Genomic DNA, 110,341 nt, shown 5'->3' with positions numbered 1-110,341 from the left:
CGGCCAGCGACTCGATCCTGTTGCCTTGATCCGAGAAGCCAACCGTTTGGCTGGATCCCATGGCATCGGTCGACTCGACATGATCGAGAACCGGGTGGTGGGCATCAAGAGCCGGGAGATCTACGAAACGCCGGGTTTGCTTCTCTTGATCCAGGCCCACCAGGAACTGGAGAGTCTCACCCTTGCCGCCGATGTGCTCCGCACCAAGCGGCAGCTGGAGATGCAGTGGGCTGATTTGGTGTATCAAGGACTTTGGTTTGGTCCGCTCAAGGAGGCCCTCGATGGCTTCATGGACCGCACCCAGAGCGAAGTGAACGGCGTGGTGCGGCTGCGCCTGCACAAGGGCAATGCCATCGTTACTGGACGGGGGTCCAGCGACAGCAGCCTTTACGTGCCTGAAATGGCCTCCTACGGCAGCGAAGATCAGTTTGATCACCGGGCCGCTGAAGGCTTCATTTATGTCTGGGGTCTGCCCATTCGTCTCTGGTCAGCCGCCCGTCGCCGTTGAAGCCTGGTTCAGGCCGCAGCATCCAAATCCGCTGGCCGTTCGCCGCGACGCGGTTCTGAGCGCCAGCGGAACAAGCGAGAGCGTTGTTCGTTGGTGTTTGGCTCCGCAATCAATCCTGGAGCAGGGCTTTCGAGCAGTTGCTGGGCTCTCGCAAGCAGTCGATAACGTTCCAGCAGTGGTTCAAGCCGCTGCTGGAATTTGCGCTCGAACAGGTCCGGCAGCTCTTCGAGCAGCACTTCGTAGTCATGCACGGTCTGCTCGAGATCAGCGATGCGTTGCTTCAAAGCACGGATCGCTGCATCGTCGGCGGTGTTGGCTTCGCCAGCCTCAGGCTGGGGATGCCAAAGGGGTACCGGAGCCTGGTGGGAGGGGTCCTGGGGGTGCATGACCGGACGCTATCGCCCGGTCACGACTTCCACAATCCCTGGTTCAGGCAGAGGTTTCAGCGGTTTCCGGTTGGGGAGCGGCGGGTTCGGAGCCGGGAACCACGCGCGGTGCGGGCAGAGGTCCTTCCTGCTTCACCGTCAGATAACGAATCACATCCTCGCTGAGACGCATCACCTTCTCGAGGACGGCCACCTGCTGGCCATCACCGTTGTGGCTGAGCTGCACGTAGATGCCTTCCTTGTGCTTGGCGATCGGATAGGCCAGGCGACGCTTGCCACGCATCTGGTTGTCGAGCACATCAGCGCCCGCTTCCACCAGGATGTCGCGGTACTTGGTCAGATGGGATTCAACCTCCTCTTCCGGAATGTCCGGCCGGAGGATGTACATGGTCTCGTAATAAGGCTGCTGGGTCATGGAGACAGCTCCGACAGGGACTGATGGCTCACCCGGGTGAGCGACGGATCCAACAGCCTATCCCCTTGGGGTTGACAGCTTCAGTAGAGCTGCATGCGGACGGCCTGGCTCAGGCCTGGCAGATCGGGCTCTCGGCCGCGGATGCACTCCACGAGCGCAAAGATCACAACGGCCAGAACAGCAATCACCACCGTGCTGGAGAGGGTTCTCAACATCAAACCGCTGCCCAAAGGCTGCAGGAGAATCATGAAGGCATACCCAAGCAGCACAACGATGATGTCCACCAGCAACGCCTGCAGGGTGTTGAAGCGGATGAAATAGGGCACAGCCGGGTTGCGCACCACGGCCAGGAACAGCAGGAAGAAGATCAGCAGGTTGCCGAAGGGGATTCCCTGCTCCAGAAGGGCGATCGGCAACGCGGGCAGGGTCAGCCACTGCAGCCAAGGAAACTGCCCCATCAGGTGACCTCCGAAGGGAATCGCGTCACTCCAGGGAAGGAGATAGGCCAGAAGACCCAAGAACCGTTGCCAGGAAGGGATGGACATGACCGCGGCTCGAACGCGTTGAGCGTAGGCCCGGCGTCTGGGGATGCAGAGGCTCAGCGCCGCGTTGAGGCGAGGCAGTTGAGAGCCGCCTGGCGCATCACGTCCACCGGCACCGTGGAGCAGCCGCTCCAGCGGCGCAGGGATGCTGCGCCCTGTTGGACCAACATTTCCAGGCCATCGATGGTGCGGCAACCCCGTTCTGCCCCCAGCGTCAGCCAGGGCGTCGGTCTTGGCGTGTAGATGAGGTCATAGAGCGTTGTCTTCGCCTCGAGATCGTTCCAGATGTCCTGACTCAGGGGCATGGTGCTTCCGTCCTGGTGCCCCTCCATCCCCACGGGAGTGGTGTTCACCACAAGGCAGGCCTGGGTGAGAAGCTCCCGGATCCGGCTTTCCTCAAGGGGGATACCAACCAGGGGGACTGTCTCCTCCTCGGCGGGTTGGCGCAGATCACTCAAGAAGGCTGCCAGTGCAGTGTCCCGTCGTCCGGCGATATGGATGGCGTTCAGGGGCAGTTGCTGAAGCCCTGCCACAACAGCACGGGCACTGCCACCGCATCCCAGCACAACCGCCGTGCCGCCGCGCCACGCCTCTGACGTGTCCTGCAGAGGAGCCAGAAATCCCTCAGCGTCGGTGTTGTGGCCGTACCAGCCGCCGTTCTCGGCAGGGATGAGGGTGTTCACGGCTTGGAGACGCGAGGCCAGAGCACTCAGCTCCGTGCAGTGGGGGGCCACGGCCTGCTTGTGCGGGATGGTGACGTTCAGGCCGCGGCAGTTCACGGCTCTGAGGCCGCTGAGCACAGACCCCAGATCCGACTGCGCACAGGGCAGTGCCAGGTAGCGCCAATCAAGCCCCATGGCGTCGAGGGCGGCATTGTGCATCGCCGGTGAGAGCGAGTGACGCACCGGTTGCCCCAACAGGCCGATCAGACCGGTGGTTCCGCTGATCATCGTGCCGTTCTGTGTCTGCTCACCAGCCTGCCTGTTCGGGAACCACCCCTCGCCTGCAGGCGTTTCCTCTGACGAAGATGCGAAAGATCTAATCAGTCATTTCGCGGAGTCTGGAGGCACCGAATGGGAAAAGTTGTCGGCATCGATCTCGGAACCACCAATAGCTGTGTGTCGGTGATGGAGGGCGGCAAGCCCACCGTGATCGCCAACGCCGAGGGCTTCCGCACCACGCCCTCGGTGGTGGCTTACACCAAGAACCAGGATCAGCTGGTGGGTCAGATCGCCAAGCGTCAGGCGGTGATGAACCCCGACAACACCTTCTATTCCGTGAAGCGTTTCATCGGCCGGCGGGTCGATGAGGTGAATGAGGAGTCCAAGGAAGTGAGCTACGGCGTTGAGAAGGCCGGCTCGAACGTGAAGGTGAAGTGCCCCGTTCTCGACAAGCAATTCGCCCCTGAAGAGGTGAGCGCCCAGGTGCTGCGCAAGCTGGCGGAGGATGCCGGCAAATATCTGGGAGAAACCGTCACCCAGGCGGTGATCACCGTTCCTGCTTACTTCAACGACTCCCAGCGTCAGGCCACCAAGGATGCCGGCAAGATCGCCGGTCTCGAGGTGCTGCGCATCATCAACGAGCCCACCGCGGCTGCGCTGGCCTACGGCCTCGACAAGAAGAGCAACGAGCGCATCCTGGTGTTTGACCTGGGCGGCGGCACCTTCGACGTGTCCGTGCTCGAGGTGGGTGACGGGGTCTTCGAGGTGCTGTCCACCTCCGGCGACACCCACCTCGGTGGTGATGACTTCGACAAGGTGATCGTTGATCACCTGGCCGACAGCTTCAAGGCCAACGAGGGCATTGATCTGCGTCAGGACAAGCAGGCTCTTCAGCGCCTCACCGAAGCGGCTGAAAAGGCCAAGATCGAGCTCTCCAGTGCCACGCAGAGCGAGATCAACCTGCCGTTCATCACGGCAACGCCTGAAGGCCCGAAGCATCTCGACCTCACCCTCACCCGCGGCAAGTTCGAAGAGCTCGCCTCCAACCTGATCGACCGCTGCCGCATTCCTGTGGAGCAGGCTCTCAAGGACGCCAAGCTGTCCTCCGGCGAACTCGATGAGATCGTGATGGTGGGTGGTTCCACCCGCATCCCTGCCGTGCTGGAGCTGGTCAAGCGCGTTACCAGCAAGGATCCCAATCAGACGGTGAACCCCGATGAGGTGGTGGCCGTGGGAGCTGCCATTCAGGGCGGCGTGCTCGCAGGTGAGGTGAAGGACATCCTGCTGCTGGATGTCACGCCTTTGTCCCTGGGTGTGGAAACCCTCGGTGGGGTGATGACCAAGATGATCACCCGTAACACCACGGTCCCCACCAAGAAATCGGAGACCTACTCCACGGCCGTGGACGGTCAGACCAATGTGGAGATTCACGTGCTCCAGGGTGAGCGCGAGATGGCGTCCGACAACAAGAGTCTGGGAACCTTCCGTCTCGACGGCATTCCGGCGGCTCCCCGCGGCGTGCCCCAGATCGAAGTGACCTTCGACATCGATGCCAACGGCATCCTCAGCGTCACGGCCAAGGACAAGGGCAGCGGCAAGGAGCAGTCCATCTCCATCACCGGTGCGTCCACCCTCAGCGATTCCGAGGTGGACAAGATGGTGAAGGATGCTGAAGCCAACGCCAGCGCTGACAAGGAGAAGCGCGAGCGGATCGACCTCAAGAACCAGGCTGAAACCCTGGTGTATCAGGCAGAGAAGCAGATGGGCGAGCTCGGCGACAAAGTCGACGATGCGGCCAAGGCCAAGGTGGAGGAGAAGCGCACCAAGCTCAAGGAGGCCACCGAGAAGGAGGACTACGACGCCATGAAGACCCTGCTGGAGGAACTGCAGCAGGAGCTCTACACCGTGGGTGCCTCCGTTTACCAGCAAGAAGGTGCCGCAGCCGGTGCTGCGCCCGGTGCAGACGCTGGAGCCGGCGCTGGTGCAGCGGGCGGATCATCCGATGCCGGTGACGACGTCATCGATGCCGAATTCACTGAAACCAAGTGAGTCCTTCGCATTGATCACAAAGAAAGGGGGCCGCAAGGCCCCCTTTTTTGTTGGTTTGTGCGCTTCGGCGCTGGGCGATCACTCGCTGATCTGGGCCACGGCAGCCTTGGACTTCTCCACAACCTCGGCCGGCAGGGAGACGTAGCCCAGGTCGGGTGCCTGGCTCTGGGACTTTTCCGACAGCATGAACTCGAAGGTCTTCTTCAGCAGCTCGGTCTTGTCGGCGTTGCCTTCCTTGTAGGCCAGGATCCAGGTGAAGGTCACGATCGGATAGCCCTTGGGAGGATTGGGATTGCCTCCGATCAGATCGGGACCCAGATCGATGGAGGCCAGAGCGGTGCTCTCGCTTTCGTTGGTGGGCTTTACCTGTTCACCGGATGCATTGGCCAAGGCAGCGGCCTGCAGCTTCCCTTTCACGTAAGCCACCTCCACGTAACCCAAACCACCGTCGATCTGATTCAGCTGAGCGGCGACACCCTCGTTGCCTTTGGCACCAACGCCTGTGGGCCAGGCCACGGACTTGCCGGTTCCTGGACCGTCTTTCCAGGCATCACTGATGGCTGAGAGGTGCTTGGTGAAGTTGTACGTGGTTCCGGAGCCATCGGACCGACGGACCACGGTGATCGCTTTGTCGTCACAGCCCACGTCGCTGTAGTTCTTGATCTTGCCGAGGAAGATGTCAGCCAGTTGCTGCTGGGTGAGCTTCAGATCGCAACCCGGGAGGTTGTAAGCCACGGCGATGGCACCGGCGGTCATCGGGATCTGCAGCACGCCGCGGGTCACCTTGGCGATGTCGTCTGCCTTCATCGGTGCGTCTGAGGCTCCGAAGTCGACGGTTCCGGCTTGGAACTGGCGCACGCCGGCTCCGGAGCCAACCGATTGATAGTTCACTTGGATGCCCTGGGGAGCCAGTTCCTGGAACCAACGGGTGTAGATGGCTGCAGGGAACGAGGCGCCAGCCCCAGACAGGCTGCCCTTGAGTTGGTCTCCGCCGCCACCGCCGGAGGAGCAGGCGGCGAGGCTGACGCCAGCGGTGAGTCCTGCAATGGCAGTGAGCGCTCGGGCTTGAAACGAACGACGCATGATTTCGATGACGAAAACGACTGGTCTGGAGGTCGAGCTCCGGCTGGACCCTATGCACACCGTTTCAGCTTCGAATTAAGGGGCGGTAAGGATTGATCCATCAATCTGCTGGCTCACCCATTCGGCGCTGGCTGGAGCCAGCAGCACCCCATTGCGGTAGTGACCTGAAGCCAGAATCAAGCCGGGCTCCAGTTGTTCCAACAGCGGAGCCGGCCGGCCCTGCGGGCGTGCGCGCAAACCATGCCACTGGCCAACGCGCTCCGTGTCGTGCAACCACTGGGGAGCCAGGTTGTTCAGCGTCTGCATGGCAGGCAGCAGGGAGGGATTGGCTTCGCTACCGGGTTCCACGGTGGCTCCCAGCCACAGCTGCCGCTCGCCGTGGGGGATCAGATTGATGCCGCCACAGGTGAGGACGGCGGGCCAGTGCTCCCAGCTGGCTTGAGAGTCCTGGCGTTTCAGCTCCAGCACTTGCCCCAGCACGGCCTCCATGGGCCTTGGGTGTCCCAGGGGCTCCAGCAATGGCGCACTGCCCAGGGCTGAGCAGATCACCACGGCATCCACGCGCAGCGAATCCCCAGCGGCGGTGACCACTCGCCAGCGACCGTTGCCGCCAGCACTGGAACGCTCCAAATGCTGTGCCGAGGTTGAACGCAACGTTCCGCCCTGTGCCTTGAAAGCCCGGCGCAGGGCGCGTAGCAGCCCCAGAGGGTCCACCCGTCCATCCTGTTCAGAGAGCAACGCCCCATGGCCCGTTCGCGGCCATGGCGTCTGCGCTGATGGCAACGCTGGCTCCTCGAGAAACTGCAGTCCTCGCTCACGTCTGACCTGGGCGAGCTGTCGCATGCGCTCGGCTTCTTCCGCGCTGGCGGCCAGCTGAACCAGGGGGGTCTGCAGGCTGAGCGGTGAGCTCGGATGGTCAAGCTGAGAGACCCAGTTTGGCCAGAGGGCCATGCTGCGCTGGCGCAGGCGCCAGCCCCGGCCGCTGGAGCGACGAAAGCAATGGCCCATCAGAACGCCCAGAGATGCTGTGCTTCCGTTCAAGCCACGCTGGCTCGATGCCTCCGGCACCTCTGAAGCCAGGCAGGGATCCAGGAGCACTACAGCATGTCCTTGGCGGCTGAGATGCCAGGACGTGGCGGTGCCGACGATGCCGGCACCGACGACAGCGATGGAGGCAGTCAGCTCAGCGCCTGAGCAGGGATCACTTCGGAATAGTTGGAGAAGCCAGTGGCCACAGCCACATAGGCCTTCTGGAGACGGGCACCGTCTTGGAGGCGGGCCGCTTCATCGAGATCGGCCATGGCTTCTTTCAGGTCAGCGGCCAGGGCATTGGCCTGGTCGCGATCCTGGGGAAGCAGGCGCTGGTTGATGTACAGCATTTCGCGACCCACTTCCTGCATGGGGCCGTGGATCAAGTTGCGGGTGAACGTCCAGTCCCGCTGATTCACGAGTTGGGCCAATTCTGGGAGGCGCTTTTTGGCTGCAGTGAATCCTTCAACTTGGCGACGGATCACAGCCATGTCGTCGGGGCTAATGGTGGCAGGCTTGGCGTTGGCGCCGCCATCGCAAGCGGCCAGGCCGAAGCAGAGAGCAAGACAGAGGCAGAACGCAGCAAGGCGACGCAGGGCGCTCAGCATGGCGAGAACAATTAAGTGCTGCGACTTTAACTGCGCTTTACAGTGAAATAGTTCGTAGTCGTTATGAGTTCGCTTATGAGGGTTGCATCGGTCCCTCTCGCCTCCGTGCGACGCCCGCTTCAGCGTTTCTTGGATGAAGCCAAGGTGGAAGCGCTGATGACCTCGATTGCCCACGAGGGTTTGCGCGAACCGATCGATCTCCTCGAGGTGAAGGGTCAGCTCTGGGGGTTCAACGGCTGTCACCGGGTCGCTGCCCATGAACGCCTCGGTCTCCCCACGATCCGGGCCAGGATCCGCCAGGCCACACCCCGGGATCTCAACCTGCACCTGCGCTGAGTTGCAGAGCGCTTTCGGGCGCAGAATCAGGGTGTGTTTTGGTCGTTTGTGTGTCATCCGCCTCGGTCATCCTGCAGCTGATCTGTCCTGATCGCCCGGCACTCGTGAGCGATATCGCTGGCTGGGTGGCCGCGAACGGCGGCAACATTCGCCACGCCGACCACCACACCGATGCGGGAGCTGGATTGTTTCTCAGCCGGATCGAGTGGGATCTGCAGGGTTTCGGTTTACCCAGGGAGGCCATCCCAGTGGCGGTGAAGGCTCTGGCGGAGCGTCTTGGTGGTGATGCCCAGGTGCATTTTTCCGATGACCATCCCCGGGTTGCCATCCTGGTGAGCAAGCAGAGCCATTGCTTGCTCGATCTGCTTTGGCGGGCCCGCAGCGGAGAGCTGCCCATGCAGGTTCCTTTGGTGATCAGCAACCATCCCGATTTGGAACCCTATTGCGCTGATTTCGGAGTGCCGTTCGTTTGCGTTCCCGTGACCACAGGAAAGAAGGCTGAAGCGGAGGCCACCATCCTCGAGTTGTTGGACGAACACCAGGTTGATCTGGCTGTGCTCGCCAAGTACATGCAGGTGTTGAGTGGGGGTTTTCTGGAGCGTTTTTCCGAGGTGATCAACATTCACCATTCGTTCTTGCCGGCTTTCAAGGGTGCGCAGCCTTATCACCGGGCCTGGGAGCGCGGAGTGAAGCTGATCGGTGCTACAGCGCACTACGTCACCGAGGAACTGGATGACGGCCCGATCATTGAGCAAACAATCGCCACCGTGAGTCACCGCGATGAGGTGGAGGATCTGATTCGAAAAGGGCGTGACACGGAAAGGCTGGCCCTGGCCCGTGCCTTGCGTCTCCACCTCCGTCGTCAGGTGATGGTGTATCGCGGACGCACGGCTGTGTTCGCATGACCCGTTTCCTGCCCATGGTCGCGGCCTGGCTGGATGGAGAGGCTGGTCCGTGCGCATCCACCTGGGGATGGCGCTGCTTCCAGCTCGGATTGTTCTTTCTGCCCTCCAGTGCCCTGCTGGCTGGTCTTCTTTTGTTTCCCGCTCTGATCCTGGGAAGTGTGGGTCGGGAGCGTCCGTTTTGGCGTGACCCCTGGAATGCCCCTCTGCTGCTGGCTGCAGTGTTCATGGTGGTTGGTTGTGTGCAGTCGTATTCCGGGCCGTTGGCCTGGGCTGGCTTGGCCAACTGGATTCCCTTTTTCTGGGGCTTCTGGGGATTTCAGCCCTATGTGGCTCTGGCCTCGTCGCGTCGGCGCAGCAGCCTCTGGCTTGTGGCCGGCACTGTTCCGGTGGTCGTGACCGGTTTGGGCCAGCTCTGGCTGGGTTGGCAGGGTCCCTGGCAGATGTTCGGGGGCCTGATCATCTGGTTCATGTCCGCCGGCGGCCGTCCTGAAGGACGTTTGTCGGGACTGTTTGACTACGCCAACATCGCTTCGGCCTGGTTGGCCATGGTCTGGCCGCTGATGCTGGCGGCGTTGGTGCAGCCTGGTCTCAACCGCATGCGCCGGGGGGTGGTGCTGACCATGGCTGCGGCTGTGGTGCTGTCGCTGGTGCTGACCGAGTCGCGCAATGGCTGGGGAGCGCTGGTGCTTGCTGTTCCCCTGGTGCTCGGTCCCCCGAGCTGGCCCTGGCTCCTGCCCCTGCTGGGGTTGGCTCTGTTGCCCGTGCTGGTGGCCGTTGTTCCCGGTGTGCCTCCCCTGCTCCAGGATCCGGCGCGCACGCTCGTTCCCGAGGGGATCTGGGCCCGTCTCAGCGATACGCAGTACGCCAGCCAGCGGGCCCTGGCGTCCACACGGCTCAGCCAGTGGGGACTCGCCCTGCAGTTGATTGCGGAACGCCCCTGGTTTGGCTGGGGTGCCGCGGCCTTCTCAGTGATCTATCCCCTGAGAGCGGGCAAGTGGCACGGCCATGCCCACAATCTCCCTTTGGAACTGGCCATCAGCCATGGCCTGCCTGCGGCCGTGTTGGTGGTGGCTTTGGTGCTGCTGTTGCTGGTGGTGAGCCTGCGCCGTGGTCCTCTGGCTTTGTTTGATCGATCTTGGTGGACCGCTGCCCTGGTGCTCACGGTTCTGCATGCCACAGATCTGCCGTTCTTCGACAGCCGTCTGAACATCGCCGGCTGGATTCTGCTTGCGGGTTTGCGGGCATCGTTCAGTCCACGGGTTCAGCCGGCTCAGCACGCAGCGCCTGTTGCTGGTGCTTGAGCAGGGTGTCCTGGGGTAGGGGTCCCTGCAGATGCTCCCAGGGCAGCACCGTGTCGTCCGGCCAGGTTTCGTGAACCACCTGCTCCCAGGCTGGCGGCAGAGGTAAGGCCACACCGGCGCTGCTGGCCGCGGGCAGCTCCCCAGCCCGAGCCGCTCGGTAGGCCTTCTTCCAACCGCCAAGACTCTCCTGCGTTCCGCGGACGGCCACGATCACAGACGCCAGTCGACGATCACTTCGTGACAGCAGCGCCTGGATCACGCTCCAGCCATAACTCTCGGGCCGCAAGTCGATGCCTTTCGGTTTCAGCCGTTTGCCGAGGCGTTTCAAGCGTTTGTCGGCTTCCGGCCGCACCCCTTGCCATTGGAACGGGGTGTGAGCCTTGGGAACGAACGTGCTCACCCCGAGGGTGAAACGCAGCCCTGGTGTGGCTTTCTTGAGTTGCAGCAGCAGATCGGCGGTAGCTTCCACGTCCTCCTCCTCTTCGCTGGGGAGTCCCACCATTCCGTAGAGCTTCAGGGCACTGAGACCACCCTGCTTGGCATGGCGTGCAGCGGCGTTGATCTCTTCGCTGCTCAACTTTTTGTTCACGACGCGGCGCATCCGTTCACTGCCGCTTTCGATTGCGATGGTCAGCGATTTGCTGCCCCGACTGGCGAGGCTGGCGGCCAGGGCGGGGGTCACGGTGGCCGCTCGCACGGAGCTCACGCTCACGCGAACGTCATCGAAGCGATCGCTGCCGAGCCAGGTGAGCAGATCAGTGAACTGTGGATGCTGGGTGACGGATGCACCCAGCAGTCCCAAACGACGGGTCGCCTTGAGGCCCCGTTCCACCGCAGGAATCAGCCCGTCATCCAGGGATGGAGTCCGGAAGGGAAGGGTGAGATAGCTGGCCAGGCAGAAGCGACAGAGTTCAGGGCAGCTGCGCACCACTTCCACCATGTGGATGTCAGGCCATGCGGCATCGGGAGTGATCACCGTGGAGTGGCTGAGGGTGTTGCCGCGCCAGGTCTGCTTGGTCACGGTGGCGGGAAGATCGGCTTCGATCGGCTTGGTCGACTGCAGCGTTCCCTCGGCATCGAAGTCAGGGGCGTAGAGCGCCGGCACATAGATGCCGGGAACCTTGGCCAGGTGCCGCAGACGCACAGCCCTTGGCGCGTTGCGCACCGCCTGCAGGGCGTCGATGAAGGCTGGAAGAAGATCCTCCCCATCCCCCAGCAGGATCACATCGAAAAACGGCGCCAGGGGTTCAGGGTTCGCGGTCAACACAGGCCCCCCTCCGAACACGATCGGGTCAGCGTCCGTTCGCTGTTCGCTCCAGATCGGGATGCGCTGGTCTTCGAGCAGATCCAGCAACACAGGACCATCCAGTTCCCAGCTCAGGGACAGACCGAACAGATCGCAGTGGCGGTGCGGGGGATCACCCTGATCGGTGAACAGCCTGCGCACATCCAGATCAGACCGTGAAGCCAACGTGGCCCAGACGATCTGGTAGCCAAGGCTGGTGATTCCCACCGTGTACGTGCTGGGGAATGCCAGGACCGTGCGCAGGGCACCGGGTTCCGGAACGGCCGGATCGAACAGCAGCGTTTCCTGATTCAGGGGTCTTGACCGAGGTTGGGATTGTTCTTCTCTGGTGGCGGTGGCGGTGTGAAGGCCCGCCGGCGGATCGAGCCGCCCCAGGCGTGATGGATGCCGCCGTGACGCTGACGGCGCGCTTCCCGGTGATCTTCGTCTTTCAGTTCCATGCCCAACTGGCGCTCGTAAATCGAGCGTTCATCAAACAACCTGGCCACCAGAAAACTGGCCAGACAAGCCACCAAGATTGGTTTGAGGATGAGCAGGTCCTTTGTGAGTGCGAAGGCCAGAAACATGGCCGTGATCGGAGTGCGCGAACAGCTGGCCACGAAGGCCCCCATGCCCGCGAACACGTAGGTGCTGGGAACATGCCCCGTGAGCGCTTCAACCCAATAGCCGCAGGCCAGTCCGATCGCTCCGCCAAGGGTGAGCATCGGGAAAAACAGGCCTCCAGGAGCACCCGACGCTGCGGCCAGACCGGTGCTGAAAAAGAGCACGGTGAAGGTTCCGAGCGCCATCGGGATGTCGGCCTTGCCGTCGGCGATTAGATGTTGCAGTCCCTCCAGGTTGTGGAACTCTTCAGGAAGGAAGGCATAAACGCTGCCGAGCACCGCACCGCTGAGCACCATGCGCAACACCAGCCGATCGCTAAACCAGGCATCCCCCTTGCGCTGCATGGCCAGCACATAGCGGCAATAGAGCTCCGCCAGCAGGCCCACCACCACCCCGAGCCCGATCAGATAGCCCAGATCGATCGGCAGGAAACTCACGATCGGTGTGTATTCCCGCTCCAGCTGGAACCCCTGGGTTGCATCGAGACCGCCTGCACTGGGACTGAGCCCGGCCAGCCCGAGCACATCGGCAAAGGCATCGGCCCAGAAGGTGGTCACGATCACCAGGAGCAACACAACGGGCCTGGCGGAGTGCAGCAGCTCCTCAACGGCGTACACAAACCCACCGATCGGTGCACTGAACACGGCGGCGATTCCGGCACCGCCGCCGGCGGCCACGATCACCCGCCGGAAGGCCACAGGAGCCCTCAGCCAGCGCGCCATCTGCCAGGCAACAGACCCCCCCATCTGCACGGAGGGCCCCTCGGGGCCCAGGGGGAAGCCGCTGCCGATGGCCACGATTCCTGCCACCAGTTTCACCAGGCCCACCTGCAGCCCCATGGGAACGGGCCGGTGCTTGAGGAAGCCCATGATGTGGGTGATTCCTGATCCGCCAGCGGCAGGCGCCAGGCAGGTGACGAGGAGGCCTGAAACCAATCCACCCAGGGCCCCGAGCCCTGGCAGCACCGCCCAGGCGGGCAGATCGGCCAGGAGTTCGAGGCGCCATGTCCCCAGAGTCTTGATGCCTGCCTTGAACAGCACCCCTGTCAGGGCGGCCCCGAGCCCGGTGAACATCAGGGCGAGGACCACCACCCACCAGCGCCGTTCCAGCAGGCGGCGGATGCTGCGGCTGGAGCCGAGTTGGTGGCGTCGTTGTTTCAGTTCACTTAGAACGGACATGGCAGTGCTGATCCGGGTCAGGACCCAGCCAGCACTTCAGCTTCATCGTCCGCGCTGATGGTTCGGCCCTGATCCTCGAATCCGGCGATCTGGTCGAAGTTGAGGTAACGGTAGAGCTCATCGGAGAGCGGATCGATCTTTTCAGCCGCGATGCTGCGGTACTCCTGGGGGGTGGGGATCCGGCCCAGCTGGGCACACACCGCCGCCAGTTCGGCGCTGCCCAGATACACCTGAGCACCTTTGCCGAGACGGTTGTTGAAGTTGCGGGTGCTGGTGGAGAACACGGTGGTGTTGTCCTCCACCCGTGCCTGGTTGCCCATGCAGAGGGAGCAACCTGGCATCTCCATCCGCGAGCCAGCAGCCTCGAAGGTGGCGTAGTAACCCTCGGCTTTGAGGGTGTCCTCGTCCATGCGGGTGGGGGGACACACCCAGAGGCGGGCCTGATTTTGGCCGGCGCCTTCCAGCACCTTGGCTGCGGCGCGGTAGTGGCCGATGTTGGTCATGCAGGAGCCGATGAACACCTCCTGCACTGGATCGCCGGCCACCTCGCTCAAGAGCTTCACGTTGTCGGGATCGTTGGGGCAGGCCACCACTGGTTCGGTGAGCTCGTCGAGGTTGATCTCCAGCACCTCGGCGTACTCCGCATCGCCATCCGCGCTGAGGAGCTGTGGATTGGCAAGCCAGGCCTCCATCTCCTTGATGCGCCGGGCCAGGGTGCTGGCATCGCTGTAGCCGCGGGCGATCATGTTCTTGAGCAACGCCACGTTGCTGCGCAAATACTCACTCACGGTTGCTTCCGAGAGCTTGATCGTGCAGCCGGCGCAGGAGCGCTCGGCGCTGGCGTCGGTGAGTTCGAAGGCCTGCTCGAGCTTGAGGTCGGGAAGACCTTCGATCTCCATGATCCGGCCGTTGAACAGATTCTTCTTGTTGGCCTTCTCCACGGTGAGCAGCCCGCGTTGAATCGCCACCCAGGGAATCGCATTCACCACATCGCGCAGGGTCACACCCGGTTGCAGGGAGCCGCTGAAGCGCACCAGCACCGATTCCGGCATGTCCAGGGGCATGGCGCCGATGGCCGCGGCGAACGCCACCAGGCCTGAGCCGGCGGGGAAGGAAATGCCCAGAGGGAAGCGGGTATGACTGTCACCGCCGGTGCCCACGGTGTCGGGCAACAGCATGCGATTGAGCCAGCTGTGGATGATGCCGTCACCGGGGCGGAGGGCTACACCGCCGCGTTGGGCGAAGAAATCAGGCAGCTCTTTCTGGGTCTCCAGGTCCACCGGTTTGGGGTAAGCGGCGGTGTGGCAGAAGCTCTGCATCACCAGGTCGGAGGAGAAGCCGAGGCAGGCCAGCTCCTTCATCTCATCCCGGGTCATGGGTCCGGTGGTGTCCTGGGAGCCAACGGTGGTCATCAGCGGCTCGCAGCTGGTGCCCGGGCGCACACCGGGCAGGCCGCAGGCCTTGCCCACCATCTTCTGGGCGAGGGTGAAGCCCTTGCCGGTGTCGGCCGGTGCCGAGGGGCGGATGAACAGTTCAGAGGGTGCGAGGCCGAGTTTGGCGCGCACTTTGTCGGTGAGGGCCCGGCCGATCATCAGGGGGATGCGGCCACCGGCCCGTACCTCGTCACTGATGGTGCTGGGCTTGAGCGCGAACCGGCTCACCACCTCACCGTCCCGTTCGATCGTGCCGGCATGGGGCCGGATGGTGATCACATCACCGGTGTTGAGCACGGTGACATCGCATTCGATCGGCAGGGCGCCGGAGTCTTCCGCGGTGTTGAAAAAGATCGGTGCGATCTTGCCGCCCAGGATCACGCCACCGCCCCGCTTGTTGGGGACATGGGGAATGTCATCGCCGGTGTGCCACAGCACGGAGTTGATGGCGCTTTTCCTGGAGCTGCCGGTGCCCACCACATCGCCCACGTAGGCCACGGGGTGGCCTTTCTCTTTGAGGGCTGCGATCGTTTTCAGGCCATCCGGATCGCGGGTCTCCAGCATCGCCAACGCGTGCAGAGGGATGTCTGGCCGGGTGGTGGCGTGGGTAGCGGGTGAGAGGTCGTCGGTGTTGGTTTCCCCTTCCACCTTGAACACGGTCACCGTGATCGTGTCGGCCAGCGCCGGCTTCGAGGTGAACCATTCGGCAGCCGCCCAGCTGTCCACCACTTGCTTGGCAAAGCGGTTGCTGGTGGCCAGCTCCATCACTTCGTTGAAAGCGTCGTACACCAGCAGGGTCCGGCTTAGTCCTTCAGCGGCGCAGCCAGCCAGCTCCACGTCGTTGTGCTGGAGCAGCTCGATCAGAGCTGCCACGTTGTAACCGCCCACCATCGTTGCCAGCAGGCGGGTGGCCTCCAGCGGTGACACCAGAGGACTGCTGGTTTGCCCCTGGGCGATGGCGCTGAGCCATGTGGCCTTCACGTAAGCCGCTTCGTCGACGCCCGGGGGAATGCGTTCACTCAGCAGGTGCATGAGCTCCTGCTCTTCACCCGAAGGCGGAGTCTCCAACAGTTCCGTGAGTGCCTTGGTCTGGGTGGCGCTCAGCGCAAGCGGCGGAATTCCCAGGGCCAAACGTTCGGCAGCGTTCTCTCGGTAGGCGCTCAGCATCGAATCAGCACGGGAACGGACTTGCAGGCCATTCTCCTGCGTCACGGTTCCGTTCCGGAAGCCGGCGGGATTCCTGGGTTTGCGTAACCTGCCACCAGGTAGTTCTTTGGCGATGACCACCACACACGATCTGCATGTGGTGGAGACCAGGCCCCTGGTTCCTCCTGCATTGCTGCATGGAGACCTGCCCATTGATGCCCGGGCAACGGAGACTGTGGCGACGTCGCGCAGTCGGATTCAGGCCATCATGAGAGGCCTGGACCGGCGGCTGCTGGTGATCGTTGGTCCCTGCTCCGTCCATGATGTGGATGCAGCGAGGGAGTACGCCCGCCGACTGGCTCCCTTGCGTGAACGGCATGCCTCGGAGCTCGAGGTTGTGATGCGCGTTTACTTCGAGAAGCCGCGCACCACGGTGGGTTGGAAGGGTCTGATCAATGATCCGAATCTTGACGGCTCCTACGACATCAACACGGGGTTGCGCATGGCGCGCTCGTTATTGCTTGATTTGGCGAGGGAAGGAATGCCTTGTGCCACAGAGCTGCTTGATCCTGTGGTTCCTCAGTACATCGCCGATCTGATCAGCTGGACCGCGATCGGCGCCCGCACCACCGAAAGCCAGACGCACCGCGAAATGGCGTCAGGCTTGTCGATGCCGATTGGCTACAAAAACAGCACCGATGGCAGTGCCACGATTGCCATCAATGCCATGCAGGCTGCGTCCAAACCCCATCACTTTCTGGGGATCAATCGCGAGGGGCATGCCTCGATCGTGAGCACCACTGGCAATCCGGATGGTCATCTCGTGCTGCGTGGGGGAAATCGAGGAACGAATTACCACCTCGAGGCGATTCAGGAGGCCGCTCAAGAATTGAAAGCAGCGGGACTGCCCGATCGCTTGATGGTGGATTGCAGCCATGGCAACTCCAACAAAGACTTCCGCCGTCAAGGGGAGGTGTTGAAGGCTGTCGCCGCCCAAGTGGAGCAGGGTTCAGCGCATGTGATGGGTGTGATGCTGGAAAGCCATCTTGTTGAGGGCAACCAAAAGATCAGTACGGATCAATCAGCGCTGACCTACGGCCAAAGCGTCACCGACGCTTGCATCAGTCTTGAGACGACAGCTGAGCTGCTGGAAGGTTTGGCTGATTCGCTGACAAAGGTTGGCACTCGCCCTGGGTGAGTGCCAATTCTTTGACAACTTTGAGCTTGAAATTGAGCTTGTTGATGTTTAGTTCATCGTGAACTTTTCATAGGCTCAATTGAATTAATTGTGGGCAACTTCACCCTGAAGCTGTTCGGCATGTTTGGGATTCGCATCCTTGGTTTTGGAGATTTGATGCGCCTGTACGAACTGGAGCGGGACACCGGGCTCTGGATTCAGGGGTTTCGTCCGCTTCAGCTCGATGCTCTGCTCGATTGGTCTGGCGGCGTTGCCGATCAGCAGCGATGGGATCTCGATGCCTTGCATCAGCAGGTGATGCACTTCTGGGTTGATCAAGCCGGTGAGATTCAGACCTGGCAGATCAGGCTGCGTTCTTTGCCGTGTGATCAGTGCCTTGTTGCCGCCCTCGGCAGCAGCCGTGACTGGTGCCTGCATTGGGAACGGTTGTTGCGTGTTTAAGAGATCATCCACGACCAACTCAAGCCCACAGCGATCGGCACGCTGAGGTTGTCGATGCCCCATCGACTCAGTTGTTCGAGGCCAACGGCGAGAGCACACACGAGCAGGATGCGGATCGGCTGCAGTGAGCTGTGACTGACCAGCACAAGCGTGGTCAGTACAGCAGCTGTAACCAGAGCCATGGTGAGTGTTCCAGCGACCGATTTGCGTTGTTGCCAAAAGCTCCAGGTGGGTGAGGGGATTCCTCGTCCAATCAAGCCTGCTAATCCGTCTCCCAGAGCCATCACCAGCACCCCGGCAGAGGCGGCGATGGCTTGCTCAGGCCAGAACAGAGTGAGAAGAAGCGTGATGGCAAGCCCATACGCCACCGTTCCGTAGCTGTGCCGGTCGATATCCTCAACAGCTGGGAGTAATCGCCAGCGATGATTGATGGCGGTGATGAGGGTGACAGACAGTGCGGCTGGTACAGCCACCCATCCCGGAAGTTGCAACCACCAGGCCAGTGGCACCACGGGTCCGGTACCGATATGAACAATTTTGCGGCTGAGTTCCTTCTGCTCCGGCAGGACTCGTCGGCACAGCACCGCTGCTGAGAGAACCAGAGCCATCCAAGCTCCAACCACCAGCAGCGACAGCACCAAGGGATCAGGCAGCCTGTTGCTGATCGGTCATGGAGCGCAACTTCAGAATCGCTTTCGCTTCCAGTTGCCTGACGCGTTCGCGGGAAACATTGATCTGACGACCAATTTCAGCCAGGGTGAGCGGCTCGGCACCATCCAGTCCGAAGCGCAGGCGAAGAATCTTCTGTTCCCGATCGTTGAGCTGGGACAGCCAACCTCCGAGATGTTCTTTCTGAATGCTGCGATCCATGCCTTCCATCGGCTCATCACCGTTGGGGTCTGGAATCAATTCACCGAGTGTGCTGCGATCTTCTTCGCCTCGGGCGTGGGCATCGAGGGATGCGCAGGGAGCGCTCTGTGAGATCAGTTCTTCAAGATCGCGCGGCTCGATCCCCATCGCGTTGGCGAGCTCGAGGCGATTGGGTTGACGACCGAAGCGATGGGACAGCTCCCTGGTGATGCGACGCATCTTCGAGAGCTTTTCGCTGATGTGAATCGGCAGGCGAATGGTGCGGGCACTGTTGTCGATGGCCCGGGTCATTCCCTGACGAATCCACCAATAGGCATACGTCGAAAATTTGTAGCCCATGGCAGGGTCAAATTTGTCGACCGCTCTCTCCAGGCCGATGGCTCCTTCCTGGACGAGATCCAGCAATTCCAGTCCCTGGTTCTGATATTTTTTGGCAACGCTCACCACCAGGCGGAGGTTGGCCGCCATCATCCGATCGCGGGCCCGTTTGCCCATGCGGATGCGATGACGCTGCCGTGGGGTGCGTTCGCCTTCTGGAACGTCCAACAGCTCTTTCATGGCCTGCACATGGTGGGCAAGCTCAATTTCTTCTGCGGCTGTCAGCAGGGGCACGCGGCCAATGCTGCTGAGGTAATAGCCGATGGAGTCGGTGGAAAGTCGACCGGTTTGGCGACTCGCACGACTCGATGCAGATCGCGTACGCGATCCAGAACTGCGCGGACTTGTTGCCGGCAATACAGGTTCCACAGCTGAAGCTTTGGAGGCCTCAGCCTTGGACTCCAGAGGGATCCCCATCACCCTGGCCTCCGAGATTAGATTTGCGCGCAATTTAGCACTCGTTCAAGGGAGTGACCTCGACAAATCGAAAGTCTTTCCGTAGCTGTTAATGAATCCTGATGGATTGGATGAGGAATCACTAAAAGTGAAGTTTTAACCGGCTTTTTGTTACCGATTGCACTGAATTTTGCTCACTCATTGTGAGCGGGAACACCTTTTTTCCAGGTGTCAATGAGTTGCAGCTGAGAGTTTCGTTCCGTGCCATCGGGATGACGCTGTGTGAAATCGCCAGTGCTCTGCATGTCAAAGGCGCCGCGGTTGTCATCCAGGTAAACCTGCAGCAGTCGTTCGAGCTGTTCGCGCAGCGTTGTCTCTTCCACCGGAGTCACTGCTTCCACGCGTCGGTCAAGGTTGCGGGGCATCCAGTCCGCACTGCCGATGTACACCTCAGGGTTGCCGCCATTGCCGAACCAGAAGATGCGCGAGTGCTCGAGGAACCGCCCGATGATGCTCACCACTCGAATCGACTCACTGAGCCCTTTGCGGCCTGGGTAAAGGCAGCACATTCCTCGGATGATCAGTTCGATCGTGACTCCAGCCTGCGAGGCTTCATAGAGCAGGGCAATGATTCCAGGGTCGACGAGGGAGTTCATCTTGGCTCGGATGTGGCCTCCCCGGCCCTGCTGGGCATGCTCGATTTCCCGTCGGATCAGATTTTCCATTCCCTTGCGCAGGGACACGGGCGCCACCAGAAGCTTGCGGAACCCCTGTTGTTTGGAGAAACCCGTGAGGTAATTGAACAGCTCCACGAGGTCTTGGCCGAGTTCAGGCCGCGCTGAAAGTAGGCCAAGGTCGGTATAAAGCCGTGAGGTTTTGGAGTTGTAGTTACCGGTGCCGATGTGCACGTAGCTACGCAGTCGCTCTTTCTCCTTGCGCACCACCAGAACAATTTTGGTGTGGGTCTTCAGACCGAGAACGCCATAGACAACATGCACGCCGGAACGCTCCAGGTGCTTGGCCCATTGAATGTTGTTGTCTTCATCGAAGCGGGCCTTGAGTTCCACCAGGGCCATCACCTGTTTGCCATTCTCAGCGGCACGGATTAAGGCGGCGATGATCGGTGAATCTTTCGAGGTGCGATAGAGGGTCATCTTGATGCCCATCACCAGGGGATCATCGGCGGCCTGGTTGATGAATTCCTCCACGGATGTGGAGAAGAGATCGTAGGGATGGTGCAGCAGAACGTCGCGGCGCCGCACCACCGAGAAGATGCTTTCGAACTCCTCTTCTTTGAGGGAACCGTCCTCCAACATGCTGCGCTGCGCACGCCCGAGGATGGCGGGTGTCAGTCCTGAATGGCTGTCATCCTTGAGTTGCGGCAGGGGAATTCCCATCAGGCCGAAGAGGTCGTCCAGTCCGAGGGGACCATCGACTCTGTAGAGATCCTCCTCTTCGACCGACATGCCCTCCATCAGCATCTCCACCACGTCCTGGGGCATTTCATCGGCAACCTCCAGGCGCACGACTTCACCGCCCATCCGGCGTTTGCGCAAGCCCTGCTCGATGGCGATCATGAGGTCATCGGCCTCGAGATCCCTCAATTCCAGGTCCGCATCGCGGGTGACTCGGAAGAAATAGTGCCCTTCGATGGACATGCCAGGGAAGAGCAGGTCCAGGTTGAACGCCACCACCTGCTCCAGAGGAACAGCGGTGTGAATTGGTTCACAGTCTCCGCCGGCAAGATCGGTGGGAATGGTGACGAAGCGGGGCAGGATCTTCTGGGGAACCTTCACGCGGGCGAGTTGGCGTTGGCCGCTTTGGGGGTCGTGGATCAGAGCTGCCACATTCAGGCTCAGATTGCTCACGAACGGGAAGGGGTGAGCTGGATCAACAGCAAGGGGTGTGAGAACAGGAAAGATCGCTGTCTGGAAGTAGTTATCAACCCAAAGTCGCTGGCGCTCGTTGAGCTGTTCGTAATCCAGCAGATGGGCGCCGTGGCCTTGAAGTTGGCTCTTCAGGCGGGAGCGGTAATGCTCCTGTTGCTTGTGCAGCAGTGGGGTGAGGTGCTCGCGAATCGCATGCAGCTGCTCGATCGGTGTGCGTCCGTCCTCGCTGAGCTTTTCGATGCCGGCTTCAACCTGGGCCTTCAGGGAGGCCACCCTCACCATGAAGAATTCATCGAGGTTGTTGCTGAAAATGGCGCTGAACTTTGCCTGCTCCAGCAGCGGAGTGCGCTCGTCTAGGGCTTGAACAAGAACCCTTTCGTTGAAAGCGATCCAGCTGAGCTCCCGGTTGATGTAGAGATCGGGAGCAAGAACTTTGTCACTCATGGCGTGACCAGGTGAGGAGCCGGCCCGCGCAACGTAGCAATCGTGAATTGACAGGACTGTGTTCTGGAAAGCGCGCTGAGGGTTGTGGCTTGTGTTCAGTCACTGCGCTGCAGCCGTGGCGTTCCTCCCACCAGCAGGGTCACGGCGATCAGCAAGCCGGCACTCACCAGGAACGGACTGGTCTGTCCCAGCAGGTCATAGCTGAGTCCCGCGAGCGGAGGTCCGAGAAAACTGCCGAAACTCTGCAGGGCCTGCAGGCTGCCGAGGGCTGCCCCCTGACCTTCTGAGTTCAGACGCCTGGACACCAGGCTGCGCAGGCTTGGTGTCACCAACCCGGTGCCCGTCGCCAAAATCGCCACGGCACTGAAAACTCCTTGTTGGGCCTGTTGCGCCGATGTTGATGGAATCAGCAGGCAACCCGTGATCACCAGGCTGAGCCCGATCAGTGTCAGTCGCCACTCGCCCAGACGTTTCACCAGCGGGCCGATCAATCCACCCTGCACCACGGTGGCCACAATGCCCACGATCAGAAAGGCCGTACTGGCCAGTTCAGGGCCCCAGTTGAACTGTTGTTTGAAATAGAGCACCAAGATGGCGGTGAAGCCGTTGAACGCCAGGAAGAACAGGAAAAAACTCAAACAGAGCCGTCCGACGGCGGGATTGGCCGTCACTTTGATGACTTGAGCCAATGGATTGAGATCCCGTTTGCGCGGCATGGCCCTGCGTTCATCGGCTGGATGTGTTTCCGGGAGGAGTCCCAGAACCACCAGCAGATTCACCACTGCAAATCCAGTGGCAGCCCATACCGGCACGGTCACGTTGATGCGTGCAAGCTGCCCGCCAAGGAAGGGCCCCACGATGAAGCCGAGTCCAAAGGCCACGCCGATGAGCCCGAAGGCTTTGGCTCGCTTCTCTGGAGGTGTGATGTCGGCCAAGACTGCACTGGCGGTGGCGGCGGTTCCACCGCTCACCCCATCGATCAAGCGCGCCAGAAACAGCAGCATGAGGGGCAAGGAGGCACCGGCTGGCCAGTCGAGGCTCACGGTGAGAGCGAACAGACCCAGGCCCAGCACGGATCCACCGACACAAGTGGCGATCACGGGCCGACGGCCGTAGCGGTCACTGAGGGCTCCGATCAATGGCGTCGCGGCGAACTGGGCGAGGGCATAGCTTCCTGCCAGCAGTCCAAGGGTGCGTCCGTCGGCGTTGAAGCTTGCCAGCAGGAAGGGCAGCAGCGGAAACACGATGCTTTCGCTCAACCTGTCGTTCAGGAGTGTGAGGAACGCACTCAGCAGGGTGGGGATCCGAGGACGCTGCAATCTGGCTGCTCGAAGGTGGAGACTCACATTCCCACAGGCCACGCTGATGGCGTTGCGACGGATTCAATCAACGGATGCCGACTTGCTCCGCGCGATCTACGCCGATGCCATCGAAAGTCAGGCGCGAGGTTTGTACTCCGAGGCACAGATTCATGCCTGGGTGTCCCTGGCCTGGCTTCCTGGAGTGCTGGATCCTTTGTTTCGAGACGGTGACGGTTGGATCAGCGGCGATGGTGCTGCGTTTGCGTTGCGTCAGCCGCAGGATCGGTTGGCGTTGTTGTATTGCCGTGGACTGGAATCACGCCAGGGCCATGGCACGGCACTAGTGAAACGCATTGAATGCGATGCCCGTGCTGAAGGGCTCGTGCACATTCACGCTGAGGCGAGTCTGTTGAGTCGCCCCTTGTTGGAGCGCTGCAGCTGGCGGTTTCGAGGCCGCGAGGCTTTCACGGTTGCAGGTGTGCCTTTTGAGCATCACCGAATGGACAGGCAGCTGCACAACTGATCAAGCTGCTGAAGGGCTAGGCCCTGGTCCATCACAGAGGTGGCTTGCTCCAAAGCCGTTTCCAGGCTCTCGCTGAGACCCGCAAACCAGAGATAAACACCGGCGTTCCAGCGCAGGGAGTCCTGCAGCGGTCCGCGGTTCTGCAAGGCGTCCATGGCTTGGGCCTGCCAGGTGGTGAGGTCAGTCCACTCCACATCGGCGGCATGGCACCCGTGGTCCCTGGGGTGGAGGATCAGCCGTTCTGTTTGCTCGCCCTGAACACGGGCGGTGATGCAGGCTCGACCAATGGGCAGATCGGTGCCACCTTCCAACCCTTTCACGGTGTAGAGATCGGTTTCACCGGCGAGTTTCAGTGCTTCCCAGGCACGGCTTTCGGTGGGGGGGTGGACGAATCCGCTAATCAAACGATGGTCCCCTCGATGGGCGGTCCAGAGCAGTTCGAGACTGGCCACAGGCGGACGTTTGCCCAGTTCATCCCTGTAAGTGATCAGGCTCTCGGCAAGGGCGAAATGATCGGGCTGATGAATCAGGGCAAACCCCTGGTTGTGAAAGCCGTCCTGAACGGTTTCAAGGGGCAGTCCTCGCAGATCGAGCCCGAGGCTGCGGAACAATTCAATTGCCGTGATGCCGTATTTGATTGGCATGCGCTCGCCACCCTGAAGCACCACCGGCTGGTTACAGGCCAGCAGCACCAGGGTGGTGAGGGGGTAGATCGGTGCTGTTCGCGTGCGTCCGTCGTAGGGCATGCCGAAGCACAGCGGCGGACGTTGTCCGGGCGCACTGTGCAGAACCGGACCCAGTTTCCGGTAGGTATCCAGCATCCCCGTGAGTTCCTGAGGCTCAGGACGTCGGATCCGGTGCGCAATCAAAAAGGCACCAATCTGAGCTGGTGTTGCGTCCTGATGAAGCATGAGCTCAAGGGCATCCGCTGCTTCCTCGCGGCTCATGCCCTTGCTGGTGTGTTCGCCGCTGCCCACCTTGCGAAGGTGCTGTTTGAACCGTTCACGACCGTTGAGGACAGGACTTGTCACGTGCGTTCAGGCCAATGGATGCAGTGTTCTGCAGCGCAGGGGGGCTAGAGGTAGTCGTTGATACCAACAGCCCGAGGCGCAGAGTCACGGGGAGTCGAGATAGGTCAAGCCTGTGAAGCTGCCGTGGAGGGGGTGATCAGGATTTTGGCGGCCGTCGGCGTAATACAGGCGTTCAAGCACCAGATTGGACGCTCCGCTGGATTCAAGTTGCTGGCTGAACAGCAGGGAGCTGAAGGAACGGAAAAGAGCACTCATGACTTCGAATCAACTGGTTCCAATAGAGCAGCTGTGCATGGGCCGTGTTGTGTTCATTGCATCCAAATCGAATTGTCATTTTGGTCGTCATTGATGCATTGACTGGGTCGTGACTGCGTGAACATTCATCATGCAAATTGCCTTCCTGGCATGACCTCCTCCACACTCACGACCGCATCGCTCTCGGCTCCTTCACAGAGCACTGTGACAGCCAGTTTGATGGCAGCTAAGAAAGCCAAAGGCATGAGTTTCGCCGATCTGGGATCAGCGCTTGGGCTTGATGAAGTCTGGGTTGCCTCCTTGTTTTATGGGCAGGCCACAGCATCAGCGGAGGAAGCTGAAAAGCTGTCGTCATTGCTCTCCTTGGACCCCGCGATCACAGCAGCAATCCAGGAGTTCCCCACGAAAGGCAGTCTCGAGCCGGTGATTCCTACCGATCCTTTGATTTATCGTTTCTACGAGATCATGCAGGTGTATGGAATGCCGCTGAAGGATGTCATTCAGGAAAAATTCGGCGATGGCATCATGAGTGCGATTGATTTCACCCTTGAGGTGGATAAGGTTGAGGATCCCAAAGGCGATCGCGTGAAGATCACCATGTGCGGTAAGTTCCTTCCTTACAAAAAATGGTGAATGGGTCTTGAATCGTGTGAGCTTTTAAAGGACAGCGAGAGGATGAAGCCCGGCATTGCCGGGCTTTTTATTGTTTAGTTGCGGAATTGTTGGCTCAATTGCCGTTGTGCGAGCTCGCGCCGGCCTGGATCATCCAGTGATTCACTCAGTTCAACGAGCAAGCGTTGACTGGTGGGGGTGGCGATACATCCCAGGGCTCGGAAGGCCGCGCCGGCAATCACCTCGGAGTTGTTCTGGCACAGTGCAGCCAGGCGATCACTGATCGCTTCGCCATCCCTGCGTTGAAGCACCCGAATGGTGGAGATCACAAGCGGATCGCGACAATCATCGAGCAGATCGCTGCAGAGAGCGAGAAGCTGTTGATCCGTGAGTGAATGAGCCCGGAAGCTGATCAGTTGCAAGCCAGTCAGGCGGTGTTGAAGCCCAGGGTGTCGCAGACATGTGAGCAACACTGATTCAGGAACGTCAGCGCCCCAGCAGGACAAAGCCTGGAGGACGCAAAGATGGTCATCGTCAAGTTGACTGGGTTCATCCAGCCGCTGCAGGAGCCAGTCGCGCGCTTCACGTTGATGGCATAACCCTGCTGCCAGCACGAGCTCGTTCTGCTCACCGTGTTGCTGGATTAGGCGCTGAATGATCGGCCAGCCATGGGCGGCCAGAGATCCAAGTTTTTCGCAGAGGGCTTGACGCAGATCAGCAGAAAGGCTGGAGGAGTAAGACTCCTCCAGCCAGGAAGGCTCCAATGGAGCTCTGCGTGATCGCGCCAGCCGTTCCCAGAGGATGGCTTCGTCAACACTCATTGGTTGTCAGCGTGCTCCCAGTTCAGCTGCAAGTTCACGCTCCAGTTTCTCATCGTGCTCCTTGGGCAGCACGTTGTCCATGGTGGTGCGGTGGGTGCTGTAGAAGAGCATGCCGATGAATACCATGCCACCGATAATGTTGCCGATGGTGACCGGAAGGAAATTCCAGAAAATACATTTCCAGAACGGCACACCTGATCCCAGAATTGGCCCTGCGGTGTGGAGAAATTGATTCACCACAATGTGTTCCATTCCCATCGTTTGGAATGCCGTGATGGGCAACCAGCAGGCCAGAAGTTTTCCAGGAACGCTCTTGCTCACCAGAGCCATGGTGACGCCCAAGCAGACGAGCCAGTTGGCAACCAGGCCTCGCAAAATGGCCAGCCCGAATCCAAGTGAACCCAGAGCTTCGTACTTCTTTTCAACGTTGGCGATGTTCAACGTCATGATTTTCTGGGCAACCTTCTGCCAGACGCCACCATCGGCTGCTGGATCCACGGTGCCTCCACTGGTGAGGCTGATGGCCATGATCACCGCCACCACCAGCGTGCCGATGAAGTTGCCAATCCACACCCAGCTCCAGTTGCGGAACGTGGCTCCCCAGGAGCTGCGACCAGCCCAGGTTGCCATGGGCAGGAGGGCAAAATTACCCGTCACAAGCTCCATGCCAAACAGCACAATGCTGGCAAAACCGAAAGGGAACAGAACCGAACCTAAAAAGGGCAGTTTGCTTTGAATGCCAACGGTGAGGGCCAGAATCACGGCCAGACCGAGAATGGCACCTGAATAGAAGCCGCGCAGAAGTAAATCCTTAACGCTGACGTTTGCTTTTTTGCCGCCGGCGGCAATCATGCCGTCGACCAGTTCATTGGGGAGAACGTAATCCATCAGTGCATTTCAGGGGTTGGGTGAGTGAAGTCAGCTGGAGATCCGGTTCATCAGCTTTGAGAAGAAGTCTTTGCCGCCATCGTTGTTTGTGATGGTTTTTGGTGCGGTTCCTTGGGCGCTCAGCCAGTTGACGAACTTGGAGAAAAAGTCTGTGGGTTGTGCCATGGTGCGAAAAGGCGATCCGTGATTTGGCGTGACGGCCGTGACTTCAAAAAGAAGCGTCACGGCCCTGCCGTTTCGATCGCCATGCGCGTCAGGTTTTGGCAGTGGCGCCGAATTGCTCCACCAGCAGATCCTTCAATACGGTTTTGATTTGATCCGCTGGGATCGCCTTCTGTTTCACCTCACCCACCGTGGGATTTTCCCCTTGGGAGCCTCCCGTGGTGAGCATGTAGCCCTCACCCATCACCCCTTCGCTGTTTTTGGCCTTGGTGCCAGTAAGCCCGATGGCGCCCATAAATGCCTGGCCGCAGGTGTTGGGACATCCAGTCCAATGGATCTTCACCTCCTCTGGGAGGTTGAGCTCTTGGTCGAGCTCCTGAGCGATTGTTAAGGCCTGGTCTTTGGTGTTGGTAAGGCCGAAGCTGCAGTAGGTATTACCCGTGCAGGACACCGTTCCTGCTGCAAGGGTGCCTGGCTCTAAGGGGAATCGCTGAACGAGAGGATCGGCCTTGAAAGCCTCGATGGCTTCTGCCGGCAGGCCTACAACGATCACATTCTGATCTTCAGTGAGTCGTACTTCTCCACTGCCGTATTGCAAACTTGCAGTCGCCAGGTCCTGAAGGTCTTGTGCCGTAAGGCGCCCCACTGGAACATGCAGGCCCGCAAACGACAACCCCTCCTGTTTCTGGGGATGAAGTCCGTAATGAGATCGGGGTTCGGTCGCGAATACGGAGCCGGGATCTGGAGTTAAGGGGCCGAAGATCTGTTCAACGTCTGAACGGAATGCATCGATGCCAACGGAGTCGAGATACAAACGGAAGCGACCTTTAGGGCGCTTGTCCCGTTCCCCGTTGTCTCTCCAGAGTGAGATCACAGCATCGGTCATGCGGCAGATCTCGTTTGGCTTCACCCAAGCATTCAGAGGAATGGCATAAGCATTCATCTGCGAGGAGAGGATCCCGCCAATCCATACGCCAAAGCCCATCTCGCCGTTGTGCTCAACAGGATGGAAGACGATGTCGTTGTGAAGCAGGAAATTATCCTTAGCGCCTGCGACGGCTGTATTCCATTTGCGTGGCAGGTTGGAATAGTCTGGATTGCCTTGACAATTGTTGGTTAGAAAGTTCTGCAGTTCCGTGGTGTACGGGCGGGTATCAACAATTTCGTGGGGATCAATTCCGGCCAGAGGGTTACCGGTGACATTCCGAGGATTGTCGAAGCCGGATTGGATTGAGCTGAGCCCTGCTTCCTTAAGGCGCTTCAGGATTTCAGGCAGGTCGTTGAGCAGAACGCCGCGCAACTGCAGATTCTGACGTGTGGTGATATCGCAACTGCCGCTTTCACCGTAGCGTTCAACAATTGATGCGACGACGCGCAGTTGTTGTGCCGAAAGAACACCGTTCGGAACTCTCAGGCGCAACATAAACTGTCCTGGGGTTTTGGGTCGCCAGAACATTCCGTACCACTTCAAACGCAGTTGCAGGTCTGTTTCATCGACCTGTTCCCAACCGATTTCAGCAAATTTCTCAATCTCAGGTCCAACCAGAAGACCATCTTTAGCGGCCTTGTTCTGCTCGATCTTGTTGAGCTTCTTGCCGTCCAGATAGGGCCTGGAGGGAGAGCTGATCGTCATGGTCTTGAAGAAGAAAGGACAGACTGATCACTTCAAGCAGTGCGTGAATCAATCGTTGACGGACCCTTGGTCCGCTGGCGTGTCGGAACGAAAGCAACGCCAACAACAGTTTTCCGTTTCGTTGTATTGCTGTCGGTAGCAGTTCGAACATTTTTCAGGCCCTGCTGGCTTCGGGCTTGGTGAGACCAAAATGTGACTTCAGATACAGCTTCGAAGCAGATGCAGCCGTAGAAGGCACCATTCCGCATTTTCAGTATTGGCGCCCAACTTCGCCAAGCATGCGCACAGCTCCGTGCCTCAACATCTGCCAGACCCGTTTCATGGCGGCGAAGTCCCGATCCAGTTCGCTTTGAAACCGGTCCCCGTTCAGGCGTTGGCGGCTCTCCGGGCGATAACGTTCAGCAGTGCGCCTCCGTTCGGAACGCGCCTCCATTGCGGCTCGGTCCAATGCGGTTCGGTCCATAGCGGAACGGTTGGAGGCACGTCGGCGGGTCATGGAGCTGAACTTGGTCAACATGCACCGATGAGAACAGCCGCTCCTGCCTCCAGGGCGTGGCCATTGCTACCAAACAGTGCTTTGCTGCCTCAGCGTGCAATCCGTCTGGTGGTGCACGGTCGTGCTGGAGGCGAAGTTCCAGAGGCCCTGCGAGGGCTTTGCCAGTCTGTGCAGTCAGCTCGCCGGGCACCTGTGGAGCTTGAAGTCCTTACCGGGACTTCATTCCCGTCTCGATCTGATGGGCCTCTATGGCTGGTGCCGATGCTGCTCTGGCCCGGCGCCCATGCCCGGGTTGATGTTCCGATGATCCGTCGTCGTCTCGTAAGGGAAGGCCAGTCCTTGACGCTGCTGCCATTTTTAGGAGCGTGGACCAGCTGGTGGAGCCTGGTGGCTCAGGCGCTGCAGGTGCATGCATCAACAACGGGCGTGTTGATTCATCACCCTCTGCGTCCAGGCTTGGCTGATCGCTTCTTGGCCCAGCTCTCCGTGCGTATGGGGCGCCCGCTTGTGCCCTTTGATCAATGGCCTGAGTACCAACGCCTCCACCCAGAAGCCCAGCCACTCACCTTGGCGTTAGCTCCAAACCGGATGACTGAGTCCCTCGGGGAGGCTGGAGAATGGCCCCCTCTGCTGGACCATCCCCTGATCCGTCAGGGCCTGATTGATTTGCTTGTTTCCCTGCCGTGACCGCTTCAAACCGTTCTGGAACTGTCTATCTCGTCGGTGCTGGTCCAGGAGACCCTGAACTGCTCACCGTGAAGGCGCACCGTCTGCTCCAAACGTGTGATGCGCTGGTGTACGACTCGCTCGTGCCTCGGGAGGTTCTGGATCTTGTGCCAGAGCACTGTGAACGTCACTTCGTTGGCAAGCGCAGGGGGCACCATTCCGTCCCGCAGCCGAGCACGAATGCTGTGCTTGTGGAGCTGTCGGCACGTCACGCCTGTGTTGTTCGCCTCAAAGGTGGTGATCCGTTCCTTTTTGGTCGGGGGGGTGAGGAAGCAGCGCATCTCGTGAAACATGGTGTGCAGGTGGAAGTGGTGCCGGGGGTGACTGCTGGGATTGCAGCACCGGCCTATGCGGGAATCCCCGTCACCCATCGGCGCGCCGGGTCTTCGGTCACGTTCGTGACAGGCCACGAGGAGATCGATAAGCGCCGACCATCGGTGAACTGGCGTTCCCTGGCGTCTGCGAGCGATGGCCTGGTGATCTACATGGGGCTTCACAACCTGCCGCGCATCGCTGATGAGCTGATGGCTGGAGGCCTCAGCCCCGAGACCCCCGTGGCCGTGATCCAGCAGGGAACCGTGGCCGGGCAGCGTTGTCTGCAGGCCGTGCTCTCGACCATTGCTGAACGGGCGCGTCAGGAACAGTTCGCATCCCCGTCCATCGTGGTGGTTGGCGATGTGGTGAAGGAGCAGATCAGCGCCTGTGCACCTGAGCCGGCGGCCGTCACCATGCCCATTCCCTTCTAGGGGGATCAGGCTGGATGGTCGGCAGATTCTTTGAGGCGTTCCCGAATTTGCGCCAGGTTGCAGGGTCGGGTCTGTTCATCGAGCTGCGCTGCGATCAATCGGTCCCAGGCTGTGGTGACAGCATCAAGGGATCCGGGCAACACGAACACAAAGGTTCCGTTAGCGACGCCAGCCAGGCAGCGGCTCTGGAGTGTGCTGGTTCCAATGGTTTCAAACGAGAGCACACGGAAGAGTTCGCCAAAGCCTTCCATGTGTTTGTCGAGAAGTGGGCTGATCGCTTCCGGGCTCCCATCCCGTCCCGTGAGTCCTGTGCCACCGGAGGTGATCACCACATCCACGGTTGGATCGGCGATCCACTGGCTCACCGTTGCTCTGACTTGATAACGGTCGTCGGCACAAAGGTCCCGGCAACCCAGTTGATGGCCTGCATTGACCAGCCGTTCTTGCAGTCGATCTCCGCTTGGATCCGATGTGAGCGTCCGGCTGTCTGAGATCGTCAACAGGGCGATGGACAGCACGCGGATTCTGCGGGGTATGGAACGCAGTAAACGCTAGAACCTTGACGGTGAACAGTTGGGGTCATGGGTGAGACGCGATTGAGCGCAGCGTGCACGGTGCAGGTGCTTCTCTTCGCGTCTCTGCGTGATCGCGCCGGTTGGTCGAGCCGACCTTTCACCCTTTCAGCGCACACGCTGTGCACGCCGCAGGCCATCTGGCAGTTGCTTGATCTCGGTGCCTGGCCCGGTGGGGTCCGTGTCGCCGTCAATCAGAGTTTTGTCGCTGCGGATCATCCATTGAATGATGGAGACGAGCTGGCGTTTCTTCCTCCTTTCACGGGAGGCTGAAGGGATGACAAGCGCACACGATGCCGTGCAGGTTGCGATTCATTCCCAACCCTTTTCAGCAACGGATCAGCTGGATCGTTGGCTTCAACGCGCAGGCTCAGCTGCTGCGGCCACGGCTGTGTTCATGGGGCATGTGCGGCCTGAAACCATGGATGGTGCTCCACTCGAAGCCCTGGAACTCAGCCACTACCCAGGCTTGTGTGAGCGCCTGTTGCTGAGTTTCACCCAACAACAACTGAGCGACCACGGCGTCCAGTCCGCCTTGGTGTTGCATCGTGTCGGCCGACTGTCCCCAGGCGATCTGATCGTGTTGGTGGCTGTCAGTGGCGATCGCCGCGGACCGGTGCAACGCTGCTGCTCTGACTTGCTCGAGTTGTTGAAACACGAGGCACCGTTTTGGAAACGGGAGTGGAGTGGTGGGGTTGGCACGTGGCTTGGCGCCAATACTCCGCTCTGAATCCCTAGACGCGTTAAAGAATGCGTCGTCGGAGCAGTTGGGCCCAGACCTGTTGACCGATGTCTAAGGGGCCCGAGTCCGCGGGAATTTCCACAAGCAAATCCGCGTTCTGAAGCGATCCGATGCGCGAAGAGGCTTGGGACCCATCGATGCGCGCGAGCAGTTGTCCGTCTGGGCTGCAGTCCAGCGATGCCCGTGCCAGTTCCGGTCGTCCGGGTTTGCGCCGGTAGGGCGTTGCCAAGCGCACGGGCATTCTGGGCAACAGTTCAGGACTCGATTGACCTTCAAGGATTTGCAGGGCTGGCCAGAGCAGCTGAAGTGCGGTGACGGTTGCTGCGACAGGGTTACCCGGCAACCCGAAAAAAGGCACCGCATCGCCGAACCAGCCGAAGGCGAACGGGCGCCCTGGCTTCAGAAAGAGTTTCCAGAACTCCACCTGGCCCAGGTCCTGCATCAGCGGTCGGATCCAGTCGCTATCGCCTGCCGACACGCCACCGGTGCTCACGATCACGTCGCAGCTCGCGGCCAGATCCAGGATGGCTTGTTTGAGCAGTTGGCATTCATCGGCGACCAGCCGGCAGTCCACGGCTGGGTAGCCAAGACGTTCAAGCATGCCTCGGATCAGCGTGCTGTTGCTCTCCCAGATGGCGCCGTTGCTGCGTTCTTCCCCGGGTGAAACCAGCTCATCGCCTGTGACCAGAAGGCCGATTCGAGGCCTTCGCTGCACCTTCACATGGGAGATGCCACAACTCGAGGCACGTCCAATGTCGGCCACACCGAGGCGATCGCCAGAGGCGAGGAGCAGGGAACCCTGGCTGCATTCCTCGTCGGTGGGTCTGATCCACGGGTTGGAGGATGCGTCTTTGACCAGGCGGATGGTGCCGTTCTGATTGGCAATCAATTCCTGGGGCAGAACCCAGGCAGCTCCTTGCGGAAGCGGCGCCCCCGTGAGGATCCGGATCGCTTCACCGCGATGCAGCGTTTGTTGGTAGGGATCAGCAGGCGCCGAGCGCCCAACAAGCGTCCAACTGTCTCCGGCATTGGGTTGACAGTCTTGGCCCAAGGCGTACCCGTCCATGATCGACGCGCGAAACCCAGGCACATCGGCTGGAGCCTTGACGGCGTCGGCAAGCACGCGGCCCAGAGCGTCTCGAAGCGGCATCAGCTCTGGCGTGACCGTGGTCAACCGGGTTGGTCTGGCCTTCAGCGCATCGAGGATTCGTTGACGTGCTTCGTCGAGCGCAAGGCCCTCGCGGCCATAGGGCTCAGCGTTTCCAGTGGCCATGGCGACCCCCGTCTTTTTCGAGCAGCTGAATCTGCCGGATCGACATGCCTGGATCCACCGACTTCAACATGTCGTAGAGGGTGATCAGCGCCGTTGACACGGCTGTGATGGCCTCCATTTCCACACCGGTCTGCCCGGTGGTGCTGCAGGTGGCCTCGACACGCAGACCCGGTAATGCCTGCTCAGGTTTGATCTCCACCGTCAGTCCACTGAGCGGAAGCGGATGACAGAGAGGAATCAACTCAGCTGTTTTCTTGGCTCCCTGAATCCCAGCGATGCGGGCAACGGCAAAAACATCCCCTTTGGGGCTGCTTCCGCTCAACACCAAGTCCAACGTTGCGGCCTGCATCAACAACTCACCTGAGGCTGTTGCCGTGCGCTTGGTGACGGCTTTCGCGCCGACATCCACCATGTGCACTTCACCGTTGCTGGTGAGGTGCGTGAGTTGTTCAGACATGCAGACTGAATCGGCTGGGATCAGTTGGCCTCGCTCGTGCCCAGAACGGACCACATGGCGGCCTGAGATGCGATGACAGGCTCAACAGCGCTCGCTTGGCCGGCGTTCACGGAAGGGCTGGCTGCTGAGGTTTGGCTGCGAACCAGCTGAACAGCAAGGGTCGCAACGATGAAGGCTCCGATAAATCCAGCGGCGACGGTGATCGGGCTGCGCGTGACTTGGCTGGAAGAGGTGCTGAATGTCATCCTTCGAGTTGATGGGAGTTAGTCCATCATGGATAACTGCTGTCTAAACCGTTACCGAATGCGCTGAAAGTTTTCAGAGTTGTTCCAGTTTCCTGATTGATCACAAACAGACCTGAGGCCAGCCCTTCAGATGCGAGCCAACCATGGGCAGAGCCGAACAACAGTCCAAGGGAGAGGGCGAAACGCATCTGAGTGATCGAGCTGTGCACGACTTTCGATGGTTCCGAGCCAACGGTTCGTCGTGGATGTCACTGTTTTGAGCTAAAGAAGAAAAAACGGTCGTTCCCGATACCAATGCGCCGGCAACTTGATCAGTCGCGGCATTGTTATGCCTTTGAACAGGATTTCATCGGCTCCTGGCGCTGCATTCCCCTGTGTGTTCGCCGCAAACTTGATCTGGCAGGCGTCAAGCTCAAGCTCAGCCATTGGCTTGCGATGTCTCAGGAGCAACGCCAGATGTTGGTGGATTGGGGCGATGGGGCTGAAGAACTGACGCGCATGCGCGATCACCTGCGCATCTGCACGGCTGCCATGGCTGATGGCGTGGTGAAGGATCTCCCGCCCTGCACGCAGGAACCCTGGCAGCACTCCGACGCTCTGCCTGAGTCTCTCCTGGAGGCTGCGAAGACGCGCCAGGTTGACCTTTCACTGCATCGCTGGAGAAATCTCTGCGAATTGGACCGTTTTGCGCTCTGCAAGTTGGCGCGCCCAGGCCATGATCACCACAACTTGGACGCCGCATTCAGCGAAGTGCTGGGGTGAGCAGCCGCCGCAGGTTGTCCAGAATGCCGGTGTCTTGTTCCGACGGTTTCACAACCGACACTGCCGGAGCCACCACCACTGCTGAGGCTTTCAGTTCGGGTTGTTTGGAGATCGGACAGGCCTGATCGTGCATGAGGGCATTGGCTTCGCAGGCTTCGGCCTGGGTGAAGCCCCAATGCATCGGTAGGAACACCGATCCGATGCGGATGCGCTCGGATATGCACACCCGCGCGGTCAATGTGCCCCGACGGGATGTAATGGCTGCCAAGCCCTTGTCGTCCAGACCAAAGCGTTTGGCATCGTTGGGATGCATTTCAAGGCTGGGCTCGGGATGCATGGCGTTCAGGCGTGGGACTTTGCCTGTGCGCGTCATCGTGTGCCACTGACCGAGATAGCGACCCACTGTGAGCACCAGCGGGTACATCTCGCAGGGGGGTTCCGCCAGACCCAGGGGTTTGTCCTGTTGAAATTTGGCCCGACCACTGGGTGTTGGGAATCGTTTGTCTTCGTGGAGACGTTTGGAGGTTGTGGTTGGGCCTTCGCCTTTGGGATAGGGCCATTGCTGCGGGCCATGTTCCTGGAGCAGAGCGTGACTGAGGCCTGACATGTCGCAGACGCGGGCTGCCGTGATCGCGGTGAACTCCTCATACACCTCCGCAGATGAGTTGTAGGAAAACTGATCAACAAACCCGAGGCGTCGTCCTAGTTCTGCAAACACGTCCCAGTCCGGCCGGCTATCGCCATGGCGGGGCCTGAATGCCGGGCAGAAGGTGACCCGCCGTTCTGAGTTGGTCATCGCCCCGTTTTTTTCACTCCACTGCGCTGCAGGCAGAAGCAGATGGGCGTAATGCGACGTTTCGGTATCCGCATAGGCTTCGCTCACCACCACGAGCTTGCAACGTTGCATCGCGGCTTTGACGCGTTCGAGATCCGGCATGCTCACCAGGGGGTTCGTTGCAGCCACCCACCAGAGATCGAGTTCACCCCGTTCCATCGCTTCCACTTGCTTCCATGCATCCAGTCCTGGGTGGGCAGCGATTGATCCAGGGGCAAACCCCCAGGCTTTCTCAACCGCATGGCGGTGGTCCGCATTGGTGACCAACCGGTAGCCGGGAAGCAGATGGGCGAGTCCTCCGGCTTCGCGCCCACCCATGGCATTCGGTTGACCTGTGAGTGAGAAGGGACCTGCGCCGGCCTTGCCGATTTCTCCGGTGAGCAAGTGAAGGTTGATCAGCCCCCCCACCACGGCAGTTCCTTCGCGCCGTTGGTTCACGCCCATCGACCAAAGGCTCAAAATCCTTTCTTTGCGGCTCCAAAGCCTGGCCACGGCGCGCAGGTCTTTCTCGGCGATGCCGCAGAACTTGCTGGTTTTTCCCGGTGTCCAGGTCTTGATCGTTTGGGTGAACCCTGCGAAGCCCTCGGTGGCGGTATCGATGAAGTCACTGTCGAAGCCGTTGTCCTGAATGATCAGGCGCGCCAGGCCATGCAGCAGTGCGAGGTCGGTGCCAGGGGCAAGCGCGAGGTGGTAATCGGCGATCTTGGCTGTGTCCGTGCTGCGGGGATCGACTACCACGATGGTGAGTCCGTTGGGATCACGCTTTTTGCGTTTCAACAGTCGTTGAAAGAGCACCGGATGGCATTCGGCGGTGTTGGTGCCGATCAAGATGACCACCGAGCAGTGATCGAGATCCTCGTAACAGCAGGGTGGGCCGTCGGAGCCGAGGCTGCGGGTGTAGCCGGCGACGGCTGAGCTCATGCACAGCCGCGAATTGGCATCGAAATTATTGGTGCCAAGAGCTCCCTTCAGCAGCTTCTGAGCGATGTAGTAATCCTCGGTGTGAAACTGGCCAGAGCCATACATGGCAATGGCATCAGCTCCTTTGCTGGCCAGAGTGGATTGAATGCGCTCGGTGAGCAGGTCAAACGCGCTGTTCCAGCTAATGGCTTCAAACGGATCAGTCAGCGTTGCTCGATACAGGGGCTGGCTGAGGCGTCCTTGTCCCAGAGTCTCCCCAACAGTGGCACCTTTGATGCACACCTGTCCGTGGCTGGATGGGTGCTCGCGATGACCGCGGGCACTCCACATCGGATTGCCTTCGGCGTCGCGCTTCACCGCTTTTCCAGCTTCGCCTGGAGGCAACAGGTCCAGGCCGCAGCCAACGCCGCAGTAAGGACATTGACTTTGCACAGACGCAGTGGTGGGCGGCATGGCAGCACTCCAATGAATTGAGAAACCCCCAATGCCAAAGGCATCGGGGGTGGTCACCATCCGGAGATGGATTTGCGGTGTTAGCGAGCCATTGAGGGAGTGCCCTCAGCGGCGGTTTCACCCTCGTGCAACTCAGCGAAGGAGCCCTTGGGTTCCTTCAGGAAGAAGAAGCAGAAGAAGGCAACGATCAATCCGGCAATGCCCAGGATCTGGAAGAAGGCACTGTTCGACGCTGCAATCGTTTCCGCGGTCGGTTCACCAGCACCTCCCATCCAAAGCGGCAGCAGGCTGAAAATGGTGAGGTAGGTCACTGCGCCCACGTTTCCATAGGCACCCACCAGGCCTGCCACCTGTCCGGTCACGCGACGCTTGACCAGAGGCACCAGCGCGAAGGTGGCGCCTTCACCCGATTGGACGAAGAAGGAGGCGAGCATGGTGATCAAGACGGCGATCACAATGCCAGTGGTACCGGTAAAGGTTCCGGGCTTGATCAAGCTCATGATCAGATAGCCGACACCCAGACCTGCGGTGAGGAAACCCATGGTGTTTTTACGGCTGCCAAGTTTGTCGGAAATCAAACCTCCGGCCGGACGGGCCACCAGGTTTACAAATGCAAAGCAGGACGCAAGGATTCCGGCCGTTGCTTTCGGCAAATCAAATGTGGTTTCGAAGAACGTTGGCAGCATGGAAACCACGGCCAGCTCTGAACCAAAGTTAACGATGTAGGTCAGCTCAAGGATGGCGACCTGTTTGAACTCATAACGATCCTCTTTGGGGTACACCTTGGTCCCCATAATCAGATCTCTGTTGGTGCGAATGATTCCCCAGGTTTGAAAGACAAACCAAACCAAAACAGCGAGGAGGGCGAGGGGATAGGTGGATGCATTGAGGAAACCCACCTTCTGAAGTCTCCAGCACAACACGCAGAGAATGGCCGCGAAAGGCACGTTCATGCCCAGAAGTCCCCAGAAATCACGCATGCTTGTGACTTCAAGGCCAGCCGTTCTCTCAGGGCGTTGATATACTTTCCCTGGAGGGGTATCGCTTACATTGAAGTAATAGATCACACCATAAACGGCTGAAATAATCCCTGTCAGGGCGATGGCGCCGCGCCAATTCAGCACATCGCCAGTTGGCAATGTGAAGCCGCCGGAGAAGGAGAGCCAACCGGCAAGACCAACCAGGGTAAGAGCAGAGAATGCGGATCCGAAGTTTCCCCAACCTCCGTAAATGCCTTCAGCCAGGCCAATTTCTTTTGGGGGAAACCATTCAGCAACCATACGGATGCCGATCACAAATCCTGCGCCAACGATCGACAGCAGCAGGCGAGCAACCACCAGCTGATTGAAGTCCTGAGCAGATGCAAACATCAGGCAAGGGATCACCGAAAACACCAGAAGGGTGGAATAAGTGAGCCTGGGACCAAATTTGTCGAGCAGCATGCCGATCAGCACACGTGCAGGAATGGTGAGTGCCACATTGCAGATGGCTACGGTTCTAATCTGACCAACCGTGAGTCCGAGGTCGGCTTTCACGGTGGTGGCTAGTGGAGCCAGATTGAACCAGACAACAAAAGTAAGAAAGAAGGCAAACCAGGTGAGATGCAGTGTTCTGTATCTCCCCTGAAATGACCAAAGTTCGCCAAGCATGGGGTTTGGTTGGGATGAAGAGTCAAACCCCGGCTTCGAAAAGAATGCGCTCAGGATTCAAAAAGCGGCGCTCATGCAGACCGCTGACTTATTGCACCATTCGCAAGGCCGGCTCTGGGTTGCAATCGCTACCAAATCCAGGGTCACGCAGTCGCTCGCCAGAATCACAGGCGGGTCCTCTTGGTCAAGGAGTAGCCGTTGTTACAGAAGTAGTTAGGCCGAGGATTGATAGGTAATGAATCAATGGTTTGTCGATGTCTCGTTTACTTCGCGCTGTGCTCTTCGCAGGAGGTGCCAGTCAGAGAATGGGATCCGATAAAGCCCTGCTTCGCCACGCCAATGGCGATCCCTGGTTGGTCGCATCAGTCAAGCTTCTGCGTTCCGTGGGCCTTGAGGTGTGGGTGCTCAGTGGCCATGCCAGCCATCGGGACTGTCTTGCCGGCCAATCTGGTGTGACCGTTCAGGCAGAGCCTTGGGCACCGGCAGGACCTTTGCAGGCGTTCAGTTGTGTGTTGTCTGAACGGGAGGATGAAGCCTGGCTCACGCTTCCGGTGGACATGCCTGGTTTACGCCGCAGCACGCTGCAGTCGCTTCTGCGCCATTGGCGCCAGGCCGAAAGTCAGGCCCTGGTCGCAGAGGGTGGTGACGATCGCTTGCAGCCGTTGTTTGGCGTGTATCCCTGTGGAGCGCACAACAGATGTGCGCTCGACCAGGAGCTGGCACAGGGACGTGGCCGATGGTTCGGTTGGTTGGAGCGGATTCCGTACAGCACGTTTCTCTGCCCTGACCGGGATCTGATCAATGTGAACAGGCCAGACGATCTGGCAGCGTTGATGCGATGAGCCCTGCGCCACCTCCAGTTGATCAATGGTTCCGCCCCTTCGGGGTTCTGCGGTTGTCGCTGACGGCCCGCTGCAATCTGGCCTGCCCTTATTGCTGCCCGGATTCGGAGGAGCTGCCAGGACTGATGCGTCTGGATCAGCAGGTTCGCTTGGTCAGGGTTGCCTGCGGTTTAGGGGTCCATACCCTGAGGCTGACGGGAGGTGAACCGCTTCTCAGTGATCGCTTGTTGCCGCTGCTTGAAGCGTTGGCGGCTGGCCGTTCGAATGCTGCCGATCCCCTCGCTCGGTTGCAGGAGGTGGCGTTGACGACCAATGGGGTGCTGCTGACGCCGGAGAAGGCCCTGGCATTGCGGGCCGCCGGTTTGGATCGCATCACTGTGAGCCTGGATGCTTTGGAAGGGGGCGTTGTGGCCACGATGGCGGGCCTGCGTGGAGGCCAACGCGCCGGCGAGCGCTTGGTTGAGCAGGTTCTTGGAGGCCTCAGCGCCGCGCGCCGCGCTGGCTTCGAGCCTGCAAGCGGAGGGCTCAAGCTCAATGCCGTGATGCGACGAGGACTGAATGACTCTCAATTGCTGCCACTGGCGACGTTGGCGCGCGAACGAGGTGTGGAGCTGCGTTTGATCGAATATATGGATGTGGGGAATCGCAATGGCTGGGCGCCGGATCAGGTGATCTCAGCGGCGGAGATGGTCCAGCGCATCGACGCGCGCTGGCCGTTGCGGCCATTGCCGCGGGAATCGGGAGCAACGTCTCGACGCTGGAGCTACGCGGATGGACGTGGCCGGATCGGCACGATCGCTTCGATCACGGAGCCCTTCTGCGGGGATTGCAATCGTCTGCGTGTCACGGCCGATGGTCAGGCCTTCACCTGCCTGTTTGCCTCTGAGGGCACGGATCTGCGTCCCTTCCTGCACAGCGAGGAGACCTTGGAGGCTGTTGTGCGCGGGCTCTGGCAGCAACGCCGGGATCGCTACAGCGAGGAGCGTCAGGGGTTCACCGCTTCAGCGCCACATGCGGAGATGGCGTATCTGGGTGGCTGAAGCGTTGTCGATGCCACCGTTTTCCTGAACAGGAGTCTCTACAAAAGCGTTGTTGTTTTGGTCGTTGAAAGACTCATCCAGGATGTTTGAACTGCTGTCTTATGAACGCTTCCGTGATACTCCGGCTGTGCGTTTCTTTGATGTGACGGTGGCCACATCCAATGCCCGTGATCTGGTGATTCATAGCGGGCCAGCGATCAGTCCACCCGATGCTCCAGGCAGCGGTGCCTGGCAGTTTTATTTGCATCCTCACCAGGAAGACAATCTTTTAGCGGCCAGTGGTGGCCGTACCTTTTATCTGGTGAATCTGGCTTGGACGCAGCCGTTTCACGTCGTGCGTCTGCAGAGCGGTGGCGACATCCTGCGCATTCCCCCCGGCACCTTCCATCGCTCGGTGTCGGATCCTGATGGCTCCGTAGTGCTCAACCAGGCGGTCCGGGAGCCAGGGGCATCGTTGCTTCAGGAGTTCCGCGTGTACAACAGTGCACGCATTCCGGCTTTGATGGCTGTGATCGGTCAAGCCACTTTCACGGACGTTGTTTCAGCGTTAAGTGCATAGTCGCTCACATCTGCGCGCACCTCAAGCATCTGCCCTTGCGATGACATCTTCCAGATTTCAAGTCTGCTGTTTGATGGGGCTTCAAACCAGAACAGCTCGTGCGCCATCACTACTTTCTCTCGATAGAAATGCCTTTCGCCAATGCACTTCAGAATGACCATTTTGTCGCTGTTGTTGCTGTACAGACACTCAATCATGTGTTCTGAAAATCAGACTTTGAATCTCTAGGTTTTGAGCCAAAAAAAGTGTTGGTTTGGCCACCGAATGCCAGCTGCTTTTGCTTTTCTTAATCTTCTGTGGTTCCAGTCAGGCAGCAGCGCTTGAGGTTGAGCGGCCTCTTGCAGGGGATGGCACGGTGGAACAGTTGGGGCGACGCGGCCGCCGTGCTCGAGTCCTGTGCAAGCTGGCGCTTCGGTCGGCGCGGCCGGCCAGGGCAAGTTCGGAGGCAAACGAAGGATTGCAGCTGTGCAGCCTCGACCAGCTCGGCAGTTGATGGGCGATCGGCGATGCCATCAGCGCTGTAAGGCCAGGCCTCAGGAGTTTGGAGAAGCGATGCACCGCCAGCTCTTCGCCATGCCGGTCGTAGGGCAAGCGATTGATTGCAGAGTCGAGACCGAACTGGCGTACCCGATCTTCGCCAACCCGCCGGTACAGCACCTCCAGGGTTGGCAATTGATCCATGGACACCACGGATCCCTCGTGCTCCATCAGGCTGCGCAACACCGTGCAGAAAATTTCACTGGCCATCCGCTGCAGTCCCTCATTCGGCTGTTGGCCCAGGCTCTTGTGCTTGTGATCAAACAAACCAAGGTCCACCTGGGCGATGCGGCTGGGTGCAACGTGCCGATACACCTCCGAGAGCAGGCCCATTTCCAGGCCCCAATCCGATGGGATGCGCAGATTCATCGCCAGATCCCTTGTGAAGGCGAATTCCCCTGCCAATGGGTAGCGAAACGTCTGCAGGTAGCGCAGGTAGGGCAGGGGGCCAAAGATCTGCTCAAGGCTTGTGAGCAAGGGGCCGACAAACAAACGGGTGGCGCGCCCCTGAAGAGCTTGGGTTTCCAGCGAGAGCCTGCTGTAGAAAGCTTTCACGTAGGCCATCCCGTGGGAAGGGTCGAGCAGGGGCCTGAGCATCCGTTCCGGATAGCCGGATCCAAAGGTGCGGATGTCGGCGTCGAACAGGCCGATGACCTCGGCGTGTTGGCAGGCAACGCCCAGGCCCTGCCACACCGCCCAGCCCTTGCCGGGAGGACCGGTGAGATCGAGTCCGTGCTGCTCCATCGACGTGAGGATGTCCTTCACGGCCGGACCGTTGGTCCAGTGCACATGCACGGGGAAGGGCATTTCAGCAAAGAATGCCTCCGCAGCGTTGACATCGTCTGCACTGTCCGCTGATAGGGCGATCACCAGACTGGACAGTTCCGTGAGCGAGGACAGCGTGTCGCGGATCAGGCGCAGAGCGGGTCTGCTGAATTCCTCCATCAGGCAGGGGATGAGCAGAGCGGTTGGCCTCTGCTTGAGCTCCTGGTTGAAGGCGATGGCGTTGAGATTGCCCAGGCTGTAGTCGTGAACCGTGGCGATCAGGCTCTGCTGAAAATCCATGCGGTGTGCGATGCAACAACGAAAAGAAGGCGGTTGCTCCATACCTGAGAGGGATTCAGGTGAAGCAGAGTGCAGTTTCAGAGCGAGCGAACGCTGGGGAATCTGCTGAGATGCCTTTACGAGTGCCATCCTTCCGGGGATCTCGAGAGCTTGTCGTCGCAATTGCTGCAGATTCTCGGCTCTGCATCGGCGAATGGCGAAATCCGCACCCAAGGCAATCCCTGGTGTGTCGACGATGTGGTGCTGATTACCTACGCCGACACAGTCGTTGAGGACGATCAGCCGGCCTTGGTGAGTCTTCGCACCTTTTTGAATTGCCATCTCTCAGAGTTCGCCGCCGTTCTCCACGTGTTGCCGTTCCTGGAGGCCTCAAGCGATGGCGGATTCGCGGTGGCCAGTCACGAACGTCTGGAGGAACGCCATGGTGATTGGAGCGACCTGGCGGAGCTTGCGCAGGGGCGCAGGTTGATGGCTGATCTGGTCTTGAACCATGTGTCGGCCTCCCATCCCTGGGTGCGCCAGTTCTTGCGCGATCAGGAGCCGGGTCGGTTCTGCGTGTTGGAAGCGGGTCCTGATCCCTGTTGGGACAACGTGGTGCGTCCCCGCAGTTCCGCCCTGTTCACCAAGCTCCAGGGTCCGATCAGCATGCGTGAGGTTTGGACCACATTTGGGCCCGATCAGGTGGATGTGGACTGGCGCCATCCCGAGGTGCTGCTTGGATTCACCCGTCTGCTCGCTCGCATGGTGACCCATGGGGTGGGCTGGATCCGTCTGGATGCGGTGGGCTTCGTCTGGAAAGAGCCCAACACCACCTGCATCCACCTGCCGCAAGCCCACCAGCTGGTGGAACTCCTGCGTCAGTTGCTCACGATCGCTTGCGCAAACGGGGTGGTGGTCACGGAAACGAATGTTCCAGAGCAGGAGAATCTCTCGTATCTGCGCACGGGGCGAGAGGCCCATCTGGCCTATAACTTTCCCCTGCCACCGTTGCTGCTTGAGGCGGCTGTCAGTGGCTCCGCTGATTTGCTCAATCGTTGGCTGTCGCGCTGGCCGTCGCTGCCGGAGTCGACGGCGTTGCTCAATTTCACCGCCTGTCATGACGGCGTGGGGCTGAGACCGCTGGAGGGATTGATGCCGCCGTCACGGCTCAGGGAGCTGCTGATCGCCTGCGAGCAGCGCGGGGGTCTGGTGAGCCATCGCCGCTTGGCCGATGGTTCTGAGGTGCCTTACGAGATCAACATCAGTTGGTGGAGCGCCATGGCCGATGGCGGCCTCGACCCCAGCTACCGGCAGAGGGAACGCTTTCTGCTCACCCAGTTGATGGTGCTTGCTCTGCCTGGGGTGCCGGCCATCTACCTGCCGGCTCTGCTCGCCACCGCCAATGACCTCGGTCGCTTCAGGCGCACGGGGCACCGGCGCGATCTCAACCGACCCCAGTTCACACGCCGGTCCGTGGAGCGTCGTCTGCAGGATCCAGACAGCGACGCCGCAGCCGTTGTCACGGTGCTGAAGCAGGCACTCGCGGTGCGGGCAAGGCAGCCGGCGCTGCATCCGGATGGTCAGCTGGAGGTGCTGAGCCCAGACCGGGAGGATCGTGTTGTGCTGCATCGATCCCATGCAGGCCATCACCTCTTGGCGGTGCATAACGTCACATCGACCCGTCTCAGCCTGGATCCCTCCGGACTGCTCGACCAGGAGGAGGCCTCCCCGTGGGTCGATTGCCTCAGTGGCCGCACCCTGGAGCCCCGCAAACGCCATCTGTTGAACCCTTATGAAGTGCTCTGGCTGGTGAGGTCATGACGACAACCCTGAGGCGTCAGTGGTGGGTGGTCACTGACCTTGATGGCACCTTGATGGACCATCGCTACGACTGGACACCAGCCCTGGGCACGATTCGGCTGCTGCAGCGACGGGGGATTCCCCTCATTCCCTGTACGAGCAAAACAGCGGAAGAAGTCCGTCGTTTCCGCGAACAGACCGGACTGCGGGATCCGTTCATCGTCGAGAACGGGGGAGCCATCCATGGTGAGAACGCCGATGGGAGCCCCTGGCAGCAGAGGCTCGGTCCGTCATGGCAGGAGCTGCGCCCCCAGCTCGACGGTTTGGCGCGTGACCTGGGGCAACCGCTGCAGGCGCTGGATGATCTCAGTGATCAGGAGGCCGATCGCTTGCTGGGCCTGGGTGGGGAAGCCCTGCAACAGGCTCAGCGCCGGGCCTGCAGTGTGCCGTTTGTGTCTCCGCCGGATGGTGAGTCCCGCAGGCGCCTGCAACAGCTGGCGCAGGCCCGTGAGCTTGCGGTGGTGCAGGGCAATCGCCTGGGGCATCTGCTGGGAGCCGACGTCAGCAAAGGCCGGGCACTCGCGGTGCTGAAGCAGCGCCAGGGGGCCTCTGACGTGGCTGTTCTGGCTTTGGGAGATTCGCCTAATGACCTTCCTTTGCTGCATGCCGGCGACCGCTCGATCGTGGTGCCAGGGGTGGACGGACCGCATCCCGCCCTCCAGGCCGGCCTGGCGGAGGGTCGTTTCCAGTTGGCACCAGCTCCCCATGCCCATGGGTGGTCTGCAGCCGTTGAGCATTGGCTCCCCAGACTTCTCGATGACCTGGATCAGGTGGATTGAGGGCTGCCTGTCGGTTCCGTCAGCGGCGTGAGCGCATGGGGTGAGGCATCCTTCAGCGCACTGTTCACCGCCAGAGGCATCACCGCTATAGCCAGCCCAGCCAGCACGGCGAGGTGCCAGCCCATGGGTAATTCCAGGGGCTGGCCCGTGCTGAACAGCTCCATATCGAGAATCAACAGGCCGAGATACAGCGCCCACCACAGACCGCTTGTCAGCTCAATCGGCTGGCCTTTCCAGGCGTTGCTGAGGGCGTAGATCAGGCTGGGAACCGCAATCACCAGCACGGCTCCCTCCAAAGCCTCCCGCCCGCTCCAGCTCGTCGCCCAGGTAGCCATCACGAAAGCCATGCCGCTGAGCAGCCAGGGGCAGGGAATCTGAAAGCGTCTTGGGGCGTTGGGCAGTTGGCGGCGCAGGGCGAGCAGGCTCACCGGGCCCATGGCCAGGGCAATGATCAAGGTGGAGGTGAGGAAGCTGACCACCTCCTGCCAGCTCGGCGCCACCCAGAGAAGGATGGTGCTGATCACCAGGCTGCTGATCAGCGACCAGTGGGGGACCCCCCGACGGTTCAACCGCCCGAGCGCATTTGGGAGCAGTCGGCACTCTCCCATCATCCAGCTCACCCGTGCGGAAATTCCCAGGTAGGCCATGCCAGTGGCACCGGGGGAGGCCACGGCATCGATGAGCAGGAGGGTGGCCACCCAGCCCAGGCCCAGACCCGTGGCCAGCGCCACGAGCGGCCCACCATGGGCACTGAGGTTTAGACGGCTCCAACCCTGCTGCAAGGCCTCCGGTGGGACGCTGACGAGAAAGCCGAGCTGCAGGACGAGATAAATCAGCAAGCACAGGCCCAGGCCCACTCCCATGGCCAGGGGCACATTGCGCTGGGGATTGCGCACTTCCCCGGCGAGGTCCATCGCCGTGCGGAAACCCAGCAGGCTGAACAACACGCCGCCGCTGCCGATGGCATCCACCAGCGTGTTTTGTTGCTCTGGGACCGGGAGTTGCAGATTGCCCCAGTGGCCTGCAATCAGCATCAGGCTGATGGAGACCAGCAGGGGAACCACCAGCTTCCAGAGGGTGAGGCCATCGATCCAGCGCGCCAGTTGGCTGATGCCTGCAAGGTTGATCCAGGTGAACAGCACCAGCAGGGCTACCGCCACAAGCTGGCCGACACCTGTGAGGGCTTGGGAGCTGCCCACATCGCGGGTGAGCCAGGGCAGCACGCTTGAGAGGTACTGGAGCAGGGCCAGCACTTCAATCGAGGGCAGCGACACGTAGGAGATCCAAGCGCTCCAACCGCCAATGAATCCCGACAGGCGCCCGTGGCTGAGCAGGGGCAGCTGGGCGAGGGCTCCGGAGCTGTTCACCAGAGCGCCCAGCTCCGCGAACACCAGCGCCAGGAGAAAGGCCATCACTCCACCGATCACCCAGGCCAGCAGGCTTGCCGGGCCGGCGATGCGGGCACAGAAGTAGGGAGCGAACAGCCAGCCTGAGCCGATGGTGCCGGTCACCACCGTGAGGATCAGAGAGTTGACGCCCAGGTCGCGTTTGAGAGTGGCTGCCAAGGGTGATGTGTCGCGGGAGTCTGCGTTGGCAAAAGGTTGGCAGAGGCCACGGCGCGGCGCACACATGGGGCCAAAGCACGTTCTCGTGTGAATTGCGTCACGTACCTAACGCGATTACGTACCGTCTAGCCCTTCAAGAGCGCGCCCCACAGCTCTTCGGCCTGCGTTGTGGTTGTTAATGCATGGCGATCCACAGCGCTCACCACGCGGCAATCGAGGCTGTTGATCAGCAGCCAGCAGTCACCAGGTTCCGGTTGGGCATGGATCGAGGCTTCCTGGGCAAGTTCGTGTTTGAGCAGTTGTGCACGCATCACCCCTGGTAAGCAACCACTGCTTAGGGGTGGTGTGAGCCATTGGCCTTGGCGCTGCACCAGCAGATTGGCGGTGCTCCCGCAGCACAGTTCGCCTGTGGTGCTAAGCAACAGGCCTTCATCGGCGCCGTGCTCGATTGCTTCACGGCGGGCCTGAATCGCTTGGCCGTAGGCGAAGGTTTTGCAATGGCTCAGGCGGCTGGTGGCGTTGCGCCGTTCATGGCGACTGATCCAGGTGCGCACGGCCGCGAAGCTGGGCTGATGCGCACTGAGGGTGAACCAGAAGCGATGCAGGGCAGGATCCGGTTCACCCGCGGGCACCTGAATGCCTCGGGCCGCAGCACCATCGCGGCTCCAGTTCAAGCGCAGGGCTCCATGGCGCTCGATTGTGTTGCGACTGCGGGCGGTTGCGCTGTGATCATTGAGCCCACCGAGCTGAATCGCTTCGCGTAGCAGAGGGCCGAGCACCTCCAGGCTCGGTGGTGGTGCCATGCCCAGGGTTGTCGCACCATCCCGCCAGCGGGCATGGTGCGCCTGCAGCAGTTGGGGTTCACCTCCGCGAATCAACACCGTTTCGAACACGCCGTCAGCCAGCTGCAAGCCGCGGTCGCTCAAGGGCAGCTTGAGCTCTGAGGGATCTCCCCATGTGCCATTGATCCAGGCCAGCGTGCTGCTCATGCCAGCGCCTCCAGCAGGGGCAGCAGTTTCCAGTCGAGTTCCTCGGCTTCCGCCTCAGGATCGGAGTCGGCCACGATGCCGCAGCCGGCATGCAAGCGCAGGTCAGCGTTTTTGCGCAGCAGGGTGCGGATCAGGATGTTGCTGTCGAAGCGGCCATCCCAGTCGATGTGCAGGATCGAGCCGCAGTAGGGGCCACGGCCCAGAGGCTCCAACTCCTGCAGGCGCTGGCAGGCGCGCAGCTTGGGAGCGCCTGTGATCGAGCCCCCCGGCCAGCTGGCTTCCAGCAGATCCACCCAGGTGCTGCCAGCGCGCAACTGCCCGGTCACCACTGAGGTGAGGTGATGCACCCGTGCATAACTCTCCAGGCGCACCAGATCGGGCACTTGCACGGATCCCGGCACGCACACCCGGCCGAGATCGTTGCGCAGCAGATCCACGATCATCACGTTCTCAGCGCGGTCTTTGGCGCTGCACACCAGCTCGGCCGCCAGGTCATCGTCGATGTGTGGATCGGGATGGCGTGGACGGGTGCCCTTGATCGGTCGGGTTTGCACGGCTCCATCCGGCATCACTTCCAGAAACCGCTCCGGTGAGGTGGACAGCACGGCCTCGCCGGCGGCGGCGCCACTGCCGATCAGCACACCGCTGAACGGGGCGGGGCATCGATCGCGCAAGCGTTGGTAGAGCGCCAGGTTGCCCATGGGTTCCGGGAGCGTTGCACTCGCACAGGCGGTGAGGTTGGCCTGGAAGAGATCCCCGCTGGCGATCAGCTCACGGATGCGCAGAACCCCGGCCTTGAAGGCGTCGCGGTCGCTGTGGCGGTGCCAGCGGCAACCCAGGGGCTGCTTCGCACTGGCGTCGGATGGTGTGGTCTTGATGGGCTGGGTTTCCAGCAGGTGCGCCATCGCCGCATGGCGGGAGGGGTCGATGCCTTCCAGGTGCAGCGCTCTGGCCTGCAGGTCGAAGCGCAGAACGGGATCGTGGCGGGCGATCCAGAGGCTGGCCATCGGGTCCCGGCTCCAGGGGTTGCCAGGCTCGGTCCAGGCGGCGGCGTCGTAACTCAGCCAGCCCGTCCAGTGCCCTGGGCTCAGCTCCCGCAGGGCAGAAAAGGGGTTGGTGGCCTCAGGATCCCCAGGCAGGCCGCGGCAGCAGTGCTGCTCCAGTGGATCCGCCGCCAGGGTGATGCGCCCGCCAAGTTCGCCGCCATCGCCGTCCAGCCAGATCAGGCCCTCCTCGCCGTAGAGGCAGGCCAGAACAGCGGCGACGTCAGCCGGTTCACGCCAGGGCAAGCGCTTGCGCAGCAGTGTCATCGGCTGGCGCTGCTGCAGAGATCAGGGCGACCGGCAGCCTGCAGCGCGGCATCGCGGATCCGGCAGCTGTCGCACACGCCGCAGGGGTGATCACCGCCGCTGTAACAGCTCCAGCTGCGTTCGATCGGGACCCCCAGGCGTAGTGCTTCCTCCACAATTTTTTGCTTGCTCCACTCCACCAGTGGTGCCCACAGCCGTGGGCCCCGTCCTTCGCGGCCCACCTTGCTGCTCAGATCCGCCAAGGTCTGAAAGGCATCCAGGTAGTCCGGCCGGCAGTCGGGGTACCCCGAGTAGTCCACGGCATTGACGCCCAGCACCAGGCGATCGGCGCCGCGGGCTTCGGCCAGGCTCAGCCCGATGCTGATGAACACCGTGTTGCGGCCGGGCACATAGGTGCTGGGAATCACCCCGTCCTGCACGCCATCAACCGGAAGGGCTTGGGCGCTGTCGGTGAGCGAGGACCCTCCCCAGCTCGCCAGGTTCACGCTGATCGTGTGGTGCTCCGCCAGGTTGAGGGCTTCAGCAATGGCTGCTGCCGCCTGCAGTTCGCGGCGGTGGCGCTGGCCGTAATCGAACGACAGGCCGATCACGCGACAGCCGGCTTCCTGCGCTAGCGCAGCGGCAGTGGCGGAGTCGAGCCCTCCGGAGAGCAGGGCAATCGCGGTTGAATCGGTCATGCTGGGCATTCTGTTGCCGTTCTGGTGTCGACGATGGCGTTCTCACAGTCTCTGACGACGATCTCCGGGGCTTGTGCCGGTGCCTCCGTGATCCTGATGAGTGCTCTGACGCCTGTGGCAGCCATCCCGCGCTTGGATCTGAGCGGCTATCCCGCACCGGCACCGGGCCTGCAGCGCTGGGTGATCCAGCCATCCGGACTGCTGCCCAAGACCAGCGATCCGTTGGTTTCAGCCCATCCCCTCGACTGGCGCATTCAGTTGATCGTGGGCGAGGAGGTGACCTTGGATTGCAACCTTCAGCGCTTGTCCGGTCCTGGGATGACCATGCGCATGCTGCCCCAGGCATCGGGCAAGGCCCTGTTTGAAGTGAAGGGACCGTTGCGCCTGATCAGCACCAAAAAAGCCTGCCCACCGGGTGCGCCCGAGAAACGCTCGTTCCTCTCCCTCGGCCTGCAGCCCTATCTGGTGCCCTACAACCCCTCATGGCCGATCGTGGTGGATCTGCCAAAGGGTGCCGAATTGCGTTGGCGCCTTTGGAAGGCGGAAACCCGCCAGCAGAAGGCTGTGCAACGTTGAAGGCTCCCTTTGGACTCAGTGAATGAAGGGCTTAGAGCTGCCTCAGAGAATCGGTCTTGCTTTGGAATGTATTCAGCAGAAGCTGCAGATAGCTGACGCTGCGCAACTTGATATTGGCCGTTAACGACATGCCCACTTGCAGGGGCAATTCCTTGCCGTCGTTGAGTTTGAGTTGCTGGCTATCAAGTTTGATCACTGCTGGGTAGGTGTATTCCTGACGCATCTGCTGGGGGTCAGGGGCCAAGGCATCCGAGCCAACCGATTGCACGGTTCCAGCCAGTACGCCGAAGTCTGTGGCCGGGAAAGAATCGATGCTGATATCGGCCGGTTGGCCAGGGCGTACGAAACCGATCTTGTTGCTGGGGATCTCCACATCGGCTTCCAAGGTGTTGAAGGGAACCACCTTCAAGGCCACTTCTGAAGACATGGCCTGGGAGACAAACCCAGGGTTGTTGAGTTTGAGATCAAACACGATTCCATCCACCGGTGCGCGCAGGGTCTGGTTTTTGTTGGTGACCCGCACATCGGTGAGGTTTGCGTTCAGTTGGGCCCGCTCACTGCGCAGACCCGCCAGCTCAGCATTGAGTTGTTCAACCTGCTGATCGATCTGGTTGATCTGGCGGCGTCCATCCAGTTTCCGCTTGGTGAGCTCACCCTTGAGCTCCTGCACCTTGTTGCGCTGCTGCAGGTATTGAATGTCTTGGATGCCGCCCTCCTTGGCCAGGCTTTCCAGGCGCGAGAGGATCTCCTGCTCCAATGCAAGATTCGCTTGGGTTGTGGCGATCTGCTCCCGGTTCAGCTCTTCGGTGCGAACACGCTCCAGTTTCTTGAGCTGCAACTGCTGCTCCTTCTGACCGATTTGGGTGGTTTTTTCCTCCAGTCCTTGGGTGAGTGATTTCAGCTGTTCAGCGGTACTTTCCTGATCGAGGCGGATCAAGGCCTGGCCTTTGCTCACCCGCTGGCCACTCTTCACCAGGATCTCTTCCACCACGCCACCGGGAGGAATGCGCACGTCTTTCACGTTGCCCACCGGTTCCAGTTTGCCTGTGGCCACCACCACTTCCTCAGTGCGGGCAACGGCGAGCCAGCCAATGCCCAGTGCGGTGGTGCCAATCAGGGTCCAGGTCACCGTCTTCATCCAGAAGCGGCTTTGCTGCAGCACGTTTTCCTGGTCGGAAATTGTGGTGATGCGGCTTTCAAGGGCTGAGCGGGCCTGCTTCACCAGCTTCCCGGCGGGGCTGGACTGCTCCTGATCGTCCGGTCCGTTGTTCGGATTCATGGTCATCTCAGCTGGCCTCCTGCTGGCGATAAAGGGCGTAGTAACGACCGCGACGGTCCATCAATTCATCGTGAGTTCCCTGTTCCACCACGGCTCCTTGGTGCATCACCACAATCAGGTCGGCCCGGCGCACGGTGGACAGACGGTGGGTGATGAAGAAAACGGTGCAATCGTGCAGGGCCTGGATCAGGTTGTCGCACACCTTGCGTTCGGTTTCGTAGTCGAGGGCGCTGGTGGCTTCGTCCATCACCAGCAGCTTGGGATTGGCCAGCAGGGTTCGGGCGATGGCAATCCGCTGGCGTTGGCCACCGCTGAGGGAGGCGCCCCGCTCGCCCACCGGTGTGCTGTAACCGGCAGGCAGTTCCATGATGAAATCGTGGGCACAGGCCACTTTTGCGGCCAGCACGATCTCTTCACTGGAGGCATCCGGTTGGGTCAGGGCGATGTTCTCGTTCACGTTGCCTGAGAACAACAGGGGATCCTGGGGAACGATGCCGATCTGACGACGCAGCGAATACAGCTCCACTTTGTCGATGTCATAGCCGTCGATCAGGATGCGGCCCTGGTCCGGTGAATACAGCCGCGGAAGCAACTTCATCAGGGTGCTTTTGCCGCTGCCGCTCTGTCCCACGATCCCCACGAAGGTGCCGGCTTTGATCTGCAAGGAAACGTCGTGGAGCACCGGTGGTGTGCCGGGACTGAAGCCGAACGAGAGGTTGTCGAAGCTCACGGCGCCCTCGATCGGCGGCAGGGGCACCTTGGCTTTGTCCTGATCGTCTGATTCCTGAGGGGTGTCGATCACATCCGCCAGGCGCTCAAAACTCACCCGCAGTTCCTGGATCGTTTGCCAGATCGAGGACAGGCGCAGCAGTGGTTGGGTGACGTAGCCGGAGATGATGCGGAAGGCGATCAGCTGACCAAGGGTGAGATCGCCAGACAGCACCAGGGTGGCGCCCACCCACAGCACAAGCAGCTGGGAGATCTTCTGGAGCACCTGGGAGGTCTGGCTCAGGGCCGTGCCGGTAATGGTCTTTTCGAAACTGCGGCTGATGTACTTGCCGTAGCGCTCCTGCCAGGTCCAGCGGCTGATCATTTCCACGTTCTGACTTTTCACCGTTTGGATTCCGGTGAGCACCTCAACCAAATGGCTTTGGGTGGAGGCGTTGGCCTCGGCGGCCTTGCGGTACTGGCGCCGGAACAGTGGGGCTCCCAGCAAGGTGAGTCCCACCTGGATGGGCAGAACCGCCAGGGCGATCAGGGTGAGAAGCCAGCTGTAAATCAGCATCACCACGATGTAGATCAGCGAGAACGCTGCATCCAGAACGGTGGTGAGGGCCTGGCCGGTGAGGAAGTTGCGGATCTTCTCCAGCTCACTGATCCGCGACCCGAGCTCACCCACCGGGCGCCGGTCGAAATAGCCGAGGGGAAGGCGTAACAGGTGGTCGATCACCTCCGCACCCAGTCGCTGGTCGATGCGATTGGTGGTTTCTGAGAACAGATAGGTTTTCAAACTGCCGAGAACCCCCTCCAGCAGGGTGACGGCCACCAGGGCAAAGCCCAGCACCTGCAGGGTGTCCAGGCTGCGTTGAGAGATCACCTTGTCGATGATCACCTGAATCAGCAGTGGGTTGGCCAGGGTGAACAGCTGCACCACGAAGCTGGCGGTCAACACCTGGATCAGCACTCCGCGGTAGCGCTTCAGGGCTGGCCAGAACCAGGACGGGCCGAAGGTCTGCTCCGGTGTGGTGCTGGTGCGATCCAGCAGCAGCAAATCGATGCCTTCGGGGAATGCGGTGTCGAGTTGCTCGGCATCCAGTTCCACGAATCCCTGGCTGGGGGAAGCGAGCACCAGTCCGCGTTGATCGCTGCGAACAGCGAGGGCAAACGCGTCACCCCAGGGCACCAGGGTGGGAGTTTGCAGGCGCAGTCCCATCCGAGCGGCCACCTTGGCGCCAGAGACATGCAGCCCCAGCCCTGCAGCGATCTGTCCGCAAAGCCTGAGGGTGGGGGTTTGTCCCCGGCGCAGCTGATCGCGCAGCACCCGCTCGATGGCATCACGCCGGAACGGAAGCTTCATCAGCTTCGTGAGCATCTGGAAACAGGCCAGGGTCTCCTCCACCACCCCCTCGCCCGCCACGAAGAAATCGCGGTTGTCCGTGCCTGGTTGATTGAAGCGGCTGACCGGCGGGCGCAGGGGAGCCTGGGGGATGTCGCTTCGGCTCAGGGCGCTGCCTGGGGATGGACTGACCACCTCCGCTTCGAGCACATCGTCAGCTGCAGCATCGGCCTCAAGGTCCTGCAACGCTGTTGCTGGAAGGGCAATCAGGCGCAGGGGCCAGCCGTGGCGGTCCGCTGGAAGGGCTGCGATCGCGTCAGCGTCCCGCAGTTCATCGCCGCTGGCAGCGAGATCTGGATTCTCTGGGCTGCTGGAGAGGAACAGGCGCTTCTGCGCGCTCAGTGCTGATTGCACCGCTGCGCGATCGGAGGCCTCGAGGATGTGGGCCAATGGCAGCAGTTCACGCAGCCAGCTGCTGAGGGGGCGGGATTGCTTGGGGGACTGGTTCAGCAAGCTCTGCAGCAGAGCAGCGAGCTCCGCTTCCCAGAGGTGATGACGGCAGCTGGCGGCAACGGCAGCGTCGCCTTGCATCAGCTCGAGAATCTGGTCATCGCTCAGGCTGCGTGCAATCAGCTCCGACGCGGCGCGGACGTCTTCACAGCCGGCACCGCGCAGCAGCGAGGCCACACCGATCACACTGCCGGCTTCCAGTTTCGCCAGAGTGCTGAGGCGACCGCCCTGCTCACCGAGCAGCCTGGCATTGCCGCTTTCGATCAGGAGAACCTGACCGGGGATGAAGCGGCTTTCGCAGAGCGGTTGGCCGAGCTCGTAGCGCTGTGCTTCCCCCAGCTCCAGAAATTTGGCGCGCAGGGCACCGAGTCCGTTTGACGTTGCGGGTTCCAGGGTGAAGAGGTTGCAGCGCTTTTATTCTTGCGGAATTAAGAGCGTTGTCATGACTGACTTCGTCTCAATCTGCAACCAGTTCTGAAGCAGCTCCGCCGCCATGCGCTGACGCATGGTTTCGTCGAAGCTGGCTTCGTGGCGCTCCTCCAGGCGGGTGACCACCCACCACTGTTCAATCAGCATGGGCTCCAGCACCACGCCGGGTGTGGCTGTGCGCAAAACCGTGCGCAGTAGGGGATGGGCCCGCATCAGGCTGGCAGGCCCGACCCGACCACTGCTGCTTTTTTCAGGCCCCTCACTGTGATCCTTGGCCAGGCTTTCAAAACTGGCTTCCCCAGCTTCCAGCTGCAGATACAGCTCATGGGCCATGCCGGAGTCTTTCACGCGCAGCAGGCTGTAGGTCGCCTGATCCAAGGCTTCTTTGCGCTGCAGAAAACGCGCCTCGGCCTGAAGCCCGAACCAGTCGAGAGACAGCTTGGATAATTTCAGGGGCAGGCTGAGTTGATGGAGCAATTCCTCCCTGCTCAGGTGGCGCTCCTCGAGCCAGTTGTTCAGGGCGGCTTCGTCTTGGAGTTGCTCCTGCCGGCAATGGTTGATCAGCGCCTTCTTCACCAGCTCATCCGGTGGGGTGAGCTCTGCGGTTGCCTGTTCCATCAACTGGCGGCGTACCAGCGAGTGCAGGAGGTCGCTGCGGCGAAGCAGATCGAGGGTGTCCGCACCGAGGGCGGCGAGGGAGGCCTGAACGGCTGGCTGGAGATCATCCATGGGCAGAACCTAGCGGGGCAGAAGCGGGGCAAGATCCAGGGCGTAGGCCTGCCGTCCCTGCAGGCGTCGCAGTTCCACGTGCAGATGGTCGGTGCTGGCTGATCCGCTGCGGCCAACGTGGCCGATGCGTTCGCCGGCCCGCACGAGCTGACCGGGTTGCACACTTGCTGTTTGCAGGTGGGCGTACACCGTCTGCCAGCCCCGGCCGTGCTCGATCAGAATCGTGAGGCCATAGCCACTGATCGTCTGGGCCAGATGCACCCGGCCGGAGAGCATGGCGAGCACGGGTGTGGCAGCCGGAGCGATCAGATCGTGCCCAACGTGCATGCGCCAACGCTGGCGCTGCTCTGAATAACGCCAGCCATAGGGCTGCCCTTCGTCAGCGCGCTGCGCGAGGGGGTATCGGAGCTGCAGCGACTCCCCCGGCCGGAAGGGTCTGTGGGAAGGAGGCAGTTGCCGGGGCCGCGCGGAACGCAGTAGCGCCAGGTTGGAGACCCCTGTGCGCTTCGGCACCCGTTGCGGGGGCTGCGGTTGTGCGTGCCCGAGCTGCCCCTGGCCGCTGGCCAGCATCAGGGCCATGAGCAGGGCCACGCGCATCGGGGCATCTGGAGTTGATGACCTGCCGGTTGTATCGGCTCAACGCACCCCCAGCCACTTGTGACTTTGCAGGCTGAGCCGCCAACGGCCATCGCGGCGTGCTGCATCAAGCGCCAGCTGTTGTCCTTCAACGCTCTCCCATCCGGGTTGCAGCAGCCAGGCGGCTTGCGGCGCCTGCGCGGACAGCACCTCAGCGAACAGCAGGTCGGCAGGTTCATGCACCACCACTTTCAGTTCATGGCAGCGGCTGAGCAGCTCGGCCCGGGGAGGTGCGTGCCGTTTTGGCGAAAGGGTGATCCAGTCGGGATTGCCACTGAGCGGGTCGACCCCGCTGGTTTCCAGATGCAAAGGCAGCCCGCAGATTTTGCGCAGGGTTTGCGCGAGGGCGTCGAGGTTGTGGTGCAGCGGTTCGCCGCCGGTGATCACCACAAAGGCTGCGCCGTCGCTGGCTGCTGCTGCTGCCTCAGTGGCGATGCTGTGCAGGGTGCGCGCTGGATGGGACTCAGCGGGCCAGGAGTGTTTGGTGTCGCACCAGCTGCAGCCCACGCTGCACCCCGCCAGGCGGATGAAGAAGGCACTGCGGCCAGCATGAAGACCCTCTCCTTGAAGGGAGTGGAAGGTCTCCACCACTGGGAGAGAGGCGGAGGCCGGCGGGTCCTGACTCACGCCGTGGCCTTGATTTCGCTGGGACTGTTGGGCAGTCGTTGTTGGGCGGCTTCGATCAGGCCGCGAAACAGAGGATGGGGCTGGCCTGGCCGCGAGAGGAATTCCGGGTGGTACTGGCAAGCCGTGAAGAACGGATGCTCCGGCAGTTCGATCAGTTCCACCAGGCGACCGTCGGGGGAGCTGCCGCTGATCCGATAGCCCGACTCAAGAAAGAGATTGCGGTAGGCGTTGTTGAACTCGTAGCGATGGCGGTGGCGTTCGTACACCACCTCATCGCCATAGAGCCGATCGGCCATCGAGCCTTCGGCGATGCGGCAGGGGTACACCCCGAGGCGCATGGTGCCGCCCAGGTCCACCACGTCCTGCTGTTCCGGCAGGAGGTGAATCACCGGATGGCTGGTGCCCGGCTCCAGTTCAGCGCTGGTGGCATCGGTTAAGCCAGCCAGGTTGCGGGCCCATTCGATTACCGCGCATTGCATGCCCAGGCACAACCCCAGGAAGGGAATGCGTTGTTCCCTGGCCCAGCGGATTGCCGCCACCTTGCCATCCACGCCACGGTTGCCGAAGCCGCCTGGCACCACCACAGCATCCATGCCATGCAGCAGGGCATCAGCGCCGCGGTTTTCGATCTCTTCGGCGCACACCCAGTGCAGATCGAGGGATGCATCCTGGGCGAGGCAAGCGTGGCGCAGGGCTTCCACCACCGAGAGATAGGCGTCATTGAGCTGCACGTATTTGCCCACCAGGGCCACCTTCACCGCCGGGCCAGGGTTGCGCATCTTGTGCACCAGCTGCTGCCAGGCACGCATGTCACTGTCGTGGTCGGTGAGATTGAGCACATCCAGCACTTCCCGGCACAGCCCCTGTTCTTCGAGGGTCTGGGGGACGGCGTAAATGCTGTCGGCATCAAGAGAGGGGATCACCGCCCGTTCGTGCACACCACAGAATCCGCCGATTTTGCGTTTGAGTTCTGCGTTGATCTCTCGGTCGCTGCGGCACACCAGCACATCCGGCTGGATGCCGATCGAGCGCAGCTCTTTCACCGAGTGCTGGGTGGGTTTGGTCTTCAGTTCGCCTGAGGTGCCGATGTAGGGCAGCAAGGTCACATGGATGTAGGCCAGATCGTGGCGACCCACATCGCCCCTGAATTCGCGAATGGCCTCGAGGAAGGGCAGAGATTCAATGTCACCCACGGTGCCGCCGATTTCTGTGATCACCACATCGGCGTTGCTGTTGGAGGCCACGCGGTGAATGCGTTCGCGGATCTCGCCTGTGATGTGCGGGATCACCTGCACGGTGCCGCCGTTGTAATCGCCCCGGCGCTCCTTGTTGATCACCGACTGATAGATCGAGCCTGTGGTCACGCTGTTCAGGCGTGACATCGCCGTGTCGGTGAAGCGTTCGTAGTGGCCGAGATCGAGATCGGTTTCAGCGCCATCCTCGGTGACAAACACCTCACCGTGCTGATACGGGCTCATGGTGCCCGGATCCACATTCAGGTAAGGATCCAGCTTCAGGATCGACACGCTGTAGCCGCGTGATTTCAGCAAGCGCCCCAGGCTGGCCGCCACGATGCCCTTGCCGATGCTGGACACCACTCCACCGGTGACGAAGACGAACTTGGCCATGACCCCCCGGGTGACTCTTCAATGTACCGAGCACCCCAAGGGCTGAGGACCCCCCTCCGGCTCAACCCTCCAGCAGGCTGCGCAACATCCAGGCGGTTTTCTCGTGGATCTGCAGGCGCTGGGTGAGCAAATCGGCTGTGGGTTCATCACTGGCAGCTTCCACCAGCGGGAACACGCTGCGGGCTGTGCGGGCCACGGCTTCGTGGCCGGCCACTAACTCGCTCACCATGTCGAGCGCTGCCGGTTTCTGTTCGGCTTCCTTGATCGAAGCCAGGCCGGCCAGGGTGGAGCCGCCGTGGGGTGCGACCACGCCCAGCGCCCGGATGCGCTCGGCGATCACATCGAGAGCATTCCAGAGTTCGGTGTACTGCTCCATGAACATCAGGTGCAGGGTGTTGAACATGGGGCCGGTCACGTTCCAGTGGAAACCGTGGGTTTTGCCGTAGAGCACGTAGGTATCGGCAAGCAAACGGCTGAGCCCTTCGGCGATCTCGTTGCGTTGGGCTTCGGAGATCCCGATGTTGATGGAAGGCGTGCTGGCCATGGTGATAACAGCGATAGGGCGTTTCTAGCTCAGGAATCCAGCCCCTGGATGTAGTCGCGCACCTTGGAGCGGCGCTGGGGTTGCCTCAGTTTGAGCAGAGCGCGCGTTTCGATCTGACGCACGCGTTCGCGGGAGAGAGCCATGGCCTCGCCGATTTCGGCCAGGGTGCGCGGTGTGTCGTCTTCCAGTCCGAAGCGACTGCGGATCACCTCGGCTTCCCGCGGGTTCAACTCATCCAGCAGATGTTCGAGGTCATCGTGGAGCGCGTCTCGGGTGAGGGTCTGCTCTGGTGTCGCATGCCCATCTTCGAGCAAGTCTCCGAGCTGGGTGTCCTGGTCTTTGCCCACGCGGGTCTCCAGCGACACCGAACGGGGCACTCTGGCCAGGGTCTGGCGCACCGTGTCTTCACTGACCCCAAGCTCTTTGGCCAGGTCGCTCACGGAGGCGAGACGCCCCTGCTCACTGGCGATCTCCTGCTGGACACGCTTGATCCGGTTGAGCTTTTCGGTGATGTGTACCGGCAGCCGGATCGTGCGGCTTTGGGTGGCGATGGCCCGGGTGGTGCCCTGGCGAATCCACCAGTAGGCATAGGTGCTGAAGCGAAAGCCGCGGGTGGGATCAAACTTCTCCACGGCTCTCTCCAGTCCGAGGGTGCCCTCCTGCACCAGATCCAGGAGTTCCATTCCGCGCTGTTGGTATTTCTTGGCAACGGCCACCACCAGGCGCAGATTGGCCTGGATCATCCGGTCTCGGGCCCGGCGACCTTCGCGCAGGCGGCGTTGCAGTTCCTTCGCCTCCAGACCACTCTCCTCCGCCCAGAGGGTGTACCCCTCGTTCAGCACTCGGTTGAGTTCAACCAGGGGCATCTCGGCCGCCCGGGCCCATTCCTGCCGGGTTGGCCAGTGGCTGATGTGATTGGCTTCGCGTTGTTGCAGTTCCTCGAGATCCAGCAGCACCCGGATTGCGGCGATGCGGGTGCTGAGATCACGCTCCTGCACGAGTAGACGCTCGCGCTGCTGAACCTGGCGGGAGAGGGTCACTTCCTCTTCGCTGGTGAGCAGATCGACGCGGCCGATGTCCTGGAGGTAAAGACGCAGCAAGTCGTTGCCGCCGCTCCAGCGGATCGGGGCTTTCCCCGTCGTTCGAGCCTTCTCAGACAATGAACCGGTACTGACGGTATGCAGTCAGGTTCAGTTGTTTTGCTGGCAAGTGCCCCGAACCGCCGGTTTCTGTTCGGGTTCTAGTTGGAGTCTTCTTCGGTTGGATCCACCCAAGTGCTGGCCACATGCAGCTCCTCCAGCTGCTTGTCCGCGACCCCGCCTGGGGCATTGGTCATCAGGCAGCGAGCCTGCTGGGTCTTGGGGAAGGCGATGGTGTCGCGGATCGATTCCTCACCCGCGAGCAGCATCACCATCCGGTCCACACCAAAGGCCAGACCGCCGTGGGGAGGCGCACCCACATCGAGGGCATCCATCAGGAAGCCGAACTGCTCCTGGGCCTCCTCGAGCGGCAAGCCAACGGTCTGAAGCACCTGACGTTGCAATGCGGAGTCGTGGATGCGCAGGGAGCCGCCGCCGAGCTCCAGGCCATTGAGCACCAGGTCGTAGGCCTGGGCCCGGGCACCCGGCAGGGTGTCGGCCCACTGGGAGGCATCACTGCCGAGATCCTCGGCATTGGGGGCGCAGAAGGGGTGGTGCAGCGCTTCGTAGCGGTTCTCATCGCTGTTGAATTCGAACATCGGGAAATCCACCACCCAGAGGAAGTTCCACTGGTCGTTGTCGCGGTCGGCCTTGACCATGCCTAGCTCCTTGGCCAGGTACTGGCGCACCCGGTCGAGGGCCTTGTTCACTGTGGCGGTGTCGCCGGCGCCGAACAGCAGCAGGGTGCCGGGTTCCGCGCCGGTGCGGCTGAGCAGCTCTTGCTTCTGTTCGTCACTGAGGTTGTCCTTGATCGCGCCGATGGTGTCGATTTCGCCGCCGTCGCGCACGCGGATGAAGGCCAGGCCGCCGGCGCCGGCTTTCTGGGCTTCACTGAACACATCGCCGCCCGGCTTGATTCGCACATTGGAAAGGGCCTCGTTGCCCCCGGGAACGGCGATGCACTTCACTGCGCCGCCGTTCTTCACGGCGCCGCTGAACACCTTGAAGCCCATGTCCTTGACGATGTCGCTCACGTTGGTGAGCTCCATGCCGTAGCGGGTGTCGGGCCGGTCGGTGCCATAGCGCTCCATGGCGTCATGCCAGGTCATGCGCGGGAAGGGCCTGGGCAGGTCGATGCCTTTCACCGCTTTCCAGATCGAACAAATCAGGGATTCATTCAGCTGCAGGATCTCCTCTTGATCCATGAAGCTCATCTCGATGTCCAGCTGGGTGAATTCCGGCTGGCGGTCGGCGCGCAGGTCTTCGTCGCGGAAACAACGGGCCACCTGGTAGTAACGCTCAATGCCGCCCACCATCAGCAGTTGCTTGAACAGCTGCGGCGACTGGGGCAGGGCAAACCATTCACCGCCGCAGACGCGGCTGGGCAGCACATAGTCGCGGGCGCCTTCGGGGGTGGAGCGGGTGAGAACCGGAGTCTCCACCTCGATGAAGCCTTCGTCTTCAAGGAAGCGACGGGCGGCCTGAATCGTCTGGGCCCGCAGGCGCAGGTTGTCGTTCATGCGCTTGCGGCGCAGATCCAGATAGCGATGGCGCAGCCGCAGCTCCTCGCGGGTGTTTTCCTCGTCGTGCACTGACACGGGGAAGGGCAGGTTGCCCTTCACGCTGTTGAGCACGGTGATGCCGCTGGCCAGCACCTCCACCGCGCCCGTGGCCAATTTCTCGTTGAGTGATTCAGCGGGGCGAGCCCGCACCTTGCCGCTGATCTGCAGCACGGTTTCGCTGCGCAGGTGTTCGGCGACGGCGAAAGCCTCAGCTCCCAGATCGGGATCCACCGTGATCTGCACGGTGCCGGTGCGATCGCGCAGGTCGATGAAGATCACCCCGCCATGGTCACGGCGCCGGTCCACCCAGCCGCACAGTTGCACGCTGTTGTCGATGTGCTCTTTGCGCAGGTCGCCGCAACCGTTGCTGCGCATGGGATCTCTCAACTCGTGACAGGAGATTTTCCCACAGCCCAGGCTTCTTCAGGGATGGCGGTAAAACGGGCGCCTCACGACCGTGGCGGCCTGAACCTGCCCGCGGATCTCAACGCCGAGCTCTTGCCCCACCTTGGCGAGGGCGGTGGGTACATAGGCGAGGGCAATCGCTTCCTGGAGGGTGGGCGACCAGCTGCCGCTGGTGATCGCCCCCGCCTGTTCACCGTTATGGATCACCGGATAACCATGGCGAGCAATGGCCCGTCCTTTCAGCTTCAGACCGACCAGTCGCCGGGATGGACCGCTGTCTGCAGCGCGCTCGAGTGCCGCACGGCCGGTAAAGGTTGATGGCATTTCCAGGTGCACGAGCCAGCCCAGGCCGGCCTCAAATGGCGTGGTGTCAGCGTCCATGTCTTGGCCGTAGAGATGCATGGCGGCCTCGAGGCGAAGGGTGTCCCGTGCACCGAGGCCGCAGGGGGTCACCCCGTCAGCCACCAGTCGGTTCCAGAGGTTGCGTCCGTCCTCACGTGCGAGCAGCAGCTCCACGCCGTCCTCCCCGGTGTATCCGGTTCGTGCACAGAACACAGGACGGGACAACCCTGTGAGATCCAGCATGCGATGGGCGAAGCGGGGCAGCGCGTGCAGGTCGACACCGCTCAGCTGCTCCATCCGTGCCAAGGCTTCAGGGCCTTGGAGGGCCAGCAAAATGCCATCGCCCTTCTCATCGGTGACCTTTAGGCCCTGAGGCGTGAGCTGTTCGCTGATCCAGGCGGTATCGGCTGCCGCGCAAGCGGCATTGATCACCACGATCAAACTGGCTTCTCCCTGGTCGCTGTTCGTTTGCCCCAGGTCGTAAACGATCAGGTCGTCGCGGATCCCTCCGGACTCGTTGAGCAGCACGGAATAACAGGCCTGCCCCGGGCCGATGCGGTGCAGGTCTGTCGGTACGAGGGTTTGGAGGGCGTCCTTGGGGTTGCTGCCCTCAATGCGCAGCACGCCCATGTGGGAGATGTCGAAGAGTCCCACCCTCTGCCGCACGGCTGTGTGCTCAGCGACCAGTCCCGAAAATTGCACGGGCATCTCCCAGCCGGCGAAGGGCACCATGCGCCCGCCAGTGGTCACGCAGAGGTCATGGAGCGGTGTGCGATGCAGATCCATGCCGGTTGAGCCTCTGGGGAAAGGTTGGGCCGAATCCTATGGAGGCCTACGGAATTGCGTCGGAAGTGGAAGCAAAGCCGCAGATTGTCCTTGTTTGCTGGACCGCTTTCACAAGCGTCCGTATCTTTAGCTCTCCTTTCAGGTGGTGTGATCCTGAAATCACAGTCCTGCCAGTCTTGCGCGCACTGCGCTTCAGCGATGGCGCATCAAGGGGGGTGGTGCCGCTTGCGCCATCTGCCTGTGCATGCTGAGCTGGCACGCCTGGTTTGGTGCCATCACTGGACGGCGCAACAGCCATCGCTGCCTGAGTTGAAGCCAGGAGACGCCCATCGTCCCAGGGGTGATCGCCAGCTTGACCTTGGCACGTCCGTTGAGGGAGAAGCCTTTTCGTTGAATTCTTCGGGCTTGCTTTAAAAAAAGAATAATTGTCTCGCCAGAGACATTCTTCGTGGATCGCTCACCACACAATGGATGATGATCTGTTGTGATTTCTGTTGCCAGCAACGACGTCCATGCCGACTGCTGTGCAGCTGATTGCTGAGCATCGCAATCACGATGAACTGATCCTGCCAACGGGAAGTTGGCTCTTCAGTCGCGGTACCTTCGCCAGCTCGATCTACGCGATTGAGCGCGGTCTCGTCGAACTCACGAGCGGCGGGCGCGATCGTTTGCGCTACGGCGATGGTGAGGTGTTTTTCTTTGAGGATCTCCTCGCTGAGAGGCAGCGTCACAGCCGAACAGCGACGGCGATCACGCCGGTTCATGCCTTCTCGCTTGATCGCAACAGCTTCATGGAGCTGATCCATCAACACCCAACCCTGGTGCTCACCCTGTTGGGCCGGCAGCACGCCAGGCTCAGGGAGCAGCGCCTGGATGCAGCTCACTTTTATTGAGTCATTAAGAGCAGCAAACTCCGGGTGACCTTGGCTGCCAGCACACTGCTGATCCCGCTGGGATCGAGCTGAGGCGCGAGTTCAACAACGTCTGCGGCCATAAGATTGTGGTGTTGCAGCGCATCGACCAGCGCAGCGAAGTCAGGCCAGGTGAACCCCCCGGGTTCAGGTGTCCCCGTGCCTGGCATCACGGCAGGGTCGAACCAGTCGAGATCCACAGTGAGATAGATCGGCCGTCCGCGCAGAGCGCTGAGCCTCTGATGCAGCTGATGCAGAGGAACCAAGCGGCTGCTGCGATGCAGTTCTGAAAATTCATCCGCCGTTCCGCTGCGGATGGCGATTTGCAGCAGGTCTTCACTGGGCAGCACCTCCAGGCAGCGGCGCATGGCGCAGGCATGGCTGTGGCTTGCGCCCAGCCAGGTCTGCCTGAGATCGGCATGGGCATCCAGTTGCACCAGCACCAAATCAGGATGCTCCCTGGCCACAGCCGCGACGGCGCCGGAGGTGATGGAGTGTTCCCCACCGAGCATCAGCGGTTTAAGGCCCAGGGCAAGAATCCTGGCCGTTGCCTGTTCAACGGCCTGCACGACGGGCTCGGGTGCTCCATAGGCGATGTTGAGCGCGCCGAGATCGGCGTAGGCCAGGGTGTCGAGGTCTCGATCGAGCTGCGGGCAGTACGTCTCCAGGCCGGAACTGACCTCTCGGATCGCGGCAGGGCCGAACCGGGTTCCAGGGCGGAATGATGTGGTGCCGTCGTAGGGCACGCCGAACACACCGACCTGACAGTCGGATGGATCGCGGCGAGCGCCCATGAAGATCGCTCCGTCTTGGTCAAACATCTCCTCAGCCCCAACGCTGTCCAATCCGTTGGTTGTCATGCGCTGAGCTCCCTTTCGATGCTGGCGGGGATGGCTTCAAAGGCTCCCGCCTGCCAGCGTGGACTCCAGATGTCGCAGCCTGGGCCGATCGCTGCGGCGCGTTCGGGATCGGGGCTGCGGTAGCGAGGACCGTCGCTAGCCGCGAAGGTCCAGCTCCACCAGCCGCTGGGGTACATGGGGACCCAGCCATAGAGAGGGTCGGCATGACCGAACACCTCACGCAGCATGCGCACGGTGTCGATGTGAACCGCGCGGAACGCTTCGGGTGATTCGCTTTGGGTTGCGAACACTCCGCCGGGTTTGAGAATGCGGCGGCAGTGCTGGAAGAAGCTGCGGTTGAACAGCCCCTCCGCCGGCCCCGCCGGATCGGAACCATCCACCAGCACCACGTCGTAGCTGGCGTCTGAAGCCTCACCCACCCAGGCGATTCCATCTCCCACGGTGAGCTGAAAACGCGGGTCGCTCCAGCATCCCCCGCCGATGGCCGCCAGGTGTTTCTGGCTGAGCTCCACAACGCGACCATCAATTTCAACAAGATCGACGTGCTTCACCGCGTGATGACGCAGGCATTCACGGGCCGTTCCGCCATCGCCACCGCCAATGACGAGGACCCGATCAATGGAGCGGGCCGCACAGAGGGCGGGATGGACCAGGGGCTCGTGATAGTGGCGCTCCTGATGTTCGGCTGTCATCCAGCAGCCATCGAGCAGGAGGCCGTTCCCGTAGCGATGGCTATGGATCACCGTGATGCGCTGAATGGCGCTTTGTTCGTCAGCAATCACGTCGCCTTGGAGTCCGTAGCGCACCCCGTTGTGGTGTTCGTCGATCCAGCCGCTTGCTGTTGAGGGGGCTTCGCTCATGATCTGGCGCCCAGGGTTTCCTGCTTCCAGCTAAGGGCACGACGGGTTTGCCATGCCTAAGCCGCGGCTGCAGACTGATGGCCATGTCTTGGGCCGTGTTGTGGGTGTTGTCCAGCGGTTTTTATCGATTTTCAAGGACACCCGGGCGTGTCTGGACCCACTTCGCTTTGACGATCCAGTGGCGTTGCGCACGAACTGGACGCCTGTTGTGCATGGCGGAAACAACTTTTGCACCCATCGCTTGCAGTTCAAAAGCGGGCTAACGAGTTCCTCTGTCACCTTTCGGACCACCCCCGCCATGGTGGCGTTCTGCCTGGTGTTTCTCGTTGGCGGAGTGGGTGTTGCGGTAGCAATCTTGATGACGAGCTTTGGCATTGGCATGCCTGTCTCACCGGGGATCTTGGTGGCGCTGGCGGTTGCTGGTGGTGGTGGCCTGATGCTCAAACGAGCGCGGGCTCACGAGGCCAGTTTTGATCGGACGTCGGGCCAGTGCAGGGTGCGAGCGAAGAACTACTCGATCCGCGAGGTGCACGCGTTGCAGTTGCTGCGGGAAACGGTGCGGGGCAACGATTCCAACTATCACAGTTATGAGTTGAATCTCGTGTTTCGGGATGGCAGTCGCAGCAATGTGACCGATCACGGTGCCCTCTCAGCGATTCGCAGGGATGCCAGTGCGCTTGCGGACTATCTGCAAATCCCCGTCTGGGATGCCATTGATTTCAGGCTTCCCGAGCATCTGCGCAACGGCGGTGCTGATCCCAAGCTCGATCTGCTTAGAAACAATCTGGGCCTGTAAGGGGAGGTCAGTTGCTTTGGTTCAGGAGCTGCGGATCAATGAGCGCCTGGTGATTCCTGCTGCCGAACTGCAGTGGCGCTTCTCCCGCGCATCGGGGCCTGGAGGGCAGGGGGTGAACACCACCGACTCCAGGGTTGAGTTGCTGTTTGATGTGGACGGCTCCCGGGTGCTGGGTCCGTTTCGTCGGGCGCGTTTGAGGGAGCAGCTGGCGTCTCGTTTGCAGGATGGTTGCCTCAGGGTTGTGGTGGCGGAGGAGCGATCGCAGTGGCAAAACCGTCAGCGGGCGATGGCGCGTCTGGCGGATTGGTTGCGCGAGGGCCTGAAGCCTCCCCCGCCCCAACGCCGTGCCACGCGCCCTGGGCGTGCAGCTGTGAAACGCCGGCTCGATGCCAAGGGCCGGCGCAGCGAGCTCAAGCGCCGCCGACAAGCGCGTCCATCGGCGGACGACTGAGTGAATCCACGGATGGATTGCTGGTTATGGCCAGGTTAAGGTTTCGGTAGGAGTGATTGAGTTATGCCGAGTACTGGCAACAAGCGACCGTTGGCTGATCTTCTTGCTCTGCTTGAAATCGAGGAGAGGGCGAGGTGCTGCTCCACGCGGGCCCATGCCCAGTTGCTGATCAGGGAGGCCGATGAGGTCAAGCGTTCGCTCTGGGGTTCCCAAGCAAGATCTGCCAACACGCATTTCTGATGCCATCCAGCATCAACCCTGCCTACGGTCCAGTCACTGGCCAGCCGCAGTGTGCAGATCCGTCGCGACACCATCGGACTGACCGTGGATGGGAGCTTGATGCGCCTTTATGTCGCCCAGCCCCAGCCCGAGGGGTGTTGGCCTGGCTTGCTTTTTTATTCCGATATTTACCAGCTCGGTGATCCGATCACGCGCTTGGCGGATCGCCTCGCGGGGTATGGCTACGTGGTGGCCGCTCCTGAGATCTTCCATCGCCGTGAACCGATCGGTGCGGTGATCAAGCCCGATGCCACCGGTCGGCTGCGGGGGAATGACAACGCCAGAAACACGCCCACTGCTGCGTTTGATGCGGATGCCGCTGCTGTTCTCGATTGGCTGACGGATCAGGCCGCTGTGGATGCTGCCCGCCTGGGAGCTGTGGGCTTCTGCATCGGTGGACACCTGGCCTTTCGAGCCGCCCTGCGGCCTCAAGTGCGGGCGACGGCCTGCATCTATCCCACGGGGCTCCAGGATGGGGTGCTGGGCTCAGACCGAGCCGACTCCCTCCAGCGTGCTGCCGAGATCCAGGGGGCCTTGCTCACGATCTTCGGCAGCCTTGACCCCCATGTGCCGGAGCCGGCCCGCGAGGCGATCCTCGCTGCGTTCGCTGCAGTGCCTGGCCTGCGGCAGACAACCCGTCTCTATGAGGCGAATCACACCTTCATGCGTGATGACGGTGAACGTTGGGATCCCCAGTGTTCAGACCATGCCTGGGGGGACGTGATCGCCTTTCTCCAGACGGAGCTGGGTTGAAGGTGATCAAGACGACTGGGTGTTTTCAGCGCGGATCGCAGCCTTCGCTTGCTGCCACAGAGCCTCGAGCTCCTGGATGCTCCGTCCTTGCAGATCTCCATTCAGGGCGCTCTCAACCCGGGAGAAACGATCCAGGAAGCGCTGATTGGTTGCGGCCAGCCCCTCCTCAGGATCAAGGCCGCACCAGCGGGCCACATTCACAAGGGTGAACAGCACATCGCCGAGCTCATCTTGAGCATGGCGGCGGTCCCCCGAGGCGATGGCCTCCTTGAGCTCATCGAGCTCCTCCTGCACCTTCCCCCACACGCCGTCGATGGCATCCCACTCGAAACCGGCCTTGGCGGCCTTGCGCGAGATGGTCATGGCAGCGGCCAGGGCCGGTTGCCCTCGCACCTTGCCGGCCAGTTGATCGCTCAGCGGGCTGGAGGATTGCTCCCCTCCCGATTGTTCCGCCCGTTCGGCGGCCTTGATGGCCTCCCAGCTCAAGCGCACGGCCTCAGTGTTTTCCGCTCGGGCCTCGCCGAACACGTGGGGATGGCGGCGGATCAGTTTGTCGCTGATGGTCGTGGCGATGGCATCGAGATCAAAGCGGTTGTTTTCTGCGCCGATGCGGGCGTGCAGCACCACCTGCAGCAGCAGATCGCCAAGTTCTTCTTTCAGATGCCGGTCGTCGCCATGGCGGATGGCGTCAGCCACCTCATGGGCTTCCTCCAGGACGTAGGGCACCAGGGAGGCATGGGTCTGCTCCAGGTCCCAGGGGCACCCGTTCACTGGATCCCGCAGGCGTGCCACCACGCTTTCGAGGTAGCGCAGGGGATCCTGATCACCAGGAACCGTGGCGTGCTGGGCCATGGAGTCTGTCGGCGTCTGGCGCCACCCTCTCACCGGCGCCGTCTGTGCCGCCAGCGTCGGGGCCATTCAGCGGGCAGAGGATCCCCGTCGAGGATCAGATGCAGCCAAACACTCGTTTCCAGCCCCAGCAGAACGGCCAGCAGGGGGTCGGGATGCTTCTGCAGCCATGCAAGAACCAGCGGAAGTGCTTCGCTGGGTGTGGGGTAAGACCAGCCGGGGAGGGCGCTGAGTGTGAACCAAGCCACCATCACAACGGTTTGCATCCAGGCCAGCCGTAGCCCTGTGCCGATCAACGGGCCATGGGAGAACAGTGATCGATGGGGGATCAGCGTCCGGTAAGGACGCCAGATCCAGCCCAGGGGGCCCCACCGCTTCAGGGCCCTGGAGCGAGTGTCGAGATCGGGAGAGAGCCAGAGCCCTCCCCAGGCGAAGGCCGCGGCGGTGAGCACGCCCAGACTCCAGCCCAACCAGAACCCCGCGAGCAGGCCCGCGGGGACACAGCCGATCAGCGTGGCGCGGTCATGGTCCCGGCCCAAAGCCATCGCAGTGTTTCATCCGTGACCCAGCCTGCCGCGATCAGGCAGAATCTCAACTCCGGGCGATTAGCTCAGCGGTAGAGCACCTCCCTTACAAGGAGATTGTCGCTGGTTCGATCCCAGCATCGCCCACTTGAATGCAGCGTTTTGCAGGTTTTTCAGCGCCGGTCTCGGCAGCTGTGACAGAGCCCGAAAAATTCCAAGGTGTGGAAGATCACATCGAAATCGTCCGCTTCCGGAGCCTTCACATCCAGGCCATGGATCGGGCAGTGCTCAAGACGTTCGGTCTTGCCGCAGTCCACACAGGTGAGGTGATGGTGATCTCGCTCCACCGGGGCGTAGAGGGCCTCACCTGTGGGCAGATGACGACAGCGCACTTTTCCTTGGCGCTGCAGCTGGCGCAGATTTCTGTACACCGTGGCCAGTCCCATGGCCCCAGGTTTGTCCTGGAGGCAGCGATGAAGCTGCTGGCCGGTCATTTCCTGTGCCGACCGTTGCAGTTCCTCCAGCAATCTCAGCTGGCGATCACGGCCAGCGGTTCCCCGTTCCATCGTCCTTTCTCTCACACGGCAGCGCTGTGATGCTCTGTCAGTGATTCACTCACAGTCCAGAGACGTTGCCGCAGGTTTTGATCCTTGGCGGCACGGGCCACCGGCTGTTGTTTGGGAGCACCGCGCAGCCCGCCCAGCTGGCTGGGGCCATAGTGCTCACCGCCCTGGGCCTCACTTGCTGTGGCGGCATAGAGCTGGGGCAAAGCTCCTTGGGCAGCGCTCTGGAAGAGAGGATCCATCAGTCGATAGGCCAGGGCTTCCTGCCAGGCACCCGTGGCGGCCACCGACACCGGTTGCAAATTGGTGCGTGCCAGTCCGGGGTGGGCCGCGAGGGATCGCACCGCACTTCCGGAAGCCTGTAAGCGCTGATTCAGTTCCAAGGCGAACATCACATTGGCGAGCTTGCTTTGGGAATAGGCCTTCCAGCGGTCGTAGCGCTGCTCTCCCTGGAGGTCGTCCCAGGCCATCACCCCGAAGTACTGGGCCCCGGAGGTCACGGTGACAACCCGCGCTTGCGGACGGTCGTCCATCAAGGGCAGCAGAGCCTTGGTTAAGGCGAAGTGACCCAGGTGATTCACTGCGAACTGCAGCTCATAGCCCTGGCGGCTGAGCATGCGTGGAGGCGCCATCAGCCCGGCGTTGTTGATCAGAAGATCCAGCCGTCCGTAGCGCTCCGCCACTTCCCGCGCACAGCGCGCCACGCTGGTTAGATCCGAGAGGTCCAGCTCAAGAAGATCCAGCCCGGCAGCACCGGATCCCAGCAGTTGGCTCCGGGCTGCTTCGCCCTTGCGTGCGCTGCGGCAGGCCATCAAGACGGTGCAGCCACGGCTGATCAGTGCCCGTGTGGTTTCCAGCCCAAGGCCGCTGTTCGCCCCGGTGACCAGGGCGATCCGACCTTGCTGATCAGGCATGTCTTCGGTGGTCCAACCCATGGTGCGGGAGTGTCAGCACGGGGCCAGTCTCGCTGGTCGGATCAGTCCTCGGGGAACAGCAGCCCGGCCAGTTCGTCGGCATCCACGTCGTAAACCCTGGCCAGAGAGGTTTCGATGGCACTGGTCACTTCACCGGGAAGAAAGCGCATGGCATTCAGGGCGTCTTCGGTGATCTCGTCCGTGAGCAGAGTGTCCTCGCTATCGAGTTTCTCGTCGTTGATCACCGCCATCACCCAGCTTTGATAGGCGTACACCAAATCCGAGAATTCGAGTTCGGGGTCGTTGAGATCCAGGGTCATCGTCAGGCTCAGCGCGCTGCACCAGTCTGACCTCCGAGGAGGAGGATGTCTTCAGCTGAGCATCAGGATGGGTTTACCGGATTCCGAACAGCTCCAGGGCACCCTGGTGGATTTCGCCCTGGGGGAGTTGATCCGACAGAACCGCGACAGTTTTCAACCGCTCTGGACGGTGGACAGCTGGGCCAAACTGATGATCTGGCTGGCCTTGAATTGCGGTCTCTCGGGAGACACCGAAAGCCTGGAGCATTTCGCCGCTGCTCTGGGTGAACGGATCACATCGCGGTTGCGGCGCACGTTTTTTGAACGGGAGCTGGCTGATCTTGAACTTCAGGTTCTGGCCGATCCGGCTGAGCAGCAGGTGTTGCTCCTGTCCCAGGATCCAGGAAATCCCGCGGTCTTGGCTCCTGACCGGCTCATGCGGGCCCTTGAGAGGGTGTCTCTGACTCCCAGGGTGGTGCAGGACCAGGGGCGTTGGCAGCGGCTCGAGGCGGTGGTGGCGATTCCCTGGGAGGTTTGCCGTGATTGAGCAGGTCTCCTTGATTGCGTCATACCGCAATGGTGGTTATGAGGCCGTTGCCGATGGTGTGATGGCGTTCTTTGATCGCCGCCCCGACTTGCAACGGCCTGGCGTGGCCTTTGGGCCTGGCGGTAGCGACGAGCCAGCCAAGGTGTCCACCGACATCAGCCTGGTGGCGATTGATCGCAGCGATCCCGATGCCTATGCCCTCTCCGAGGTGATCGTGCGCGGTGTGACGGCAGCTTTGGAGCAATACCTCAAGGAGCGCCCCTTGTTTCGTGCGGTGTGCCCGGATCAAGAGCTGTTTGTGATGCCGATCTTCAACCTGCAGCGCTACGCCCCGGGGGAGGGGTTTAAGCAGTGGCACTGCGACTGGACGATCAGTGACGAAGCAACGGAGCCGGTGCATCGGGTGCTCGCCTGGATCCTCTACTGCAACGACGTGGATGAAGCCGGCACCGAGTTCCACTGGCAGGGGCACCACGAAGCAGCGAAGCGGGGCAAACTCGTGATTTTCCCTGCTGGGCCATCCCACATTCACCGGGGACGGGTGAACACCACCGCCAGCAAAACCATCGCCACGGGCTGGATCAACGCCGGGTCTTATCAGGCTTTTCTGGCGCGTCTCTCCCGCTCATAAGCGAGGGTTGGTCTCGAATCGTGTTCACCTGCTGCGGGAAGGGAATTTCGATTCCTTCGCGTTTGAAGGCCGTCCAGATCGCTTGATTCACTTCGCTCACGATGCCGATGTTGCTCATGGGATCGGCGATCCAGTAACGCAAGGAGTACTCGATGGCTGAGTCTCCATACTTCACCTGCAGGGCTCTGGGGGCGGGAGTCTTCAACACCCGGGGAACGTTGAGGGCGGTCTCCTCGAGCAGCTGCAACACCTGGCGTGGATCGTGCCGGTAGGCGGCACCGATGCGGATCTCGCTGCGGCGCAGGCGGTCAGTGGCGGTGTAACTGGTGGCCTGAGCCGTGAAGAACATCTGATTGGGAATCAGCAGCTCCGCGTTGTCGCGATCGCGCCAAAGCAGGGTGGCTCTGAGGCCAAGCTTGCGCACCTCGCAGGGGTCGTTGTCGACCATCAGCACTTCGCCCGGACGGACGGATCCTTCAAACAGGAGCCAGATGCCGCTGATGAAGTTGGAAAAGACCTCCTTGATCCCAAAGCCCAGGCCGACGGAGAGTCCACCGGCGATGGCCACCAGAGCGGTGCCATTCAGGCCGATGTGAAAGCCCACGGCCGTGACTCCGATGCCGACGACCAAATAACGGATGATCAGCTCCACAGCCTTCCTGCTTCCCTCGGAATAGCCGAGCAGTTTTTGCAGCAACCAGGACACGCCAGCGGCCGGGGGGCCTGTACCCACGAGCAGCAAATAGCTCACCACGAGCGAGGTGAACAATTTGCCCAAGGTGAGTGAAATGCCGAACACTTGGCCGAGTTCGATCACCGACAAATCGTTGACGTTGTCGAGCCGATTGATGAACATCAGCACCACCGTGGTCAGGTAGATGGGCTTGATGAGTCGACTCTGCAGTTCATGCACGCGTGCTGCAGGCATGAGTTCCTGCAGCAGACCATCCAGCAAGCCCAGAAAGCTCCAGCCCAGCCAACTCAGGCTCAGGTAGGTCAGTAACCCTGCATCCCAACCCAGGCTCTTGGCGAAGGCACTGATTACACCCAGTCCAGCTGGGGCGATCAGGAGGTGTAGGGGCTTGGGGACTTTCGCCAGCCTGGGGTGTTTCCGCAGCCAGCGCCAGACCATCACCAGAACAATGATCAGCAGCAGCTGAAACACGATCGAGGCGCGCTGGAGGTAGCCCAACCAGCCAATGATTTCCCAGAACAGTTGATTCATGACCCCTGGTTCAGGATTTGAATCAGTTCATCCGTGTTCGTGTTGGGTTGGCTAACACCAAAAACGAGCGGAATGAGCAGGTTGGTCATCCGCCTGGAGAGTGGTCCGTCTTGATCAATCACACTCAGATTATCGATTTGCACTTGCGATGATTCGAGTGCTTGTTCCAACGCTGCCAACGTTTTTGAACTTTTCGTAGGAATCATCACGTCTGGATTCACGGGCACGAACGACATCGATAACAGCGAAAGATTTCTCTGCACCAGCGGATTGGTGACGAAATCACTCAGCGCAATCGCCATTGAGCGTTGGCTGCTGCTGGAGTCCCGGCCCAGAGCCAGAACACGCAGCAGGTGCACGGGTGCGGCCGGTGCTTCAGGCCCGTTGGGCAAGGGTGCAATTCCGAAGTCGTCGCCGAGTTGGTCTCGCAAACGAAAGAGCATGTCTGAGGTGCAGCTGATCCAATCCAGTTCTCGTTTGCCAAGCAGTGTGGTCAGCTGTCCTTGGTTTTCGAAAAAGGTGATGTTGCGTTGATTGCTCGCTTGCTGAAGCCAGGTCAGCCAACCCGTGATGCGATCGCGGTCTTCCGCCGACAAGTCCTGGTTACGGGAGGCTGCAGCCAGTGCTGGCAAAGCGTTGAGGCTTCCTGCCGTCCACAACACCTCGTCCATGTTTGCGGGAAGGCCCACGCGGGCCCCGGCAGCACCGACTTCCAGCAGTTCGTTCAAGGTTTTCGGTGGCTTCTGGATTACCTGGGTGTTGAAGCAGGCGATCTGAGGAAACATCACCAAGGGCTGCCCGGCGAGGCGCCCATCGTTGAGGCGCACCTGTTTCAAGAGGCCGGGATCGGTCTGCACCCTGTTGCGTTCGGTCTGGGGCAAAGGGTCCGTGAGTCCTTCGCGAAGCAGGTCTTTCGCCTGCTGGGCATCGGTGAGCACCAGGTCGGGTCCAAGGTCAGCGGCGTTGCGCCTGCGCAGTTCGGAGATCAACTGGGAGCGCTGGTAGAGAGCCAGTTGCACCTGAACATTGGGATACAGCTTTTGAAAGCTCGACACAATCAGATCAACCCGTTGTCTTGCGTCTTTTTGGGTGTCGCTGCTGATGCGGTCGTCTTTGCCAATCACCATGGCCAGGTACAGCATCACCGGCGTGTTGTTGGACAACGCGCTGCAACCACTCAGAACCAGGGCTACAAGCAGCAGCCCAACTGAAAACCGCAGTTTCACGATGGAGAGTGCAGATGCTGGCGCCATTCTGAGTGGGTCCGCTCTCCGCTTTGCGAGCATGGCGCACGCATTGCACTGCTTCCGTGCCCGAACTGGCCAAGACCTACGACCCGGTTGGTACGGAAGCGCGCTGGCAACAGGCCTGGGAGGACCAGGGAGCGTTTCATCCCGACCCGAAGGCCCCCGGTGAACCCTTCTCGGTGGTGATCCCGCCGCCGAACGTGACCGGCAGCCTGCACATGGGCCATGCCTTCAACACGGCCCTGATCGACACGATCGTGCGCTACCAGCGCCTGGCGGGAAAGAACGTTCTTTGCTTGCCCGGCACCGATCACGCCTCGATCGCGGTGCAGACGATCCTCGAGAAGCAGCTCAAGGAAGAGGGCAAGACCCGTCACGACCTCGGCCGTGAGGCCTTTTTAGAGCGGGCTTGGCAATGGAAGGCCGAAAGCGGTGGCCGCATCGTGGGCCAGCTGCGGCGCTTGGGCTATTCCGTCGATTGGCAGCGCCAGCGCTTCACCCTGGATGAGGGCCTGAGTGAGGCGGTGAAGGAGGCCTTCGTGCGCCTGCATGAGCAGGGGCTGATTGTCCGCGGTGAATACCTGGTGAACTGGTGCCCCGCTTCAGGGTCGGCGGTGAGCGATCTGGAGGTGGAGATGAAGGAGGTGGACGGCCACCTCTGGCATTTTCGCTATCCGCTCAGTAGCGGGGAGGGTCATCTGGAGGTGGCCACCACCCGCCCTGAAACGATGCTGGGCGACACGGCGGTGGCGGTGAATCCCACCGATGAGCGCTACGCCCACCTGGTGGGCCAGACCCTGACGCTGCCGTTCGTGGGGCGGGAAATCCCGATCGTGGCCGACGATCATGTGGAGAAGGAGTTCGGCACCGGCTGCGTCAAGGTGACGCCGGCCCACGACCCCAACGATTTCGCCATCGGCCAGCGCCACGGTCTGCCCCAGATCACGGTGATGCGCAAGAACGGCACGATGAACAAGGAGGCCGGCCAGTTTGAGGGGCTGGATCGCTTCGAGGCCCGCAAGGCCGTGGTGGCTGGCTTGGAGGAGTTGGGTTTGCTGGTGAAGGTGGAGGACTACCGCCACAGCGTTCCCTATTCCGATCGCGGCAAGGTGCCGGTGGAGCCCCTGCTCTCCACCCAGTGGTTTGTCAAAACCGAGCCCCTGGCAGCGCGCTGCCGCGAAGCCCTCGAGAAGCAGGACCCCCGCTTCATCCCGGAGCGCTGGGAGAAGGTGTATCGCGACTGGCTCACCGACATCCGCGACTGGTGCATCAGCCGCCAGCTCTGGTGGGGCCACCGCATCCCCGCTTGGTTCGTGATCAGCGAAACCGGGGGCAATTACACCGACACCACCCCCTACGTGGTGGCCCGCAACGAAGCCGAAGCCCTGGAGAAGGCCAAGGCGGAGTACGGCGCCGCGGCGGAGATCGAGCAGGACGAAGACGTGCTCGACACCTGGTTCTCCAGTGGCCTCTGGCCCTTCTCCACCCTGGGTTGGCCCGATGCCGACAGCGCTGACCTGCAGCGCTGGTACCCCACCAACACCCTGGTGACGGGCTTCGACATCATCTTTTTCTGGGTGGCGCGGATGACGATGATGGCCGGCGCCTTCACCGGCGAGATGCCCTTCCAGGACGTGTACATCCACGGCCTGGTGAGGGATGAGCAGAACCGCAAGATGAGCAAAAGCGCCGGCAACGGCATCGATCCGCTGCTGCTGATCGACCGCTACGGCACCGATGCCCTGCGTTTCGCCCTGGTGCGGGAGGTGGCCGGTGCGGGGCAGGACATCCGCCTGGACTACGACCGCAAGACCGATACCTCCGCCACGGTGGAGGCTTCGCGCAACTTTGCCAACAAGCTCTGGAACGCCACCCGCTTCGCCTTGATGAATCTGGGCGGCGAAACGCCGGCCCAACTCGGTGACCCCGATCCCGCGGCCCTGCAGCTGGCGGATCGCTGGATCCTCTCCCGCCTGGCCCGGGTGAACCGGGAGACGGCCGAGCGCTACAGCAGCTACGGCCTGGGTGAAGCGGCCAAGGGGCTCTATGAGTTCGCCTGGAACGACGTTTGCGACTGGTATTTGGAGCTGAGCAAGCGCCGGCTCAACCCCGGTGAGAACCCCTCAGCCGAGGCCTTGGCTGATCAGCGGGTGGCCAAGCAGGTGCTGGCCAAGGTGATCAGCCAGATGCACCTGATGCTGCATCCGCTGATGCCCCACCTCACCGAGGAGCTCTGGCACAGCGTGACGGGCGAGCCGGAAACCACCTTCCTGGCCCTGCAGCCCTGGCCGGTGCTGGATGAGAGCGCTCTGGATGATGACTTGGAAGCTTCCTTCGCTGAGCTGATCGCTGCCATCCGTGTGGTGCGCAACCTGCGGGCGGTGGCGGGGCTTAAGCCCTCGCAATCGGTGCCGGTGCGCTTCGTCACCGGCCGCGGCGAGCTGGCGGCTGTGCTGAGCAAGGGCACGGCCGACATCACGGCCCTGACGCGGGCGGAGTCGGTGGCGGTGATGGCGCCGGCGGAGGCGGATGCAGCTCCGGTGGCCAAGGCCCTGGCGGGGGTGAGCGGTGAGCTGCAGGTGCTGCTGCCGATCGAAGGCCTCGTCGATCTCGATGCGCTCAAGGGCCGCCTGGAGAAAGACATCGCCAAGGCCGAGAAGGAGATCAAGGGCCTGGCGGGCCGGCTTGGCAATCCCAACTTCGCCGATAAGGCGCCGCCGGAGGTGGTGGCGGAATGCCAGGCCAACCTCGATGAGAAACAGGCCCAGGCCGATCTGGCCCGCAAGCGCCTGGCCGACCTGAGCTGATGACGTGATTCAAGTTGAGGGGCTGAGCAAGACCTACCGGGTTGCCGAGAAGCAGCCCGGCTTGGCTGGAACCCTGCGCCATTTCGTCCACCGCCGCACCCGGGACGTGACGGCGGTGCAAAACGTGTCCTTCCGGATCGAGCCCGGCGAGATGGTGGGCTTTCTTGGCGCCAACGGCGCTGGCAAAACCACCACCTTGAAGATGCTCTGCGGCTTGATCCACCCCAGCACTGGGGAGGTGCAGGTGGCGGGCTTCAGTCCGCAGCGCCGTCAGGCGGAGTTCCTGCGCCGGATCACTCTGGTGATGGGCCAGAAGCAGCAGCTGCTCTGGGACCTGCCGCCGATGGATTCGTTGCGGGTGAATGCGGCGGTGTACGGCATCCCCGATGGCGTGGCCCGGCGGCGGATCAGCGAGCTGGCTGATCTGCTCGAGCTGGGGGAGGAGCTCACTCGCCCGGTGCGCAAGCTCTCCCTCGGTCAGCGGATGAAGGCCGAACTCCTGGCGGCGCTCCTGCACGAGCCGGAGGTGCTGTTTCTCGATGAACCCACGCTGGGCCTGGATGTGAATGCCCAGGCCAGGGTGCGCACATTCCTGGCGGACTACAACCGCCGCACGGGGGCCACTGTGCTGCTCACCAGCCATTACATGGCCGACATCACGGCCCTATGCCCCCGGGTGCTGCTGATCCACCAGGGACGCCTGTTTCACGATGGGCCGCTGGCCTCCCTTGCTGAGCAGCTGGCGCCGGAACGGGAGGTGCGGCTGGAGTTGGAATCTCCTGTTGATCCCGCGGTGTTCGCGGGTTTGGGGCGGCTGGAGCTGATCGATGGCTGTGATGTGCGGCTGCTGGTTGCAAGGGATGAGCTCACCGCAGTGGTGGCCCAGCTGCTCGAGCGCTTTGCGGTGCGCGATTTGGATGTCACCGATCCACCGATTGAGGAGCTCATCGGTGGGTTGTTCCGGCAGGGGCGCGTCTGATGCGGATCTTCGGGCTGAATCGGCGGATCATCCGCGTGCTGCTGGGTTGCCAATACGCCCACATGCTCGAGTACCGCGCCGAGATCGCCCTCTGGGCGCTCTCCGGAGTCTTGCCATTCATCATGCTCAGCGTCTGGAGCGGTAGCGACGCGCGTTCAGGGCTGGGTCTCGATGGCGTGGCCCTCGATCGCTATTTCCTCAGTGCCTTTCTGGTGCGCCAGTTTTCGGTGGTTTGGGTGGTGTACGACTTTGAGGAGGATGCTCTGAGCGGTCGGCTTTCGCCCTACCTGTTGCAACCGCTGCACCCGCTCTGGCGCTATGTGGCGGCGCACCTCGGGGAACAGCTCACCCGTTTGCCTTTTGCCGCTCTGATCGCTGCCGTGTTCTTTGCAGTGCAGCCGCAAGCCTTCTGGTTGCCGTCGTTGGGGGGCTTCCTGCTGGCCTGGCTGGCTATCTGGATGGCTTTTGCGATCGCCTTTCTGTTCCAGAGCCTGATTGCAGCTCTGTGCTTCTGGAGTGAGAAGGCCAGTGCCCTGGAGCGGCTGCAGTTCATCCCCTTTCTGTTTCTTTCGGGCTTGTTGGCGCCGCTCACGGCCTTCCCGCCGGCGGTGCGGGCCTGGGCCCAGTGGACCCCGTTCCCCTATTTGATCGATTTCCCGGCGCGGGTGTTGGCGGGTCAGCCGGTGGATCTGCTGGCGGGTTTTGGGGCGCAACTGGCCTGGATCGCGTTGTTGTTACCGGTGGTGCTGCTGCTCTGGCGGGCCGGGGTGCGCCATTACAGCGCCATGGGGGCCTGATGGGGCGCTACTGGCGAACCCTGCGTCGCTTCTGGGGGACGGCCCTGGCCACGCAGCTGGAATACCAGGCCAACGTGCTGATCGAGCTGCTGGCGGTGGCGATGAGCCTCAGCGGCAGCTTGTTTCTGCTCTCGCTCTTCTATGGCCCGGATCAGACCCTGGGGGGCTGGAGCTGGGCCCAGGCCTTGATGGTGCAGGGGCTCTACACGGTGTTCGACGGCATGGCCACCACCTGGTTGCGCCCGAACCTGGGAGCGATCGTCACCCATGTGCGCGAGGGCACCCTCGATTTTGTGCTGCTCAAGCCGATCGACAGTCAGTTCTGGCTGTCGCTGCGCACGCTGTCGCCGGCGGGGCTGCCGGAGATTGGTCTGGGGCTCGGGCTTTTGGCCTGGGGCAGCCATCAGGCCGGTGTGGTGCTCACGCCGGCCTCCTTGCTCATCGTGGTTGTGATGCTGCTGGCCGGTGGCTTGATTCTTTATTCGCTTTGGTTTCTGATCGCGGCCACCAGCATCTGGTTTGTCAAAACCTGGAATGCCACTGAGGTGTTGCGGGCCCTGCTGGTTTCTGGGCGCTACCCCCTCAATGCCTATCCGCCGGCCCTGCGCCTGCTGTTCACCCTGGTGCTGCCGGTGGCGTTTCTCACCACAGTTCCCGCCCAGGTGCTGCTCGGTGAAGCTGCCGCACCGATGCTCGTCGCTGGCATGGTGCTGGCGCTGCTGTTCTTTGCCGCGGCGAGGGCTTTCTGGTTGTTTGCTCTGCGCTTTTACACCTCAGCGTCGAGTTGACCCCCCGGCCTGATTCACGAGGCATCTGGCGACAACAATTGAGTCACTTGGTTTGGATTGCTGGACGATGCTGGATAGAGAGTCATGCAATTGAAGGCGAAATCAGCGCCGCTTCCCTGCACGATGCCAGCGATATCAAGGAAGATCGCCTGTTGAATGTTGAGCCATTCCGCCCAGACTGTTGTTTTGGTAAAGCAATACACCATCATGTTGATGGATGAAGCATCCCACTGGTTGAAATTCACGAGAATGATCTGTTTCTGATCGATGTGGGGGTGTTGCTTCAGATGCTCCCTGACTTTGTCAGTGATTCCAGCGATTTTGCTGATATCTTCATAGCGTAGGGAGATGTTGGCCAGAATGCGCCGGTTGTACATCTGGCCGGGGTTTTCAATTGGTTTCGTGGCAAAAATCGAGTTGGGGATATTGAGGGGCCTGCGATCAAATGTGCGAATTCTTGTGTAATACCAGCCAATCGATTCCACGGTTCCTTGCAGCTCGTCGACGTTGATCCAATCCCCTTCTTTGAACGGGCGATTGAAGAAGAGCATGAAGCCGGAGAGAAAATTCTGGCTGATTTGCTGCGTGGCAAAGGTGAAGCCAATCCCAGCACCTCCCAGCAAGGTGGCGATGGCGGCTGAGGGGATACCGAGGTTCACCATCATCGCTGCTGTGGTGATCAGCAACGTGAGAATCGTGAAGAGGCGCCCCAGCAGATTGATGAGCATGGCTTCGTCTTGCTCGTCATCCATCTGGATCCAGCGCCGCATCGACCCCGATTGGAGAATGGCGTGTCCCACATTGAGGGTCGCCCAGCTGATGGTGATGATCAGCAGCGTGGCGGAGAGGCGCTTCAGTGTGAGCTGATCCACCACATCGATGCGCTTATCGATCCAATGGGTGATCCAAGTGCTATAGAGCGACACGCCAAGACCGATGAGTAGCGGTCGCCTCAGGCTGCGTGTGATCAGACTGCCGATGTTGCGCCCGTGTCGGCCTAGGACATTCAGCAGAAACCAGGCCGCGATCAACGTCAGGGTTCCAACGACAAGGCCAGTGTTGGTTTGCAGAAACCCCACGCGATTGACGGCGGTTGTCGTGAGCTCCCTGAAGTTTTGAAAATCCTGGATGGGTCTAGTGCGTCAAGGCCCGAGATTTTAGCTGGCGTTCCTTGGCTCCTGGCCTGGTGTTGGCTGATCAGGAGTGGGTTGGCTGTTGTGGCTCTGTTGCAGGCTCGGTGGCCATTGCATGGGATACACCTGGCGTTGGGGGAAGGGGATGGTGATTCCTTCTTTCTCGAAACGTTTCCAGATCTCCCTGCGCAGATCACTGCCCACAGCGAAGGCATCAAGGGGGTTGGCCACCCAGAAGAGCACTTTGTAGTTGATCGACGAATCGGCAAAGTCCGTCACGAAAGCCGACGCTGGCGGGTAGGGCTTCACTTTGGGGTGGTCTTCTGCAATCGCGAGCAGCAGCGCAATCACCTGATCAGGATCGTGGTCATAGGCAGCGCCGACGACCACGCTGTCGCGACGTGCCGTTTCAGCCGCGGTATAAGACGCTGCTTCCTGCGTGAAGAAGGTCTGATTCGGGATCAGCAGTTCGGCGCCGTCACGGCCACGCCTCAGCTGTGTTGCCCTGAGGCCGAGCTTGCGCACGGTGCAGGGATCTCCATTGATCATCAGGATTTCACCTGGGCGCACGGAGCCTTCAAACAGCAACCAGATGCTGCTGATGAAATTGGAGATGATTTCCTTGATTCCGAAACCGATCCCCACCGATAAACCACCGGCGATGGCGATGAATGCATTGCCGTTGATGCCGATGTAGTACGCCACACTCACGATGCCGATGGCGATCACGCTGTAGCGGAACAGCAATTCCAGGCCACGCCTGTTTTGTTGACGCACCCCGAAGATCGTGCCGCTGGCCCAGGCCATCACTGCGGCAGGTCGCGATGCAATCGTAACGACCAGATAAATCGCCACGATCGCTGTGTATACCTTGCCCAAGGTGATCTCAACGCCAAAAAGGTTGGCGATGCCAACCCGTGCGAGATTTTCGCGGCTACCGAGCAGACTGAGCATCGAAACGGTGGCTGTAATCACATAGATCGGTTTGAACAATGTGCTTTCAAGCTCTTCGATCGGGAACTGTGGCTTGACACGTTGAACCAGTAATTTCAAGGGCGTAAACAGATTCCAGCCCAGCCAGAGCAGCCCGAAATAGCGCAAGAGTCCGAAGGGTGCCTGGCATGCGGCAAAGACAGCCGCAAGGATCAAGACCAGTGCAGGACCGAGCAGAACACGGATCGCTTCTGGCACCTGTTGATGCAGGCGGTAGCGATTGAGTTGGAGTTGGAGGCTGCGTGTGCGTGCCACAAGCACGATCACGGCCAGCACAAGCAGTTGGGACAGCACCGACCAGCGCTGCAGAAAGGCCAGCCAGCTCAGCATCTCCACGAGGATGTCGCGGGGGGACACCGTTAGAAGCAGTGGGGTGATGCTCATGACGACGGTCCCAGTTTGGTGTTCAGTGTTGCGGCGGCTTGGCTTGGGGTTTCAGTGCCAAAAATCACATGATTCAGTGTGGATTGCATTGCTTGCTCAAGTTTCGGATCTTGATTGAGTGCGGCTTGAATTTCATCGCCAATGCGCACATCCTCCTGATCGGTGCTCAGATAAAGGTCTTGGGTTCCAGGGATTTCGCGATTGATGATCTGTGCCGCGGCTGGATTCACCGGGTAGGAGGTGCGGTAACGCAGGGCCCATGTTTTCTGGGCCCAGGGAAGAACGATGAATTGCATCAGTTCTTCGCTTTTGAGCCGTTGTTGATGGCTGGAATTGCGTCCGAGTCCCCACACCTGCAGTCGGCTCACCGGTGTGGCTTTTCCTGCTGGCCCTGCTGGTAGGAGCCCAACGCCGAGATTGTCTTTCAAGGCCTCGCGCAGTTGGGGCAGCTGGGTGCTCCAACAGCTGATCCAGTGCAGATTGCCTTTGATTAGTTGTTGCCTGAGTGTGGCCTGGTCGTTCATGAATAGAACGTTCTGCTGAAAGCTGGCTGCTCGCAGCCAGGTGAGCCATTGCACCAGCTGGTTCACATCCTGTGTTGTCGGTGTCTCCCCACGCAGGGAACTGATCAATGCCTTTCCCGCGCCGTAGCTGCCCACACTCCAATAGAGATTCTCGAAGTTTTGGGTGAGGCCGAAAATGTTGCCCTCACTGCTTTGCTGGGCGAGTTCGCGCAGTGTTTTCGGTGCGCTTTTGAGTTTGCGTTTGTCGTAACAGGCCAGTTGGATGTACTGGGACACCGGTAAACCCGTGATGGTTCCGTTGCTTGTGCTGACGCGGGTGAGCAGCTCCGCTGGAATGGCTTGGCGTTGTTCCGGCGTGAGCGCCACGGGATCGAGTAGGCGTGCAGCGAACAGGGCCTGGATGGTTTGGGCGTCGCTGATCACCAGATCGGGTCCCAGTCCACTGTTGGTTTGGCGTTGCAGTTCCGCCTGGACGCTGGTGGCCGAATAAAGGGAGGGTTGGATGCGCAGTCCGGGGATCACAGCGCGCAGGTTGGTTTGAAAATCGCGCAGCAGTTTGCGATCGCGTGCGCTTTCCTCCCCCGTCACCACCTCGTTGGCGGGCAACGTGCGCACGACTCTGAGCAAGGTGGAGCGGGATTCGTCACTGCCGCTGCAGGCGCTGAGCAGGCCCAGCGCTGCGAAGAGGGTGAGTGATCGCTTCATGCCTGTTCGCTTGTGTCATCAGGACGTTGAAACCGCTGTGTGTCGTCGCTGTAGTGAGCGATTCCCGTGAAGCGAAGCCAGCTCACCAGGGTTCGGAACGTTTGATCCACTTGGGGGGTGGTGAGGTGTTCATCCATGAGGTCCAAAATGATGGCGCCACTCACGCCACTGCGCCGGTTGCGGGTTAGCAGACGCTCCACGGTTTGCACCAGGGGGATTCGTTCGCGCAGTTGTTTGGCCAATAACTGCCGCTCTCCGTTGGAATCGGCCTTACGCAGTTGGCGGCCCAGGCCGGTGAGTTCCACCTGACTCCCCTTGGTATCAAGCAATCCAAGGATGACGCCAGCTTCTGCCAATGGCAGCAGGCTGTCGTCGCTCAGTCCCAGATCAGAGGCGAGTTCGGCAAGCTTGCGGCTTCGGTGCTTGGGGAGCAGTGTGACCAGATCACTGAGTGAGGGCAACCGGCAGGCCGGAAGTGCGGTGATCTGCTCCTTGATCGGAGGCGCAGGTTTCTGGCGATCGCCTTCGGATGCAATCACCTCATCAGGATGGGTCATGTAGCCATAAACCTCTTCCACCAAGTCGCTGAAACTCTTGCCATCTCGCTCCCTCGGCCTGGGCAGGGGATTGTTGATCACACCGCGGATCGTTCCCGGATTGGCTCCCAGCAGCACGATGCGGTCGCTCAGCATCACAGCCTCTTCAATGCTGTGCGTGACCACCACCATCGACTGGGCTGGAAAGTGGCCAGTTGCCCACAGCTGATCAATGTCTTGGCGAAGGTTTTCGGCTGTGAGCACATCGAGGGCACTGAAGGGCTCATCCAGAACGAGGAGTTCCGGGTTGAGCACAAAGGCACGGGCAAAACCAACGCGCTGACGCATCCCTCCACTGAGTTCCCGGGGATAGGCCTCGGCGAATCCCTCCAGACCCACCCTCTTTAGGGCTTCCAAACAACGGTCGCGGATCTCTTCGGGCTTCAGGCCTCGGGCTTCAAGCCCGACCCCGGTGTTGGCCAGAACCGTGAGCCAGGGCAGCAAGGCAAAACTCTGAAACACGATCGCCACGTCGGGATTGACGCCACGCAACGGGGTGTCGTGATGCAGAACCTGACCCCTGCTCGGTGCGGTGAGTCCGGCCATGAGCCGCAGCAAGGTGCTCTTGCCGCTGCCGCTGCGTCCGAGAAGAGCCACCACTTCTCCTCGAGCGATGCTCAGATCGATGTTGTCGAGCACCGTGATCGATCCACTGCGATCGGCGGCAGGGAATGTTTTGTAGACGTTCTGAAGCGAAAGCAGGGTGGTCATAGGGCGAAGCGTCGTTCCGCGATTCGGTACAGAGGGCGCCAGAGCAGGCGGTTGAACCCCACCACAAACAGGCTCATCACCATCAAGCCCAGCAGGATGCGGGGCCCGTCGCCGCTGCGGGTGGCTTCGGCGATGTAAGCCCCGAGCCCTGTGGTTTGCAGCGTTGTTGAGCCCCAGGTGACCACCTCCGCCACGATCGAGGCATTCCACGCGGCTCCGCTGGCCGTGATCGCTCCGGTGACCCAGGAGCTGAACACCGCAGGCAGCAGATAGCGGCTCCAACGCTGTTTCCCGCGCAGACCAAACACCTGCTCCATTTCGCGCAGATCGTTGGGAATGGCGCTGGCGCCAGCTGTGGTGTTGAACAACACGTACCACTGGGAACCGAGGGCCATCAGGATCACGCTGCCGATCCACATCGGCAGCCCGCTGAAGAGAAACAGCAGGGTGAAGAAGGGGAACAGCAGATTGGCAGGAATGCTGGCCAGCATCAGGATCAGAGGCTGGAGGAGCGTGGACAACCGTGGGCGCAGGCCGATCATCACGGCGAGGGGGAGAAACACCAGAGAACTCAGCGCCACTACAGCGAGCACCCGCCCGAGGGTGAGCAGCCCAAAGCCCAACACCTCCAGGGTTTCGGCTGGTCCGACTTCATGCAGGATCACGTCCAGTCCCCACACCACCGCGGCCCCGGCGAGAAGCAGCAACAGCGGATCGAGCCAGGCGGGAACAGCCCCCGACTCGCGCGTGTTGGATGGTTGCTCTGGCGCTTGGGTGAGTCGTCGCAAGGTCCTTGTTAGCGGTTGCAAGGTGATGGCCCCTGCCGCTTTGAGCCAACGCAGTCCGCCCGATCGATTCAGCAGATCGAGGAACCAGGAACGCGCCGGTTCACCGGCGGCGCCGCTGTCGAGACGAAAACGCTCACTCCAGGCCACGAGCGGTCTCCAGAACAGCTGATCACTGATCACCACCACCAGCACCATGGTGATCAAAGCCCAGAGAATGCAATCCAGCCGTTGGGCTGCAATCGCAGCGGCGACGTAGGACCCCAACCCCGGCAGGGTGTAGTCAGCGTTGTTGACGCTGATCGCCTCACTTTGTGTGGCGAAGAACCAGCCGCCAGCGAAGCTCATCATTCCGTTCCAGACCAGATTGATGCTTCCGGCCGGGAGATCCAGCTGGGTGAAGCGCTGCCAACCACTGAAGCGATAGAGCGTCGCTGCTTCGCTCAGATCGCTCGGCACCGTGCGCAGTGATTGGTAGTAAGAGAAGATCAGATTCCACAACTGGCCGGTCACGATCGCGAAGATCGACGCCGCCTCAAGCCCCAGCAGGCTGCCGCGGAACAGATTGATGAAAAAGGCCACGGTGATGGCCAGAAAGCCCAGAACCGGCACCGATTGCAGGATGTCGACCAGGGGGAGGATCACCCGTTCGGCGATGGCATTGCGGGCTGCCAGGGTGCCCACCACCAGACAGATCCCCAGGGAGATGCCCAGGCCGATGAACATGCGCAGGCTGGAGCGTGCGGCATAGGCGGGCAGGTGGATTGGATTGAGATCAATGCCGGAGAGGGTGGAGGCCTCCGGATGAAAACTCACGGCCATCTGGCTGCTGAGGCTTGCGATTCCGGCGACGAGCGCCAGGCCGAGCACGAGCAGGGCCAGGTCAAGAATCGGCGTTCCCCCGAGGCGAACACTGACCGTTCCATGGCGTGGTGGCGCAGGGTTGGCAGTTGCGCTGAACAGCTTCTCCATGGAACGGTTGTAAGGCGCAAGGGTTAAGGAATGGCGAGCGATCTGCTGAGCACGGAGGCCGTTCTGCACTGGTTGCAGTCTCCGTTAGGAGCTCTGGTGTTTATTCCCCTGTATGCGGTTTGGGTCACGGTGCTCTTGCCTGGCATCTGGGCTTCGATGCTGGCGGGTGCTCTCTACGGCACCTGGTGGGGCAGTGTGATCGTGTTCGCTGGAGCCACGCTCGGGGCGGAAGCTGCGTTTCTGCTGGGGCGCCACCGCTTGCGCGGTTGGGCACAACGTCGCCTCAAGCGCTTCCCGAAACTGCTGGCGATCGAGAAGGCGGTAAGCCGTGAAGGGTTCCGGTTGGTGTTGCTCACCCGCCTGTCTCCAGCCTTTCCGTTCTCTTTGCTGAACCTCGCCTACGGACTCAGTGACGTGAGCCTGCGCGACTACAACCTGGGCCTGATCGGCATCATTCCTGGCACGATTCTGTTTTGCGCGCTGGGTGCCCTGGCTGGAAGCGCTGCCCGATTCGGGGAGGTGTTGGCCGGGGAGACGTCTCCTCAGGCCTGGGTGTTGCGGGTTGTCGGTGTGCTGGCCACCGTTGCGGTTGTGTGGCTGGTGGGCCGTGCTGCGCGCAAGGCCCTGCAGGAGGGATCAGAGCTGGATCAAGATCCGGCGGGTTGATCGGGATCCGCGAGGCGCCAGTCGCGGATTGCAGCGATCAGCACGAACCAGATCAGCCGGCCTTTGGCCCGCAATCCCTGGCGTGCGCTGAGGTCGGCATATTTGGCGCGGCCGCAGTCGGTTTTGATCCAACGAAACACAGGGGGCCGTTGTTGATCCTGTTGATTCATGAGGATGGCTGCGACGTTTCGCTGTATTTAAAGATCTGATTGGGGATCACGCTGATGGTGGTCTTGATGTCGTCCAGGCCCAGGTCATTCTTGGCGCGGTCGGCGAGGCCCTCGTACACCTCCTGCGCCAGTCCGTCTGTGACCAGACCTTCAGGAGCGCTGAGCACGAGATCAACGGTGGCTTTGTTATCGACAACTCGGATGTTGCTGTAGAGCATGCGCACCTTTTGCCAGAGGTAGGGATTCTTACGGGTGAGTTCGAACTGCCGCACCCGACCGGCTTTGAAGCTGGCGAACTGACCATCCAGCTGCTGTTTGATGCTGAAGTCGCGCAGCGATGAGGACAGGGGGATCGAGAGCAGACCGAGAAGACCGAGCCAAACCAGCAGATTGCGCCAGCTCTGCCCCACCGACCCATAGCGCTGGATCAAGAAGATGAACAGGCTGGCCACGGTGATGCCGATCAGGTTGGCCAGAAACAACAGGAATGAGCCCTCGGAGATCTGATTGGTGATCCCTGCCACTGTTCCCCGTCCGAACACCGCCACCACTTCCTGACCCAGGCTCAAGCCAATGCCGCAGACGCAGAGGGGAGGGACGAGGGCCACAGCGATGGCCACACCGGCAATCGAGTTCGATAACCCAGCGCGCGTCATGCTGAAGGATCCGGCAATGGCGGCGGCAACGGCGATGCCGAGATCGATCAGGTTGGGAGCGGTGCGGGCGGTCATCTCCCGATTCACCTCGCTTACGTCGAGCAGCATCGACAAGAACGCCGCTGTGCCAACGACGGTGAGCACACCCAGCAGGATGGTGAGCAGGGAACGCTTCGCCAAGGTGTTGTTGCTGATGGCCAGAGCGAAGGCCAGGCTCAGGATCGGATCCATCAGCGGTGCCACGATCATGGCGCCGATCACCACAGCGGTGCTGTTGGAGATCAGCCCGAGAGTGGCAATCACTGCTGAACACAGCAGAAGCACAAAGAAACCCAAGGACGGTTTCGAGGACTCGATGCGGGCCTTGTAAAGCTCTTTGCGTGGGACGCGCTGCTCGAGGTTGATCTGCCACTCCCCTGTGAGTGCTTCGAATGCGCCTGTGATCAGCGTGGGCATGGGATGGGCCTCGATCGTCTAAAGCAGATGGATGGTGTCGGCGCTGTTTTGGATCAAGAGCATCAGCGCTGCTTCATCGAGCACGCTGACGCCGAGGGTGTTGGCCTTGTCTAGTTTGCTTCCGGCTTCGTCGCCAGCCACCACGAAACTGGTTTTCTTGCTCACCGATCCACTCACCTTGCCCCCTGCTCCTTCGATCAAGGCCTGGGCCTGAGACCGGGAGAGCGAGGGCAAGGTGCCGGTGAGCACGAAGGTCTGGCCGTTGAGGTGCCCCTTGCCGTTGTTGCGATCTGCCAGGGCCTGACGCTCCTGATCCGAGGCCGCCAGCGTGAGGCCCACCGCGCGCAGCTGCTGAAGTAGATCCTGGTTGGCTGAGGTGTTGAACCACTGCTGCAGGCTCTGGGCGATCTCCGGACCGATGCCGTGCAAATCGGTGATCGCCTCCGGCCGTTGCACGGCTGCGTCAGCAAGGCTGTGGGCGTCGGCAAAGGCCGAGGCCAGGGCTTTGGCATTCACCTCGCCAACGTGATGGATCCCCAGGCCGTAGAGCTGGCGCGACCAGGGCTGCGTTCGGGATTGGGCCAAAGCGGCCACCAAATTGCCGGCACTTTTTTCACCCATGCGCTCCAGGCTTGTGAGCAGGGCGGTGTCGAGGCGATAGAGGTCGGCGATCGAGCGCACAAGGCCTCGCTCAACCAGTTGTTCAATCAGCTTGCTGCCGAGGCCATCCACATCCAGCGCACCCTTGCTCACCCAGTGGCGCAGGGCCCCGCTCAGGATGGCGGGACAACTGCTGTTCACACAGCGTGTGGCGGCTTCACCGCTTTCGCGCACCAGATCCGAGCCGCAGGAGGGGCACTGCTGCGGCAGCTCCAGGGGCAGGGCACCCTCCGGACGCAGTTCGGGGAGAACCCGCAGCACTTCAGGGATGATCTCCCCTGCCTTGCGCACAATGATCGTGTCGCCGCTGTGCAGATCAAGCTCCTGCAGACGATCGGCGTTGTGCAGGGTGGCGCGACTGACGCTCGTGCCCGCCAGAGAGACCGGTTCGAATTCGGCGACGGGTGTGACCACGCCGGTGCGGCCCACCTGACAGGTGAGTTTGAGCAGGCGGCTGGGCGCTTCCTCGGCGGGGTATTTGAGAGCGATGGCCCAGCGCGGTGCTTTCTGGGTGAAGCCAGCAGCGTCCTGCAGGCGCAGGTCGTTGAGCTTCACCACCACCCCATCGGTGGCGTAATTGAGATCGTGGCGCCGGCTGTCCCAGTCGCCGAAAAACTGCTCAACCGAGTCAACATCGGGGAGCAGCGCGGCGTTGGGGTTCACGCGGAAACCTGCATCCTCCAACCAGCGCAGGCTCTCCCATTGGCTGGTGGGGCGTTCCCCCGACCAGTCCTCGGGGAGGTGAAGGGTGTAGGCAAAGAAGTCGAGGCGCCTGGCGGCCACCACCTTCGGGTCCAGCTGTCGCAGGGTTCCGGCGCAGGCATTGCGGGGATTGGCGAACAGGGGCTCGTCGCGTGCAGCCCGCTCACTATTAATGGCGGCAAAGGTGTTGTCGGGAATCAGGGCTTCGCCGCGCACCTCCACCCAGGCGGGTGGGGGGTCGAGGTGCAGGCGCAGAGGAATGGAGGCAATGGTGCGCACGTTGGCGGTGATGTCTTCCCCTTGATCGCCATCACCCCGGGTTGCCGCACGCACCAACACGCCGTTGTCGTAGCTCAGCGCCAGGGCATTGCCATCAATTTTCAGTTCTCCCACCATCGCCAGGGCCGGCAGGGGGGATCCCGAGGGGGGCTCACGGTCGAGCACCTTGAGCAGCCGGGTGTACCAGCCCCTCAGCTCTTCAGCGCTGAAGGCATTGTCGAGGCTGAACAGGGGGATGCGGTGGGTGACACTGCGGAAGCCTTCGGCCGGAGAGCCACCGACCCGTTGGGTGGGACTGTCGGCTTCAACCAGCTCTGGATGCGCTGCTTCGAGGTCGAGCAGTTCTCGGTACAGCCTGTCGTAAACAGAATCCTCAAGGTCGGGAGCATCGAGCACGTAGTAGGCGTGAGCGGCTCTGTTGAGGAGCTGCCTCAGTTCGGCAGCGCGCTCCTGCAAACCCTGCGGGATGGACATGGACACGAGGAGGCCGTCAGCTCTTGGCGTTGGCGTTGAGGGTGGCGATGCGTTCGATCTTCCAGTTGTCGTCCACTTTGGTGAACGTGAAATCGAGGGGCATTTCTTCTTTGTCTTCGGCGATCAGCTTCACCGTGAGAATCATGTTGCCTTCCTGAAGCCGGGGACGACCTGATTTGAGGTTGCGGAAACGATTGAGTTTCAGGCCTGCCAGGTAGCGGATGAACTGCTGGCGATTCACATGCTGGCGATAGGTCTTGGTGGTGAGGAGATAGGCCGCATCCACCCGTCCAGCGGCCACCTGGGTGAAGAATTGCTTGATCAGGGGATTGATGCCGCGGGCGCTGAGCACCAGTTTCACCGCGGTGATTGTCCAGTAGAGGAGCAGGGCACCACCACCGGCGAGCAGTGCCTTGCTTCCGATTTCCCGCACCAGACCCAGATCCATCAGCCCATGCCATTTGGACAGTGAGTCTGACTGACGATCCGCTGGATGGAGGCAGACTGGACCGACCTCCCGCATCCGGCACCTGCCGACCATGCCGCTCGAGCCGTTGTTGCCGCTGTTTCATCGGCTGAATCGTGAACACTTCGAGGGCTCGCTCACCCAGGGGCACCAACCCCTGGTTGCCGTTCGTTGGAGCGATGGCCGGCTTCGCCGCACCGCCGGCCTTTACCGGCGTGGTGTGTCCGTGGCCCCCCCCCTCGGCAGGGAGATCGTGTTGTCGCGGCCTCTGTTGGGGTCACTGCCGCGCGAAGCCACGGAGAGCACCCTCTGCCACGAGATGATTCACGCCTGGGTGGATCTCGTGCTGAAAAGCAACGAAAGCCATGGCCCCAACTTTCTGGCGCGCATGCAGGCCATCAACGCGGTTCAGGATCGCTTTGAGGTGAGCGTGCGGCACCGTTTTCCAGTGCCGCAGCAACCACCGCGTTGGATTGCTGTGTGCCCACGCTGCGGACGGCGCACGCCCTACCGGCGGCGCGTGAAACAGGCCGCTTGCCGCCAATGCTGCAATCAGCATCATGGGGGTCGCTGGCATGCCAGTTGTCTGCTTGTGTACGAGCCGGCCCCAGAGGAGCGCTGACGTTCATGGATCTGTTTCTCTGGGTCTTGGAGATCGGTGGGGTGTCCATCGCTCTCATCGGCATGCAACGGGAACGTTGGTTGGAGCAGCGGCGTCGGTAACGTTGAACCATGGATGCACGTCGACAACGCCGCCAGCGTGGTGCTGAGCCATTGGATTCGCGGTTTGATCAATGGATTGAAACGGGGCGGCAACTGGTGGATGGCGTCTCCGGTACCCGTCCCGGACGGCGTGGCGGCGGGCGGCCGCAGGTCGGATCCCGCCTTGATGCCGTTGGCCGTTGGGTTGGTGATCGCGTGGATTGGCTTCTGGATGAAGACGACGACTGGAGTGATCGTGTGCCGACCCCTGAGTCCTCCGCAGGGACGAGGCCCCGGCCCTCGGGCAAGCGTCCCCTCGAGGCGATGTCGCGGCGGCAACCGCTGTTGATGCCTCCGACTGAAACCCGTCCTCAGCCGCGCGTAGAACCCGTTCAGGAGGATTGGCCAGACGACGCAGACTTCCGCGTCGAACGTTGGCAACGCTCAGAGCGTCCACCCACTTCTGCGCCGGAGCCGTCCCCGTCAGCATCCATGCCAGAGCCGCGAACGTCGGTTCGTCGCTCCTTTCCCCGTTCCAGTCGGCGGCGCGACGGAGCCTGAGGCTCAAAAGCCCCTAGGCTCCGCGCAACTGAATCAACCGAGATGAGCAACCTGGTGGTTGTGGGCTTCCCGAAGGTCGCTGAAGCTGAGGATGTTCGGCGTGAGCTGGTCACCATCCAGCAAGAGCATCTGATCACCTTGGAGGATGCGGTGGTGCTCGAGCACGGAGACGATGGTCATGTGCATCTGCGCCAGGCGATCAACATGACCGCAGCTGGTGCCATGGGCGGCACGTTCTGGGGTTTGCTCATCGGTTTGATCTTTGCCAACCCCCTGCTGGGGGCTGCGGTGGGGGCTGGCGCCGGTGCCGCGTCCGGGGCCCTCAACGACATCGGAATCAACGACAAGTTTCTCGCGGAACTGGCGGAGACCTTGCCCCAGGGCAGTGCCGCGCTGGCGCTGTTGGTGCGCGACTCCACGCCGGATCGGGTGATCGAGCGCCTGCGCCGCCACGCTCCCCATGCCCGGCTGATCCACACCAACCTCAGCCACACCGATGAAGAGGCGCTCAAGGCGCAGTTGGAGACAGCGCGCAAGCAGGCTGAAGCTCTCAGGCTGTCTTGATCGGCCGCTGCACCTGGTAGCGGCAACCGCGCCGGTTCAGTTGCTGGTTCACCGCGTCGACCAGATCGGCAGGGAGTTCCTCGGCCATCTGATCAACGCTGGTCGTGATCGAGGCTGATCCAGCCGCCATGGCTTCAAGCAGGTCCGTCCATTGGTTCACGTGCTGGTCTTGGCTGAGGGGGTGATGTCCCTGACGTTCGAGAACGACAGAGCAGAGTTCAGCGTTCCAAAGCGCGGAGCGGCCCTTGCGGTGGGGAGCACGTTGTTCGGCTGCACCCATCTCCAGAGCTGCGGGGGTGGGGCAGCCATGGCGGTCCCGCCAGCCTTCCCGCTCCAGCACGCGTCCGCAATGGCGGGCGGAGATGCCGAACGTGCGGCCGAGATCGTGGAGGTTCACCCAGGTGGAGGTCGCCATGGAATCGTTGCCGATAGGCGCATGATTGCTGCAGCACAACAGCAAGCAAGTTGTCAAGTTCAAATCCCCATCAAACGCTGGATTTCTTCATGACGCTGCATGAAGCGGCCGGCGTGGAGCTTCTCCAAGCCAGCGTTCCAGAGCTGGGCTGAACACTTCCCGGATCACGGTGAGTTCCTTCCCCTGGCGGAAGAAGCGGTAATGGCGGCTCCAGAAGGGTCCCGGCTCACCAAAGCCCTGTTCGAGCCAGGGGGCAGTCACCAGGGCCAGACCATCCACTTCCCGGAACAGCTCTGAGCGTCCCTGGGTGAGGCTGATCCAGATCGGCAGGTTGCGGTCTTGGAGGTGTTGCTCCGCTTCGGTTTGGTTCCACCAGCTTTCCGCCCAGGCCAGAGTGATGTCGCCGCACTCCAGCCACACCTGTCGTCGCAGCAGGGGATAGCTGAGTTCACGCACTTCCCGCGGCGCGCCGTGCAGTGCCGTATCCGCTTCCATGGCACTGACGCGAACGGCGACCGGATGGCTTGTCAGCAAGCGCAGGTGCCGTGTGGGGCTGCCATCTCCAAGCAGCATCAAGCGCCAGGGGCCAGGCAGCCAGCCGGGTTCTTCGCCTGCCAGAACGGCGGCGGTGGGAGCCTCCCAGAGCACAGTTGGCGAGGGGGTCAGGGCGTCGATGGGGTTCAGAAGGCACCTCCCACGGAGAGTGAACGGCTGGCGCCGCCCCGTTCGATCACTGCCCCGTTCGCCGTCACGCTGCGTAGGGACCAGCCACTGTTGCCGATGCTTTCCCCGGGTGCTGCCGCTAAGGACTGGTTACCGAGTTGAAAGATGGCCGATCCCTGGCCTCCGCCGCTGTGGACCACACCCACCAGCAGTGGCTCCGGGGTTATGGGCACCGCTGCTGCAGCCGATTCCACCTCTGCGGGTGTTGGCAATGGCTCTTCCGGTCTGGGTAGGGAGCGGATGGGAATGGTCACCGGCTCCAGTTGCTGAACCACTGGCGGGGCTGGAATCGGCTCCTGGGGGTTTTCAATCGCCGTGGATGCCTCTGAGGGCTTGGTGGTTGCTGTGCGCTGACGCAGCTTTTCAATCAGGGCCAGGTTGCGTTCCCGCTGCAGGGCCTGTTGGGCGCTCCACCACTGGAGACCCAAGCTGAAGGAGCCCAGCACTCCCATCAGGGTCAGCACCAGCAGGCTGATGGGGACGCGCTGCCTTGGCTCGGGGGCCTTCGAGCTGGCCGTTGACGTTGAGGCGGGGGCTGGTGGTGGCGTTTTGACGTCACGCACTTGCACCTGAACGGCCTCCAGGGTGCGTTCCCCGTCGCTGAACACCCGATCCATCACCTGCTCAGCGCGCAGGTTCCAGTAGGCCTGGGATGTGGGGAGGCGAGGAGACACCGCAGGTTGTTGTCTCCATCAACGCTATCGAGCCTGGCCAGTGGGGGCGAGGTGTGAAGCGCTGGGTTGACTGCGCCGTTGCTGCAGTTCGAGCCACATCAACAAAGAGGTGAGATCGGCTTGGCTCACCCCAGGGATCTGGCTGGCCTGGCCCAGGGTGAGTGGGCGCACTGCTGTGAGCTTTTCACGCGCTTCCCGCGACAAGGTGCTGATGCTGGCGTAGTCGATGGTTTCAGGAAGCTTGCGCCGGCCTTGGCGTTTCACCTGGTCGATCTGCTGCTGTTGGCGAGCCAGGTAACCGCTGTATTTGATGTCGATTTCGGCGCCTTCGCGCACGGGCAGGGGGAGGCCTGCATCGGCCAGGCCGTGGCGCACCAGGTCGGCGGCATGCATGCCCGGCCGGCGCAAGAGGTCGGCCAGGGTGATCGAGCCTTTGATAGGCGCACCGGTTTCTTGCTCCACAGCTGGGGCTGCAGGGTCACTCACCTTGAGGCGCTGCTGTTCCAGCCGCTGCTTTTCGGCCTCCATCGCCTGGAGTTTGTCTTCAAACAAGCGCCAACGACGGTCATCGATCAAACCGAGCTCACGGCCCAGGGGGGTGAGGCGGCGGTCGGCGTTGTCGCCGCGCAGCACGAGCCTGTATTCACTGCGACTGGTGAGCACCCGGTAAGGCTCGCGCAGATCCTTGCTCACCAGGTCGTCGATCATGGTGCCGATGTAGCTGCCTTCTCGAGGGAAGTGCACCGCCTCTTCAGCGCGGATGCGCCGTGCGGCATTCAGTCCAGCCACCAGCCCCTGGGCTGCGGCTTCCTCGTAGCCCGTGGTGCCGTTCAGTTGGCCGGCGCTGAAGAGTCCCTGCACGCGTTTGGTCTCCAGCGACGGCAGCAGTTGCGTGGCAGGCAGATAGTCGTAATCAACGGAGTAGGCCGGCCGCAGCATCACGGCTTGTTCCAGGCCAGGCAGGCTGCGCAGCAGTTGCAACTGGATCGGTTCAGGCAGGCCGGTGGAGAAGCCCTGCACGTAGATCTCCGGCGTGTCGCGCCCTTCGGGCTCCAGGAAGATCTGGTGGCTGTCTTTGTCGGCAAAGCGAACGATCTTGTCTTCGATCGAGGGGCAGTAGCGCGGTCCCTTGCTGTCGATCACGCCGCCGTAGATCGCGGTGAGATGAAGGTTGTCTTTGATCAATTGATGGGTTGCTGCCGTGGTGCGGGTGATATGGCAGCTCATCTGTTCGCCGCTGCTCCAGGCGGCGGGGTCAAAGGAGAAGAAGCGGTCGGCCGCATCGCTGGGTTGCTCCTCGAGTTGATCGAGGGCGATGCTGCGCCGGTCCACCCGAGCCGGGGTGCCGGTTTTGAGCCGATCGGTGTGGAAGCCCAGTTGCTGGAGTGCTTCGGTGAGGCCTTCGGCGGCCTGCTCGCCGGCCCGTCCTGCGGCCATCGACTGGTGGCCCACCCAGATGCGTCCGCCGAGGAAGGTGCCGGCGGTGAGCACGACGGCTTTGGCTCCGTAAAGGCTGCCGAAATAGGTGCGTACACCGGTGATGCGTGCGGCTGGACCTTGGCTGGGATCCCAGTGTTCACCGCCACCTGCGGGATCGCCGTCGATCTCCAGCCCCGTCACCATCGCTTCGCGCAGGGCCAGGTTGGGGGTGTGCTGCAGCAGCTGCAACATCTGGCGGGAGTACTGACGTTTGTCGGTCTGCGCACGCAGAGCCCACACCGCAGGGCCGCGGCTGGCGTTGAGGATGCGTTTCTGGATGGCGGTGGCGTCGGCGAGGCGGCCGATCACTCCCCCGAGGGCATCCACTTCATGGACGAGCTGGCTTTTGGCGGGGCCACCCACGGCCGGATTGCAGGGCTGCCAGGCGATGCGATCCAGATTGAGGGTGAACAGGGCGGTGTTCAGCCCGAGGCGAGCACTGGTGATGGCGGCTTCACAGCCGGCATGACCGCCCCCCACGACGATCACGTCGAAAATTTCTGTGGGAGAGAAGCTGTTGGCCATCGCTCCAGTATCGGCAATCGGCTTACGCCGCCAGGTTGCGGAAGCGCGTGAACTGGGGCTCAAACAGCAGCTTCACGGTGCCCACCGGTCCGTTGCGGTGCTTGGTCACGATCACTTCGGTGATGCCCCGGTCGGGGGTTTCCGGGTTGTAGTACTCGTCGCGGTAGATCATCAGCACCAGGTCGGCGTCCTGCTCGATCGAGCCGGATTCGCGCAAGTCGCTCAGCATCGGTCGTTTGTTGGTGCGCGACTCCACACCTCGGCTGAGCTGGGAGAGGGCGATCACTGGCACGTTCAGCTCCCGGGCCATCTGTTTGAGGGCCCGGGTGATGCGCGAAATTTCCTGCACGCGGTTGTCAGGGCTTGATCCCTCCATCAGCTGCAGGTAGTCGATCACCACCAGGCCCAGCTCCTTGCCCTGCTCCGCCATCAGCCTGCGGCAGAGGGAACGCATCTCCAGCACACCGGAGTTGGGTTTGTCGTCGATGAAGATCGGCAGCTGCCCCAGGGTGTTGATGCCCTGGCCCAGCAGCGGCCACTCCTCCTGTTGAAGCCTGCCTGTGCGCAGGCGCCCTGCTTCGATGCCCACTTCCATCGACAGCAGCCGGTAGGTGAGCTGCTCTTTGCTCATCTCCAGGGAGAACACGCACACCGGCAGGTCGTGGAGCTGGGCCACGTTTTTGGCCAGGTTGAGCACGATCGAGGTTTTGCCCATCGCTGGGCGTCCGGCCACGATGATCAGATCACTGCGTTGCAGGCCCTGGGTCATGGCATCCAGGTCGTAGAAATTCACCGGGATGCCCGCCACCGAGGTGCCAAGCGAGCGGCTTTCGATCTCGTTGAAGGTGCTGGTGAGAATTTCGGCGGTGGGGGTGAGGCCCTTCGAGGGCTTCTCCTGACTGATGGCGAAGATCGTCTGTTCGGCTTTATCGAGCACCTGCTCCATCGGCAGGCTCTGGTCAAAGCCCAGCTGGATCACCTCGTTTCCGGAGCGGATCAGCTGCCGGCGCAGGAACTTGTCCATCACCAGGCGTGCCACCTGCTCGATCGAAGCGGTGGAGGCCACTCGCTCCACCAGCTCCACGAGCCGACTGCTGCCGCCCACTTTCTCGAGCGCTCCCGTGTCGGCCAGCCAGGCCGTCATCGCCGTGAGGTCGGTGGGTTTGCCTTGGCTGTGCAGCATCACCGCCGTGCGGAAGATCTCCCGATGCGCACCGAGATAAAACGCTTCCGGCTGCAACACATCCGCCACCCGGCCGATGGCGTCGGGGTCCAGCAGGATGCCGCCCAGCACCGCTTCCTCGGCCTCCAGGTTCTGGGGCGGCAAGGAATCGGGCAGGGCTTCGAAGTTGGGTTCATCCCTGCGACGCCCCTTGCCGAAACCGCGGCGATCCCCATCGGTGGACTCGCCACCGGCATCCGTCAGGGGAACGCTCACCATGGGCCTGATCTTTCAACGCCGATGCCCACTCTGGCGTACTTGGGAGCACGCAACAGAGTGGGTTGTGACGGCCTCACCCGTCCATCGGCGACAGGGTTCAGTAGCTGACCACTTCCAGGTTGATCTCAGCAGTGACCTCACTGTGCAGCTTGACGCTGACCTTGTAGTTGCCGGTGCGGTGGATGTCGGGAACGGTGATGTCGCGGCGGTCCACCTCTTTCTTGGTGGCCTCCTCGATCACTTCAGCCACATCACCGTTGGTGACGGTGCCGAACAGCACGTCGTCATCGCCCGTTTGCTTCTTCACGGTGAAGCGACCGATCGTGTCGAGGGCGGTGCGGAAGGCCAGGGCTTCCTGCTTGAGCGCGGCTTGGCGCTCAGCCTCCTTGGCCCGGCGGTGCTCCACCTGCTTCATCACCGCGGGGGTGACGGGGACGGCTTTGCCGTAAGGCAAAAGGAAGTTGCGGGCATACCCGGGGGCAACTTCCACCATGTCGCCGTCCCGGCCGAGGCTGAGAACGTCCTCATTCAGAACGACTTGTACGCGCTTGGCCATGGCGATGATTTCGGACGACGACGAATGAGCGATCGATAACTTTACGACGCCACGGGCAGGCGAATTTTTGTGGCCAATCCCAGGGCGCGCATCAGTCGGATGTGTTCCCAGGTGAGGTCGATCTGCCCCGGCTGCAGTCCGTGGCGGGCGGAGTGGGGATAGGCGTGGTGGTTGTTGTGCCAGCCTTCGCCGAAGGTGAGAGCGGCCACCCACTTGTTGTTGCGGGAAGCGTCGCCGCTGTCGTAAGCCACGGTTCCCCAGCAGTGGGTGGCGGAGTTCACCAGCCAGGTGACGTGATACACGAGCACGAGGCGCAGGGGGATGCCCCACAGCACCAGGGCCCATCCTCCCGCTCCGGTGGCGGTGCCGATCCAGAACAGCAGTGCGGCCAACGGCAACTGCAGCAGCAGGAAATTGTTGTTCAGCCAGCGGTAGTACGGATCCTGGGCCAGATCGCCGGTCATGCGCGGCACGGCCTGCATGGCTGGGACGGGTTCGAACATCCAACCCATGTGGCTCCACCAGAAGCCGCGATGGCTGTTGTGGTGATCCGCATCCGTATCAGAAAACTTGTGGTGATGGCGGTGCAATCCCACCCAATCAATCGGACCGTGCTGGCAGCTGAGGGCGCCGCAGGTGGCGAAGAAGCGTTCCAGCCAGTGGGGGAGCTGGAAGGATCGGTGCGACAGCAGGCGGTGATAGCCGATGGTCACGCCCAGGCAGGCGGTGACCCAATAGAGCACCAGCAGGCTGGTGACGGCCTGCCAACTCCAGAACATCGGCAGCAAGGCCAACAGGGCCAAGCTGTGAATCACGATCATGAAACCGATCGTCATCCATTGCAGCCCTTGTTTGGGTTCCACGGAGATTTTGCCCCGTCGAGGCTGGTGCAACAGAGTTGCAAGTGCCTGGGCCCGGTGCGAAGCTGCCGGTCGACTGGGGGGTGATGGCGCAGTGATAACGCTGGAGACCATGGCCTGACCTGGTTGATATCCGCAGACTATACGCAATACGGATCCGTATCAAGCAATGAGCAACACCAATGATGCTGATCATGTGACCAGGGGTTACCGCGATCAGCTGGCCGAGGGTCGCCAGGCGATGGCCCACCTCATTCATGTCTGGCATGAGCGCAATGGTTGGTCGCACAAGGTGTTGCCTGCGTTGGCTGATGCGCTGGATCTGGGCCGTGTGCACAACTCCCAGATCTCCAACTTGCGCAACGGCAAGCTCGCGTCTCCAGGGCCTGAGGTGTTTCTTGCTCTCGGTCAGGCCAATGCCGTGCTTCACGCTGGTCTGGCCCCGATCCAGGAGCACCTGGCTGAGGTGCATCCCGATCTGCTCAAGGTGTTGAAAGACGGATCGGTGCCCTTGCTCGATGCCCGGTCCAACCCTCTGGGTGCGGGGGCTTTGTTCGAGATCTTTGTGGGCTTGGCGTCCTTGCCCCCTGGCTTCGATTGGCGGATTGCGCCCCAGGAGTCGGCGCTTCTGAGTGCTGCCATCGCCGACAGGCTCTGCCGCGGTCAGTCGTGGCGTCAGTGCCGCGATCTGGTGATGGAGGCTTACCCGGTGAGCAAAACCCAGCGCCGCGAACGTTTCGCCGAAGTGATGGCGGGGATGCGTGACTACAGCGCCGAGGAACTCGATGGTGAGTTCCTCGATCTTTATGCCACGCACCTCAAGCTGGAAGGGCGACAGGGTCTCAGCGCTGAAGCCTTCCTGGCCGAGCTGCGTGCGAGCACTCAGCCGGGGTAACGGGCCTGGCGCACCCTGCGGGTCAGCCCCAGTTTCTGCAGCAGTCGGATGTGCAGCCAGGTGATGTCCACCTCGAACCAGCGCAGGCCATGACGGGCACTGGCCGGATGGGCGTGGTGGTTGTTGTGCCAACCCTCGCCGAAGGACAGCACCGCCACCCACCAGCAGTTGCGGGAGAGGTCCGGGCAGTTGAAATTGCGGTAACCGAACGCATGGGTGGCGGAATTCACCAGCCAGGTGACGTGGTACACGACCACGAGACGCAGGGGAATGGCCCAGAGCACGAGTCCGAGCCCGCCGCCGTGCACGCCGGCCGCATTGCCATACCAGTACAGCGCTAAACCCAGAGGGATCTGCAGCAGCAGGAACCAACGGTCAAGCCACACGTAGAAAGGACTGCTGAGCAGATCACCGGCGTAACGCTCCTTGTGCTCCAAAGCCGGGATTTCGTGAAGCATCCATTCGCTATGGCTCCACCAGAGACCGCGACCGGCGTCGTGGTGGTCATTGGGCTGGTCGGAGAAGCGATGGTGATGGCGGTGCAGTGCAATCCACTCGATCGGCCCGCTCTGGCAGGCCAGGGTGCCCATCACCACCAAGATTTTCTCCAGCCATGAGGGCACCTCGAAGCTCCGGTGCGCCACCAGCCGGTGCAGTCCCAGGGTCACTCCGAGCACCGTCATCCAATACAGAACGGCGAAGGCGGCGAGACCTTGCCAGCTCCAAAACCGGGGCAGCAGAGCCACGGTGGCCAGCACGTGCATCACCACCATGAAGCTGGTGGTTCCTCCTTTCAAACGCCGCTGCCGCCGCGGCAACGGTGCTCTGGGCGCCATCACGGCTGCGCGCATGCGCAGCTCCCGTTGACTGCCGGTGTCGGCTGGGCTGGTGGTAACCAAGAAGAATCTCCATGATCCGATCCAGCTGCGGTCCGAACGGATACAGAAGGAAAGGAAACAGACGGTAGGAAGTGTGAATGTAAGAGAACGCAGCAGGTTCACCGCGAGTTTTCGATGGCAATGGCTTCAGAACGGTCGGGAGCACATCCCTCCAAACCTCCCCTGGAACCCCAAGAGGCACACGCTTTAGCCCGAGCACGGGTTGCAGCCGTTCGCGAGCGTTTGGAACCTGTCGCCCGGCAGCGAACCGCTGCGGTGGCGTCCCGGTTGCGACGGGTTCTGGACGCCTTTGCGGCGGAACGGGTCGGTCCTCAGCATTTCGCCTCAGTCAGTGGTTACGGCCATGGCGATCAGGGGCGTGAGGTGATCGATCGCGTGTTCGCCAGGGTGCTGGGTGCCGAAGCCGCAGCGGTCCGGCTGCAATTCGTCAGCGGTACTCACGCCATTGCTGCAGCTCTGTTCGGAGTGCTGCGTCCGGGAGATCGCATGGTGTCGGCGACTGGACGCCCCTACGACACCCTGGAGGAAGTGATCGGTCTGCGCGGTGAGGGGCAGGGTTCCCTTCGGGACTTCGGCGTTGCCTACGACGAGTGTCTTCTGCGTCCCGACGGTTCAGTGGATGAGGAAGGACTCGATCAGCTGCTCGATCAGCCCTGCCAATTGGTGTTGATTCAGCGCAGTTGTGGCTACAGCTGGCGCCCCTCTCTCAGCGTGCAGAGCATCGGCAGGCTTTGTGAGCGCATTCACCGGCGCCAGCCCGACTGCATCTGTTTTGTTGATAACTGCTACGGCGAGCTCGTGGAAGACCAGGAGCCGCCGGCCGTGGGAGCGGATCTGGTGGCCGGTTCGCTGATCAAGAACCTCGGAGGCACCATTGCTCCTGCTGGTGGTTACGTCGCCGGCCGCAGCGATTTGGTGGAGCAGGCCTGTTGCCGTCTCACAGCTCCAGGGATTGGCCGTGAGGGCGGCACGGGCTTCGATCTGCATCGGTTGCTGCTCCAGGGGCTGTTCCTGGCTCCGCAGATGGTGGCGGAATCCCTGATCGGTGCTGATCTGGTGGCCGGAGTGTTCGCCGATCTTGGCTATCGCGTGCAGCCAGCCGCCGGGGCGTCGCGCAGCGATCTGATTCAAGCGGTGCAGTTGGGGGATGCCGAGGCGTTGAAGGTGGTGTGCCGTGCCTTTCAGGCCTGTTCACCGGTGGGCTCCTATCTCGATCCCGTGCCAGCGGCGATGCCTGGTTATGCCAGTGACCTCGTGATGGCTGGAGGCACCTTCATCGACGGCAGCACCAGTGAATTTTCCGCTGACGCCCCCTTGAGGGAACCGTTCAATCTCTATGTGCAGGGCGGCACACACCGCGCCCATGTGGAGTTGGCGTTGATCGATGCCCTGCAGGCACTGGCTGCGGCAGGACGGCTGGATCTGACCCACACTGGGTGAACATTGCCCAACTCTGGCCCGATGGCCTTCGATTTCCCTGATTCATACCGTTACGCCGACAGCCACGAATACGCCTGGCAGGACGCCGCCGCGGTTCGGATCGGGCTCAGTGCCTATGCCGTTGATCAGCTTGGTGACATCGTGTTTGTGGATTTGCCGGAGGTGGGCGCTGAACTCAACCGCGGCAGCAGCTTCGGCACCGTGGAGTCGGTCAAGGCCGTCGAAGAGATGTACGCGCCTCTCAGTGGAGTGGTGCTCCAGCGCAACGAGGCCTTGCTGGCCAATCCGGAGGAACTTCAAAACGACCCCCACGGCGAGGGTTGGCTGCTGGTGATTCAACCCGGTGACCCAAGTCAGATGGATCAGCTCATGGATGCGGCCACCTACGCGGCCAAGGTGGCCGCCACCTGACGCCCTGAATCGATTGTCCGGCAGGTTTCTTACAGTTCGGGGGATTGCTTTGGCCCCATGACCCTGCTCGATCAGCGGACGGCGGCCCCCAGCAGCGTTGATCCCATCTCTTCATTCGTTCACCGCCACATCGGACCGGACGCCCAGGCGGTGAAGCGGATGCTGCAAGCCCTTGGCTATGCAGACCTTGACGCCTTTCTCCAAGCGGTTGTTCCAGGCGACATCCTCGACGCTCAGCCCCCCTGCGCGGATCTGCCTGCAGGAGTGGATGAAGCCCCTGCTCTGGCTGAGTTGCGAACGCTGGCCAGCCGCAATCAACTGAGCCGTTCCTTGATTGGCCTGGGTTACTTCGGCACCGCCACGCCGGCGTTGATCCAACGCCAGGTGCTGGAAAATCCGTCTTGGTACACCGCTTACACCCCCTACCAGGCGGAGATCGCCCAGGGGCGTCTGGAAGCACTGCTGAATTTTCAGACCCTGATCAGTGAGCTGACGGGACTGCCGATCGCGAACGCATCCTTGCTCGATGAGGCCACGGCCGCAGCCGAGGCCATGTCGATGAGCTTTGGTGTGTGCAAACGCGAGGGCGCATGCCGTTTCCTGGTGGATGCCGCCGTGCTGCCCCAGACCCTGGCCGTGTTGCGCACCCGCTGTGAGCCCATCGGTGTGCAGCTGGAGGTTGCCGAGCCGACGGACTTCCGTTGGGGTGAGGATGTTTTTGGCGTCTTGCTGCAGCTTCCCGGACGCTGCGGCCGGCTTTGGGACCCGCGCGCCTGTATCGAACGGGCCCATGCGCACGGAGCCCTGGTCACCGTTGCTGTTGATCCGCTGGCGCAGGTGCTGCTCGAGCCCGTGGGAGATCTCGGTGCAGACATCGCTGTGGGCAGTGCCCAGCGCTTTGGGGTTCCCATGGGTGGTGGCGGGCCCCATGCAGCGTTCTTCGCCACCCGTGATGCCTACCGCCGCCAGGTGCCTGGCCGGCTGGTGGGTCAGTCCCGGGACGCCGAGGGGCGTCCAGCCCTGCGCCTGGCCCTGCAAACCCGTGAGCAGCACATCCGCCGGGACAAGGCCACCAGCAACATCTGCACCGCCCAGGTTCTGCTCGCGGTGATGGCGTCGTTTTACGCCATTCATCACGGCCCCGAGGGGTTGGAGGCCATCGCCAACCGGATTGTGATCTTGCGCTCCCGTCTGGAGCAGGGGCTGGCGGCGCTTGGTTTCCCTGTGCCAGGCGGCGCTCGCTTCGACAGCCTTGATGTGCATTGCCCTCAGGCTCCTGCAGTGCATCGCCTGGCGGATCGCGAAGGGTTCAATCTCAGGGTGCTGCCCGACGGTGTGCCAGCGGACGAAGCTCTTGGCTTCGGGATCAGCCTGGATGAGCTCAGCGATGAAGCGGAGATTCAGAGTCTGCTCGCGATCGTCGCGGAGGTGGTCCAAAAGGAGTTACCGCCGTTGTCGCCGCTTGCCAATCCAACGGCGGCGATGGCCGGGGTGCCGTTGCGAGAGCGCCCCTGGCTTCAACAGAGCGTGTTTCAGGGCTATCGCAGCGAAACCGAATTGATGCGCTACATCCAGCGCCTCGTCAGCAAGGATCTCTCCTTGGTGCACGGCATGATCCCGTTGGGAAGCTGCACCATGAAGCTCAATGCGGCAGCTGAGCTGGCTCCTGTGAGTTGGCGTGAGTTCGCGGCGATCCACCCCTTTGCCCCCGTGGCCCAACAGAAGGGATTTCAGGCGCTGATCCGTGATCTGGAGCATTGGCTTGCAGCTCTCACAGGCTTTGCTGCGGTGTCATTGCAGCCCAATGCCGGCTCCCAGGGGGAGTACGCCGGTTTGCTGGTGATCCGGGCGTGGCATCGGTCCCGCGGCGAGGCCCAGCGCGATGTGTGCCTCATTCCCACCAGTGCCCATGGCACCAACCCCGCCAGTGCGGTGATGGCTGGACTGCGCGTGGTGGCTGTGGCCTGTGATGACGACGGCAACGTGGATGTGGAGGACCTGCGATCCAAAGCCAAGCAGCACGCCGATGTGTTGGCGGCCCTGATGGTCACCTATCCCTCCACCCACGGGGTGTTTGAAACCCGGATTCGAGAGATCTGCTCTCTGGTGCATGAGCACGGAGGCCAGGTGTATCTCGATGGCGCCAACCTCAATGCCCAGGTGGGGGTGTGCCGCCCCGGTGCCTTTGGCGCCGATGTCTGCCATCTGAATCTGCACAAGACCTTCTGCATTCCCCACGGTGGTGGCGGCCCTGGGGTTGGTCCGATCGGGGTCGCGGCCCATCTCCAGCCGTTTCTGCCGGGTCATCCGCTGATGCAGTGCGGGGGGGATCAGGGGATTTCGCCAGTGTCAGCAGCGGCCTGGGGCAGTGCCGGAATCCTGCCGATCAGCTGGATGTATCTGCGCATGATGGGTGCTGAAGGATTGCGCACCGCCACGGCGGTGGCCCTGCTGTCGGCCAACTACCTGGCCCATCGCCTGGACGCGCACTATCCCGTGTTGTTTCGGGGTGAGGGAGGTCTGGTGGCCCATGAATGCATCCTTGATCTGCGCGGACTGAAACGCAGCGCAGGGCTGGAAGTGGATGATCTCGCCAAGCGTTTGATGGATTACGGCTTCCATGCCCCCACCGTGAGCTGGCCTGTGGCCGGCACCGTGATGGTGGAGCCCACAGAGAGCGAGAGCCTCGACGAACTCGATCGTTTCTGTGACGCCATGATTGCCATCCGGGCGGAGGTGGCCCGGATTGAGAGCGGCGAGAGCGATCGCGAGAACAATCCCCTCAAACGCTCACCCCACACCCTGGCGGCCGTGACCAACGATCACTGGGAGAGGCCCTACTCGCGGCAAGAAGCTGCTTTCCCACTGCCTGGCCAGCAGCAGACCAAGTTCTGGCCCGCCGTGGCTCGCATCGACAATGCCTTTGGTGATCGCAACCTGATTTGCACCTGCCCGAGCGTGGTGGATGTGGCTGAATCGCTTTCAGTGCGATAAATTTTCACCGAAATCGAAAATTAAACATTCGATTTTTCACTTGGCAGATGGTTTCATCACCACACTGCACAGCATCGCGTCGCATTGAAGGAGATTCATGATCAGCGACACACCCAACGGTTCAGCATCAGCCTCGAAAGATGCTGAGGGCCTCCAGCTTCCTGAAATTCCTGGATGTCTCCAGGACGCACTCGGACGCGGTCATACCCTGCCCATCGAAGGCACCAATGTGTTGCGCGTTCCCTTTGGCGTGCGTCAGGCCCGTCGCCAGCGTCCGGAGCGTCCGGAGCGTTGGGCCACGTTGGTGATTCCCTTCCAGCCCCAGGGTTCACCAACACCACCTCCGCAGGCTGCCTGAGCCCGCTCAGGCAACCGACAGCAGTTTGGCTTCCTGTTGAAGCCGCCAATCCACCAGTGCTTTGACATCCTCCAGCGAGCAGGTGGGTGTGCGAAAAGGGAGCAGGGTCATCGGGCTGCGTTCGGGCCGCACCAGCCAGCTGTGGTTGCGTTGTTGCAGCAAAACAAAGCCGCGGTAACGAACCGCGTATTGGCGCTCTTCTTGAAATCCCATTCTCGAAGGGACGATGTGTGGTGACGATGCCATTTCAGGGCACAACATCTGGGGTGTGTGTCAATTGCTGATTCTCTTTGGGATCAGGTTTAAGTTTGTTTATCGGCGCTCCGTTTGTTCACTCAAAAGCCAGTGAATTTCAATTTTGCTGATTAAGTTCTGGTGAAGACCGCTTTTCTTGTTAGCTGAAACCTTGAGGGCACGTTCTCGATGCAGTCCCTACACCTAGCGTCTTGATCAAGAGCATGCACATCCGCCAATCGGGTGGTGCGAATCCGCCAGGGTCACTTTCTTCTCAAGCGCTTCGTCATGGCTGCTCGACTCAGGCCGGGTTGTTTTGAGGGTGGTGATCGTCACGCCGAGCACGATCACTGCCGCTCCCAGCAGTTGTGCTGCGCTCGGCCGGTCTCCAGTGACCAGGAAGGCTGCCAGCAGTCCGATCAGCGGCCCTGGTGCGGCCCAACGGCCCATGCTGATTGTGCTTAAAGACCGTGATGAGTGATACCAGAGGTATTGCGAAACCACGATCAGAAGCGCCGCATAGAGCAGCATGATCAGCCAGAAGAGTGCATGGCTGAGCGGTTCGAACTGTTGAAAGCCAAGCAGGGATCCAGCAACACCAAAGAACAGCAGGCTGGAGACAACGTTGCGTGCAAACAACAGCAGCTCAACGTCCACAGCATCTTTGACAGCCGCTTTGCCGATGATGGATGAGATGGCAAACACAAAGGTGGAGACCAGGATTAGAAGATCACCCCGGCGGATCACCTCATGATTGCCGATCAAGACGATTCCCATCACCCCCACGATGATGAAGCCGTAGCCGAACCATTCTTGGGCCGACACGCGAGAGCGGAAAAACACGGCGCCGAGTAAGGCATAGAGCACTGGAGCCAGGCGGCCGATGAGGATGGCATTGCTGGCTGAAGTGGATTCCAGCCCCACGAAGATCAGGGCTGAGAGCGAGGAGGCCAGAGCGGCATCCACCAGGATCAACAGCCAGGAGCGCCAGGATGTTTGGCGTGCTTGCTGCAGCATCAGGCGCGGTTGATGCCAGACCAGCAGGAGCGCGGCAGCACAGAGGTTCCCAGCGAGCAGGGCATTCCATGGGTTCCATGGAACGAGCACATGGGCCACACCGGGGCCCAGGGCCATGGCATTGATCACAAACAAGGAGATCACCACCGGTCGCATCGATGCCATGGAGCGCGACACCAGCACTTCGAGCTGAGGCGACATCAGCCCTTTTATCGCCATCACTGCAGTGCGAACAGCAGCACATCGCTGTTGTCGCAATGGCTTTGCAGGATCTTGAGATTGGTCGATGATCCCTTGAACCCCAGCCCGTCACCTTTGCGCAAGCGAATGCTTGTTGCTGATGGTCGCGGCAGCTCAATCTCGCCCTCAATCACCTGGATCCAGCCGCGCTCGATGGATTGGGCAGGCCACGCCAGGGTCTGACCAGCTCTGGGCTGGGCGCGCCAAAGGCTCACTGCACGCTCGATGGCCATCACCGAGGGGGCGTTTGGGGCCAGTAGGGGCGTCCAGGTGTTGGCTTCGATGCTGAGGGTCCGCTGTTCGTAGGCCGGTGAGAGTCCTTCCTCGCTGGGCTCGATCCAGATCTGCAGCAGACGGCAAGCCTCATGGCCTTCATTGATCTCGGAGTGAACGATGCCGGTGCCAGCGCTCATGCGCTGGACATCGCCTGCGTTGATCACGCCGCTGTTGCCCATGGAATCCCGATGGTTCAACTGGCCCTGGATCATCACGGTGATGATTTCCATGTCGCGGTGCGGGTGCATGCCAAAGCCCCGACCTGCCGCAATCGTGTCGTCGTTGATCACGCGCAGGGGGCCATAGCCCATCCAGTCAGGGGAGTAGTGGCCTGCAAACGAGAAGCTGTGCCAAGACTCGAGCCAGTCGTTGCTGCTGTGGAAGCGGTCTTCGGCGCGGCGCAGCAGCACATCGGGGATGGTATCGGCTGGAAGTGAAACCGGTTCACGCATGGGGGAGGGATGGAATCGGTTGCTCAGAGGCTCAGCGGTGTCATCTGCATCAGCCGGTTCAGCAGATCCTGCAGGGAGCTGTCCCGGGGTGGACGGTTCTGGTTGCCTGCCAGGGTGCGGCCCACAACCTGGGCACCGAGATGGGTGAGCTGGGTGCGCAACACCATCAGCAGTTCGATGCCAGGGCCTCCAGAGAAGCTGGCCATGGCCACGGGCCGGCCGTTGAACAGGGCACGGAAATCGTCCCCCTGCACCGACAGCCAGGCGATGGCGCTGGTGAGCACCGGGGGGATCGACCCGTTGTACTCAGGAGCACAGATTACCCAGCGTGGGGCTCCCATCAGTTGCTCATGCAGGGGGCGGACACCGTCGGGGATTCCCTGGTCCTTCACCCGTGGGGTGAACAGCGGCAGATCCAGAGTGGTGAGATCCAACAGATCAGCAGACTTGCCTTGTGCTTTGGCTTCGTCGACGAAACGCTGCGCCAACTTCAGGTTCTCACCATTGCTGGCGGCGATCACCAGAACATCGGGATTGCTGGCGGTGCTCATGACCGGATGATCCGTTGAAGACACTGCATTGTGTCTGGTTTTTTGAGGGCTTGCCCGAATTCATCCAGCCAGGCTCAGTAGTTCGCGCCACTGCGGCGATGGTGCACGGCGGTGTTGGCCTCACTGTCGAACAGGCCGCCATGGAGCACTTCTGCATACACCAGCCAGTGATCACCGCATTCCATCCGCTGCTTCACCTCTGCGTCCATCCAGGCCAGGGCTTCGGGCAGCAGCGGCTGCTCGGAGGGACTCAACTGCAGGTCAAGGCCTTCAAAACGATCGGCGCCGGGCTCGAAGGGTTGGAGGAACTGCTTCATCGGCCCGCTTTCCCGGCCTTCCGCCAGCACATTGAGAGCAAAGCGATCGCCTTTGTGCAGCAAGGCCTCCACAGCCCGGTCTTTGGCCACTGCCACGGTGATCCCCGGTGGCGTGAAGCTGGCCTGGCTCACCCAGCTGGCCACCATGGCGCCACTGAGGGAACCCTTGCGGGTTGTGAGCACGCAAAGGGAGCCCACCACCCGTCCGAGGGCCAGCACGGCCGGGTCACTGCGACTCTCACGCAGACCACCACCACCGCGTCGCTGTTGTTTGCGCTGTTCCTGGCGCAGGGAACGGCCGAAGCGCGTTCCGGTTTCCTCAAGGGTGCGCACGGTGGCGGCATCAGGACTGAATTTGATCCGGATCGGATCGAAGGCGAAACGGAAGCCACCGTCCCTGAGTTTGG

115 protein-coding genes and 1 tRNA gene (2 of these 116 only partly in view) are annotated in these 110,341 nt (G+C 61.5%); 42 read left to right on the top strand and 74 right to left on the bottom strand.

Going from position 1 to position 110,341, the window contains the following annotated elements; translation table 11 throughout:
* Window positions 1-508: the final stretch of an argininosuccinate synthase gene (locus tag KQ296_RS06775; RefSeq protein WP_011934404.1), read on the top strand. The gene continues 698 nt to the left of window position 1, outside the view; the window shows 508 of its 1,206 coding nt (coding positions 699-1,206); the start codon falls outside the window, past its left edge; the stop codon is at window positions 506-508.
* Window positions 509-516: 8 nt separating this feature from the next.
* Here KQ296_RS06775 and KQ296_RS06770 read toward each other — a convergent pair whose 3' ends face one another.
* The 4 genes from KQ296_RS06770 to KQ296_RS06755 form a co-directional block, all read right to left on the bottom strand.
* Entirely contained in the window at window positions 517-894 is a 378-nt protein-coding gene (locus tag KQ296_RS06770; protein ID WP_011934403.1) for a hypothetical protein, read from the bottom strand.
* Between the two features lie 43 nt (window positions 895-937).
* Window positions 938-1,309 (bottom strand): 30S ribosomal protein S6, encoded by a 372-nt coding sequence (gene rpsF / locus KQ296_RS06765; protein ID WP_011934402.1) that lies wholly within the window; start codon window positions 1,307-1,309, stop codon window positions 938-940.
* 80 nt (window positions 1,310-1,389) lie between these two features.
* A complete protein-coding gene (locus KQ296_RS06760; protein ID WP_011934401.1) occupies window positions 1,390-1,854 on the bottom strand; it encodes a Tic20 family protein in 465 nt (154 codons plus the stop codon).
* Window positions 1,855-1,907: 53 nt separating this feature from the next.
* Window positions 1,908-2,801, bottom strand: a complete 894-nt coding sequence (locus KQ296_RS06755) for a shikimate dehydrogenase (RefSeq protein WP_011934400.1) — start codon at window positions 2,799-2,801, stop codon at window positions 1,908-1,910.
* 123 nt (window positions 2,802-2,924) lie between these two features.
* On the opposite strand from KQ296_RS06755, the gene dnaK reads away from it, so the two are divergent.
* Window positions 2,925-4,841, top strand: coding sequence for a molecular chaperone DnaK (dnaK, locus tag KQ296_RS06750; protein WP_011934399.1), 1,917 nt, complete (start codon window positions 2,925-2,927; stop codon window positions 4,839-4,841).
* A 78-nt stretch (window positions 4,842-4,919) separates the two neighbouring features.
* Here dnaK and pstS read toward each other — a convergent pair whose 3' ends face one another.
* From pstS to psbQ, 3 genes are all read right to left on the bottom strand, one after another.
* Window positions 4,920-5,924, bottom strand: a complete 1,005-nt coding sequence (gene pstS / locus KQ296_RS06745) for a phosphate ABC transporter substrate-binding protein PstS (RefSeq protein WP_011934398.1) — start codon at window positions 5,922-5,924, stop codon at window positions 4,920-4,922.
* 75 nt (window positions 5,925-5,999) lie between these two features.
* On the bottom strand, window positions 6,000-7,073 hold the full coding sequence (locus KQ296_RS06740) for an FAD-binding oxidoreductase (RefSeq protein WP_259726419.1): 1,074 nt from the start codon (window positions 7,071-7,073) through the stop codon (window positions 6,000-6,002).
* Between the two features lie 29 nt (window positions 7,074-7,102).
* Entirely contained in the window at window positions 7,103-7,561 is a 459-nt protein-coding gene (gene psbQ, locus KQ296_RS06735; RefSeq protein ID WP_011934396.1) for a photosystem II protein PsbQ, read from the bottom strand.
* A gap of 63 nt (window positions 7,562-7,624) precedes the next feature.
* Here psbQ and KQ296_RS06730 point away from each other — a divergent pair, with 63 nt between their 5' ends.
* From KQ296_RS06730 to KQ296_RS06720, 3 genes are read left to right on the top strand one after another with little or no spacing between them, the layout of a single operon-like run.
* Window positions 7,625-7,897, top strand: coding sequence for a sulfiredoxin (locus tag KQ296_RS06730; RefSeq protein WP_399240650.1), 273 nt, complete (start codon window positions 7,625-7,627; stop codon window positions 7,895-7,897).
* A 50-nt stretch (window positions 7,898-7,947) separates the two neighbouring features.
* Window positions 7,948-8,802 (top strand): formyltetrahydrofolate deformylase, encoded by an 855-nt coding sequence (gene purU / locus KQ296_RS06725; RefSeq protein WP_011934394.1) that lies wholly within the window; start codon window positions 7,948-7,950, stop codon window positions 8,800-8,802.
* Complete coding sequence (locus tag KQ296_RS06720) at window positions 8,799-10,103, top strand: O-antigen ligase (protein ID WP_011934393.1); 1,305 nt, start codon at window positions 8,799-8,801, stop codon at window positions 10,101-10,103. Before purU ends, KQ296_RS06720 begins: the two co-directional genes overlap by 4 nt.
* Here the strand turns inward: KQ296_RS06720 and KQ296_RS06715 are convergent.
* From KQ296_RS06715 to acnB, 3 genes are all read right to left on the bottom strand, one after another.
* A complete protein-coding gene (locus KQ296_RS06715) occupies window positions 10,051-11,616 on the bottom strand; it encodes a radical SAM protein (protein WP_011934392.1) in 1,566 nt (521 codons plus the stop codon). The two genes, KQ296_RS06720 and KQ296_RS06715, sit on opposite strands and share 53 nt — an antisense overlap.
* A gap of 83 nt (window positions 11,617-11,699) precedes the next feature.
* A complete protein-coding gene (locus tag KQ296_RS06710; protein WP_011934391.1) occupies window positions 11,700-13,190 on the bottom strand; it encodes a ClC family H(+)/Cl(-) exchange transporter in 1,491 nt (496 codons plus the stop codon).
* Between the two features lie 17 nt (window positions 13,191-13,207).
* Entirely contained in the window at window positions 13,208-15,790 is a 2,583-nt protein-coding gene (gene acnB / locus KQ296_RS06705) for a bifunctional aconitate hydratase 2/2-methylisocitrate dehydratase (protein ID WP_011934390.1), read from the bottom strand.
* A gap of 112 nt (window positions 15,791-15,902) precedes the next feature.
* On the opposite strand from acnB, the gene KQ296_RS06700 reads away from it, so the two are divergent.
* On the top strand, window positions 15,903-16,967 hold the full coding sequence (locus tag KQ296_RS06700) for a 3-deoxy-7-phosphoheptulonate synthase (protein WP_041429006.1): 1,065 nt from the start codon (window positions 15,903-15,905) through the stop codon (window positions 16,965-16,967).
* A 90-nt stretch (window positions 16,968-17,057) separates the two neighbouring features.
* Window positions 17,058-17,408, top strand: coding sequence for a hypothetical protein (locus tag KQ296_RS06695; protein ID WP_011934388.1), 351 nt, complete (start codon window positions 17,058-17,060; stop codon window positions 17,406-17,408).
* Here KQ296_RS06695 and KQ296_RS06690 read toward each other — a convergent pair.
* From KQ296_RS06690 to KQ296_RS06675, 4 genes are all read right to left on the bottom strand, one after another.
* Window positions 17,405-18,049, bottom strand: a complete 645-nt coding sequence (locus tag KQ296_RS06690) for a diacylglycerol/polyprenol kinase family protein (protein ID WP_011934387.1) — start codon at window positions 18,047-18,049, stop codon at window positions 17,405-17,407. The genes KQ296_RS06695 and KQ296_RS06690 overlap by 4 nt on opposite strands.
* A 4-nt stretch (window positions 18,050-18,053) precedes the next feature.
* Window positions 18,054-19,073, bottom strand: coding sequence for an RpoD/SigA family RNA polymerase sigma factor (locus tag KQ296_RS06685; protein ID WP_011934386.1), 1,020 nt, complete (start codon window positions 19,071-19,073; stop codon window positions 18,054-18,056).
* 173 nt (window positions 19,074-19,246) lie between these two features.
* Window positions 19,247-21,385: a polyphosphate kinase 1 gene (gene ppk1, locus KQ296_RS06680; protein WP_011934385.1), complete on the bottom strand. Its 2,139-nt coding sequence runs from the start codon at window positions 21,383-21,385 to the stop codon at window positions 19,247-19,249.
* Window positions 21,386-21,480: 95 nt separating this feature from the next.
* Window positions 21,481-22,704 carry a tetracycline resistance MFS efflux pump gene (locus tag KQ296_RS06675; protein WP_041429002.1) on the bottom strand — a complete coding sequence of 408 codons (1,224 nt, stop codon included), beginning with the start codon at window positions 22,702-22,704 and terminating at the stop codon, window positions 21,481-21,483.
* Window positions 22,705-22,750: 46 nt separating this feature from the next.
* Here KQ296_RS06675 and KQ296_RS06670 point away from each other — a divergent pair, with 46 nt between their 5' ends.
* Window positions 22,751-23,209 carry an acetyltransferase gene (locus KQ296_RS06670; protein ID WP_011934383.1) on the top strand — a complete coding sequence of 153 codons (459 nt, stop codon included), beginning with the start codon at window positions 22,751-22,753 and terminating at the stop codon, window positions 23,207-23,209.
* Here the strand turns inward: KQ296_RS06670 and KQ296_RS06665 are convergent.
* Window positions 23,179-24,240, bottom strand: a complete 1,062-nt coding sequence (locus KQ296_RS06665) for an anthranilate phosphoribosyltransferase family protein (protein WP_011934382.1) — start codon at window positions 24,238-24,240, stop codon at window positions 23,179-23,181. The two genes, KQ296_RS06670 and KQ296_RS06665, sit on opposite strands and share 31 nt — an antisense overlap.
* A gap of 84 nt (window positions 24,241-24,324) precedes the next feature.
* Entirely contained in the window at window positions 24,325-24,495 is a 171-nt protein-coding gene (locus tag KQ296_RS06660; protein WP_011934381.1) for a hypothetical protein, read from the bottom strand.
* 150 nt (window positions 24,496-24,645) lie between these two features.
* Here KQ296_RS06660 and cynS point away from each other — a divergent pair, with 150 nt between their 5' ends.
* On the top strand, window positions 24,646-25,128 hold the full coding sequence (gene cynS, locus KQ296_RS06655; RefSeq protein WP_083833667.1) for a cyanase: 483 nt from the start codon (window positions 24,646-24,648) through the stop codon (window positions 25,126-25,128).
* Between the two features lie 74 nt (window positions 25,129-25,202).
* Here cynS and KQ296_RS06650 read toward each other — a convergent pair whose 3' ends face one another.
* The 5 genes from KQ296_RS06650 to KQ296_RS06630 form a co-directional block, all read right to left on the bottom strand.
* Entirely contained in the window at window positions 25,203-25,928 is a 726-nt protein-coding gene (locus KQ296_RS06650) for a phage capsid protein (RefSeq protein WP_011934379.1), read from the bottom strand.
* A 6-nt stretch (window positions 25,929-25,934) separates the two neighbouring features.
* A complete protein-coding gene (locus KQ296_RS06645) occupies window positions 25,935-26,816 on the bottom strand; it encodes a formate/nitrite transporter family protein (protein ID WP_011934378.1) in 882 nt (293 codons plus the stop codon).
* 30 nt (window positions 26,817-26,846) lie between these two features.
* Entirely contained in the window at window positions 26,847-27,041 is a 195-nt protein-coding gene (locus KQ296_RS06640; protein WP_255486229.1) for a ferredoxin--nitrite reductase, read from the bottom strand.
* Between the two features lie 28 nt (window positions 27,042-27,069).
* Entirely contained in the window at window positions 27,070-28,611 is a 1,542-nt protein-coding gene (locus KQ296_RS06635; RefSeq protein WP_011934377.1) for a ferredoxin--nitrite reductase, read from the bottom strand.
* A gap of 250 nt (window positions 28,612-28,861) precedes the next feature.
* Window positions 28,862-29,107 carry a hypothetical protein gene (locus KQ296_RS06630; protein WP_259726416.1) on the bottom strand — a complete coding sequence of 82 codons (246 nt, stop codon included), beginning with the start codon at window positions 29,105-29,107 and terminating at the stop codon, window positions 28,862-28,864.
* 261 nt (window positions 29,108-29,368) lie between these two features.
* Between KQ296_RS06630 and KQ296_RS06625 the strand changes: the two genes are divergently transcribed.
* Together KQ296_RS06625 and cobA are read left to right on the top strand one after the other, a co-directional pair.
* The gene (locus KQ296_RS06625; protein ID WP_259726415.1) at window positions 29,369-29,794 is read left to right on the top strand and encodes a DNA mismatch repair protein MutS; all 426 of its coding nucleotides are present in this window, start codon (window positions 29,369-29,371) and stop codon (window positions 29,792-29,794) included.
* Window positions 29,791-30,579 (top strand): uroporphyrinogen-III C-methyltransferase, encoded by a 789-nt coding sequence (cobA, locus tag KQ296_RS06620; protein WP_011934374.1) that lies wholly within the window; start codon window positions 29,791-29,793, stop codon window positions 30,577-30,579. Before KQ296_RS06625 ends, cobA begins: the two co-directional genes overlap by 4 nt.
* A 5-nt stretch (window positions 30,580-30,584) precedes the next feature.
* On the opposite strand, the gene moaB is transcribed toward cobA, so the two are convergent.
* Window positions 30,585-31,097, bottom strand: a complete 513-nt coding sequence (gene moaB / locus KQ296_RS06615) for a molybdenum cofactor biosynthesis protein B (protein WP_011934373.1) — start codon at window positions 31,095-31,097, stop codon at window positions 30,585-30,587.
* A 63-nt stretch (window positions 31,098-31,160) separates the two neighbouring features.
* On the opposite strand from moaB, the gene KQ296_RS06610 reads away from it, so the two are divergent.
* Both KQ296_RS06610 and KQ296_RS06605 read left to right on the top strand, forming a co-directional pair.
* Window positions 31,161-31,424, top strand: a complete 264-nt coding sequence (locus KQ296_RS06610) for a MoaD/ThiS family protein (RefSeq protein ID WP_011934372.1) — start codon at window positions 31,161-31,163, stop codon at window positions 31,422-31,424.
* Between the two features lie 4 nt (window positions 31,425-31,428).
* Window positions 31,429-31,881: a molybdenum cofactor biosynthesis protein MoaE gene (locus KQ296_RS06605; protein ID WP_011934371.1), complete on the top strand. Its 453-nt coding sequence runs from the start codon at window positions 31,429-31,431 to the stop codon at window positions 31,879-31,881.
* A gap of 13 nt (window positions 31,882-31,894) precedes the next feature.
* Here the strand turns inward: KQ296_RS06605 and KQ296_RS06600 are convergent, their stop codons facing one another.
* The 3 genes from KQ296_RS06600 to KQ296_RS06590 are packed head-to-tail and all read right to left on the bottom strand — an operon-like array spanning window position 31,895 to window position 33,868.
* Window positions 31,895-33,166 carry a molybdopterin molybdotransferase MoeA gene (locus tag KQ296_RS06600; protein ID WP_011934370.1) on the bottom strand — a complete coding sequence of 424 codons (1,272 nt, stop codon included), beginning with the start codon at window positions 33,164-33,166 and terminating at the stop codon, window positions 31,895-31,897.
* Window positions 33,147-33,623 carry a cyclic pyranopterin monophosphate synthase MoaC gene (gene moaC / locus KQ296_RS06595; RefSeq protein WP_011934369.1) on the bottom strand — a complete coding sequence of 159 codons (477 nt, stop codon included), beginning with the start codon at window positions 33,621-33,623 and terminating at the stop codon, window positions 33,147-33,149. The genes KQ296_RS06600 and moaC overlap by 20 nt, the downstream gene beginning before the upstream one ends.
* Before the next feature lie 20 nt (window positions 33,624-33,643).
* The gene (locus tag KQ296_RS06590) at window positions 33,644-33,868 is read right to left on the bottom strand and encodes a hypothetical protein (protein ID WP_011934368.1); all 225 of its coding nucleotides are present in this window, start codon (window positions 33,866-33,868) and stop codon (window positions 33,644-33,646) included.
* A gap of 294 nt (window positions 33,869-34,162) precedes the next feature.
* Between KQ296_RS06590 and KQ296_RS06585 the strand changes: the two genes are divergently transcribed.
* Window positions 34,163-34,630: a nitrate reductase associated protein gene (locus tag KQ296_RS06585; protein ID WP_011934367.1), complete on the top strand. Its 468-nt coding sequence runs from the start codon at window positions 34,163-34,165 to the stop codon at window positions 34,628-34,630.
* On the opposite strand, the gene KQ296_RS06580 is transcribed toward KQ296_RS06585, so the two are convergent.
* The gene (locus tag KQ296_RS06580; protein ID WP_259726414.1) at window positions 34,611-36,839 is read right to left on the bottom strand and encodes a molybdopterin oxidoreductase family protein; all 2,229 of its coding nucleotides are present in this window, start codon (window positions 36,837-36,839) and stop codon (window positions 34,611-34,613) included. The genes KQ296_RS06585 and KQ296_RS06580 overlap by 20 nt on opposite strands.
* A gap of 80 nt (window positions 36,840-36,919) precedes the next feature.
* Window positions 36,920-38,488: a NarK family nitrate/nitrite MFS transporter gene (locus KQ296_RS06575; RefSeq protein ID WP_011934365.1), complete on the bottom strand. Its 1,569-nt coding sequence runs from the start codon at window positions 38,486-38,488 to the stop codon at window positions 36,920-36,922.
* Between the two features lie 254 nt (window positions 38,489-38,742).
* Here KQ296_RS06575 and KQ296_RS06570 point away from each other — a divergent pair, with 254 nt between their 5' ends.
* From KQ296_RS06570 to KQ296_RS06560, 3 genes are all read left to right on the top strand, one after another.
* Window positions 38,743-39,330, top strand: a complete 588-nt coding sequence (locus tag KQ296_RS06570; RefSeq protein ID WP_011934364.1) for a molybdenum cofactor guanylyltransferase — start codon at window positions 38,743-38,745, stop codon at window positions 39,328-39,330.
* Entirely contained in the window at window positions 39,327-40,370 is a 1,044-nt protein-coding gene (locus KQ296_RS06565; RefSeq protein ID WP_011934363.1) for a GTP 3',8-cyclase MoaA, read from the top strand. The genes KQ296_RS06570 and KQ296_RS06565 overlap by 4 nt, the downstream gene beginning before the upstream one ends.
* A gap of 82 nt (window positions 40,371-40,452) precedes the next feature.
* Window positions 40,453-40,929, top strand: a complete 477-nt coding sequence (locus tag KQ296_RS06560) for a hypothetical protein (protein WP_011934362.1) — start codon at window positions 40,453-40,455, stop codon at window positions 40,927-40,929.
* On the opposite strand, the gene KQ296_RS06555 is transcribed toward KQ296_RS06560, so the two are convergent.
* Together KQ296_RS06555 and KQ296_RS06550 are read right to left on the bottom strand one after the other, a co-directional pair.
* Window positions 40,887-41,126, bottom strand: a complete 240-nt coding sequence (locus KQ296_RS06555) for a DUF1830 domain-containing protein (protein ID WP_011934361.1) — start codon at window positions 41,124-41,126, stop codon at window positions 40,887-40,889. The two genes, KQ296_RS06560 and KQ296_RS06555, sit on opposite strands and share 43 nt — an antisense overlap.
* A 109-nt stretch (window positions 41,127-41,235) precedes the next feature.
* On the bottom strand, window positions 41,236-42,531 hold the full coding sequence (locus KQ296_RS06550; protein ID WP_011934360.1) for a glycosyl transferase: 1,296 nt from the start codon (window positions 42,529-42,531) through the stop codon (window positions 41,236-41,238).
* A gap of 69 nt (window positions 42,532-42,600) precedes the next feature.
* Between KQ296_RS06550 and KQ296_RS06545 the strand changes: the two genes are divergently transcribed.
* Both KQ296_RS06545 and KQ296_RS06540 read left to right on the top strand, forming a co-directional pair.
* Window positions 42,601-44,331, top strand: a complete 1,731-nt coding sequence (locus tag KQ296_RS06545) for an alpha-amylase family glycosyl hydrolase (protein ID WP_011934359.1) — start codon at window positions 42,601-42,603, stop codon at window positions 44,329-44,331.
* Window positions 44,328-45,149 carry an HAD-IIB family hydrolase gene (locus KQ296_RS06540; protein ID WP_011934358.1) on the top strand — a complete coding sequence of 274 codons (822 nt, stop codon included), beginning with the start codon at window positions 44,328-44,330 and terminating at the stop codon, window positions 45,147-45,149. Before KQ296_RS06545 ends, KQ296_RS06540 begins: the two co-directional genes overlap by 4 nt.
* Here KQ296_RS06540 and KQ296_RS06535 read toward each other — a convergent pair.
* From KQ296_RS06535 to queC, 4 genes are read right to left on the bottom strand one after another with little or no spacing between them, the layout of a single operon-like run.
* Window positions 45,137-46,780: an APC family permease gene (locus KQ296_RS06535; protein ID WP_011934357.1), complete on the bottom strand. Its 1,644-nt coding sequence runs from the start codon at window positions 46,778-46,780 to the stop codon at window positions 45,137-45,139. The two genes, KQ296_RS06540 and KQ296_RS06535, sit on opposite strands and share 13 nt — an antisense overlap.
* A 59-nt stretch (window positions 46,781-46,839) precedes the next feature.
* The gene (locus KQ296_RS06530) at window positions 46,840-47,703 is read right to left on the bottom strand and encodes an aminotransferase class IV (protein ID WP_011934356.1); all 864 of its coding nucleotides are present in this window, start codon (window positions 47,701-47,703) and stop codon (window positions 46,840-46,842) included.
* A complete protein-coding gene (locus KQ296_RS06525) occupies window positions 47,700-49,013 on the bottom strand; it encodes an anthranilate synthase component I family protein (RefSeq protein ID WP_011934355.1) in 1,314 nt (437 codons plus the stop codon). The genes KQ296_RS06530 and KQ296_RS06525 overlap by 4 nt, the downstream gene beginning before the upstream one ends.
* A complete protein-coding gene (gene queC / locus KQ296_RS06520) occupies window positions 49,010-49,690 on the bottom strand; it encodes a 7-cyano-7-deazaguanine synthase QueC (protein WP_041428992.1) in 681 nt (226 codons plus the stop codon). The genes KQ296_RS06525 and queC overlap by 4 nt, the downstream gene beginning before the upstream one ends.
* A 33-nt stretch (window positions 49,691-49,723) precedes the next feature.
* On the opposite strand from queC, the gene KQ296_RS06515 reads away from it, so the two are divergent.
* Window positions 49,724-50,266 (top strand): ecotin family protein, encoded by a 543-nt coding sequence (locus tag KQ296_RS06515; RefSeq protein ID WP_050815905.1) that lies wholly within the window; start codon window positions 49,724-49,726, stop codon window positions 50,264-50,266.
* Between the two features lie 31 nt (window positions 50,267-50,297).
* Here KQ296_RS06515 and KQ296_RS06510 read toward each other — a convergent pair whose 3' ends face one another.
* Both KQ296_RS06510 and KQ296_RS06505 read right to left on the bottom strand, forming a co-directional pair.
* Complete coding sequence (locus tag KQ296_RS06510) at window positions 50,298-51,545, bottom strand: HlyD family secretion protein (protein WP_011934352.1); 1,248 nt, start codon at window positions 51,543-51,545, stop codon at window positions 50,298-50,300.
* Between the two features lie 7 nt (window positions 51,546-51,552).
* Window positions 51,553-54,192: a peptidase domain-containing ABC transporter gene (locus tag KQ296_RS06505; RefSeq protein WP_011934351.1), complete on the bottom strand. Its 2,640-nt coding sequence runs from the start codon at window positions 54,190-54,192 to the stop codon at window positions 51,553-51,555.
* On the opposite strand from KQ296_RS06505, the gene KQ296_RS06500 reads away from it, so the two are divergent.
* Window positions 54,187-54,489, top strand: coding sequence for a hypothetical protein (locus tag KQ296_RS06500; protein WP_011934350.1), 303 nt, complete (start codon window positions 54,187-54,189; stop codon window positions 54,487-54,489). The two genes, KQ296_RS06505 and KQ296_RS06500, sit on opposite strands and share 6 nt — an antisense overlap.
* Window positions 54,490-54,525: 36 nt before the next feature.
* Here the strand turns inward: KQ296_RS06500 and KQ296_RS06495 are convergent, their stop codons facing one another.
* The 8 genes from KQ296_RS06495 to gcvT all read right to left on the bottom strand — a co-directional run bounded on the left by KQ296_RS06495 (window position 54,526) and on the right by gcvT (window position 62,938).
* Window positions 54,526-55,269, bottom strand: coding sequence for a peptidylprolyl isomerase (locus tag KQ296_RS06495; protein WP_011934349.1), 744 nt, complete (start codon window positions 55,267-55,269; stop codon window positions 54,526-54,528).
* A gap of 9 nt (window positions 55,270-55,278) precedes the next feature.
* Window positions 55,279-55,866, bottom strand: a complete 588-nt coding sequence (locus KQ296_RS06490) for a M23 family metallopeptidase (RefSeq protein WP_011934348.1) — start codon at window positions 55,864-55,866, stop codon at window positions 55,279-55,281.
* A gap of 39 nt (window positions 55,867-55,905) precedes the next feature.
* Window positions 55,906-56,532, bottom strand: a complete 627-nt coding sequence (locus tag KQ296_RS06485; RefSeq protein ID WP_011934347.1) for a 7-carboxy-7-deazaguanine synthase QueE — start codon at window positions 56,530-56,532, stop codon at window positions 55,906-55,908.
* Window positions 56,529-58,160 carry a CTP synthase gene (locus KQ296_RS06480; RefSeq protein ID WP_011934346.1) on the bottom strand — a complete coding sequence of 544 codons (1,632 nt, stop codon included), beginning with the start codon at window positions 58,158-58,160 and terminating at the stop codon, window positions 56,529-56,531. The genes KQ296_RS06485 and KQ296_RS06480 overlap by 4 nt, the downstream gene beginning before the upstream one ends.
* 61 nt (window positions 58,161-58,221) lie before the next feature.
* Window positions 58,222-58,704 (bottom strand): Dps family protein, encoded by a 483-nt coding sequence (locus KQ296_RS06475; protein WP_011934345.1) that lies wholly within the window; start codon window positions 58,702-58,704, stop codon window positions 58,222-58,224.
* Window positions 58,705-58,733: 29 nt separating this feature from the next.
* Window positions 58,734-59,864, bottom strand: a complete 1,131-nt coding sequence (locus tag KQ296_RS06470) for an RNA polymerase sigma factor, RpoD/SigA family (RefSeq protein WP_259726413.1) — start codon at window positions 59,862-59,864, stop codon at window positions 58,734-58,736.
* A gap of 80 nt (window positions 59,865-59,944) precedes the next feature.
* Entirely contained in the window at window positions 59,945-61,780 is a 1,836-nt protein-coding gene (gene aspS, locus KQ296_RS06465; RefSeq protein ID WP_011934343.1) for an aspartate--tRNA ligase, read from the bottom strand.
* Window positions 61,781-61,828: 48 nt separating this feature from the next.
* Window positions 61,829-62,938, bottom strand: a complete 1,110-nt coding sequence (gene gcvT / locus KQ296_RS06460) for a glycine cleavage system aminomethyltransferase GcvT (protein ID WP_011934342.1) — start codon at window positions 62,936-62,938, stop codon at window positions 61,829-61,831.
* 198 nt (window positions 62,939-63,136) lie between these two features.
* Between gcvT and KQ296_RS06455 the strand changes: the two genes are divergently transcribed.
* Together KQ296_RS06455 and KQ296_RS06450 are read left to right on the top strand one after the other, a co-directional pair.
* Entirely contained in the window at window positions 63,137-63,352 is a 216-nt protein-coding gene (locus KQ296_RS06455; protein WP_011934341.1) for a hypothetical protein, read from the top strand.
* A gap of 98 nt (window positions 63,353-63,450) precedes the next feature.
* Window positions 63,451-63,831 carry a cyclic nucleotide-binding domain-containing protein gene (locus tag KQ296_RS06450; protein ID WP_011934340.1) on the top strand — a complete coding sequence of 127 codons (381 nt, stop codon included), beginning with the start codon at window positions 63,451-63,453 and terminating at the stop codon, window positions 63,829-63,831.
* On the opposite strand, the gene speB is transcribed toward KQ296_RS06450, so the two are convergent.
* Together speB and speE are read right to left on the bottom strand one after the other, a co-directional pair.
* Entirely contained in the window at window positions 63,825-64,709 is an 885-nt protein-coding gene (gene speB, locus KQ296_RS06445; RefSeq protein WP_011934339.1) for an agmatinase, read from the bottom strand. The two genes, KQ296_RS06450 and speB, sit on opposite strands and share 7 nt — an antisense overlap.
* Window positions 64,706-65,569, bottom strand: a complete 864-nt coding sequence (speE, locus tag KQ296_RS06440; RefSeq protein WP_011934338.1) for a polyamine aminopropyltransferase — start codon at window positions 65,567-65,569, stop codon at window positions 64,706-64,708. The genes speB and speE overlap by 4 nt, the downstream gene beginning before the upstream one ends.
* Before the next feature lie 52 nt (window positions 65,570-65,621).
* On the opposite strand from speE, the gene KQ296_RS06435 reads away from it, so the two are divergent.
* The 3 genes from KQ296_RS06435 (at window position 65,622) to KQ296_RS06425 (ending at window position 67,848) form a co-directional block, all read left to right on the top strand.
* Window positions 65,622-66,365: a hypothetical protein gene (locus KQ296_RS06435; protein WP_259726412.1), complete on the top strand. Its 744-nt coding sequence runs from the start codon at window positions 65,622-65,624 to the stop codon at window positions 66,363-66,365.
* 16 nt (window positions 66,366-66,381) lie between these two features.
* A complete protein-coding gene (arfB, locus tag KQ296_RS06430) occupies window positions 66,382-66,816 on the top strand; it encodes an alternative ribosome rescue aminoacyl-tRNA hydrolase ArfB (protein ID WP_011934336.1) in 435 nt (144 codons plus the stop codon).
* A gap of 291 nt (window positions 66,817-67,107) precedes the next feature.
* Entirely contained in the window at window positions 67,108-67,848 is a 741-nt protein-coding gene (locus tag KQ296_RS06425) for a dienelactone hydrolase family protein (RefSeq protein ID WP_011934335.1), read from the top strand.
* A gap of 6 nt (window positions 67,849-67,854) precedes the next feature.
* Here the strand turns inward: KQ296_RS06425 and mazG are convergent, their stop codons facing one another.
* Both mazG and KQ296_RS06415 read right to left on the bottom strand, forming a co-directional pair.
* Window positions 67,855-68,700: a nucleoside triphosphate pyrophosphohydrolase gene (gene mazG / locus KQ296_RS06420; RefSeq protein ID WP_011934334.1), complete on the bottom strand. Its 846-nt coding sequence runs from the start codon at window positions 68,698-68,700 to the stop codon at window positions 67,855-67,857.
* Between the two features lie 29 nt (window positions 68,701-68,729).
* Entirely contained in the window at window positions 68,730-69,242 is a 513-nt protein-coding gene (locus KQ296_RS06415) for a metal-binding protein (protein WP_011934333.1), read from the bottom strand.
* Between the two features lie 54 nt (window positions 69,243-69,296).
* Here KQ296_RS06415 and KQ296_RS06410 point away from each other — a divergent pair.
* Window positions 69,297-69,368: transfer RNA gene (locus tag KQ296_RS06410), tRNA-Val, on the top strand.
* A 26-nt stretch (window positions 69,369-69,394) separates the two neighbouring features.
* Here KQ296_RS06410 and KQ296_RS06405 read toward each other — a convergent pair.
* The 3 genes from KQ296_RS06405 to KQ296_RS06395 are packed head-to-tail and all read right to left on the bottom strand — an operon-like array spanning window position 69,395 to window position 71,018.
* Window positions 69,395-69,787 (bottom strand): transcriptional repressor, encoded by a 393-nt coding sequence (locus tag KQ296_RS06405; protein ID WP_011934332.1) that lies wholly within the window; start codon window positions 69,785-69,787, stop codon window positions 69,395-69,397.
* Between the two features lie 11 nt (window positions 69,788-69,798).
* Window positions 69,799-70,719: an oxidoreductase gene (locus KQ296_RS06400; protein ID WP_011934331.1), complete on the bottom strand. Its 921-nt coding sequence runs from the start codon at window positions 70,717-70,719 to the stop codon at window positions 69,799-69,801.
* A gap of 41 nt (window positions 70,720-70,760) precedes the next feature.
* Window positions 70,761-71,018, bottom strand: a complete 258-nt coding sequence (locus tag KQ296_RS06395; RefSeq protein WP_006042806.1) for a hypothetical protein — start codon at window positions 71,016-71,018, stop codon at window positions 70,761-70,763.
* A gap of 67 nt (window positions 71,019-71,085) precedes the next feature.
* Between KQ296_RS06395 and KQ296_RS06390 the strand changes: the two genes are divergently transcribed.
* Together KQ296_RS06390 and KQ296_RS06385 are read left to right on the top strand one after the other, a co-directional pair.
* The gene (locus tag KQ296_RS06390) at window positions 71,086-71,544 is read left to right on the top strand and encodes a hypothetical protein (protein WP_011934330.1); all 459 of its coding nucleotides are present in this window, start codon (window positions 71,086-71,088) and stop codon (window positions 71,542-71,544) included.
* 61 nt (window positions 71,545-71,605) lie between these two features.
* Window positions 71,606-72,175, top strand: coding sequence for a 2OG-Fe(II) oxygenase (locus KQ296_RS06385; protein WP_011934329.1), 570 nt, complete (start codon window positions 71,606-71,608; stop codon window positions 72,173-72,175).
* On the opposite strand, the gene KQ296_RS06380 is transcribed toward KQ296_RS06385, so the two are convergent.
* Window positions 72,126-73,400 carry a mechanosensitive ion channel family protein gene (locus KQ296_RS06380; RefSeq protein WP_011934328.1) on the bottom strand — a complete coding sequence of 425 codons (1,275 nt, stop codon included), beginning with the start codon at window positions 73,398-73,400 and terminating at the stop codon, window positions 72,126-72,128. The genes KQ296_RS06385 and KQ296_RS06380 overlap by 50 nt on opposite strands.
* Window positions 73,397-74,626, bottom strand: a complete 1,230-nt coding sequence (locus KQ296_RS06375; protein WP_259726411.1) for an extracellular solute-binding protein — start codon at window positions 74,624-74,626, stop codon at window positions 73,397-73,399. The genes KQ296_RS06380 and KQ296_RS06375 overlap by 4 nt, the downstream gene beginning before the upstream one ends.
* A gap of 83 nt (window positions 74,627-74,709) precedes the next feature.
* On the opposite strand from KQ296_RS06375, the gene KQ296_RS06370 reads away from it, so the two are divergent.
* From KQ296_RS06370 to KQ296_RS06355, 4 genes are read left to right on the top strand one after another with little or no spacing between them, the layout of a single operon-like run.
* Window positions 74,710-77,454, top strand: a complete 2,745-nt coding sequence (locus KQ296_RS06370) for a valine--tRNA ligase (protein WP_011934326.1) — start codon at window positions 74,710-74,712, stop codon at window positions 77,452-77,454.
* A gap of 4 nt (window positions 77,455-77,458) precedes the next feature.
* Entirely contained in the window at window positions 77,459-78,433 is a 975-nt protein-coding gene (locus KQ296_RS06365; protein WP_011934325.1) for an ATP-binding cassette domain-containing protein, read from the top strand.
* Window positions 78,433-79,230 (top strand): ABC-2 family transporter protein, encoded by a 798-nt coding sequence (locus tag KQ296_RS06360; RefSeq protein ID WP_011934324.1) that lies wholly within the window; start codon window positions 78,433-78,435, stop codon window positions 79,228-79,230. Before KQ296_RS06365 ends, KQ296_RS06360 begins: the two co-directional genes overlap by 1 nt.
* Window positions 79,230-80,018 carry an ABC transporter permease gene (locus KQ296_RS06355; RefSeq protein WP_011934323.1) on the top strand — a complete coding sequence of 263 codons (789 nt, stop codon included), beginning with the start codon at window positions 79,230-79,232 and terminating at the stop codon, window positions 80,016-80,018. Before KQ296_RS06360 ends, KQ296_RS06355 begins: the two co-directional genes overlap by 1 nt.
* Window positions 80,019-80,032: 14 nt before the next feature.
* Here KQ296_RS06355 and KQ296_RS06350 read toward each other — a convergent pair whose 3' ends face one another.
* The 5 genes from KQ296_RS06350 to KQ296_RS06330 all read right to left on the bottom strand — a co-directional run bounded on the left by KQ296_RS06350 (window position 80,033) and on the right by KQ296_RS06330 (window position 86,821).
* The gene (locus KQ296_RS06350) at window positions 80,033-81,097 is read right to left on the bottom strand and encodes a mechanosensitive ion channel family protein (protein ID WP_011934322.1); all 1,065 of its coding nucleotides are present in this window, start codon (window positions 81,095-81,097) and stop codon (window positions 80,033-80,035) included.
* A 78-nt stretch (window positions 81,098-81,175) separates the two neighbouring features.
* On the bottom strand, window positions 81,176-82,528 hold the full coding sequence (locus tag KQ296_RS06345; RefSeq protein ID WP_011934321.1) for a mechanosensitive ion channel family protein: 1,353 nt from the start codon (window positions 82,526-82,528) through the stop codon (window positions 81,176-81,178).
* Window positions 82,525-83,757 (bottom strand): ABC transporter substrate-binding protein, encoded by a 1,233-nt coding sequence (locus tag KQ296_RS06340; RefSeq protein ID WP_011934320.1) that lies wholly within the window; start codon window positions 83,755-83,757, stop codon window positions 82,525-82,527. The genes KQ296_RS06345 and KQ296_RS06340 overlap by 4 nt, the downstream gene beginning before the upstream one ends.
* Complete coding sequence (locus KQ296_RS06335) at window positions 83,754-85,064, bottom strand: nitrate/sulfonate/bicarbonate ABC transporter ATP-binding protein (protein ID WP_011934319.1); 1,311 nt, start codon at window positions 85,062-85,064, stop codon at window positions 83,754-83,756. Before KQ296_RS06335 ends, KQ296_RS06340 begins: the two co-directional genes overlap by 4 nt.
* On the bottom strand, window positions 85,061-86,821 hold the full coding sequence (locus tag KQ296_RS06330; protein ID WP_011934318.1) for an ABC transporter permease subunit: 1,761 nt from the start codon (window positions 86,819-86,821) through the stop codon (window positions 85,061-85,063). The genes KQ296_RS06335 and KQ296_RS06330 overlap by 4 nt, the downstream gene beginning before the upstream one ends.
* Before the next feature lie 30 nt (window positions 86,822-86,851).
* Between KQ296_RS06330 and KQ296_RS06325 the strand changes: the two genes are divergently transcribed.
* On the top strand, window positions 86,852-87,487 hold the full coding sequence (locus tag KQ296_RS06325; protein ID WP_011934317.1) for a TVP38/TMEM64 family protein: 636 nt from the start codon (window positions 86,852-86,854) through the stop codon (window positions 87,485-87,487).
* Here KQ296_RS06325 and KQ296_RS06320 read toward each other — a convergent pair.
* From KQ296_RS06320 to KQ296_RS06305, 4 genes are read right to left on the bottom strand one after another with little or no spacing between them, the layout of a single operon-like run.
* Entirely contained in the window at window positions 87,469-87,657 is a 189-nt protein-coding gene (locus KQ296_RS06320) for a hypothetical protein (protein ID WP_011934316.1), read from the bottom strand. The genes KQ296_RS06325 and KQ296_RS06320 overlap by 19 nt on opposite strands.
* On the bottom strand, window positions 87,654-88,769 hold the full coding sequence (locus KQ296_RS06315; protein WP_011934315.1) for a TIGR00341 family protein: 1,116 nt from the start codon (window positions 88,767-88,769) through the stop codon (window positions 87,654-87,656). The genes KQ296_RS06320 and KQ296_RS06315 overlap by 4 nt, the downstream gene beginning before the upstream one ends.
* 18 nt (window positions 88,770-88,787) lie before the next feature.
* Window positions 88,788-90,884: an NAD-dependent DNA ligase LigA gene (gene ligA, locus KQ296_RS06310; protein WP_011934314.1), complete on the bottom strand. Its 2,097-nt coding sequence runs from the start codon at window positions 90,882-90,884 to the stop codon at window positions 88,788-88,790.
* 16 nt (window positions 90,885-90,900) lie between these two features.
* Window positions 90,901-91,332 (bottom strand): hypothetical protein, encoded by a 432-nt coding sequence (locus KQ296_RS06305; protein WP_011934313.1) that lies wholly within the window; start codon window positions 91,330-91,332, stop codon window positions 90,901-90,903.
* Between the two features lie 91 nt (window positions 91,333-91,423).
* Between KQ296_RS06305 and KQ296_RS06300 the strand changes: the two genes are divergently transcribed.
* The 3 genes from KQ296_RS06300 to KQ296_RS06290 all read left to right on the top strand — a co-directional run bounded on the left by KQ296_RS06300 (window position 91,424) and on the right by KQ296_RS06290 (window position 93,177).
* Window positions 91,424-91,972 (top strand): SprT family zinc-dependent metalloprotease, encoded by a 549-nt coding sequence (locus KQ296_RS06300; RefSeq protein ID WP_011934312.1) that lies wholly within the window; start codon window positions 91,424-91,426, stop codon window positions 91,970-91,972.
* Window positions 91,973-92,082: 110 nt separating this feature from the next.
* Window positions 92,083-92,613 carry a hypothetical protein gene (locus KQ296_RS06295; protein WP_011934311.1) on the top strand — a complete coding sequence of 177 codons (531 nt, stop codon included), beginning with the start codon at window positions 92,083-92,085 and terminating at the stop codon, window positions 92,611-92,613.
* A 42-nt stretch (window positions 92,614-92,655) separates the two neighbouring features.
* Window positions 92,656-93,177, top strand: coding sequence for a DUF1269 domain-containing protein (locus tag KQ296_RS06290; RefSeq protein WP_011934310.1), 522 nt, complete (start codon window positions 92,656-92,658; stop codon window positions 93,175-93,177).
* Here KQ296_RS06290 and KQ296_RS06285 read toward each other — a convergent pair.
* The 7 genes from KQ296_RS06285 to KQ296_RS06255 all read right to left on the bottom strand — a co-directional run bounded on the left by KQ296_RS06285 (window position 93,164) and on the right by KQ296_RS06255 (window position 99,964).
* Window positions 93,164-93,592 carry a hypothetical protein gene (locus KQ296_RS06285; RefSeq protein WP_011934309.1) on the bottom strand — a complete coding sequence of 143 codons (429 nt, stop codon included), beginning with the start codon at window positions 93,590-93,592 and terminating at the stop codon, window positions 93,164-93,166. The two genes, KQ296_RS06290 and KQ296_RS06285, sit on opposite strands and share 14 nt — an antisense overlap.
* Before the next feature lie 87 nt (window positions 93,593-93,679).
* Window positions 93,680-94,240 carry a chorismate lyase gene (locus tag KQ296_RS06280; protein WP_011934308.1) on the bottom strand — a complete coding sequence of 187 codons (561 nt, stop codon included), beginning with the start codon at window positions 94,238-94,240 and terminating at the stop codon, window positions 93,680-93,682.
* A gap of 32 nt (window positions 94,241-94,272) precedes the next feature.
* Complete coding sequence (locus KQ296_RS06275) at window positions 94,273-94,989, bottom strand: hypothetical protein (protein WP_011934307.1); 717 nt, start codon at window positions 94,987-94,989, stop codon at window positions 94,273-94,275.
* A 24-nt stretch (window positions 94,990-95,013) separates the two neighbouring features.
* Window positions 95,014-96,993: a tRNA uridine-5-carboxymethylaminomethyl(34) synthesis enzyme MnmG gene (mnmG, locus tag KQ296_RS06270; protein WP_011934306.1), complete on the bottom strand. Its 1,980-nt coding sequence runs from the start codon at window positions 96,991-96,993 to the stop codon at window positions 95,014-95,016.
* A gap of 22 nt (window positions 96,994-97,015) precedes the next feature.
* Complete coding sequence (dnaB, locus tag KQ296_RS06265; protein ID WP_011934305.1) at window positions 97,016-98,434, bottom strand: replicative DNA helicase; 1,419 nt, start codon at window positions 98,432-98,434, stop codon at window positions 97,016-97,018.
* A 97-nt stretch (window positions 98,435-98,531) separates the two neighbouring features.
* The gene (gene rplI / locus KQ296_RS06260) at window positions 98,532-98,990 is read right to left on the bottom strand and encodes a 50S ribosomal protein L9 (RefSeq protein WP_011934304.1); all 459 of its coding nucleotides are present in this window, start codon (window positions 98,988-98,990) and stop codon (window positions 98,532-98,534) included.
* Between the two features lie 41 nt (window positions 98,991-99,031).
* A complete protein-coding gene (locus KQ296_RS06255) occupies window positions 99,032-99,964 on the bottom strand; it encodes a fatty acid desaturase (RefSeq protein ID WP_041428707.1) in 933 nt (310 codons plus the stop codon).
* 55 nt (window positions 99,965-100,019) lie between these two features.
* On the opposite strand from KQ296_RS06255, the gene KQ296_RS06250 reads away from it, so the two are divergent.
* Entirely contained in the window at window positions 100,020-100,745 is a 726-nt protein-coding gene (locus KQ296_RS06250) for a hypothetical protein (protein ID WP_011934302.1), read from the top strand.
* On the opposite strand, the gene KQ296_RS06245 is transcribed toward KQ296_RS06250, so the two are convergent.
* Entirely contained in the window at window positions 100,733-101,644 is a 912-nt protein-coding gene (locus KQ296_RS06245) for a fatty acid desaturase (RefSeq protein ID WP_011934301.1), read from the bottom strand. The two genes, KQ296_RS06250 and KQ296_RS06245, sit on opposite strands and share 13 nt — an antisense overlap.
* A gap of 120 nt (window positions 101,645-101,764) precedes the next feature.
* Here KQ296_RS06245 and KQ296_RS06240 point away from each other — a divergent pair, with 120 nt between their 5' ends.
* The 4 genes from KQ296_RS06240 to KQ296_RS06225 all read left to right on the top strand — a co-directional run bounded on the left by KQ296_RS06240 (window position 101,765) and on the right by KQ296_RS06225 (window position 106,847).
* Entirely contained in the window at window positions 101,765-103,084 is a 1,320-nt protein-coding gene (locus KQ296_RS06240; protein WP_011934300.1) for a methionine gamma-lyase family protein, read from the top strand.
* 21 nt (window positions 103,085-103,105) lie between these two features.
* Complete coding sequence (gene gcvH, locus KQ296_RS06235) at window positions 103,106-103,495, top strand: glycine cleavage system protein GcvH (RefSeq protein WP_011934299.1); 390 nt, start codon at window positions 103,106-103,108, stop codon at window positions 103,493-103,495.
* Between the two features lie 57 nt (window positions 103,496-103,552).
* Window positions 103,553-106,489, top strand: a complete 2,937-nt coding sequence (gene gcvP / locus KQ296_RS06230; RefSeq protein WP_011934298.1) for an aminomethyl-transferring glycine dehydrogenase — start codon at window positions 103,553-103,555, stop codon at window positions 106,487-106,489.
* A gap of 97 nt (window positions 106,490-106,586) precedes the next feature.
* Window positions 106,587-106,847 carry a hypothetical protein gene (locus tag KQ296_RS06225; protein ID WP_011934297.1) on the top strand — a complete coding sequence of 87 codons (261 nt, stop codon included), beginning with the start codon at window positions 106,587-106,589 and terminating at the stop codon, window positions 106,845-106,847.
* Window positions 106,848-106,853: 6 nt separating this feature from the next.
* Here the strand turns inward: KQ296_RS06225 and KQ296_RS06220 are convergent, their stop codons facing one another.
* The 5 genes from KQ296_RS06220 to KQ296_RS06200 form a co-directional block, all read right to left on the bottom strand.
* Entirely contained in the window at window positions 106,854-107,060 is a 207-nt protein-coding gene (locus KQ296_RS06220; RefSeq protein ID WP_011934296.1) for a hypothetical protein, read from the bottom strand.
* Window positions 107,061-107,297: 237 nt separating this feature from the next.
* Complete coding sequence (locus KQ296_RS06215; RefSeq protein ID WP_011934295.1) at window positions 107,298-108,299, bottom strand: DMT family transporter; 1,002 nt, start codon at window positions 108,297-108,299, stop codon at window positions 107,298-107,300.
* Between the two features lie 17 nt (window positions 108,300-108,316).
* Window positions 108,317-109,066 carry a pirin-like bicupin family protein gene (locus KQ296_RS06210; RefSeq protein WP_011934294.1) on the bottom strand — a complete coding sequence of 250 codons (750 nt, stop codon included), beginning with the start codon at window positions 109,064-109,066 and terminating at the stop codon, window positions 108,317-108,319.
* A 23-nt stretch (window positions 109,067-109,089) separates the two neighbouring features.
* A complete protein-coding gene (locus KQ296_RS06205) occupies window positions 109,090-109,617 on the bottom strand; it encodes an NAD(P)H-dependent oxidoreductase (RefSeq protein ID WP_011934293.1) in 528 nt (175 codons plus the stop codon).
* A 74-nt stretch (window positions 109,618-109,691) separates the two neighbouring features.
* Window positions 109,692-110,341 carry the 3' end of a flavin reductase gene (locus KQ296_RS06200; RefSeq protein ID WP_399240586.1) on the bottom strand. Its footprint extends 1,135 nt past the window's final position, so 650 of the gene's 1,785 nt are visible here — the last part of the coding sequence; its start codon lies off the right edge, out of view — the gene reads right to left on this strand; the stop codon is at window positions 109,692-109,694.

It is taken from the genome of Synechococcus sp. CS-197 (assembly GCF_025128215.1).
Taxonomy (GTDB): Bacteria; Cyanobacteriota; Cyanobacteriia; order PCC-6307; family Cyanobiaceae; genus Synechococcus_C.
Note: the sequence above shows the minus strand (reverse complement) of the source record. Positions and strands in the feature narration are given on the sequence as shown.

Bases quoted from the DNA above. Each gene is read 5' to 3' on its own strand.
- KQ296_RS06770 (WP_011934403.1), bottom strand. From the start codon at position 894: ATGCACCCCCAGGACCCCTCCCACCAGGCTCCGGTACCCCTTTGGCAT.
- rpsF (WP_011934402.1), bottom strand. From the start codon at position 1,309: ATGACCCAGCAGCCTTATTACGAGACCATGTACATCCTCCGGCCGGAC.
- KQ296_RS06760 (WP_011934401.1), bottom strand. From the start codon at position 1,854: ATGTCCATCCCTTCCTGGCAACGGTTCTTGGGTCTTCTGGCCTATCTC.
- KQ296_RS06755 (WP_011934400.1), bottom strand. From the start codon at position 2,801: ATGATCAGCGGAACCACCGGTCTGATCGGCCTGTTGGGGCAACCGGTG.
- dnaK (WP_011934399.1), top strand. From the start codon at position 2,925: ATGGGAAAAGTTGTCGGCATCGATCTCGGAACCACCAATAGCTGTGTG.
- pstS (WP_011934398.1), bottom strand. From the start codon at position 5,924: ATGCGTCGTTCGTTTCAAGCCCGAGCGCTCACTGCCATTGCAGGACTC.
- psbQ (WP_011934396.1), bottom strand. From the start codon at position 7,561: ATGCTGAGCGCCCTGCGTCGCCTTGCTGCGTTCTGCCTCTGTCTTGCT.
- KQ296_RS06730 (WP_399240650.1), top strand. From the start codon at position 7,625: ATGAGTTCGCTTATGAGGGTTGCATCGGTCCCTCTCGCCTCCGTGCGA.
- KQ296_RS06720 (WP_011934393.1), top strand. From the start codon at position 8,799: ATGACCCGTTTCCTGCCCATGGTCGCGGCCTGGCTGGATGGAGAGGCT.
- KQ296_RS06710 (WP_011934391.1), bottom strand. From the start codon at position 13,190: ATGTCCGTTCTAAGTGAACTGAAACAACGACGCCACCAACTCGGCTCC.
- acnB (WP_011934390.1), bottom strand. From the start codon at position 15,790: ATGCTGAGCGCCTACCGAGAGAACGCTGCCGAACGTTTGGCCCTGGGA.
- KQ296_RS06700 (WP_041429006.1), top strand. From the start codon at position 15,903: ATGACCACCACACACGATCTGCATGTGGTGGAGACCAGGCCCCTGGTT.
- KQ296_RS06685 (WP_011934386.1), bottom strand. From the start codon at position 19,073: ATGGGGATCCCTCTGGAGTCCAAGGCTGAGGCCTCCAAAGCTTCAGCT.
- ppk1 (WP_011934385.1), bottom strand. From the start codon at position 21,385: ATGAGTGACAAAGTTCTTGCTCCCGATCTCTACATCAACCGGGAGCTC.
- KQ296_RS06670 (WP_011934383.1), top strand. From the start codon at position 22,751: ATGGCGTTGCGACGGATTCAATCAACGGATGCCGACTTGCTCCGCGCG.
- KQ296_RS06660 (WP_011934381.1), bottom strand. From the start codon at position 24,495: ATGAGTGCTCTTTTCCGTTCCTTCAGCTCCCTGCTGTTCAGCCAGCAA.
- cynS (WP_083833667.1), top strand. From the start codon at position 24,646: ATGACCTCCTCCACACTCACGACCGCATCGCTCTCGGCTCCTTCACAG.
- KQ296_RS06650 (WP_011934379.1), bottom strand. From the start codon at position 25,928: ATGAGTGTTGACGAAGCCATCCTCTGGGAACGGCTGGCGCGATCACGC.
- KQ296_RS06645 (WP_011934378.1), bottom strand. From the start codon at position 26,816: ATGGATTACGTTCTCCCCAATGAACTGGTCGACGGCATGATTGCCGCC.
- KQ296_RS06635 (WP_011934377.1), bottom strand. From the start codon at position 28,611: ATGACGATCAGCTCTCCCTCCAGGCCCTATCTGGACGGCAAGAAGCTC.
- KQ296_RS06630 (WP_259726416.1), bottom strand. From the start codon at position 29,107: ATGACCCGCCGACGTGCCTCCAACCGTTCCGCTATGGACCGAACCGCA.
- KQ296_RS06625 (WP_259726415.1), top strand. From the start codon at position 29,369: ATGCTGCTCTGGCCCGGCGCCCATGCCCGGGTTGATGTTCCGATGATC.
- KQ296_RS06610 (WP_011934372.1), top strand. From the start codon at position 31,161: ATGGGTGAGACGCGATTGAGCGCAGCGTGCACGGTGCAGGTGCTTCTC.
- KQ296_RS06605 (WP_011934371.1), top strand. From the start codon at position 31,429: ATGACAAGCGCACACGATGCCGTGCAGGTTGCGATTCATTCCCAACCC.
- KQ296_RS06600 (WP_011934370.1), bottom strand. From the start codon at position 33,166: ATGGCCACTGGAAACGCTGAGCCCTATGGCCGCGAGGGCCTTGCGCTC.
- moaC (WP_011934369.1), bottom strand. From the start codon at position 33,623: ATGTCTGAACAACTCACGCACCTCACCAGCAACGGTGAAGTGCACATG.
- KQ296_RS06590 (WP_011934368.1), bottom strand. From the start codon at position 33,868: ATGACATTCAGCACCTCTTCCAGCCAAGTCACGCGCAGCCCGATCACC.
- KQ296_RS06585 (WP_011934367.1), top strand. From the start codon at position 34,163: ATGCGCCGGCAACTTGATCAGTCGCGGCATTGTTATGCCTTTGAACAG.
- KQ296_RS06580 (WP_259726414.1), bottom strand. From the start codon at position 36,839: ATGCCGCCCACCACTGCGTCTGTGCAAAGTCAATGTCCTTACTGCGGC.
- KQ296_RS06575 (WP_011934365.1), bottom strand. From the start codon at position 38,488: ATGCTTGGCGAACTTTGGTCATTTCAGGGGAGATACAGAACACTGCAT.
- KQ296_RS06570 (WP_011934364.1), top strand. From the start codon at position 38,743: ATGTCTCGTTTACTTCGCGCTGTGCTCTTCGCAGGAGGTGCCAGTCAG.
- KQ296_RS06565 (WP_011934363.1), top strand. From the start codon at position 39,327: ATGAGCCCTGCGCCACCTCCAGTTGATCAATGGTTCCGCCCCTTCGGG.
- KQ296_RS06560 (WP_011934362.1), top strand. From the start codon at position 40,453: ATGTTTGAACTGCTGTCTTATGAACGCTTCCGTGATACTCCGGCTGTG.
- KQ296_RS06555 (WP_011934361.1), bottom strand. From the start codon at position 41,126: ATGATTGAGTGTCTGTACAGCAACAACAGCGACAAAATGGTCATTCTG.
- KQ296_RS06550 (WP_011934360.1), bottom strand. From the start codon at position 42,531: ATGGATTTTCAGCAGAGCCTGATCGCCACGGTTCACGACTACAGCCTG.
- KQ296_RS06540 (WP_011934358.1), top strand. From the start codon at position 44,328: ATGACGACAACCCTGAGGCGTCAGTGGTGGGTGGTCACTGACCTTGAT.
- KQ296_RS06535 (WP_011934357.1), bottom strand. From the start codon at position 46,780: ATGTGTGCGCCGCGCCGTGGCCTCTGCCAACCTTTTGCCAACGCAGAC.
- KQ296_RS06530 (WP_011934356.1), bottom strand. From the start codon at position 47,703: ATGAGCAGCACGCTGGCCTGGATCAATGGCACATGGGGAGATCCCTCA.
- KQ296_RS06525 (WP_011934355.1), bottom strand. From the start codon at position 49,013: ATGACACTGCTGCGCAAGCGCTTGCCCTGGCGTGAACCGGCTGACGTC.
- queC (WP_041428992.1), bottom strand. From the start codon at position 49,690: ATGACCGATTCAACCGCGATTGCCCTGCTCTCCGGAGGGCTCGACTCC.
- KQ296_RS06515 (WP_050815905.1), top strand. From the start codon at position 49,724: ATGGCGTTCTCACAGTCTCTGACGACGATCTCCGGGGCTTGTGCCGGT.
- KQ296_RS06510 (WP_011934352.1), bottom strand. From the start codon at position 51,545: ATGAATCCGAACAACGGACCGGACGATCAGGAGCAGTCCAGCCCCGCC.
- KQ296_RS06505 (WP_011934351.1), bottom strand. From the start codon at position 54,192: ATGCAAGGCGACGCTGCCGTTGCCGCCAGCTGCCGTCATCACCTCTGG.
- KQ296_RS06495 (WP_011934349.1), bottom strand. From the start codon at position 55,269: ATGGATGATCTCCAGCCAGCCGTTCAGGCCTCCCTCGCCGCCCTCGGT.
- KQ296_RS06490 (WP_011934348.1), bottom strand. From the start codon at position 55,866: ATGCGCGTGGCCCTGCTCATGGCCCTGATGCTGGCCAGCGGCCAGGGG.
- KQ296_RS06480 (WP_011934346.1), bottom strand. From the start codon at position 58,160: ATGGCCAAGTTCGTCTTCGTCACCGGTGGAGTGGTGTCCAGCATCGGC.
- KQ296_RS06475 (WP_011934345.1), bottom strand. From the start codon at position 58,704: ATGGCCAGCACGCCTTCCATCAACATCGGGATCTCCGAAGCCCAACGC.
- aspS (WP_011934343.1), bottom strand. From the start codon at position 61,780: ATGCGCAGCAACGGTTGCGGCGACCTGCGCAAAGAGCACATCGACAAC.
- gcvT (WP_011934342.1), bottom strand. From the start codon at position 62,938: ATGGATCTGCATCGCACACCGCTCCATGACCTCTGCGTGACCACTGGC.
- KQ296_RS06455 (WP_011934341.1), top strand. From the start codon at position 63,137: ATGGCGCATCAAGGGGGGTGGTGCCGCTTGCGCCATCTGCCTGTGCAT.
- KQ296_RS06450 (WP_011934340.1), top strand. From the start codon at position 63,451: ATGCCGACTGCTGTGCAGCTGATTGCTGAGCATCGCAATCACGATGAA.
- speB (WP_011934339.1), bottom strand. From the start codon at position 64,709: ATGACAACCAACGGATTGGACAGCGTTGGGGCTGAGGAGATGTTTGAC.
- speE (WP_011934338.1), bottom strand. From the start codon at position 65,569: ATGAGCGAAGCCCCCTCAACAGCAAGCGGCTGGATCGACGAACACCAC.
- KQ296_RS06435 (WP_259726412.1), top strand. From the start codon at position 65,622: ATGCCTAAGCCGCGGCTGCAGACTGATGGCCATGTCTTGGGCCGTGTT.
- mazG (WP_011934334.1), bottom strand. From the start codon at position 68,700: ATGGCCCAGCACGCCACGGTTCCTGGTGATCAGGATCCCCTGCGCTAC.
- KQ296_RS06415 (WP_011934333.1), bottom strand. From the start codon at position 69,242: ATGGCTTTGGGCCGGGACCATGACCGCGCCACGCTGATCGGCTGTGTC.
- KQ296_RS06405 (WP_011934332.1), bottom strand. From the start codon at position 69,787: ATGGAACGGGGAACCGCTGGCCGTGATCGCCAGCTGAGATTGCTGGAG.
- KQ296_RS06400 (WP_011934331.1), bottom strand. From the start codon at position 70,719: ATGGGTTGGACCACCGAAGACATGCCTGATCAGCAAGGTCGGATCGCC.
- KQ296_RS06395 (WP_006042806.1), bottom strand. From the start codon at position 71,018: ATGACCCTGGATCTCAACGACCCCGAACTCGAATTCTCGGATTTGGTG.
- KQ296_RS06390 (WP_011934330.1), top strand. From the start codon at position 71,086: ATGGGTTTACCGGATTCCGAACAGCTCCAGGGCACCCTGGTGGATTTC.
- KQ296_RS06385 (WP_011934329.1), top strand. From the start codon at position 71,606: ATGGCGTTCTTTGATCGCCGCCCCGACTTGCAACGGCCTGGCGTGGCC.
- KQ296_RS06380 (WP_011934328.1), bottom strand. From the start codon at position 73,400: ATGAATCAACTGTTCTGGGAAATCATTGGCTGGTTGGGCTACCTCCAG.
- KQ296_RS06360 (WP_011934324.1), top strand. From the start codon at position 78,433: ATGCGGATCTTCGGGCTGAATCGGCGGATCATCCGCGTGCTGCTGGGT.
- KQ296_RS06355 (WP_011934323.1), top strand. From the start codon at position 79,230: ATGGGGCGCTACTGGCGAACCCTGCGTCGCTTCTGGGGGACGGCCCTG.
- KQ296_RS06345 (WP_011934321.1), bottom strand. From the start codon at position 82,528: ATGAGCATCACCCCACTGCTTCTAACGGTGTCCCCCCGCGACATCCTC.
- KQ296_RS06340 (WP_011934320.1), bottom strand. From the start codon at position 83,757: ATGAAGCGATCACTCACCCTCTTCGCAGCGCTGGGCCTGCTCAGCGCC.
- KQ296_RS06335 (WP_011934319.1), bottom strand. From the start codon at position 85,064: ATGACCACCCTGCTTTCGCTTCAGAACGTCTACAAAACATTCCCTGCC.
- KQ296_RS06330 (WP_011934318.1), bottom strand. From the start codon at position 86,821: ATGGAGAAGCTGTTCAGCGCAACTGCCAACCCTGCGCCACCACGCCAT.
- KQ296_RS06325 (WP_011934317.1), top strand. From the start codon at position 86,852: ATGGCGAGCGATCTGCTGAGCACGGAGGCCGTTCTGCACTGGTTGCAG.
- KQ296_RS06320 (WP_011934316.1), bottom strand. From the start codon at position 87,657: ATGAATCAACAGGATCAACAACGGCCCCCTGTGTTTCGTTGGATCAAA.
- KQ296_RS06315 (WP_011934315.1), bottom strand. From the start codon at position 88,769: ATGCCCACGCTGATCACAGGCGCATTCGAAGCACTCACAGGGGAGTGG.
- ligA (WP_011934314.1), bottom strand. From the start codon at position 90,884: ATGTCCATCCCGCAGGGTTTGCAGGAGCGCGCTGCCGAACTGAGGCAG.
- KQ296_RS06305 (WP_011934313.1), bottom strand. From the start codon at position 91,332: ATGGATCTGGGTCTGGTGCGGGAAATCGGAAGCAAGGCACTGCTCGCC.
- KQ296_RS06300 (WP_011934312.1), top strand. From the start codon at position 91,424: ATGCCGCTCGAGCCGTTGTTGCCGCTGTTTCATCGGCTGAATCGTGAA.
- KQ296_RS06295 (WP_011934311.1), top strand. From the start codon at position 92,083: ATGGATGCACGTCGACAACGCCGCCAGCGTGGTGCTGAGCCATTGGAT.
- KQ296_RS06290 (WP_011934310.1), top strand. From the start codon at position 92,656: ATGAGCAACCTGGTGGTTGTGGGCTTCCCGAAGGTCGCTGAAGCTGAG.
- KQ296_RS06285 (WP_011934309.1), bottom strand. From the start codon at position 93,592: ATGGCGACCTCCACCTGGGTGAACCTCCACGATCTCGGCCGCACGTTC.
- mnmG (WP_011934306.1), bottom strand. From the start codon at position 96,993: ATGGCCAACAGCTTCTCTCCCACAGAAATTTTCGACGTGATCGTCGTG.
- dnaB (WP_011934305.1), bottom strand. From the start codon at position 98,434: ATGGTGAGCGTTCCCCTGACGGATGCCGGTGGCGAGTCCACCGATGGG.
- rplI (WP_011934304.1), bottom strand. From the start codon at position 98,990: ATGGCCAAGCGCGTACAAGTCGTTCTGAATGAGGACGTTCTCAGCCTC.
- KQ296_RS06255 (WP_041428707.1), bottom strand. From the start codon at position 99,964: ATGGTCTCCAGCGTTATCACTGCGCCATCACCCCCCAGTCGACCGGCA.
- KQ296_RS06250 (WP_011934302.1), top strand. From the start codon at position 100,020: ATGAGCAACACCAATGATGCTGATCATGTGACCAGGGGTTACCGCGAT.
- KQ296_RS06240 (WP_011934300.1), top strand. From the start codon at position 101,765: ATGGCTTCAGAACGGTCGGGAGCACATCCCTCCAAACCTCCCCTGGAA.
- gcvH (WP_011934299.1), top strand. From the start codon at position 103,106: ATGGCCTTCGATTTCCCTGATTCATACCGTTACGCCGACAGCCACGAA.
- gcvP (WP_011934298.1), top strand. From the start codon at position 103,553: ATGACCCTGCTCGATCAGCGGACGGCGGCCCCCAGCAGCGTTGATCCC.
- KQ296_RS06225 (WP_011934297.1), top strand. From the start codon at position 106,587: ATGATCAGCGACACACCCAACGGTTCAGCATCAGCCTCGAAAGATGCT.
- KQ296_RS06220 (WP_011934296.1), bottom strand. From the start codon at position 107,060: ATGGGATTTCAAGAAGAGCGCCAATACGCGGTTCGTTACCGCGGCTTT.
- KQ296_RS06215 (WP_011934295.1), bottom strand. From the start codon at position 108,299: ATGTCGCCTCAGCTCGAAGTGCTGGTGTCGCGCTCCATGGCATCGATG.
- KQ296_RS06210 (WP_011934294.1), bottom strand. From the start codon at position 109,066: ATGCGTGAACCGGTTTCACTTCCAGCCGATACCATCCCCGATGTGCTG.
- KQ296_RS06205 (WP_011934293.1), bottom strand. From the start codon at position 109,617: ATGAGCACCGCCAGCAATCCCGATGTTCTGGTGATCGCCGCCAGCAAT.